This is a genomic window from Rhizobacter koreensis (assembly GCF_013366375.1).
GTDB classification, from domain to species: domain Bacteria; phylum Pseudomonadota; class Gammaproteobacteria; order Burkholderiales; family Burkholderiaceae_C; genus Schlegelella_A; species Schlegelella_A koreensis.
On sequence record NZ_JABWMJ010000003.1, the window covers coordinates 112297 to 226395 of the forward strand.

Below are 114099 nucleotides of genomic sequence, written 5' to 3' on the forward strand. Positions count from 1 at the left end.
TCGCACGCGCCGGTGCGTGGTTGAAGGCGTGAACTCGGTGCCTCAATGCGGGAACGGCCACAGCCGCAGCTTTTCCTTGGCGGTCGACCAGAGCCGTGCGAGGCCATGCGGTTCGACGATCAGGAAGAAGACGATCAGCGCTCCGAAGATCATGAATTCGAGGTGCGACGCGGTCGCCGTCGAGAGCGGGACGCCGAGCGCCTGCGGCACCTGGCTCAGCACGAGCGGCAGCACGACCATGAAGCCGGCCCCGAAGAAGCACCCCATGATCGAGCCGAGCCCGCCGATGATCACCATGAAGAGCAACTGGAACGAGCGGTCGATCGAGAACGCGGCCGGCTCCCACGAGCCCAGGTGCACGAAGCCCCACAGCGCGCCCGCGACGCCGACGATGAACGAGCTCACGGCGAACGCGGTGAGCTTGGCGTGGATCGGCCGGATGCCGATCACCGCGGCGGCGACGTCCATGTCGCGGATCGCCATCCACTCGCGGCCGATCGCGCTGCGCACCAGGTTCTTCGCGAGCAGCGCGAACAGCACGACAAACGTCAGGCAGAACAGGTACTTGCGCACCGGCGACTCGATCGAGAAGCCCGCGACGGAAAGCCCGGCGACGCTGACCGAGCCCGACGCCGAGTGGTTGGTGAACGCGGGGATGCGCAGGAACGCCCAGTCGGTGAAGAACTGCGCCGCGAGCGTGGCGACCGCGAGATAAAGGCCCTTGATGCGCAGCGACGGCACCCCGAACAGCACGCCGACGGCGGTCGACGCGAGTCCGCCGAGCAGCAGCGCCGCCACCAGCGGCATGCCGTCGATGCGGACCATCAGGTTGTAGGCCGCATAGGCGCCGATCGCCATGAACGCCCCGGTGCCGAGCGAGATCTGGCCGCAGTAGCCGACCAGCACGTTCAGGCCGAGCGCGGCGAGCGCGAGGATCAGGAACGGGATCAGGATCGCGCGGAACAGGTACTCGGGGGCGGCGAGCGGGACCACGACGAAGGCGAGCGCGAGCAGCAGCACGATCGCGAGCCGGTCCTGGCGGACCGGGAAGATCTGCTGGTCGGCCTCGTAGGAGGTCTTGAACTGGCCGTTTTCCCGGTAGATCACGCGGCACCTCGCGATGATCGGTCGGGCGCGGCACGCTCGGCTCGACTTCGCCGAGCGACGTCGATCGCCGTGAGATCGTCGATCGCTTTCATACGCGATCGATGATCTTCTCGCCGAACAGCCCCTGCGGCCGCACCAGCAGGAACACGAGCGCGAGCACGTAGGCGAACCAGATCTCGATGCCACCGCCGAGGCTCGGGCCGAGATAGATCTCGGAGAGCTTCTCGCCGACGCCGATGATCAGGCCGCCGACGATGGCGCCGGGGATCGACGTGAGCCCGCCGAGGATCACGACCGGCAGCGCCTTCAGCGCCACGAGCGACAGCGAGAACTGCACGCCGAGCTTGGAGCCCCAGATGATCCCGGCGACCAGCGCGACGATGCCGGCGACCGACCAGACGATGACCCAGATGCGGTCGAGCGGAATGCCGATCGACTGCGCGGCCTGGTGGTCGTCGGCGACCGCGCGCAGCGCGCGGCCGGTGCCCGTCTTCTGGAAGAAAAGCGCGAGCACGGCCACCAGCACGGCGGCGATCAGCGCCGCCGCGAGGTCTTCCTGGTTGACGAGCACGCCGCCCTGGAACGCCTTCTCGAACAGGAAGATCGGATCCTTCGGCAGCCCGACGTCGATCTTGTAGATGTCGTTGCCGAACAGGGTCTGGCCGGCACCCTCGAGGAAGTAGGTGATGCCGAGCGTGGCCATCAGCAGCGTGATGCCTTCCTGGTTGACGAGGCGCCCGAGCACCAGCTTCTGCACCAGCCACGCGAGCCCGACCATCAGCAGCGCGGCCGCCGCGAACGCGAGCAGGTTCGCGACGAGCTTGCTGTCGATGCCGGTGAGCCTGGGGCTCCATTCGGCAAAGCGCGCCATCGCGAGCGCGGCGAACAGCACCATCGCACCCTGCGCGAAGTTGAAGACGCCCGACGCCTTGTAGATCAGCACGAAACCGAGCGCGATCAGCGCGTAGAGCATGCCGACCATGAGGCCGCCGAACAGCGTTTCGAGGAACGGGCCCATGGTCAGCGTGGTGCAGTGCGGTGTGAGCGGCGCGGCATGGCAGCTCTCAGTGCGCGGTGCCGAGGTACGCGCGGATCACGTCGGGGTTGCCGCGCACCTCGGCCGGCGTGCCGTCGCCGATCTTGCGCCCGTAGTCGAGCACGACGACCCGGTCGCAGAGATCCATGACGACCCCCATGTCGTGCTCGATCAGCACCATGGTCGTCCCGAACTCGTCGTTCACGTCGACGATGAAGCGGCTCATGTCCTGCTTCTCCTCGACGTTCATGCCGGCCATCGGCTCGTCGAGCAGCAGCAGCGACGGCTCCATCGCAAGCGCACGGCCGAGGTCGACCCGCTTCTGCAGGCCGTAGGGAAGGCGGCCGACGGGCGTCTTTCGGTAGGGCTGGATCTCGAGGAAATCGATGATCTCCTCGACCGCGCGCCGATGCGCGATCTCCTCGCGGTTGGCTGGCCCCCAGCCGAACGGCAGCCGGAACGCCTGCGCGAAAAGGCTGCTCCTCATCTTCAGGTTGCGCCCGGCCATGATGTTGTCGAGCACGCTCATGCCCTTGAAGAGCGCGAGGTTCTGGAACGTGCGCGCGACGCCCATCTGGGCAACCGAGCGCGGGTCGAGGCGGTGGAACGCGCGCCCGCGCAGGCTGATCGAGCCGCTCTGCGGCTGGTACACGCCGTTGATGCAGTTGAGCAGCGAGCTCTTGCCGGCACCGTTGGGCCCGATGATCGCGCGGATCTCGTGCTCGCGGACGTCGAAACCGATGCCGGTGAGCGCCTTGACGCCGCCGAACGCGAGGCTCACGTCGCGCACGTCGAGGATCACGTCTCCGATGCGGCGCACGCCGGGTGCGGGCGGCGCGGCTCCGGGCGGCAGCGTCGCGGCACCGGCCGAATGGTCGGTCCATGCGCCCGCGTCGTCCCGGGCGCGTGTCGGCGCGTCCACCTGCGGCGCGCCCGCTCCGTCGCGCAACGCCGCCGACGCGCTCATGCGGCGCGCTCCAACGCAGGATGGACGCGCGCATCGACGATCTGCAGGTCGGCGGCGACGCGGCCGCGCCGGCCGTCCTCGAACGTCATCTCGGTCTCGACGTACTGGCTGCTGCGGCCGTCGTAGAGCGCGTCGACCAGCACCCGGTAGCGTTCGCCGATGAAGCCGCGCTTGACCTTGCGGGTGCGCGTCAGCTCGCCGTCGTCGGCGTCGAGCTCCTTGTGCAGCACCACGAAGCGGCTGATCTGGCTGCCGGCGAGCTTGGCGTCGGCGGCGAGGTCGGCGTTGACGGCGTCGACGCATTCGGCGACGAGCTGGCGCACCTCGGGCTTCTGCGACAGCTCCACGTAGCCGGCGTACGGCAGGTTGCGTCGCTCGGCCCAGTTGCCGACCGCCTCGAAGTCGATGTTGACGAACGCGCAGACGCGGTCGCGACCGTCGCCGAACGCGACCGCCTCCTTGATGACCGGGAAAAACTTCAGCTTGTTCTCGACGTATGTCGGCGCGAACAGCGCGCCGTCGTAAGGGCCGCCGCGCAGGTGGCCGACGTCCTTGGCGCGGTCGATGATCTTGAGGTGCCCCGATGCATCGAGGAAGCCGGCATCGCCGGTGCGGTACCAGCCATCGCCGCCCAGCACCTCGGCGGTCGCCTGCGCGTTCTTGTAGTAGCCCTTCAGCAAGCCCGGCGAGCGCACCAGGATCTCGCCGCTCTCGGCGACGCTGAGTTCGACGCCTTCGATCGGCACGCCGACGGTGTCGGCGCGCGCCTCGCCATCGGGCTGCAGGCAGACGAACACCGCGGTCTCGGTGGACCCGTAGAGCTGCTTGAGGTTGATGCCGATCGAGCGGTAGAACGTGAAGAGGTCGGGCCCGATCGCTTCCCCCGCGGTGTAGGCGACGCGCACGCGGCTGAAGCCGAGCGAATTGCGCAGCGGTGCGTAGATCAGGGCGTCGCAGAGTGCGTACGCGAACCGATCGGCGATGCCGACGGGCTTGCCGTCGAGCTTGGCCACGCCGACGCGGCGCGCCAGCGCCATCGCGTGGCCGTACAGCCAGCGCTTGAGCCGGCCGGCGTCCTCCATGCGGATCGTGACGCTGGTGAGCAGGCCTTCGAACACGCGCGGCGGCGCGAAGTAATAGGTCGGACCGATCTCCTTGAGGTCGATCGTGACCGTACTGGCCGACTCGGGGCAGTTGACGACGTAGCCGCAGGCGAGCCACTGCGCGTACGAGAAGATGTTCTGCCCGATCCACGCCGGCGGCAGGTAGGCGAGCACCTCCTCGTTCCCGGTGAGGCGGTCGAACGCGGCGCCGGCGCGCGCGCGGTCGATCAGCGTCCCGTGCGTGTGCACCACGCCTTTCGGGTTGCCGGTGGTGCCCGATGTGAAGAAGAGCGCCGCCACGTCGTCGGCGCCCGTCTTGGCGACCTCCGCGTCGATGAAGCCCGGCTGTGCCGCGACGAACGCGCGCCCGGCGGCGATCAGCTCGTCCAGCGACCGAAGCCCCGGCTCGCGGTAGTGGCGCAGGCCGCGCGGGTCGTCGTACCAGACGTGAGCGAGCAGCGGGCACTGCGGACGCACCTCGAGCAGCTTGTCGACCTGCTCCTGGTCCTCGACCACGGCGAACGCGACTTCGGCGTTGGCGATCGGGAACACGAACTCGGTGGCCGCGGCGTCCTGATAGAGCGGCACGGGGATCGCACCCAGGCACTGCGCGGCGAGCATCGACGCGTAGAGGCGCGGCCGGTTTTCGCCGATCACGACGACGTGCTGCCCGCGGCGAACCCCCGCGTGCGCGAAGCCGCCGGCGACGTGACGCACCAGCTCGGCGAGCTCGCGCCACGTGAGCGTCTGCCAGATACCGAACTCCTTCTCGCGCAGCGCCGCCGCCTTCGGCCGGCGTGCGGCGTGCTCGAACAGCAACTGCGGAAAGGTGGTGGGCACGGTCGTCGATCGGTTCCGGTGCGTGACACGCCGACCCGGGGTCGGCGAAATCAATGTAAGAACAACTTTGACGCCGGGTTGTCGTTCTGACGACAATTCGAGGGTCACTCCCCTCCGGTCTTTCCCGCGTGGAACGTTCGTCGCCGAAGCCGACCCTGGGCACTGCCGGCGTCTCTGCAGCGGGACGCGCCGCGGCAGGCGCAGGGGCGTCGGCGGGCGCCCCGATCGCCACCACCTCGGCGGCGGCGCGGCCATCCCCGGGCTCGCTGCTGCAGCGCGCCCGTGCACCGACCGCCGACGAGCTCGCCGACATCGCCTGGCTGCGCGCGCTCGACGCCGACGAGCGTGCCGTCGTCGTCGATGACCTCAAGGTGGTGTCCGTCGAGGCGCGGGAGCTGCTGTGCCGTGCCGGCAAGCCGGTGACCTACTGGTTCGGCGTCGTCGACGGCCTGCTGAAGATGAGCAACGACACCGCGCTCGGCGTGCCGATCACGCTGATCGGGCTGCCGCCCGGCGGCTGGTTCGGCGAGGGCACGCTGATCAAGCGCGAGGCGTACCGCTACGACATCCAGGCGCTGCGCCGCAGCGTCGTCGCCGGCCTCGGCGTCGAGACCTTCCACTGGCTGCTCGACCGCAGCCTGCCGTTCAACCGGTTCATCACCCAGCAGCTCAACGAGCGCCTCGGCCAGTTCATCGCCGCGCGCGAGATCGACCGGCTGTCGAACCCCGATTCACGCGTGGCGCGCGGCCTCGCGGCGCTGTTCCACCCGGTGCTCTACCCCGGCGTCGGCAGCCTGCTGCGGATCACGCAGCAGGAGCTCGGCTACCTGGTGGGCCTCTCGCGCCAGCGCGTCAACGAGGCGCTGCGTGCACTGCAGGCCAGCGGGTTGATACGCGTCGAGTACGGCGGCGTGAGCGTGCTCGATCTGGACGGGCTGCGCCAGCACCGCTAGCCGCGGCGCGCTCAGGCGCGGCGCAGCGGGTTGCTCACCCCCGACGCCACGTGCCCGGCCGGCACGTGCAGCAGGGCGCTTTCGATGTGTCCGGTCTGGTCGTCGAAGAAGAAGTCGGGCTCGAACTCGCGCAGGAACGCGCCCTTGTCGAGGCCGCCAAGGAACATCGCCTGATCGACGTCGATGTTCCAGTCCATCAGGGTGCGGATCGCGCGCTCGTGCGCCGGCGCGCTGCGCGCGGTGACGAGCGCCGTCCGGATCCGCATGCCCTGCGACGGCTCCTGCTGCAGGCGCTGCAGCGCGAGCAGGAGCGGCTTGAACGGCCCGGCCGCGAGCGGGGTGTCGAAGTGCGCGCTCTCGTGCGCCTGGAAGGCATCGAGGCCGCTCGCCTGGTAGACCCGCTCGGCCTCGTCCGAGAAGATCACCGCGTCGCCGTCGAAGGCGATCCGCACCTCGTTCGGATGCGCGTCCGACGCGCGCGCGGCCTGCGGGAACACGCGCGCCGCCGGCACGCCGGCTTCGAGGGCCGAGCGCACGTCGGCCTCGTTGGCCGACAGGAACAGGTTGGCGTTGAGCGGCTTGAGGTAGCGCCACGGCGACTCGCCGCGCGTGAACACGCCGCGCTGCACGCCCATGCCGTAGGCGTGCGCCGAGCGGAACACGCGCATGCCCGAGACCGGGTCATTGCGCGACAGGATCACGACCTCGACGCGCGGCCCGAGCGAGTTGAACGCCAGCAGCTTCTGCACCAGCGAGAACGCGACGCCCGGCTTGGCGGTGACGTCGAGCCGCTCGAGCTGCAGCTGCATGTAGGCACGGTCGTCGTGCGACTCGAAGTGCTCGTTCTCCTCCTCGAAGTCGAAGAGGGCCCGCGACGAGATCGCGACGACGAGCTGACCTTCGAGGCTGGCGGGCATCGAACGATGATAGGGCGGGGCGCGGCGCCGCCCGGCGCCGTCACATCGCCTTGAAGCGCTGCGCGTGGAGCCGGCTCACCTCGATGCGATCGGGCCGGCCGCGCAGCTGCAGGCGCACCCGCCCCGACTCGTCGCGCAGCACACGCTCGATGGCCGATGCGCGCACCACCGCGCCGCGGTGCACCTGCCAGAACCGGTTCGCGTCGAGCCGGCCGATCAGCTCCTTGAGCGGCGTGCGGATCCAGTGCTCGGCGTCGGTGGTGAGCACGCGCACGTACTTGTCGGCGGCCTCGAACGCGATCACGTCGTCGATCGACACCATGCGCAGCGACGCCGTCGCGGCGGCGCCGGGCTCGGCGACGGTGACCCATTGCAGCGACGGCTCGGTGGAGCCCGCAGCCCCCGGCAGCAGCGCGCGCAGCTGGTCGAGTGCGGCCTCGAGGCTGCCGCCGCCGTCGCGCTGGCGTGCCAGCGTCTCCTGCAGGCGAGCGACGGTGCGCGCGAGGCGCGCCGGCTGCACGGGCTTGAGCACGTAGTCGACCGCGTGGGCGTCGAACGCCTGCACCGCGTAGGCGTCGTAGGCGGTCACGAACACGAGCGCCGGGAACGGCCGCGCCGCATCCCAGGCGTCGGCGAGCGCGGCGGCGGCGTCGAGGCCGTCCATGCCAGGCATGCGGATGTCGAAGAACAGCACGTCGGGCTGACGCGCGAGCGCCTCGCGCACCGCCGAGGCGCCGTCGCCCACGATGGCGACGACGTCGAGCGCGGGCCACGCGCGCGCCAGCTCGGCGGCGAGCGCTTGCGCGAGCAGCGGCTCGTCCTCGGCGATCAGCGCGGTCGGCCGGGGTTCGTTCATGGCGTCGCGGACGGGCCTGCGGCGAGGCGCCAGGTCGCGGTGGCGCGCACGCCGCCGCCGGGGCGCTCGGCGAGGTCGAGCCGGGCGTCGTCGCCGCACAGGGTGGTCAGGCGCTCGCGCACGTGCGAGAGGCCGAAGCCCGAGCCGCCGCTCGCCGCCGCGTCCGAGAGACCCTCGCCGTCGTCGTCGACCGTGAGCACCAGCCACTCGACGCCGTCGCGCGTGTCGGTGCGTGCGCCGACCTCGATGCGGCCGCCGGCGACGCGCGGCTCGAGGCCATGGCGCACGGCGTTCTCGACCAGCGGCTGCAGGAGCAGCGTGGGCACCGGCACGTCGGCCAGCGCCGCGGGCAGGTTCAGCTCGTAGGCGAGACGCGGTCCCATGCGGATCGCGATCAGCTCGAGGTAGCTGCGCAGGCGCTCGTATTCGGCCGCGAGCGGGTGGGTCGCCGCGCGCGACGCCTTGAGCGTCGCACGCAGGAACGCGTTCAGCTCGTCGAGCATCGACTGCGCACGCACCGGGTCGCTGCCGATCAGGGCGCGCAGGTTGGCGAGCGTGTTGAACAGCATGTGCGGCTCGAGCTGCGCCTCGAGCAGCTTGAGGCGCGCCTCGGTCGCCTGGCGGCGCGCCTCGACCATCTTGGTCTCGAGGTAGGCCGCCTTGCCACGGCTGTAGAAGTAATAGATGCCCACGAGCCCGGCACACACCGTGACGAGCAGCGACACCTGCATGTGGTTGCGCGAGTGGGTGTTGTCCCACGACGACCAGCCAAACCAGGCATCGGCGATCACGGTCCCGACGAGATAGCCGCCGAGGATCGATCCGGCGACCAGCGCGCCGCTGCGCCAGCCCGTCGGCCATCCCGTCTCCGCGCTCGACCGGAACAGATGCCGGCCGAGATCGGACAAGGCCCAGGTGACGCCGCCGATCGAGAGCGAATAGACCAGCGGCACCTGGTAGCCGCGCGGGTTGGGCAGCAGCACGGCGAGCACCGCCGCGATCGCGAGGCAGAACGCGATCAGCTGCAGCAGATGCCGCAGCTTGCTGACCCAGTCGATCGGCGCCACGCCTCAGCGGCCGTCGCGGTCGCGCTCGAGGCGCTCGAGCTCGCGCTGCACCATGCGCTCGCGCAGCGCGCTGCCGCCGCCCAGCAGCCAGATCGACGCGCCGTGCAGGGCCAGGCCGAGGCCCCAGCCGAGCAGCGGGAACATCGTGAACCGGCGGTCGCCGAAGGCGTGCTCCGACGCCAGGAAGAGGCCCAGGTTGACCAGCACGTAGACGGTCGCGTGGATGTACCAGCCGAGCTTGCCGTTGGCGCGGCGCCGCGCCAGCTGTTCCATGTCGTGCGGGGTGAAGGTATTGGCCATGGCGAGATCCATTATCCGAGGAGGTGTTGGACGAAGAAGGCGGCGATGCGGGCGTGCACCGCCGGCACGTCGCGGCGATCGAAGCCGGGCGGGTCGGCGAGCAGCGCCCGCGCCGCGGGCGGCAGTTGCGGCGGCATCGGCGACAGCAGCGCGCCGTGCCCGCCTTCGGGAAGATCCGCGAGCAGTGTGCAGCGGCTCGCGCAGGCGCGGCGCAGCACGTCGCCGTGCAGCGCCGGCACCAGCCAGCGGTCGTGGCGTGCGGCGACGATGCCGACCGGCACCTGCAGCGCGGCGAGCGATCCGGGGTCGAAGCTGTTGACGTGCGGCATGGCGGCGACAACCACGGCGATGCGCGCGTCATGGTGCTGCTTCGGCACGGCGTCGTCGAAGCGCCACTGCAGCACCCAGCTCGCGAGCGTCGTCTTCACGGCGTCGAAGGCGTCGCCGCGCAGCGCGGTGGCGAGGCCGACGCAGGCCGGGAAGTCGTCGCGCATGTGAACGCGGCAATGCGCGGCGAAGCGGGCCGGCGACCAGCGCGCACCGGCGAGGACGAGCGCGGCGTGGCCGCCCGCCGAAAAGCCGAACACGCCGACGCGGTCGAGCTGCAGCAGACGGGCGAAGCGCGCGTCGGCCGCGACCGCGTCGACGGCGGCCGAGACTTCGGCGGGCCGGGCGGTCCAGCTCTGCGGGCCGACGGCCGAGGTGTCGCGGTGGTTGTCGCCGGCATGCTCGGGCAGCGCCACGGCGAAACCGGCGCTGACCAAGGTGCGCGCAAGGTCGCTGTGCGGCCACGGCGAGCCTCCGGAGCCGTGCGAGATCACCACCAGGCGACCGTTGCCGGCGGCCGGCAGCCCGTCGGCGGCGAGCTGCATGCGGAACGGGCCGCGCACCACCTCGGTGTCGGGCGTCGTCGACGGATAGAACAGCGTGACGGGCGCGGCGCCCCAGTGCGTTGCCGAGATCGTGGTGAGCCCGACGCCGGCCTCGGCGCTGGCGCTGCCGACCAGCGCGCCGGCGGCGGCGAGCCCGGCGGCGACGCGACGCGCCGACACGGGGCGCGGCGTGGCGCCGCGCGCCAGCCGCCAGAGGCGCAGGGCGAGGCCGGCGAAGCAGCCGCTGAAGATGCCGAAGGCGGCGCCGGCGCTCGTCTGCAGCAGCGGCGACGTCGCGAGGCCGGGCTGCCAGCCCAGCGCTGCCGCCGTCACGTAGCGGCTCGCGAACAAGGCCAGCATCAAGGCGAGCGGGGCGGCGGTCGCCGGAAGGTGCCAGAGCCCGGTCGCGGCGTCGTAGCGGGTGCCGGCCGCGACCTGACCGCGGCCGAGCGTCGTCGCCAGCGCCGCGAAGGCGATCGCCCACGCGGCCAGCGCCGGCAGGGCGATGCCGAAGCTGCCGACCAGCGCGGCCAGCGAGCCGGCGCTCATCAGCACCGGCCAGACCAGCACACGGGCACGCCCGGCGCTGCCGGCGCGCAGGCGGCGTCCGCCGAGCACGACCAGCGCCGCAAGGACGAGCCAGACGTACATCGGCGTTGCAGCCAGGATGTGCCCGACGGGGATGCCGCTCACGAGCGCGGCGAGCTTGCCGCCGAGATAGCGGTTCGGCAGCAGCGTGAAGCCGCCGGCGACGAGGCAGCCGCCGACGTAGACCGAAAGCATCAGCCGGCGATGCCGCACGATGTCGCGGCGCACGGCGGCGCGGATGCCGAACCAGAGCGTGATCAGCACGGTCGGCACCAGCAGGTGGATCGGCGTGTAGCCGGCGACGTTCGGCAGGCGGAAGTCGCGGATCGCGATCGCGCTGAGCGCGGTCGCCAGCATCAGTGCGACCCAGACGCGGCCGGCGTGGCGATGCAGCGCCGGGCGCATGCGGCGCCCGAGCCGGGCCCACAGCGCGAACGGTCCGAGCACCGTCGCACCGATGGCGGTGGTCATGTGGAAGGCGATGAGCGGGGTGAGTTGCACGGCGGTCTCCTTCAAGCGAGGCGCCATGCTGCGAGAGGGCCCCGCACCGCGCGAGCGCGCTGCGACGAACTGCAGGAAGCGGGAGCGAACCGCCGCTGGGAAGGCGTGAACGGCGGCGGAAGGCGCGCCGTCTGGCCCGGCGCAGCGTGCGTGAAGCCGTGCGGACCTGGCGCCGGTGCCCGGTGAGCTGCGGAGACCCAGATGTGCCGCGTCGCGCGACGCGGACTGACCGCCGGGTGAACCGCCGGCGCGCGCTCGAGACGCGCGCTACTTGACCCAGGTGTTGAGCTGGATGATCGGCAGCAGCACCGCCAGCACGATCATCAGCACGACCGCGCCCATGCCGACGATCAGCAGCGGCTCGAGGATGGTCGCGATCTGGAGGGCCCGGCGCTGCACCTCGGTGCCGAGCTGGCGCGCGCTGCGCTCGAGCATCAGCGGGAGCTGGCCGGTCTGCTCGCCCAGGCGGGCGAACATCGAGAGCAACCCCGGGAAGCGCTTCTTGCCGGCCAGCGCCGACGCGAGCGGCGCGCCTTCGCGCACCTGCACCAGCGCGTCGAGCGCGTCGGCGCGCATCGCCCGGTTCGACAGCGTCTCGGCGGCCGCCTGCAGGGCCTTCAGGATCGGCACGCCGGCGCTCGCCAGCATCGCCAGCGTGGACGCGAAGCGGGCGGCGTTGTAGCCGCGCGAGAGCCGCCCGATCAGCGGCAGGCGCAGCCAGCCGGCGTCGAAGCTCTTGCGGAAGTCGTCGTTGCGCAGCAGCAGCATCAGCGTGCCGACCACCACGGCGATGCCGAGCGCGAGCGCCCAGCCCCACTCGCGCAGGAAGGCGCTGATGGCGAGCATGGCGACGGTGAGCGCCGGCAGCGCGCGCTTGGAGGTGGTGAACACGGTCGCGACCTGCGGCACCACGTAGGTGACCAGGAAGACGACGATGACGACCGCGATCATCGAGACGATCGCCGGGTAGAGGGTCGCGCCGATCAGGCGGCCGCGCAGCTGCTGGCGGTCTTCGAGGTCGTCGGCGAGCCGTTCGAGCACGTTGCCGAGCGCGCCGCTCTGCTCGCCGGCGGCGACCACGCCGCGGTAGACCTCGTCGAACTCGCGGCCGGCGGTGGCGAGGGCGCGCGCGAACGGCGAGCCGGCGTTCACCTCGCTGCGCAGGTGCGCGAGCAGCTCGCGCTGCTTCGGGTCCTCGGCCTCGTCGCCGAGCGCGGTGAGCGCGCGCTCGAGCGGCAGCCCCGACCCGACGAGGCCGGCGAGCTGGCGCGTCCAGATCGCGAGGCCCGTCGAGTTGAAGACACGCCGCCGCAAGCCGCCGCCGCTGGTCGGCTCGGCGCTGCCGGCCGACACCGGCGCGACGTTGAGCGGCACCAGCGCGCGGGCGCGCAGCTGCGAGCGCGCGGCGCGCGCGTTCTCGGCATCGATGAGGCCGGTGGTCGACCGGCCGCCGGCGTCGAGCGCTTCGAAGCGATAGGCGGGCATGGCGTCAGGGCAGGTTCAGGGCGCGCTCGATGGATGGCGCGCGCGGCGGCACGCCGTCATTCGCGCGTCACGCGGATCACTTCCTCGGGCGAGGTGATGCCCTCGCGGACCAGCCGCTCGCCGTCCTCGCGCATCGAACGCAGGCCGGCGCGCCGGCCGGCCTCGGCGATCTCGGCCTCCGAGGCGCGGTTGTGGATCAGCTCGCGAACCTCGTCGTTGACGATCATCAGCTCGTAGACGCCGGTGCGGCCCTTGTAGCCGGTGCTGCCGCACTGCGGGCAGCCGACCGGGTGGTACTGCCCCTGCGCGTCGACGCGGCGGCACGCCGGGCAGAGCTTTCGCACCAGGCGCTGCGCCAGCACGCCGATCAGGCTCGACGACAGTAGGAACGGCTCGACGCCCATGTCGACCATGCGGGTGACGGTGCTGGGCGCGTCGTTGGTGTGGACGGTCGCGAGCACCAGGTGGCCGGTGAGCGACGCCTGGATCGCGATCTGCGCGGTCTCGTAGTCGCGGATCTCGCCGATCATGATGACGTCGGGATCCTGCCGCAGGATCGCGCGCAGCGCCTTCGCGAACGTGAGGTCGATCTTCGCGTTGACCTGGGTCTGGCCGATGCCGGCGAGCTCGTACTCGACCGGGTCCTCGACCGTCAGCACGTTGGTGCTCGCGGTGTCGACGCGGCCGAGCGAAGCGTAGAGCGTCGTCGTCTTGCCCGAGCCGGTCGGGCCGGTCACGAGCACGATGCCGTGCGGCTGCTGCACCAGGCGGTCGAAGCTCGCCAGCACGTCGCCGCTCATGCCGAGGCCTTCGAGCGTGAACTTCGATTCGCTCTTGTCCAGCAGACGCAGCACGGCGCGCTCGCCGTACGACGACGGCAGCGTCGAGACCCGCACGTCGACCGCGCGGCCGCCGATGCGCAGCGAGATGCGGCCGTCCTGCGGCAGGCGGCGCTCGGCGATGTCGAGCTCGGCCATGATCTTCAGGCGCGAGATCAGCGCGGCGTGCAGCGCCTTGTTCGGCTGCACCACCTCGCGCAGCGTGCCGTCCACACGAAAGCGCACCGAGCTCGAGCGCTCGTACGGCTCGATGTGGATGTCGCTGGCGCCGTCCTTGGCGGCCTGCGTCAGCAGCGCGTTGAGCATGCGGATGATCGGCGCGTCGTCCGAGGCCTCGAGCAGGTCCTCGATCGCGGGCAGCTCCTGCATCATCCGCGACAGGTCGACCGCGCTCTCGACCTCGCCGATCACCACCGCGGCCGACGACCCGCTGCCCGCATAGGCGGCGGCGATGCGGTCGGCGAGCGTCGCCGCGGGCTCGCGCTCGAACGCGTCGACGTCGTAGCGGCGCATCACTTCCGAGAGCGCCGGCAGCGAGGCCGACTCGCTCGCCCACAGGACGAGGCGCGAGCCGTCATCCTCGAGCAGCAGGGTGTTGGCCTTGGCGTAGGCGTAGGGCAGGGGATGACGGGCACCCATGGCGGTTCCTCAGTTGCGCTCGATGCGCGGCGGCAGCGTGGTGGCGTTTGGAACCGGGCGTGCCGGCAGCGGCGTCGCCTCGGGCAGCGGCCGTGCCGGTACCGGCGCGCTGGTCGCGTCGGCATTGCCGCGCGCGCGCGGCAGCGCGTTCTCGAGCGGCTTCTGCGGCGGGTTCAGCGAGTTGGTCGTGTCCTCGACGCTGCCGAGCGGCGGGATGACCGGCGATTCGCTGATCGGCAGCATGCGGTTCGGCTTCGGCTGCTGGTCCAGCTGCGATTGGCGGATCAGCTGGTAGCGGTCGAGCGAGAGCTGGTTGGTGCTCGGGGCGTCGCGCATGACCACGGGGCGCAGGAACACCATCAGGTTGGTCCGGCGCTTCGACCGGTCCTCGCTCCGGAACAACCCGCCGACGTACGGGAGGTCGCCGAGCAGCGGAATCTTCGACTGGTTGGAGGTGTAGCTGTCCTCGATGAGGCCGCCGAGCACGATGATCTGGCCGTCGTCGACGACGACGTTCGACTCGATCGAGCGCTTGTTCGTGGTCGGTCCGGCGTTCGACGTGCCCGGTGCCACCTGCGACGAGAGGCTCGACGACTCCTGGAAGATCGTCATCCGCACGGTGCCGTCCTCGCCCACCTGCGGCTTGATGCGCAGCGTGATGCCGACGTCCTTGCGCTCGATGGTCTGGAACGGGCTCGTGGTGCCGGTGCCGGTGTTGGTGAACTGCCCAGTCACGAACGGCACGTTGCTGCCGACGATGATCTTGGCTTCCTCGTTGTCGAGGGTGATCAGGTTCGGCGTCGAGACGATGTTGGTGTTGGTCTGGCTCTGCAACACGCGGGCGACGGCCGAGAGGCCGTAGAAGCCCCCGTAGTTGCGGATGAGACCGATGTTCAGGCCCTCGCCGATTCCCGCCGCTGCCTGCGCGGCCCCTTGCACGGTGCCGCTGATCACACCGCCCGTCAGGCCGATGATGTTGTTGCCGCTGGCGCCGCCGACGTTGAAGTTGGTGCCGCCGACGCCGATGTACTTGTCGCTCCCGTTGCCGAGCAGCCCTTGCCACTGGAAGCCGAAGTCGGCGGCGTTGTCGCCGCTCACCTCGACGATCATGCTTTCGATGTAGACCTGGGTGCGGCGCGAGTCGAGCTGGTCGATCATCATGCGCACCTGCCGGTAGAGCGGCTCGGGCGCGGTGATGATCAGCGAGTTGGTCGCCGGGTCGGCCTGCACGAAGCCGCCGGTCGACGGGGCTGCCGACGGCGTGACCGGCGAGGCCGCGCCGCTGGTGCCGCCGGGCGCGGTCGAGGTCGCGACCGCAGTGTTGGCGCCGCCGGCGAACCCGCTGACCGCGCCGCCGGCGCTGCCGAGGTTGCCCGGCAGGCCGCTGCCGCCGAGGCCGCCGCTCGCGCCGCCGCCGGCCGACTGGCTGCCGCCGGCCGCGAACGCCGCCCGCAGCACCGTCGCGAGCTTGGTCGCATCGGCGTTCTTGAGGTGCACGACCCAGATGTTGCCGGTCGCCGCCGCGCCCTCGAGCGGGCGGTCGAGGCGCTCGACCAGGTTGCGCACGATGGTCATTCGCGCGGTATTGGTGGTGCGCACGATCAGCGAGTTGCTGCGCGGGTCGACGAAGATCGACACCCCGCCGCCGACCGCACCACCGGTCGCACCGGGTGGCAGGCCCGGCACCGTGGCAGCGCCGCCGCCTTCGCCGCTCAGGCGCTGGACCAGCGGCGCGATGTCGGCCGCGATCGCGTAGCGCAGCGGCATCACCTCGATGTCGCCGGTGCTCGGCGAGTCCATCGCGGCGACGATCTTGGCGATGCGCTGCAGGTTGTCGGCGTAATCGGTGATGACCAGCGAGTTGTTGCCGATGTTCGCGTTGATCGTGTTGTTCGGGCTGATCAGCGGACGCAGCACCGGGACCAGGTTGTTCGCGTTCTCGTAGTTGAGCTTGAAGATCTGCGTGATCACCTGGTCGCCGCGCCGCGCGACACCGCCGACCGACACCGTGCCGGCCTGCAGCTTGGCGTCGGCTTCCGGCACCACCTTGAACAGCCCGCCCACCTCGACCACGGTGAAGCCGAGGCCGCGCAGCGCGGCCAGGAAGTTGTAGTACGCGTCGCGCGGGCTGAGCGGCTCCTCGCTGAACAGCGTGATGGTGCCGCGCACGCGCGGGTCGACGATGAACTGCTGGCGCAGGATCGCCGACATCGCGCGGGCGACGCCCTCGATCTCGGCGTTCACGAAGTTCAGCGTCACCGGCTCGCCGCGGAAGCGGTTGGCGGCCGCCGGTTGCGCGAACGCGGCCGGTGGCGGCAGCATCGCGAGACACAGCACCCAAGCCGGCAGGGTTGCCGCGTGGCGGCGCGCCGCACGCAGCGCGGCGGTCAGGGTGTTGGCGGGATGGTTCATTCTCATCCGATCGAAATGACAGCCCGGGCACCGTCGCGGCGCCCGATGATGTTCAGCAGGTTGGAAAGGGCGGCTTCGCTGCCGGCGGCCGCGCGCGCTTCGCCGCGAAAGCGTGCGCGGCGGGCCTGCCAGGTGCCGCTGCCGAGCAGCATCAACGAGCCGTCGAGGGTTGACAAGGTGAGCTCGGCGCCGGGGCCGGCTGGTGCACCGGCGACCGCGAGGCGATAGCTGCCGAGCGGGGCCAGCGTGACGAGGCGCGACGAGACGTCGAGCAGCTCGAGCTCGGCGCGCCCGCTGAGATGCCAGCTGCCGTTGCCGGTCTCGATGCCGATGCCCGTCGGTGCCACAAGGCGCAGCGTGCCGGCGAGGTCGAGCGTGTTCCAGGGCGTGCCGAGGCCGGCGAGCCAGTTCGCCGGCCATTGCGCCACCCAGCCCGGCGTCGGTGCGAGGGTGGCGACCATGCCGCCCATGCGCGGCTTGACGCGCAGCGCGACGTCGCCATTCAGGCAGCAGGCGTGGCGCACGATCAGCTCGAAGCCGTCGATGCGGGGCTTGAGCGACCACTCGAGTCGCCCCGGCAGCGAGCGTGCGTCGCGGCTGCCGGGGCCGCCGGTCAGCACCGCGATCGCGCTGCCGGACCAGACGCTGCCGCGGGCGTCGGCGAGCTGCACGTACCCGTTGGTGCGCGCGGCGACCGCGCTCGCCAGCCACGAGGCCGGCGCGAACGCGAGCACGCCGACCAGCACGCCGAGCGCGACGCCGACGAGCGCCCACCGCCGTGCGGCGCTCGGCGGCCGTGCGGCGCGCGGGGCGCGCGCCGTGCCCAGCGGCGCGAGACCCGGCGTGGCGGCCGGGCGGCGGCGAAGGGCTCGCATCACGGGGCGTTGCCCAGCGTCACGGTCAGGCTGCCGTTGTAGCCGCTACCGGCGCGCACGAGCTGCATCTCGACCGGGCGGGCGCGGGCGGCGCTGCGCACCTCGGCGAGCCAGCTGCGCAGGTCCTCGCTGGTCACGCCGGTGAGGGTGACGATCGCGCGCTCGCCTTGCAGCGAGAGCCGCGCCCGCTTGCCGAGCCGCTCGGTGGCGGCAGTCAGCGCCGCCGCGGCCTGGCTCGCGCCGACCGGCGGCGCCTGGCGCAGCTCGGTCACTTCCGCGGCCAGGCTGCTGAACGTCAGCAACTGCTGGTCGAGCTGGTCGAGCTGCGCGGGCGCGCTGCGGATCGTGCGCCAGGCGGGCTGCACGGCGATCAGCCACACGATCGCGATGCCGACGACGCTCGCGCCGATGCTCAGCATCTGCCGCTCGCTCGGCGTGCGGGCCAGCCACGCCGCACGCGCCTGCTGTGCGAGCGTCGGTGCGCCGTGGGACTCGGCGGCGGGGGCGGCGGTGCTCATCGGCAGGCTCCGGGAGGTGCGAGAGGCCCCGGCACCGCGCTGCGAGCGGTGCCAGAGGTCGGGGCTTTCATGCAGGGATGTCGGTGCGGGCGCGGGTCAGGGAAAGACGTCCCTCGGCGGCGTCGACGCGCCAGCCGCCCGCACGCAGCAGGCTCCGGAACTGCTCGATCTCGGCTTCGGTCCAGCCCTGCGCGGCGAGCGTGAGCTTGCCCGGCTCGAAGCGCACGCTCTCGACCGGCGGACGCGCCGCCGGCCAGGCCGCCGCCGCCGCCTGCAGCATCGGTTCGAGGTCGGCGTCGCCCGGCCGACCCGCCAGCGTGCGCAGGCTCTGCACCTCGCGCTGCATCACGGCGGCGGCGTCGCGCTGCACGTCCTGCTCGCTGACGCGCGGAAAGGTGGTCTTGACCAGCGTGCGCAGCGCGCTGCGCCGGCTCTCGACGGCGTTGCGCTGATGCCAGGCCCAGGCATTGAGGCCGACCAGCTGCAGCACGACGAGCGCCGCAAGGCCGACGCGCACCGGGCGCCAGCGCGCGCTCAGGAATTCGCCGAACGCGCTCCGCAGCGCGCGTACGCCGCGCGTCTTGCGCGCCAGGTCGAACTGCAGCAGGTTCCAGCGGCTGCGCGCCGCGCCGACGAGGCGCGACTCGATCGGCAGCACCGGTACCGGCGCGCCGAGCCATTGTTCGGCGGCTTCCACCGCCGCCGGCGCGGCGCCCCAGCGCGTGCCTTCCGGGACCGGCTGCGGGACGAGGGCGCGCGCGAGGCCGCCCTGGAGACGGACGGTGGCGACGCCGTCGGCGTTCGACCAGGTGAGGGTGGCGTCGCCCGCGGGCGTGTCGGCGCCTTCGGGGACGTCGAAGTAGCCGGTCGGCGGCTCGTCGGGCCACGCCATCGGGACGGCACGGTCGACCAGCACGCCGGCGTCCTGCAGGCGCGCGATCTCGCGTTGCAGCCAGTCGCGGTCGAGCGCGGCGACCCAGGTCGGCTGGCCGACCGCGGGCGCCGGCTGCAGCGCCAGGTGGACCGCGTCCGGATCGTCGAGCAGGTCTTCCTCGAGCAGCCCGACCAGCGCGGCGCGCAGGCGTGCCGCGGGCGCCTTGGGCAGCGTGATGCGGTGCCAGCTGACGTCGCCTTCGCTCAGCACGGCGACCACGGTCGTCGCCTTCGGCAGCTCGCCGGCACGCCCCGTGCCGTGCGCACCGACGCTGACGCCGTCCGGGCTCGTGACGTAGAGGTACTCGGCGGGCCGTTCGAGCTCGTCGACGGAGTTCGCCGGCAGGCGCGCGCGCACACGCTGGCGCGGAGGGATGCGGACGATCAGGGTCGACATGAAGCGTGCGATTGTAGGTATCGCGAAAGGGCCCACGGATGCGGTCCGACCCGGGTGGCGCCGAACGGTCGGAAGCTGCGGCGCCGTGGGGTTGCGGAAGGCGTGACCGGCGTTCCGACGGCACATGCGCCGGGCGCCGCGTCGGCTGCCGCGCCGGCGTACACGGCAGCCGCGCTCACTCGCCGACCGCGAGCTGCTCGCGGCGCAGCACGACCACCGTGCCGGCCGGGCCGAGACCCCGGCGTTCGACCAGCGTGCGTTGCTCGAACACGCGCTCGCCGAGGCGCAGCCGGCCGTGGACTTCGAAGAACGCCGACTCGAAGCCGAAGCGCGACATCGCCGCCGGCACGCCTTCGAGGAAGGGCTGCAGCTGCCCGGCGGCGCGGAACGGGGTGCTCTGGCGCACCTCGGCGATGCGTTCGGCACGCGCCGTGTCGATGGTCGGGAACATCGACGCGATCAGCTGCACTGGCGCGGTGTTGATGTTGACGAGGGTGCGGCGCGGCAGGATCACGACGTACGGCTCGAGCGCGCGCACCGCTTGCGGCGACACGCCCAGCCAGGTGAGCTGGGCCACCGCGCGCGGCAGGAGCGGCGGGTTGTCCGAGACGACGGGCCGCGTCGACGACGCGCCGAGGGCCGGCGCCCCGGCGCCGGTGACGCTGGTGACCGCGCTCGCCGCATCCGCCGAGCCGGGGGTGCCGGGCACCGCGCTGGCGGCGTCGCCGACGCCGATCGCGCCGGCGCCGAGGCTGGCGTCGACCCAGCGCGACGTGATGAAGCGGCCGAGGTCGGCGCCGAGGCCGATCCGCTCGCACAGCTGGTTCAGCGTGGTGGCCTCGATCGGGTCGGGCGTGCCGTTGGCGTCGATCAGGCTCGTGAGGTTGAAGCGCGACTGCGCGTCGGTGATCACGCCCGAGATGAAGCCCTCGGCGACCTCCTCGATGTTCTGCTGCTGGTCGGCGGCGAGGAAGGTCGAGAGGCGCGCTTCGGCGAGCGGCGTCGCCCAGACGTCCATCATCGAGTCGACGCCCGGGATCCGCATGTCCTCGCGCAGGATGAGGCGCGACCAGTCGACCGCGGCGCTCAGCACCCAGCCGGCCTGGGTGCGCGTGCGCTCGGCGGCTTCGACCTGCACCGCGCGCCACTGCTGCCAGACCATCGCCCCCGCGAGCGTCGAGACCAGCACCACGACGATCATCGCGGTGAGGAGCGCGGCGCCGCGCTGGCGCAGCGCCGCCGCGCCAGCGCTACGGCGGCCGAGCCGGCGCGGGCCGATCGAGGCGAGATGCCGCGTCATGGCGCCACCAGCGTGTCGCGCACCACTTCGCCCTCGTAGCCCATCCCGGGAACGAAGCTGAGCACCAGGCGAACGCTGGGCGGCAGACCAATGCGTGACGACTGGCAGTTGCTGAGGCCGTTGCTCTCCATGACGAACACCTGGCGGGCGGCGACGCCGCCGAGCGCGAGCAGCTCGGCCGGGTCGCCCGGCTGGACCAGCTGGCCCTGCGCCCAGCGGGCGCGCAGCTCGTTGACGGTGCGCGTCGGCGTGCTGGCCCAGCGCGTCCACGCGAAATCGGCCTGACCGACCGGACGCAGCATCCAGACCACGACCTGCACGCCGTCGGGCGTGCTGCGGGTCAGGCGTACCGCGGCGCCGTCGCAGCTGAAAGCCGGCACCACGACGCTCTCGTGGATGGCCGCGAGGTCGCGCTCCCACTGGCTGATCACAGTGTGCAGGCGCAGCGTGCGCTCGAGGCTGACCTGGCTCGAGTCGCGCGCACGCACCACGCCGTCGACGCCTTGCCAGGTCATCATCGCGATGATCGCCATGATCACCAGCGCGACCAGCACCTCGACCAGCGTGAACCCGCGCGCCGCCGCGCGACCCGCGGCGCTCACAGGACGGTGAGCAACGTGAGCACCGGGCGTCCGGCATCGTCGACGATGGTGACGTCGACGCGGCGGAAGTTCGGGTTGGGTGTCGAGCGCACGACGCGATAGCCGACATAGATGCGGCCGAGCTGGCTGCAGCTGAACTGGCCCTCGACCGGGCGCTGGCCGCGCACCTTGAGCTGCGCGAGCTCGTTGTCGGCGCACCATTGGGCGGCGACAACTTCACCGAGGCGCTGCGCGCTGTCGGTCAGCGAGCCGGCGGCGCGGATGCCTGCGCCGAGGGTCACCGCGACGATGGTGAGCGCGACCAGCACCTCGACGAGCGTGAAGCCGCGCGCCGGGCGCATCACCGCGGAATCTCCGAGGCGGCGCTGATCACGAACGGCCCGAGGCCGTCGGTCGTGAGCATGAGCTGGCGGTCGTGCAGGCGCAGGACGACGCGCTGCGGCGGGATCATCGGCTCCGGGCCGAGCACCACGACCGGCTGGTCGATCACCTCGGCAACGACCTCGCCGTCGAGCCAGCGGGTCGGGAACTCGATGCTGCGCGGCAGCCCCAGAAACTGAAAGCCCACCGGCAGCTGATCGCTCTGCTCGGGCGCCGCACCGGGGCGCCAGACCGCCACCCGACCGGAAGCGCGCGACTCGGCGCGGCCCCATTCGAGCAGCGCGGCGAGGCGCGCCGCCTCGCGTTCGAGCTGGGTCTCCGACGCGTCGCGCAGGTTGAGGCTGACCACCGCCGCGGTGACGCCGATGATCACCAGCACGATCATCACCTCGATGAGCGTGAAGCCGCGCGCGAGCGCGCGGCGACCGCGCACGGCGGGCGTCAGCCGCGTGCCGGCCGCTGACCCGCCTGCGGCGGCGATGAGAGGCGTTCGGCTACTGCCAGGAGCCGACATCGGCGTTGTTGCCTTCGCCACCCAGGACGCCGTCGGCGCCGAAGCTGTAGACGTCGATCTCGCCTTTCAGGCCCGGGTTCGAGTACTGGTACGGGCGGCCCCATGGGTCGTTCGGCAGCTTGTCGAGGTACGACTTCCAGTTGTTTGGGATCGGGCCGCTCGTCGGCTTGGCGACCAGCGCCTGCAGGCCCTGCTCGCCGGTCGGGTAGCGCATGTTGTCGAGCTTGTAGAGCTTGAGCGCCTGCATCAGGTTGTTCACGTCGGTGCGGGCGGCGGTCACGCGGGCGTCGTCGGCGCGCTCGATCAGGTTCGGCACGATCAGCGACGCCAGGATCCCGATGATCACCAGCACGACCATGATCTCGATCAGCGTGAAGCCGCGGCTCGCCGCACGCGCGACCCGGCGCGTCAGCGTGGCCGGACGCACGGATGCGTCGACGCGGACCTCGGGTCCGCCGCACTCGACAAGGTGCGACGGCGGACGAAGGACTGGATTCATGGCGGGATCAGGACCGATCGACGGAGGTCTCGGTCGGCAGTGGGGGCGAAGCGCTGAATGATAATCGGCGCATGTTGGCCCGGATTTCAGCCTTCCTCGTGTGGGCATTGGTGGCGGCGACCGCGGTGTTCTGGGGTCTTCGCCTGTTCGCCAAGCCTGCGGCGACGCCGCCGCATGTCGTGGCCGTCGCCCCGTCGGCGGGAGGCGCCGACCTCACGCGGCTGTTCGGCGCGCCGCCGCCCGCGCCGCTGCCGCAGGTCGCGAGCGTGCCGGCGAGCTCGCGCTTTCGCCTGCTCGGCGTGATGGCGCCGCGCGGCGCCAAGACCACCACCGATTCGCGCTACGGTCTCGCGCTGATCTCGATCGACGGCAAGCCGGCGCGCGCCTATCGCGTCGGTGCCCGGGTCGAGAACGATCTGGTGCTGCAGTCGGTGGGCTGGCGCAGCGCGGCGATCGGCGGCGCCGGGCAGCCGCCCGCGGTGCTCGAGCTGCCGCTCCCGACGCCGCCGAACACCGCCACCTCGCTGCCGCCGGTCGGCTCGAGCGTCGCCGCCCCGATCGCGGTGCACGGCAGTCCCGTGGTGCCCGGCACCCCGCCCCCGCAGCCATACATGGCGCCGCCGCCGCAACCCTACGTGCCGCCGGCGCAACCTTACGTGCCGCCGGCGCCGGCCGTCGTCGCGCCGCCGCCCGTGGTCACGCCGCAATCGATGCCGCAGGAGCCGCAGGACAGCATGAACGAGAACGGCAACAGCAACGGGAACTGATTTTCGTGGACCGGCGGTCCCGGACAATCCGTGCGGTTGCTGGTCTGGAGCGGCGCCCGGTGCGGGCCGGATCGGCGGCTACTTCAGGAACAGGCGATACGCCGGGTTGTCGGTCTCGTCGGCGCAGGGATAGGCCAGGCCGTCGAGGAACGCACCGAACGATGCGTGGTCGGCCTCCGGCACCTGGATGCCGACCAGGATGCGGCCGTAGTCGGCGCCCTGGTTGCGATAGTGGAACAGGCTGATGTTCCAGCCCGCCGGCATGCTCGAGAGGAACCGCATCAGCGCCCCCGGGCGTTCCGGAAACACGAAGCGGTAGAGCCGCTCGTCATGCGCGAGCTCGCTGCGCCCCCCGACCATGTGGCGCACGTGCTCCTTGGCCAGGTCGTCGTCGGTCAGGTCGAGCGTCTCGAAGCCGTGCTCGACAAAGTTGCGCGCGAGCCGCGTCGATTCGGTTCGGTCGGCAGTTGCGATGCCGACGAAAACGTGCGCCACCTTGGCGTCCGAGATGCGGTAGTTGAACTCGGTGACCGCCCGCGGGCCGACCACCTCGCAGAAACGCCGAAAACTGCCGCGCTCCTCGGGAATGGTCACCGCGAACAGCGCTTCGCGCTCCTCGCCGACCTCGGCGCGCTCGGCCACGAAGCGCAGGCGGTCGAAGTTCATGTTGGCGCCGCTCGTGATCGCGACGAAGGTCTTGTCGCGCACGCCGTGCTGGGCGACGTACTGCTTGATCGCCGCGACACCCATCGCGCCTGACGGCTCGAGAATGCTGCGGGTGTCCTGGAACACGTCCTTGATGGCGGCGCAGACCGCGTCGCCGTCGACCGCGACGTAGTCGTCGACCAGTTCGCTGGCGAGGCGGTAGGTCTCGGCGCCGACGACCTTGACCGCGGTGCCGTCGGCAAAGAGGCCGACTTCGTCGAGCTGCACGCGCGAGCCCTCGCGCACCGAGCGCAGCATCGCGTCGGAGTCGTTCATCTGCACGCCGATCACGCGGATGTCGGGTCGCACCGCCTTCACATAGGCGGCGACGCCGGCGATCAGGCCGCCGCCGCCGATCGGCACGAAGATGGCGTCGATCGAGTCGGGGTGCTGGCGCAGGATCTCCATCGCGATGGTGCCCTGGCCGGCGATCACGTCGGGATCGTCGAACGGATGGACGAACGTCAGGCCCTGCTCGGCGGCGAGGGTGAGCGCGTGACCGTAGGCGTCGGAGTAGCTGTCGCCGTGCAGCACGACCTCGCCGCCGCGGCCGCGCACCGCGTCGACCTTGACGCTCGGCGTGGTGTTGGGCATCACGATGAGAGCTCGGCAGCCCAGGCGGCCTGCAGCGAGCGCGACCCCCTGCGCATGGTTGCCGGCCGACGCGCAGATCACGCCGCGCTGCAGTTCCTCGGGGCGCAGCTGCGCCATCTTGTTGTAGGCGCCGCGCAACTTGAAGCTGAACACCGGCTGCGTGTCTTCCCGCTTGAAGTACACCCGGTTGGCGAGCCGCTTCGAGAGCTCGCTCGCGAGCTCGAGGCCGGTCTCGATTGCGACGTCGTAGACGCGCGAAGTGAGGATCTTTTGCAGGTAGTCCGAAAGGCCGAGCGCGCGCGGCGCGGCGGCGGCAGGAGCGGTGGGTTCGGTTGCGCTCGGCGTCATGTCGTTCTCCGTGCAGGCGCGGAGCGCGCCGCATCTTACGTGGCGCGCCGTCACAACTACGGTCCGCCCGGGGACCAAAAGAAAAAAGCCCAAGGCATTGCTGCCTTGGGCTGAATCCACCAATGGAGGAGGTGGAGGAGACAACCGGTCGGGGCCACGCATTTCGAAGGCTGCGTGTGCCGGGAATCTGCTGTCAACGCTGGAGGCGAGTGTAAGCGCGATATTGCTGCGCCGCAATATCGCTTCCCGACGAACGGCTTTATGGCGCCCCCGAACGACGGGGCGGCGATGCCCGGGAGCGCTCGCGCGGCTCCGCGCACAATCCGGTTCGTCTCACTGCGGGCGCCGCAACGCCCCTCGTCGTCATGGAATGCACGATCAACTGGCTCCCGGCAAGCGGGATGGCGTTCGCGGCCGAAACCGGCAGCGGTCACGTCCTCGTCATGGACGGTGCGCCCGATGGTGGCGGGCGCAACCTCGCGCCGAGGCCGATGGAGACGGTGCTCGCCGGCACCGGCGCGTGCACCGCGTACGACGTCGTGCTCATCCTCAAGCGGGGTCGCCACGCCGTGCGCGGCTGCCAGGTCAAGGTGACCGCCGAGCGCGCGACGGAGGACCCGAAGGTCTTCACGGCGATCCACATGCACTTCGTCGTGACGGGCAAGGCGTTGCCGCCCGAGGCGGTCGAGCGTGCGGTGCGCCTGTCTCACGAGAAGTACTGCTCGGCGAGCAGCATGCTTGCAAAGACGGCCGAGATCACGACGAGCGTGACGATCGAGGCGGGCGAGTAGGCGCCGCTGCGAGGCGCCGGTTGCGCAATCCTGCGGCTGCGGCCGCAGGCCGCGTCAGAGGTGGTGCGCGGTCGTCGTCATGACCTTGGCAGCGCCGCGCATCGCCCAGCGCACCGGCGCCGGCAGGCGCACACCGCCGGCGCGCTCGGCGGCTGCACCATGCCGCGCCTCGTCGTCCTTCATCTGCTGGACGATCGCACGCGAAGCAGTGTCTGCGGCGGGCAGCCGTCCGAGATGGCTTTCCAGGTGCTGCTCGACCTGGCGCTCGGTTTCGACGACGAACCCGAGGCTGACGCGGTCACCGGCACGCGCCGCCAGGAGCCCGAAGCCGAAGGCACCCGCGTACCAGAGCGGGTTCAGCAGGCTCGGCCGTGCGCCGAGTTCGCGCAGGCGTTGTCGGGTCCACGCGAGGTGATCGGTCTCGTCGCGCGCCGCGGTTTCGAACTGGCGCCGCGTCGTGTCGCCGCGCGCGGCAAGCGCTTGCGCGGTGTACAGCGCCTGCGCGCAGACCTCGCCGACGTGGTTGACCCGCATCAGCGCGCCGGCTTCGCGACGTTCCGCGCCGCTGAGCCCGACCGCGTCGCCTGCCGCACCGGCGCCGGCGGGGTACGGCCGGGCGGCGTGATCGGCTCCCGTCAAGGAGCGCAGGGCCCGCTCGACGACCGTCAGCAGGCGATCGGTCGGCGTGAGTTCGGGTCGGGTCGGCTGCATCGCCCCAGAATACCGGAACGGGTCCTGCCTAGGCGCTGCAAGCCGCCTCGACTCGCTCGAACAGCGCCGGCTTCACCCGCCAGTTCTCGTTGTGCCCAGACAACACAAGCGCCTTTTTTGGGAGGCAACGCTTTCCAGCCCCCCGGCCCTCTGGTGCAATACACACAACTTCCGCTGAGGGGGTTGCGCCTGATCTGCCCACCGCAGGTGATTTCGTGATCGGGACCTCTTGTTCAACCTAGGAGATAGTTGCAATGAAAAAATCTCTGCTCGCCCTTGCTGTTCTGGGCGCCTTTAGTGGCGTCGCCTCGGCGCAATCGTCGGTCACCCTGTACGGCACGATCGACCTGGCTGGTCGTTACGTCAAGAACGAAGGCAGCAACCGCCGTTTCAGCCTGGCTTCGGACGGCCTGAACAGCAGCCAGCTCGGCTTCCGTGGCGTCGAAGACCTCGGCGGCGGCCTCAAGGCCAGCTTCGTTCTTCTGGCCGGCGTGAACGCCGACAGCGGCACCGCCAACGGCAAGTTCTGGAACCGTCGTTCGACCGTCAGCCTGTCGAGCAACGCCGGCGAAATCCGCCTCGGCCGTGACTACACCCCGACGTTCTGGAACCTGACCCTGTTCGATGCCTTCGGCACCAACGGTCTGGGCAATTCGCTGAACACCGCCCAGCGTCACCCGGGCACCCGCCAAGACAACACGATCCAGTACTTCCTGCCGTCGAACCTCGGTGGCTGGTACGGTCAGTTCATGGCTGGTACGAGCGAAGGCGCCACCTCGGGTGACCGTCCGGCCCGCTACCTTGGCGGCCGCGTGGGCTTCGCCGCGGGTCCGTTCGACGTCGCTGTCGCCGGTGCCCAGATCCGCTATCGCGGTGCCTCCTTCAATGGCTGGACCGCTGGTGCCCCGGGCGGCGCGATCACGAACGACGACCAGAAGTCGATCAACGTCGGTGCCTCGTGGAACTTTGGCTTCGCCAAGCTGATGGGCTACGTCGACTACGAGCGTCTGGACAACGCCGCTGACGACCGCGAACTGCGCGGCTCGATCAGCGCGGTCATCCCGTTCGGCCAGAGCGAAGTGCACGTCGGCTACGACCGCAGCCGTCTGCGTCGTGACGGCGCCGGCACCAGCACGGCTCAGCAGCTGAAGGCCAGCTACGTGTACAACCTGTCGAAGCGCACCGCGGTGTACGGCACGGTTTCGTACCTCGACAACAACCGCAACGCGGCCATGTCGATCGCTCCGGCGAGCGGCACGAACGCCTCGACGGGCAGCCAGTCGGCGACGGCTCTGCCGAGCACCGGCGGCGACTCGCGTGGTGTCGAGTTCGGTGTTCGTCACTTCTTCTGATCGGACGCCTGCCTCGCGCAAGCAACCATCGGTTTGAAGAAAGGCCGCCTCCGGGCGGCCTTTTCTTTTTGGGAGAGTACAGACGCGGCGACGAGGCACCGACCCGGGCATCCCCTGCTGACGCGAGGCCCCGCTTTTGCTTTGATGCAGCCTGATGCTTGCTTTCGTTCTCCGTCGCCTCGCGCAGGCCGTCGTCGTGATGCTGACGGTTGCCTTCATCGCCTTCATGCTTTTCCAGTACGTGGGCGATCCGGTCACCAACATCCTCGGGCAGGATGCGACGCCCCAGCAGCGCCAGCAGCTGCGCAGCGACCTCGGCCTCGACCGCCCGTTCCCGGTGCAGTTCGCGCGCTTCGTCGGCAATGCGGTGCGCGGCGAGTTCGGCCTCAGCCTGCGTCAGGGGCGCAAGGTCTCGGGTCTGATCGTCGAGCGTCTGCCCGCGACGCTCGAGCTGTCGCTGCTGGCTGCGTTGCTCGCGCTGCTCGCCGGCATTCCCATGGGCGTCTATGCCGCACTGCGACGCGGCTCGTTCGTCTCGCACGCGCTGATGACGGTCTCGCTCGTGGGCGTGTCGCTGCCGACGTTCCTGATCGGCATCCTGCTGATTCTCGTGTTCGCGGTCACGCTCAACTGGCTGCCGAGCTTCGGACGCGGTGAGGTCGTCTCGATCGGCGGCTGGACCAGCGGCCTCTTCACCGTCGACGGCTGGAAGCACCTCATCCTCCCGGCCGTCACGCTCGCGATCTTCCAGCTCACCCTGAGCATGCGCCTCGTGCGCTCCGAGATGCTCGAGGTGCTGCGCACCGACTACATCAAGTTCGCGCGCGCGCGAGGGTTGTCGGATCGCGCGGTGCACTTCAAACACGCCCTCAAGAACACGCTGGTGCCGGTGATCACCATCACCGGGCTGCAGCTCGGTTCGATCATTGCTTTCGCGATCATCACCGAGACGGTGTTCCAGTGGCCTGGCATGGGGCTGCTCTTCATCCAGGCGGTGAGCTTCGCCGACATCCCGATCATGGCGGCCTACCTGTGCCTGATCGCGCTGATCTTCGTCCTGATCAACCTGATCGTCGATCTGCTCTATTTCGCGGTCGATCCGCGCCTGCGCATCGAGCGGGCGGCGGGCGCGCACTGATCCCCACCCATCCTCGACCTCGGTGCGACGCACCCAACCCTGAAGTGGAGACGACGACGATGCAGCTCAAGCGAACCCTCCTGGCCGCCGCCCTCATGACCGCGTGCGGCCTTTGCGCCGCCGTCACGCTGCGCGTCTCGAATCAGGGCGACGTGCAGTCGATGGACCCGCACTCGCTGAACGAGAGCCTGCAGCTCAGCTTCACCGGCAATGTCTACGAGTCGCTGATCGAACGCGACAAGAACATGGGCCTCGCGCCGGCGCTGGCGACCAAGTGGACGCAGACCAGCCCCACGGTGTGGCGCTTCGATTTGCGCCAGGGCGTCAAATTCCACGACGGCACCCCGTTCACGGCCGACGACGTGGTGTTCACGTTCAAGCGGGCGTCGGGGGAGGGCTCCGACATGAAGGGCTACACGAACCCGATCAAGGAGGTACGCAAGGCAGGCGAGTTCGCCGTCGACATCGAGACCAGCGCCCCGTACCCGATCCTCCCCGACACGCTCACGACGCTCGGGATGATGAGCAGGAAGTGGTGCGAGGAGAACAAGGCCGAGCGCCCGGTTGACCGGCGCAAGGGAATCGAGAACACCGCCAGCTTCAAGGCTAATGGCACTGGTCCCTATCGGCTGAAGGAACGCCAGCCGTCGGCGCGCACCGTGCTCGTGCGCAACTTCAATCACTGGGCCAAGCCCGAAAGCAACATCGACGAGGTGATCTTCACCCCGATCGGCAACGACGCGACGCGCGTCGCCGCGCTGCTGTCGGGCGAGACCGACGTCATGGAGCCGGTGCCGCTGCAGGACGTCGATCGCATTAAGGCGTCGGGCAACATCACCGTGCTGCAGGGGCCCGAGCTGCGCACCATCTTCCTCGGCATGGACCAGCGCCGCGACGAGCTGCAGTTCAGCAACGTCAAGGGCAAGAACCCGTTCAAAGACGTGCGCGTGCGGCGCGCCTTCTATCAGGCGATCGACATCGAAACGATCAAGACGCGCGTCATGCGTGGTGCGGCGACGCCGACCGCGCTGATGGTCGGCGCGGCGGTGCGCGGCTTTCAGCCCGACATGAACAAGCGGCTGCCGTACGACCCGGACGCCGCCAAGAAGCTGCTCACCGAGGCCGGCTATCCGAACGGCTTCGAGGTCGGCATGAACTGCCCGAACGACCGCTACGTCAACGACTCGGCGATCTGTCAGGCCGTCGCAGCCAACCTCGCGCGCATCGGCGTGAAGGTGAACCTGCAGGCCGAGACCAAGGTCAGCTACTTCCCGAAGATCCTGCGCCGCGACACCAGCTTCTACCTGCTCGGCTGGACCCCGAGCACGGTCGACTCGCATGACACGTTGTCGTCGATCATGGCGACGCCGAACGACGCCGGTCGCGGCCAGTTCAATCTCGGCTGGTACAGCAACCCGAAGTTCGACGATCTGGTCACGCGCATCCAGTCAGAGACCGACCAGAAGCGCCGCAACGAGTACATCCGGGAAGCGTTCAAGATCCACCAGGACGATGTCGGGCACATCCCGCTGCACCAGCAGGCGCTGGCGTGGGCGCACAGCAACCGGGTCAGCCTGGTCCAGCTGCCGAACAACTACATGTACTTCAAGTGGATGACGCTCAAGGCTCGCTGACGCTGTCGCGCGCGCCCGCCGTCGAAGGCGGCGCTGCGGGTGCGGCCGGCGGCGATCGTGACATCGACCTGCTCGCGCCGATCGACTCGCCGGCATCCGGCACCGTCGAGCCACTGACCGGCACCCGTGCGGCCGGCCGCCTGGCGCGCTTCCTGGACGGTGACGTCTGGTACTCGTTCCGGCGCTCTCCGGTCGCGCTCGGCTCCGCGCTGGTGGCGACGCTCTGCATCGTCTGCGCGGTGTTCGCCGGCGTCGTCGCGCCGCACAACCCGCAGGACCTCGCGACGCTCGAGCTCGCCGACTCGATGCTGCCGCCGGCGTGGCTCGAGGGCGGCTCGCCGAAGTACCTGCTCGGCACCGACGAGCAGGGCCGCGACGTGCTGTCGGCGCTGATCTACGGCGCGCGCATTTCGCTGTTCGTCGGCGGCGCCTCGGTGCTGCTGTCGATGCTGATCGGCGTCAGCCTCGGCCTTGTCTCGGGCTACCTCGGCGGCCGTATCGACGCGCTGATCATGCGCGTGTGCGACGTGATGCTGTCGTTTCCGTCGATCCTGATCGCACTGCTTATCGCGGGGGTCGGGCGCGCGCTGTTCCCGAACGCGACCGACCTGCTCGCGTTCGGGGTGCTGGTCGTCGCGATCGCGCTGCCCGGCTGGGTTCAGTACGCGCGTGCGGTGCGCGGCTCGACCATGATCGAGCGCAACAAGGAATACGTGCAGGCGGCGCGCGTCATCGGCGTATCGCCGCTTCGCATCATGAGGAAGCACGTGCTGCCGAACGTGATGGGACCGGTGTTCGTGCTGTCGACGATCCAGGTCGCGACCGCCATCCTCTCCGAGGCGACGCTGTCGTTCCTCGGCGTCGGCGTCTCGCCGACGTCGCCGTCGCTCGGCACCTTCATCAACGAAGGCAACAAGCAGCTGTTCAGCGGCGCCTGGTGGCTGGTGATCTTTCCCGGCGCGATGCTGGTCATGATCGCGCTCAGCATCAACCTGTTCGGCGACTGGTTGCGCGACGCGCTCAACCCGCGGCTGCGATGAGGTGCGCCATCGTCTGCCGCGGGTCTGCTGCCGCAAGCCGCGCCGGCGAACTGCACGTCGACTCGGTGATGGGTTCGGCCCCCCACGCCCCCGCGCACCCATGAGCGCCGCACCGCTCCTCGAAGTTCGCAACCTGCGGGTCGAGTTCCCGACGCGGCGCGGCACGCTGGTGGCGCTCGACGACATCTCGTTCGACATCGCGCCGGGCGAGATCCTCGGAGTCGTCGGCGAGTCGGGCGCCGGCAAGTCGCTCACGGGCGCCGCGATCATCGGCCTGCTCGACCCGCCGGGGCGCATCGCGGGAGGCGAGATCCGGCTCAGCGGGCAGCGCATCGACGACCTGCCGCCGCGCGCGATGCGCAAGGTGCGCGGACGTCAGATCGGCGCGATCTTCCAGGATCCGCTGACCTCGCTCGACCCGCTCTACACCGTCGGCGAGCAGCTCGTCGAGACGATCCGCACCCACCTCGACGTGAGTGCTGCCGAGGCGCGGGCGCGCGCGCTCAGGCTGCTGCAGGAGACCGGCATCCCGGCGGCCGAGGAACGCCTCGACCAGTACCCGCATCAGTTCTCGGGCGGCATGCGCCAGCGCGTCGTGATCGCGCTCGCGCTCGCCGGCGAGCCCAAGCTGATCGTTGCGGACGAGCCGACCACCGCGCTCGACGTGTCGATCCAGGCGCAGATCATCCAGCTGCTGCGGCGCCTCTGTCGCGACCACGGCGCTGCGGTCATGCTGATCACCCACGACATGGGCGTGATCGCCGAAACCTGCGACCGCGTGGCGGTGCTGTACGCCGGGCGGGTTGCCGAGATCGGCCCGGTGGCAGCGGTGATCCACGCGCCGGCCCATCCGTACACGGCGGGGCTCATGGGCGCCATCCCGGCCATCGATCAGGACCGCGAGCGCCTGCTGCAGATCGACGGCGCGATGCCGCGCCTCACGGCCATTCCGCCTGGCTGCGCGTTCAACCCGCGCTGCCCGCACGCCTTCGAGCGCTGCCGTCGGGAGCGCCCGGAGCTGTTCGCGGCCGGTGCGACGCGCGCGGCGTGCTGGCTGCACGCGCACGACGGGCGCATGGCCGCATGAGCGGCCGCGCATCCGTTCGCCACGGCTCAAACCGATGAGCGCGCCCGCGGGTTCGTCCGGCAGCGCCGCGTCGCCTGTTCGTGGCGCCCGCGCACCCGCCGACGCGGCCGGCGCCGCGCCATGGCGCATTCCCGCCGCTCCGGCGGCGCCGCTGGTCGAGGTCGACGATCTCGCCAAGACCTTCGAGGTGTCGGCGCCGTGGCTCAACCGCGTCATCGAGCGCAAGCCCCGCCAGTTCGTGCATGCCGTCGATGGCGTCAGCTTCACCATCGCGCGCGGCGACACGCTCGCGCTGGTCGGCGAGTCGGGCTGCGGCAAGAGCACGGTTGCACGCATGCTCGTCGGCCTCTACACGCCGACTCGCGGTACGGTTCGCTTCGCGGGGCTCGACATGGCCGACACCTGGCGTTCGCGCGACCTCACGCTCCGGCGCCGACTGCAGATGATCTTCCAGGACCCGTACGCCAGTCTCAACCCGCGCTGGAGCGTCGAGGACATCGTCGCGGAGCCGCTGCTCGAGCACGGCCTCGTGGGCAGCGCGGGCGCCAAGGCAGGGCGCGACGCCGTCAGGGCTCGGGTGGTGGAGCTGCTGGCGCAGGTCGGCCTCGCCGGTGCCGATCTCGAGAAGTTCCCGCACCAGTTCTCGGGCGGCCAGCGGCAGCGCATCTCGATCGCCCGCGCGCTGGCGACCGAGCCCGAGTTCCTGGTCTGCGACGAACCGACGTCGGCGCTCGACGTCTCCGTCCAGGCGCAGGTCCTCAACATCATGAAGGACCTGCAGCGGCGGCAGGGCCTGACCTACCTCTTCATCTCGCACAACCTGGCGGTGGTGCGCCACGTCAGCGACGCCGTGGGCGTGATGTACCTCGGCCGCATCGTCGAGCTCGCTCCCAAGGCCGAGCTGTTCGCGCGCCCGCGCCACCCCTACACGCGGATGCTGCTCGACGCGATCCCCGACGTGCGAATGAGCGGGCGTGCGCGCACGCCCGTGCGCGGCGAGGTGCCGAACCCGCTCAACCCGCCGGCCGGCTGCGCGTTCAACCCGCGCTGCCCGCACGCCAATGAGCGCTGCCGCGTCGAGCGCCCCCAGCTGATCGACGACGGCGGCGTGCGCGTCGCCTGTCACGCGGTGGAGGAGGGGCGGATCTGATTCGCCTGTGACACCGGCAGCGGTGACGCGAGGCTCCGGGTGATGGCGGCGGCACACGGCCGGCGCCGCAGCGCCTCAGCGCACCGGCAGCAGGTGCTCGCCGCGCATCTGGTCGGCAGTGGACTCGCGCTCGCGGATCAGCCAGACGTCGCTGCCGTCGACCATCACCTCGGCCGGCCGTCCGCGCGTGTTGTAGTTGCTCGCCGCCGCCATGCCGTAGGCGCCGGCGGACAGCACCGCGACGAAGTCGCCGGGCTGCACCGCGAGCTCGCGGTCGCGGCCGAGCCAGTCGCCCGACTCGCAGACGGGCCCGACGACATCGGCGCGGAACGCCGGCCTGGCGGCGTCCCGGGTGCATTCGACGATGCCCATCCAGGCGCCGTAAAGCGTCGGCCGGATCATGTCGTTCATCGCCGCGTCGACGATGCAGAAGTTCTTCTCGTCACCGGGCTTCAGGTAGAGCACCTCGCTCGCCAGCACGCCGGCGTTGCCGACCAGCGAGCGGCCGGGCTCGAGCACCAGCTTGCGCTGCCCGTGGCCCCGCGCGTCGAGGCGTCCGAGCACGCTCTTCATCAGCAGCTCGGCGCTCGGCGGCTCCTCGTTGGCGTAGGTGATCCCGAGGCCCCCGCCGATGTCGACGTGCTCGATCGCGATACCGTGCGACTCGATCGCCTCGACGAGGTCGAGCAGTCGGTCGACCGCATCGAGGTAGGGGTCCACCGCGGTGATCTGGGAACCGATGTGGCAGTCGATGCCGACCACGCGCAGCCCCGGCAGGGCGGCGGCGCGCCGGTACGTATCCACCGCATGGGCGTGCGCGATGCCGAACTTGTTGGCCTTGAGCCCGGTCGAGATGTAGGGGTGCGTCTGCGGGTCGACGTCGGGATTGATGCGCAGGCTGATGCGCGCGACCTTGCCGGCCGCCGCGGCGACCTCGGACAGCACGTCGAGCTCGGGGTCGCTCTCGACGTTGAACGACAGCACGCCGGCGTCGAGTGCGCGGCGCATCTCGCTGCGCGTCTTGCCGACCCCCGAGAACACGATGCGCGCCGGGTCGACGCCGACCGCGAGCACGCGCTCGAGCTCGCCGCCCGAGACGATGTCGAAACCGCAACCCGCTTCGGCGAACACCTGCAGGACGGCGAGGTTCGAGTTCGCCTTCATCGCGTAGCAGAGCAGGTGGTTGCGCCCGGCGAGGGCGCGCCGGTAGTCGGCGAGCGACGCGAGCATCGCGCGCCGCGAGTACACGTAGAGCGGGGTGCCGAAGCGGCGCGCCAGGTCGGCGACCACGCAGTCGTCGACGACGAGATCCGCGCCGCGGTAGCGGACGTGGGGATGACCGGGGAGCTTCATCGCGCCGCTGCCGGCGCCGACGCGGCACGGTCGGCCGGCGTCACGGGAATCAGCGGGCCCTTCTGGCCGCAGCCGGCAAGCATGGCCAGCGCGAGCGCCGCCGCCGGCACGGCGGCCCTGCGGCCACCCCCGCGAGGGCGCGGGGACGGGGTGCGCCCTACACTTGTCGGCTCTTGCAGCATCGTGCGGATTCTACTGACCATGCCTGGCGAACCAGCCGCAGCGACCCTTTCCGACAGCGAGTACCACGCCCGCAGCGACGCCGTGCTCGCTGCGGTGGAAGCGACGGTCGACCGCCTGCTCCAGGACGACGTGATCGACATCGACGCGCAGCGCACGGGCGGTCTCCTGGAGCTGCGTTTCCCGGATCGCAGCGCGATCGTGCTGAACACGCAGCCACCGCTGCACGAACTCTGGATGGCGGCGCGCTCCGGCGGCTACCACTACCGCTTCGACGGCACCCGCTGGGTCGATCGCGAAGGGCGCGAGTTCTTCGAGGCGCTCTCGGCGTGCGCCAGCGAGCAGGCGGGTACCGCCCTGCGTTTCGATCCGGTCGCTCAGGCGTAGAGCGCACGGGCCGGGATCGTTGCGCCTTCGGCGCCCGCGGACGCGTGAAGCGGGGGCAGACGCTGGCAAGCGGTCGCGACGGGTGGGAGCGGTCCGGGCCGCACTCGCGGCTGAGCCGCGACCCAGGCTGGGCTAGCGCCGGAACAGGTCGAGGATGCTCTTGCGCTCCTCGTCCTCGTTGGGCGGTGCCGCGGCCGGACGGTCTTCGAGGCCGATGCTGCTGATGCCGGTGCCGCGCGCGTACTCCTCGTAGTACCACTCGCCGCCCTGGTTCACCAGGCCTTCCGGAGGCACCGGTTCCTGAACCGGCACGCCACGCAGCGCGCTGGCCATGTAGTCGATCCAGATCGGCAGTGACAGACCGCCGCCGGTCTCGCGATCGCCGAGCTTGCGCGGGTTGTCATAGCCCATCCACACCACGGCGACGACGTCGTGCTGCCAGCCGGCGAACCAGGCGTCGAGCGAGTCGTTGGTGGTGCCGGTCTTGCCGTAGATGTCGGGCCGCTTGAGCGTGGCCTGCGCCTTGGCGGCGGTGCCGGCGCGCGTGACTTCCTGCAGCAGGCTCGTCATCACGAAGGCGTTGCGCGCCTCGATCACGCGCATCGACTCGTCGAGCTGCGGCGTGCGCGCTTCGCTCAGCACCTTGCCCTTCGAGTCGGTGATGCGGGTGATGAGTGCCGGGTTGACCCGGTAGCCACCGCTCGCGAACACCGAATACGCCGACGCCATCTGCAGCGGCGTCACGGAGCCTGCGCCGAGCGCCATCGTCAGGTAGGCCGGGTGCTTCTCGGGGTCGAAGCCGAAGCGCCCGACCCATTCCTGCGCGTACTGGGGTCCGATGGCCTTGAGGATGCGGATCGAGATCAGGTTCTTCGACTTGGCGAGACCCTTGCGCATCGTCATCGGGCCATCGAAGGTCCCGTCGTAGTTCTTCGGCGCCCAGGGCTGGCTGCCGGTGGTGCCCGAATCGAAGAAGAGCGGGGCGTCGTTGATCACCGTCGACGGCGTGAAGCCCTTCTCGAGCGCCGCCGAGTAGATGAACGGCTTGAAGCTCGAGCCCGGCTGACGCCACGCCTGCGTGACGTGGTTGAACTTGCTCTTCGAGAAGTCGAAGCCACCGACCATGGCGCGGATCGCGCCGGTGCGCGGGTCGAGCGCGACGAACGCGCCTTCGACCTCGGGCAGCTGGGTGATGCTCCAGTCGCCCTTGGCGCCGCGGATCACGCGGATCACTGCCCCGCGCCGGATCTGCGTCTGCGGATTGGCCTTGGGCGCGAGGCCCGAAGTCGCGGGCTTGAGTCCGTCGCCGACGATGTCGATGCTGTCGCCGCTCTGGAGCATCGCGACGACCTTCTTCGGCGAAGCCTCGAGAACCACCGCCGACTTCAGCTCGTCGTTGTCGGGGTAGTCCTGCAGCGCCTCGCCGACCCGGTTGTCGATCTCGGCGGGGTCGTTCGGCAGGTCGATGTAGTCCTCGGGACCGCGATACACCTGGCGCCGCTCGTAATCCATGATGCCCTTGCGGAGCGCCCGGTAGGCGAGCATCTGCTCGTTCGAGTTGAACGTCAGGTAGACGTTGAGGCCGCGCGTGTAGGCATCGGCGCCGTACTGCGAATAGACCATCTGGCGCGCGGTCTCGGCGACGTATTCGGCGTGCACCGCGATGCCGCGCGGGGCCCGGTACTTGATGGCCTGGCGCTTGGCCGCGTCGTGCTGCTCGGGCGTGATGAAGCCGTTCTCGAGCATGCGATCAATGATGTAGCGCTGGCGGATCGTCGCCCGCTCGGGGTTGACGATCGGGTTGTTGGCCGACGGCGCCTTGGGCAGCCCCGCGAGCATGGCCGCCTCGGCAATGGTGATGTCCTTGAGCGGCTTGCCGAAATAGATCTCGCTCGCCGATGCGAACCCGAACGCGCGCTGGCCGAGCGCGATGTGGTTCATGTAGACCTCGAGGATCTGGTCCTTGTTGAGCAGCGTCTCGATCTTCAGAGACAGCAGCATCTCGTAGATCTTGCGCGTGAAGGTCTTCTCAGTGGACAGGTAGAAGTTGCGCGCCACCTGCATGGTGATCGTCGACGCGCCCTGCGCCGTGCGCGACTCGGTGAAGTTCGCGAGGCCGGCACGGATGATCGACACGTAGTTGACGCCGCCGTGCTCGTAGAAGCGCGCATCCTCGGCCGCCAGCACCGCGTCCTTCATGACCTTTGGGATTTCGCCGATGGGAATGAAGTTGCGGCGCTCCTCGCCGTACTCCCCGAGCAGCACGCCATCGGCCGAGTAGATGCGCATCGGCAGCTTCGGCCGGTAGTCGGTAAGGCTGCTGATCTCCGGGAGGTTGGGGTAGGCGACCGCGAGCGCGATGCCCACCAGCAGGGCCACCGCCAAGGCGCCGGCGACCACCAGGCCGACGAACGACGACACGAAGCGCGCAGCGAAGCGGAGCACGCCGGCCCCGAACGAAGGCTGGGGCGCGCGCGGCGGGTTCGCCTCGCGGCGCGGGTTGTCAGGAGCGGTCATCGGGTCCGGGGGTGAGCCGAGGATTATAGAAAGCGGGGTCTTCCATACCAATTCAGGGGATGCTGGGAGGCCTCCGCGGGGCACGATTGCACGCTCGCCGGATGACGCGAACAAACAGTTTCCGACCGTTCGCGGCACGTGTGAGATTTGCAACGAGCGGGTGTGGCGCCCCGGGGAATTTGCTTTGGCTCACAAGGGCCTTGCTGCTACGATTCAAGTAAGTTATTAACAGTAGGCCGTGCTGGGTTCGCGGCTTATATAAGGGGTGTCGTGAGCTTTCTTGACACATTGCTGGGCCGCAAGCATCCGCCGATGATCGGGCTCGACATCAGCTCGTCGAGCGTCAAGCTGGTCGAACTCGGGCAGGCCGCCAACGGCGACTACGTTCTCGAGCGTTTCGGTTCCGAGAGCTTCGAGAAGGGCTGGATCGCCGACGGCCAGATCGAGAAGTTCGACGAGGTCGCCGAGGCGGTGCGCCGCGTCGTGAGCAAGAGCGGCACGCGCACCCGTCAGGTCGTGATGGCGATGCCGCAATCGGCCGTGATCACCAAGAAGATCATGCTGCCGGCCGGACTGCGCGAAGAGGAGCTCGAGCTCCAGGTCGAGTCCGAAGCCAACCAGTACATCCCGTTCTCGCTCGACGAGGTGAGCCTCGACTTCTGCGTGATCGGGCCGAGCCCCACGTCGGTGGGCGACGTCGAGGTACTGATCGCGGCGTCGCGCAAGGATCGCGTGCAGGACCGCCAGGGCCTGGCCGAGGCCGCGGGCCTCAGGCCCGCGGTGCTCGACATCGAGTCGCACGCGTCACGCCTCGCGATGAGCCGGGTCATCGCCGGGCTGCCGAACGAAGGCCGCGACGCGCTCGTCGCGCTGTTCGAGATCGGTGCCGACACGACCAGCCTCAAGGTGCTGCGCGACGACGAGATGCTGTACGACCGCGATCAGGCGTTCGGCGGCTCGCAGCTCACCCAGCTGATTTCGCGCCAGTACGGCTTCTCGTACGAGGAAGCCGAGCACAAGAAGCTCGCCTCCGACCTGCCCGACGACTACGAGACCTCGCTGCTGGTGCCGTTCGTCGACAGCCTGTCGCAGGAGATCGGCCGCGCGCTGCAGTACTTCTTCACGTCGACGCCGCACCACAAGGTGCACTACGTGATGCTCGCGGGCGGCACGGCCACGCTGCCGGGCCTGAAGGATCGGGTGACCGAGCTGACCGGTTTCGCGTCGATGGTGGTCAACCCTTTCGAGAACATGAAGCTCGGCTCAGCGGTCCGAGAGGCCAAGCTGCGGCGTGAAGCGTCGTCGTACCTCACCGCGTGCGGCCTGGCGATGCGGAGGTTCGTGCAGTGATCATGATCAACCTGCTCCCCCACCGGGAGGAGCGGCGCAGGCGCAGGCGCATCGCCTTCTTCGTGGGCCTCGGTGCGGCAGCGGTGTTCGGCCTCGGCATCGTCGGCGTCTGGTACCTCGTCGTCGAGCAGCTGATTTCGGGCCAGCAGGCGCGCAACCAGTTCATGCAGACCGAGATTGCCAAGCTCGACGTGCAGATCAAGGATATCGCGAGCCTGCGTGCCGAGATCGCCTCGCTGAAGGCACGCCAGAAGGCCGTCGAAGACCTGCAGACCGACCGCAACGTGCCGGTGCACATCCTCAATGAACTGGTGCGTCAGACGCCGGAAGGCGTCTATTTCACGTCGCTCAAGCAGGAAGGCCAGAACCTGCTCGTGGCGGGCATCGCGCAGACCCAGGAGCGCGTCTCCGAGTTCCTGCGCAACACCGCCTACAACTCCGAGTGGCTGGTGCGGCCCGAGCTGATCGAGAGCAAGGCGGCGACGCTGCAGACCGCGCAGCGCGAGCAGAAGCGCCTGTTCGACTTCTCGGTGCGCCTCACGGTCAAGCGCCCGCAGGACACCCCGGCGAGCGCACCGCAGCCGGTCGCCGCCGCGACCGCCCCGAAAGCCTGATCCATCATGGCGACCCAAGCTAAAGCGGTGCGCGTCGACGTCGGTTCGCTGGTCGAAGACGTCTCTTCGCAGTTCCGCAACCTCAACCCCAACGAGCCCGGGCAGTGGCCGATCCTGCCCAAGCTGCTCGCCTGGGCCGGCGTCACGCTGATCGTGGTCCTGCTCGGCTGGTTCCTGTTGCTGTCGGACGAGCACGACAGCCTCGAGGCCGAGCGCGCCAAGGAGCCGATCCTCAAGGCCGATTACCGCTCCAAGCTCGGCCAGGCCGTCAACCTCGGCGAACTGCGCAAGCAGAAGCTGCAGGTCGAGGAGTACGTGACCCAGCTCGAGAAGCAGCTCCCCGGCAAGGCCGAAATGGACGCACTGCTCTCCGACATCAACCAGGCCGGCCTCGGCCGTGGCCTGCAGTTCGAGCTGTTCCGGCCCGGTCAGGTCGCGGTGAAGGACTACTACGCCGAGCTGCCGATCGCGATCCGCGTGGTCGGCCGCTACCACGACATCGGCGCCTTCGCGGGCGACATCGCCAACCTCTCGCGCATCGTCACGTTGCACAACATGGTGATCGTGTCAAGCCGCGACACCGCGAACAGCCAGCTCTCGATGGAAGCGACCGCACGCACCTATCGCTACCTCGACGCCGCCGAGCTCGAGGAAGTGCGCCAGGCCGCCGCCAAGGCGAAGGCGAAGTCCGGAGCGAAGAAATGATGCGGATGAGCCCGCGCGCGCAGCGGCTGGTGCCGCTTGCGCTGATCGTCGCGTTGGTGGCCGGCTGCAGCGCCGACGTCGACGAGCTGCAGCAGTGGATGGAAGAGCAAAAGCGCGTCGTCAAGCCCAACGTCGAGCCGCTCTCCGCGCCCAAGAAGTTCAACCCGCAGGCGTACACCGCGCTCACCGCGGTCGAGCCTTTCAGCACGCAGAAGCTCACGGTCGCGCTCAAGCAGGAGGCGCGACAGCCGAACTCCCTGCTAGCCGCCGAGATCAACCGACGCAAGTCGCCGCTCGAGGCGTACCCGATCGACAGCATGTCGATGGTCGGCAGCGTCGTCCGGGGCGGTCGTCCGTACGCGCTGCTGCGCGTCGACAACCTGCTCTACCAGGTCCGGCCGGGCGACTACATCGGCCAGAACTACGGAAAGATCACCAAGATCTCCGAGACCGACATCGAGTATCGGGAGATCGTGCAGGACGCAGCCGGCGAATGGGTCGAACGCAACGCGGCGCTGCGCCTCGAAGAGAAAGCACGATGAAACAAAAGCTGGAGAAATCGATGGCCGTTTGGGGCTCGCGTGCGCTTGCGCTCGCACTGACGATCTGCGCCCCGGTGCTCGCCTTCGCGCAGAACGCGATCCAGTCGGTCACCGCCACGCAGCAGGGCGACAGCGAAGTGGTTCGCGTCGAACTCGCGCAACCGCTCGGCGCATTGCCGACCGGCTTCGCGGTGCAGACGCCGCCGCGCATCGCGCTCGACCTCCCGGGCGTGAGCAACGCGCTGGGCAAGTCGGCGGTGGACGTGAACCAGGGCAACCTGCGCTCGGTGAGCGTGGCGCAGTCGGGCGAGCGCACCCGTCTCGTGCTGAACCTCAAGGCGCCGGCGAACTATCGCGCGCAGATCGACGGCAAGGCGCTGATCATCGTGCTCGACGGCGGCGCCGTCGCGCCGGCCATGGCGGCGGCGCCCGCGGCCAGCGCGCCGACGCGTTTCGCCGAGAGCATGAACGCGAACCAGCTGCCGATTCGCGACCTCGACTTCCGTCGCGGCTCCGACGGCGCCGGCCGCGTGATCGTCGAGCTGCCCAACAACCAGGTCGGCGTCGACATCCGCCAGCAGGGCCGCGGCCTGGTCGTCGAGTTCCTGCGCTCGAGCGTGCCCGACAGCCTGCGTCGCCGCCTCGACGTGACCGACTTCGGAACGCCCGTGCAGACGATCACCACCACGCAGAGCGGCGATCGGGTCCGCATGGTGGTCGAGCCGCGCGGCGCCTGGGAGCACAGCGCCTACCAGACCGACAATCAGTTCGTGCTCGAGGTGCGGGCGCAGAAGATCGACCCCAACAAGCTCGTGCAGGGCGCCGGCTATGCGGGCGAGAAGCTCTCGCTCAACTTCCAGAACATCGAGGTGCGCGCGCTCCTCCAGGTGATCGCCGATTTCACGAACTTCAACGTCGTCACCAGCGACACCGTGACCGGCAACGTCACGCTGCGCCTGAAGGACGTGCCCTGGGACCAGGCGCTCGACATCATCCTGCAGGCCAAGAACCTGGGCCTGCGCAAGTCGGGCAACGTGATTCTGATCGCCCCCAAGGACGAGCTCAACGCCAAGGAGAAGATCGAGCTCGAGGCCAAGCAGCAGATCGCGTCGCTCGAGCCGCTGCGCACCCAGGCGTTCCAGCTCAACTACGCCAAGGCCGAGGACATCGCCAAGGGTCTGACGGGGCAGCAGACCGGTACCGGCCAGAGCAGCGGCGGCACCGCCTCGCGCATCCTCTCGCCGCGCGGCAGCGTGGTTTCGGAAGCGCGCACCAACCAGCTCTTCGTGAGCGACATTCCCTCGAAGCTCGAGGAGATCCAGGCCCTCATCGCCAAGATCGACATCGCGGTGCGCCAGGTGCTGATCGAGTCGCGCATCGTGATCGCCGACGACACCTTCGGCCGCTCGCTCGGCGTGCGCCTCGGCGCGCAGGACCTGCGTGGCGTGCGCGGCGGCGTGCCGGGCTACGGCGTCGGCGGCGACACCCGGGTCGCGATCGGCGGCAACCTCAACGCGGTCGGCTCGCAGACGCTGCAGAGCTCGGGCAGCACAAGCACCGACTTCAACGACACCAACTTCTTCAACCTGCCTGCGTCGACCCAGTTCGGCGACCCGGCGACGTTCGCGCTCTCGCTGTTCGGCGCTTCGGCCAACCGCTTCCTCAACCTCGAGATCTCGGCGCTCGAAGCCGACGGCAAGGGCAAGGTCGTGTCGAGCCCGCGCGTCGTCACCGCCGACCAGCAGAAGGCACTCATCGAGCAGGGCGAGGAACTGCCGTACCAGGTCGCGACCTCGAGCGGCGCCACCTCGCTGCAGTTCCGCAAGGCCAACCTCAAGCTCGAGGTGACGCCGCAAATCACCCCCGAGGGCAACGTGATCCTCGACGTCGACGTCACCAAGGACAGCGTCGGCCGCTCGACGTCGGCCGGCTTCGCGATCAACACCAAGCACGTGAAGACGCAGGTGCTGGTCGAGAACGGCGGCACCGTCGTCATCGGCGGCATCTTCGAGCAGAACGAGCGCGAGGACGTCAGCAAGGTGCCGCTCCTGGGCGATATCCCCGTCGTCGGCAACCTGTTCAAGTCGCGCACGAGCCAATCGAGCAAGTCCGAACTGCTGATCTTCCTGACGCCCAAGGTCGTGAGCGACCGCACGGCGGCGCGTTGATCCGAACCCATCGATAGCGAGAACACCATTCCATGAAGAGTTCGAAGTGGATGCTGCTGGCGGCAGCGACCTCGTTCCTGGCAGCCTGCGGCGGCGGGGGAGGCAATGCAGGCAGTTCGCCGTTCAACCCTGATAGCGGCGGCGGCAGTGCCGCGTGTCCGCCGGCATCGGCCAGCGGCGCGGGCGGCTCCACGTGCGGCACCGCGACCGCCGCGGCGCTCAACCTGCAGCTCAGCTCGTCGAGCATCAACAACGGCGGAGCGGCCACCGTCACCGCGACCGCGACCGCGACCACCGCATCGGGTCAGACGCTGAGCGGCATCCCGATCACGTTCTCGGTCGACAAGGGCGCCTCGTTCACGCAGAGCAGCCCGACCACCGGCGCCAACGGCCAGGTCACCGCGGTCATCGGCATCGGCTCCGACGCGTCGAACCGCATCGTCACGGTCACCGCCCAGAGCGGCAGCCTGAGCGCACAGAAGGCGTTCGCGGTCACCGGCGCGACGCTTACCGGAACGCGGGTGCCCGCCATCGTGGCGCCCTCGAGCACGGGCAACAGGGTCGAGTTCCGGCTGGTCGACGCCAACGGCCGCGCCATCTCGAACGTGCCCATCACCGTTACCGGCGGCACGGCCGGCAACGCGACCGGCACCACCGGCAACAACGGCGACTACGTCTACACCTACACCGCTCCCGCGGCCACCGGTTCGCTCGAGATCACGGGCACGGCGGGTGGCGTGACCAACACGCAGGTCGTCAGCGTGCAGTCGAGCGCGAGCACGGTGCCCGACGCCGCCGGCCCGATCCTCTCGGCCTCGGTTTCGGCGAACCCGAGCGTCGTCACGACCAACACCGCGACCACCAACAACCGCACCGAGATCCGCGCGCTGTTCATCGGCACGAACAACGCGCCGATCCGCAACGTGCGGGTGCGTTTCGACCTCAACGGAGATCCGGCGTCAATCGGCGGCACCTTCTCGACCGGCACCAGCCTGGTCTACTCGGATGCGGGCGGCATCGCGACCACCGCGTACGCGCCGGGTTCGCGCTCGAGCCCGACCAATGGTGTGACCATTCGAGCGTGCTACGACGTGGTGGACTTCCCGGCCGGCCAGTGCCCCAACTGGACGACCGCGACGATCACGGTCGCGTCGGATCCGCTGTCGGTGACGATCGGCACCAACGCAACGATCCTCACGGGCGCGACCAACCTCACCTACAAGCGGCAGTTCGCGGTGCTGGTGGTCGACGCCTCGGGCCGCGCCAAGGGCAACGTCGACATCGTCCCGTCGATCGACATCGACCGTTTCTACAAGGGCTTCTACACGCGCAGCACGCGCTGGGATCAGACCGCGCTCGAGTGCATGAGCGAGGACGTGAACCGCAACGGCGTGCTCGAGACCGGCGAAGACCGCAACGGCAACGGCTCGCTCGAGCCGCGCAAGTCCGACGTTGCCGTCACCATCCTCGGCAACGGCAAGACCGACGACGCGGGCCTCGCGACCGTGCAGATCGAATACCCGCAGAACGTCGCGTCGTGGGCGCGCGTGAGGATCCTGGTCGCCGCGACGGGCATCAGCGGCACCGAAGGACGCGCCACCTGGACCGAGATCCTGCCGGTGCCGGCCGACGCCGTCACCGGAACGCCGCCCCCGGCGTTCGTGCAGAGCCCGTACGGCGTGGTCGTGACCCCGCCCGAGACGGCCTGCGCCAACCCGAACTGAGGCCAGCCGCCAGCGTGCTGATCAGCCTCGTCGGCTTGCCGGGTGTCGGCAAGTCGACCATCGGCCGCCGCCTTGCCGCGCGCCTCGATCTCGCGTTCGCCGACAGCGACGCGCTGATCGAGGCGCGTATCCACGAGCCGATCCGGAATTTTTTCGAGCGCGAGGGCGAGGCGCGCTTCCGCGACCTCGAGGAAAGCGTGATTGCGGAGCTCTGCGCGGGCAGCGACGCGGTCATCGCCACGGGCGGCGGTGCCGTGGTGCGGCCCGCCAACCGCGCCGTCCTGCGCGAGCGCACGGTCGCGGTGTACCTCCACGCGCCACCCGACCCGCTGTTCGAGCGCCTGCGCCGCGACACCAAGCGGCCGCTGCTGCAGGTGGCCGACCCGCTCGGCCGGCTGCGCGAGCTGAGCCGAACGCGCGACCCCCTCTACCGCGAGGTCGCCGAGCTCACCCTCGACGTGGCGCAGCGGCCGGTCCGCACGGCGGTCGATGCGATCATTGCGCACCTCGGGCCGCGTCCGCCACGCGCGAGCTGACCGCTGCCGGCAGCGCGTCCGCCGAGCTCTCCAGCACTGCGAAACACCCCCATGACGACCCTCCTGGCCACGATCGACGTCGAGCTCGGCGCGCGCACCTATCCGATCCTCGTCGGCTCCGGCCTCATCGGCGATGTGTCGAGCGTGGCGGACCTGCCGAAGGCCGATGCCTGCGCGATCGTGACCAACGACACCGTCGCCCCCCTCTACGCCGAGCGTCTGTCGCGAACGCTCGCCGGGCGCTACGCGCACGTGCACCAGGTCGTGCTGCCCGACGGCGAGGCCCACAAGGACTGGCAGACGCTGCAGCGCGTGTTCGATGCGCTGGTGGCCGAGCATTGCGACCGTCGCACGACCATCTTCGCGCTCGGCGGCGGCGTCGTCGGCGACATGGCGGGTTTCGCGGCGGCGTGCTACATGCGCGGCGTGCCGTACGTGCAGGTCCCGACCACGCTGCTCGCGCAGGTCGATTCGTCAGTGGGCGGCAAGACGGCGATCAACCACCCGCACGGCAAGAACATGATCGGCACGTTCAACCAGCCCCATCGGGTGATCGCCGACCTCGACACGCTCGACTCGCTGCCCCGGCGCGAGCTGATCGCCGGGCTCGCCGAGGTCATCAAGTACGGCGTCATGGCCGACGACGCCTTCCTCGACTGGATCGAGGCCAATCTGCCGGCGCTGCTCGCGCGCGACAAGCCGGCGCTCGCGCATGCCATCGATCGTTCGTGCCGGATCAAGGCGGCGCTGGTCGCGGCCGACGAGCGCGAGGACGGCGTGCGCGCGATGCTGAACCTCGGCCACACCTTCGGGCATGCGATCGAGGCCGGGCTCGGCTACGGCACCTGGCTGCACGGCGAGGCGGTCGGCTGCGGCATGGTGATGGCCGCCGACCTGGCGCGCCGGCTCGAGCTGATCGACGAGCGCCAGGCCGCGCGCATCGAACGAGTGGTCGCGGCCGCGGGGCTGCCGACGGTGGCGCCCGATCTCGGCTTCGAACGCTGGATCGACCTGATGCGCGGCGACAAGAAGGCGCTCGCCGGCGAGATGCGTTTCGTGCTGCCGTGCGGCCCGGGCGAGGCGATGCTGCGCAGCGTCGCACCGGCCGTCGTCGCGCCCACGCTCGAGCGTTGCAGCAGCGCGGCAGTCGCCGTCTGACAAGCGTGACATCGGTCCGCCTCTACCACGGGGGCCGACCGTCTGGCTCACCAGCCGTCCCGTTCGTCGGCGTGCGTTGCGACGCCTCCGACCCGGTTTCTACACTCGCCAGCCTTCAAGAGGTCGATATGCGCCGTGCCCGAGGTTTTACGCTGATCGAAGTGATGATCGTCGTGGCGATCGTCGCCATCCTGGCGGCCATCGCGCTGCCCTCGTATACCGATTACGTGCGGCGCAGCAAGATCAGCGACGCGGTCGGCGCGCTCGCCGGCATGCGCGTGAAGATGGAGCAGTTCTTCCAGGACAACCGCACCTACGCGGGCGCCTGCACGGCCGGCACGGTCGCTCCGCCGCTGACCAACACCGCCAATTTCCAGTTCGACTGCGGCACTCCCGACGCCTCGACCTACACGATCACCGCCACCGGCATCGGCTCGATGGCGGGCTTCCAGTACACGCTCAACCAGGCGAACCAGCGCGTCACCGTCGCCGTGCCGGGCGGCTGGAGCGGCGCCGGCGCGACCTGCTGGGTGCTGCGCAAGGAAGGCTCGTGCTGAAGACGGCGCCGCTGCGCGGCTTCACCTTGGTCGAGCTGCTGGTCGGCATCTCGCTGATCGGGATCCTGCTCGCGCTCGGTGCGCCGTCGCTGGCGACCTACCTGCAGAACTCGAAGGTCGCCAATGCCGCGTCGACGTTCTACAGCGGCGTGCAGCTCGCGCGCACCGAGGCGATCCGCCGCAACGCGCCGGCGCATTTCGTGATGAGCGACACCGTTCCCACCAGCGACGCCGCGGCGAGTTCCGCAGCGCCCAGCATCACCGGCCGGCACTGGTTCGTGCGCGCGGCGTCGGGCGCCGACTTCGAGCTGATCGAGGCGAAGTCGGGCAACGAGGGCGGTGGCAGCGGCACGAACCCGGCGGTCCAGGTGTCGGGCGGCGTGATCGGCGCGGGCAGCTTCGATGGCGTGATCGCGTTCAACGGCTTCGGTGCGACGGTCGACGGCACCGGCTACGTCATCAGCATCGCCAATCCGAACGGCGGCGCGTGCGCCCCGTCGGGCCCGATCCGCTGCCGCGAGATCCGCGTGCTGCCCGGCGGGCAGATCATGGCCTGCGACCCGGCGGCGAGCGCGGTACCCGGAGACACCCGTGGCTGCTGAGCGTCGCCTGAATCGCCGCGCCGAGGGCGGCTTCTTCCTCATCGAGGCGCTGGTCGCGATCCTCATCTTCGCGCTCGGCATCCTCGGCCTCGTCGCGATGGGCGGCACCGCCGTCAGCGCACAGTCGGACGCGCAATACCGCACCGAGGCAAGCGCCTATGCCGATGCGATCGCGAGCCGGATCGCGCTGAGTGTCGATCGCAGTTCGGATGCCGCGCTCGCGGCGTCGCTGCCGCGGTTCGCGCATCGTGCGACCGGGGCGCCGGCCGATTGCGCCTTCACCGGCGACGACACCGAAGAGGCCGCCTTGCTCGACGTCATCAACCGTGCGGCGAGTGCGGGCGGCGGGTTGCCCGGCGCCGACGCCACCTTCCAGCAGGTCGCCGTCGACACCGCGCAGCGCAACCGGGTCTCGATCACCGTGTGCTGGCGCACGGCGAACGACAGCGCGCCACGCCGCCACACGCTGGTGACCTACGTCAACTGAGCCGACGATGCGCACCTCCTCACACCTCGGCTGCGCGGGCCAGCGCGGCCTCTCGCTGATCGAGATCATGGTCGGCGTCGCGATCGGCCTCGTCGGCGTCGTCGCGATCTTCCAGACCGTCGCGCTCTGGACCCAGCACTCGCAGACCACCACGTCGGGCGGCGATGCGCAGATCGCCGGGACGCTGGCGATCTACAACCTGGAGACCGACCTGCGTCACGGCGGGCTGGGCTTCGCCACGGCACCTCCCACGGTGATGGGGTGCAACGTCACCGCCACCGATGCGCGCGGCGCGTTCGCGTTCCGGCTGCGTCCGATCCAGATCAACGTGGGCGCCGGCGGCGGTCCCGACACCATCGACGTGCTGCACGGCAACTCGTCGTTCTTCGTGACCGAGCAGACCTTCTCGGCGTCGACGGCCAACAGCAAGGCGCTCAGGCGCCGCAACGGCTTTCGCGCGGGCGACCTTGCCGTGGTCGCCGGCAATGCCACCGCAGTGCCGGGTTCGGCCGACTGCCGGCTCATCGAGATCACGAACGTGAGCGCGCCGGACGGAGTGACCGTCGCCCATGCCACCGGTGCCTACACGAGCGCGTACGCCGCGAGCGGCGCGGCCAGTGCCACGGCACGTTTCAACACGCCGGGGTCCGTGACGTTCACCGGCGGCACGATCTACAACCTCGGCCCGCAACCGGTGCGCAACACCTGGTCGATCCGAGACAGCCGGGCGCTGATCCGCACCGAGTTGATCGCCGACGCGGGCGGGGCCGAGGTCGCCGACGGCGTGGTCAACCTCAAGGCCGAGTACGGCATCGACAACACGGCCACGCCCGACGGTGTGGTCGACGTCTGGCAGGCGGCGGCGCCCGCCGACTGGACGCGCGTGATGGCGGTGCGCATCGCGGTGCTGGTGCGCAGCCGGCAGTTCGAATATCGCGCCGGCACGAACGCACCGACGCCGACCGCACCCACGTGGGCCGGCGGCACCTTCCTGATGAAGGACGTCGACGGCGGCAGCGGCGCCGCGGCCGACAGCCCCAACAACTGGCGCAACTACCGCTACCGCGTCTACGAGCGGATCGTGCCGCTTCGCAACATGCTCTGGGGAGGCCTCTCGTGAGCGGCATCCGTCACGTGCGTCGCACGAGGGCGACGCGTGCGGCGCAGCAGGGCGTCGTGCTCTGGGTGGCGCTGATCGTTCTGGTGGTGATGACGCTTGCCGGCGTGGCGTTGCTGCGCAAGATGGGCGCAGGGGTGTCGATCGCCGGCAACGTGGCGTTCAAGGAAAGCGCGACCGCCGCCGCGGACCGCGGCGTCGAGGAGGCGCGGGCCTGGTTCATCGACCACTCCGACATCCTCGCCAGCGATCACCCGGCCGACGGCTACTACTCGAGCTGGGGCGCCAGCACCGACCCGACGGACCCGGCGACGTTCAGGTGGGAGGCGGGGCGCTCGGCCGAGGTCAGCGCGGACGCCGGGGCGACCGGGAACACGGTCCGCTACATCATCCACCGGCTCTGCGAGACGCCGAACATGCCGGTCAACCATCCCTCGCAGCGCTGCTCCGACACGACGGAGAACAACACCGGTGCGTCCAAGGGTGGTGGTTCGTACGGCTCGACGCCGTTCACGCCCCCAGCCAGACCCTTCTTCCGCGTCACCACACGCGTGGCCGGACCGCGCAACACGGTCAGCTTCACCCAGGTGGTGATGAACTGAACCGGCGATCGCCTCGAGACCACAAGACATGAAGCAGATCCGTCTTTCCTCGCAGGTCGCGGCACGCGCGCTGCTCGCCGCGTTCGCCGGCGTGCTGTCGGTGCTCGCGCCGGCCGCCTGGAGTGCGCAGACCGACATCTCCGCCAGCCCGATCATCAGCACCGGCGCCACGCAGGTGAAGCCCAACATCATGGTGCTGATGGACACCTCCGACTCGATGCGGCGCAGCCACATGCCCGACGAGGTCGAGACCGTCACCGGCATCCTGAGCGTCGGCTACAAGAACTCGAGCTGCAACGCGCTCTACTACAACCCGGCGACGACCTACCTGCGACCCCGCGATGCGGCGGGCAACTACTTTCCGGTGCCGTCGTTCACCGCTGCACCGTACGCCGGCTTCGCCGCCTACTACCCGTCGCCCGACGCGACCGAGCTGTCGTCGGTCAACCTCAGCACGTCGTACGTCCCCTACGACGGGAAGACGCTGCGCATGCCGCCGATCCCCGGCGTCACCGCCGCGGTTCCGGGCCCGGCCTACTACTACAGGTACAACGGCACCGCGACGCTCGACTACCGCAGCGCGCCCTGCACCGACATCGACACCGGCGCGTCGACGGGCGACTGGCAGAAGGTCGTGATCACCGCGGGGAGCCCCGAAGCCACCAACTTCGCGATCTGGTACTCGTACTACCGGACTCGGATCAGCCTGATCAAGAGCACGACCAGCCTCGCGTTCGCGCCGGTCAGCGACTCGACGCGCGTCGGCTTCATCACCGTCTCGCCGATCACGCTGCCGGCGTGGCCGGCGGTGCCGAGCACGCAACCGACCGTCGATCCGGCGCGCTTCCTCGCTCTCAAGGACTTCGACAGCACGCAGCGCAGCGCGTGGTTCAGCAAGCTGTTCTCGCAGATCCCGGCCGGCACCTCGCCGGCGCGCGAAGGTCTCGCGCGTGTCGGTCGCTACTACGGCGGCCAGGAGGACAGCATCAACCGGGGCATGCCGGCGACCGGGGTCAACGACCCGATCCAGTACGCGTGTCAGCAGAACTTCACCATCATGACCACCGACGGCTACTGGAACGGGCAGGGCGAGACGCCCACCACGTCCGGGATCTTCGGCGGCCCGCTCGCGCTCAACGGCACCGACAGGGTCGGCCAGCGCGACGGCGATCCGGGCTGCGCGGCCACCGACCCGTTCTGCGCCCGCCCGATCTGGGACGGCTCGTCGACCGAGACCCGCGTCGTCACCCGGCTCACCGACAACTATCAGAGCTCGCCGTGCGGCATCGGCAGCTTCCTGAAGTCGACCGCCCAGACGACGAAGGGCACCACGGTCGCGACCAAGTCGACCAGCACGACGACGCGCCGCGAGCGCAAGTACGGCGAGACCAGCGCCCAGCAAACGCTGCAGACCACGCAGACGGTGCGGACGGTGCGCAACAAGCAGCGCACGACGCGCCAGTACTGGGTGAGCACCGGTGCCTTCGACATCGAGCGCTACCAGCACAAGATGTCGAAGACCAAGACGACGCGCACCGCCGAGCAGTACCAGCTGCAGACGCGGCAGGTGCTCGCGCGCACGTCGGTCACCACCAAGCAGGTGTTCAGCACCCTGCGCCGCCAGGAGCAGTGGACCACCGCGATCCAGAACTACGTGCTGACCTCGACGCAATGGACGCGCAAGACGGAGCAGCTGCGGGAGTCGCGTGAGCAGTGGGTCAAGTACGCGTATCGCGTGGACGCCACCGTCGCCGGCTCCGAGGACTGGCACCCGCTCGACGGGCCTTGCGTGGTCGGCGCGATGTCGCGCTACGGCCTGATCACCGGCTGCCAGACCACGGTGGTGACGCCCAACACATACGTGCTGCGCGCCAACTGCACGCCCGGCGTCGATCCGGCGACGAGTGTCCAGACCACCTGCACCAACGTCGGCTACATCGCGGAGCGGCCGGTCGCGGCGTGCTCGGCGGGGCTCGGAACGACCACCGGCCCGAATGCGGTCGTCACGACCTGCACGCGCGTGGTGACCGAGCCCGAGGCCGGCGTCAACGGCACCTGCACGGCGCCGGCGCCGACCTCGCCGGACTACTACATCGTCACCTGCTCCCAGCCGTCGGCGACCAACTTCTCGAACTCGGTCAACCCGCCCTGCACCCCGGGCACGACGTCGTCGGGCGCGCCCAACTACATCACGCGGACCTGCACGAACCTCAGCCAGGCTGCCACGGCCTCGCCGCCCTGCACCGTCGGCAGCACCACGGTGAACAACGTCGTGACCACGTGTGCCAAGCCGATCGACAACAGCGTGATCGCGACGAGCGTCTGCACGCCCAGCGACGGGACGACCTCTCCCTACATGAAGGTCACGTGCACGCCGCAGCCGGCCGTCACCACGACCGTGGTGAACCCTGCGAACTGCTCGGCAGGGGTGGTGAACGGCGTCACCACGACCTGCACCGAGACGGCCGTCAACCCCTACCCGACGGCGACGCCGGTGAAGTGGGGCACCTGCACCTCGGGTCCCGGCGCGAACTACTACACCACCTGCACGACGCCAGCGGGCGCCAACAACCAGACCGTCTTCGTCAGCGCCGCAACCTGCGGCTCCACCACCGGCACGACGAACGGAACGAACGGCAACGGCTGGGTCGATCGAATCTGCAGCAAACCGGCCGGCGCCAACAACGGCCAGACCTTCGTCGACCCGACCACCTGCGTCGCCGACCCGGGGACCAGCTCGCCGTTCCTCAAGGTGACCTGCAGCACGGTGGTGACGATGCAGCCGACCATCGTCGCCCCGGGCCTCTGCCCGTCCTTCGGCTCGACCTTCGACCCGGTGAGCGGCGAAGTCACGATCTGCACGAAGGGGCCGGTCCTGCCGAGAACCCGTTCATCGACGCCGTGCACGCCCGGGACGACGACCAGCGGCAACACGGTGACGGTTTGCTACGACGTGTCGAGTCAGGGACCGGTCAACCCGAATGCCCTGCCGTCGGCGTGCTCGCCGGCCAACATCGGGCGTGTCATCAACAGCGGGGCACCTAACTACGAGTCCGTGCTCTGCACGCAGCCGGCCGGAGCGAACAACGCGACGACGTGGGATGCGGCGTGCGTGCCGAACGACGGCAGCGCCTTCCCGCACATCGCGGTCACGTGCACGCCGGTCGTGGTCAGCGGGCCGACCGTCGTCGACGGAAGAACGTGCGTCAACGGTTCCACCACCGGACCCAACAACGACCAGGTCGAGTGCGTCACCAGCGCTGCCGGTCCGACCCCGGTCGCGCAGCCTGCGCAGACCTGCACGGCCGGGTTCAACGGCACGTACAACACCGTGTGCGACCGTCCGGCGGCCACCAACTACGTGGACAAGCTCGTCGGGCCCTGCTCGGCAGTTGCTGCGCTGCCCAGCGCGCCCAACTGGATCACCAAGAGCTGCCGCCAGCTTTCCGACTCGGGCGAGCTGCCCTGGGACACCGCGAGCTGCCAGGCCGACGCGGCGAATTCGTCGCCGAATGGCTGGTACACCTGCACCACGACGCCGTACCAGACCGACGTTCCGACGGCGACCTGCGTCGTGGGCACGAGCTCGCCCAACCCGCCGTACGAGATCATCACCTCGTGCAAGCCGGGGCAAGCACCGACGATGGCGCCCGCCACCTCGTGCACGCCCGGCAACAGCGGGGCACCGAACTACGTCGAGACCGTCTGCGGGTCGACGCCGCTGACCTCGGGCGTGATCGACCCTGCGTGCACGCCGGGCACCGATGCGTCGGGCGTGATCACCACCTGCACGCCCACCAGTACGGCAGGCTTCACCTACACCGTGAGCCGCACCACGAGGACCGTAACCACGGCGTACACCGGCACCACCGCCGGTGGGTCGGTGACGAACACCGTGACCGGTCCGACCACTCCGGTCAATGCCGGCGCCTGCTACGCGACGGCACAGACGTTCTCGCAGCCGACCAACCCGCCCGACGTGGTGCTGCCGGGCGCCCCGGGCAGCTACGACTCGCTCGCCGACGTCGCGCAGTACTACTACCGGCAGGACCTGCGCCCGACCATGGAAGACCGGGTGCTGAACAACGGCGGCGGCAACGTCGAGGACGACAACGCCAAGCACCAGCACATGACGACCTTCGTCGTCGGCCTCGGCGTCTCGGGCACCCTCGAGTACCAGCAGAACTATCGGAGCACCTCGCTGCTGTCCGGCGACTTCGCCGACATCCGCACCGGCGTGAAGACCTGGCCGGTGTGGCCGCAGCCGAGCACCGCGATGAACTACACGCAGGGCCAGAACTGCCCGCTGTCGGGGTTCCCGAGCCGCGACTGCACCGAGAACTACAACGACCCGCGCTCGATCGACGACTTCTGGCACGCCGCGGTGAACGGTCGCGGCACCTACTTCAGCGCCAAGGACCCGACCACCGTCATCCAGGGCCTCAACAGCGCGCTGGCCAACATCACGGCCGAAGTGGCTGCCGGTGCAGGCGATGCGGCCTCGACGCTGGAGCCGATCGACGGCAACAACCAGATCTTCAGCCCGAGCTACAAGACCGGGCAGTGGGTCGGCGACATCCAGTCGTTCGCGCTCGACGTGAGCAGCACCGATCCGAACGTCGCGCTCACCCCGGGTGGCTCGCAGCTGTGGTCGGCGCAGGCGCGCCTGCAGGCCAAGCGGTCGGCGTCGTGCGACGACCGCAACATTTACCTGATGCGGGCGAGCGAAAGCAATCCCGCCTCGCGCCTCGTCCCGTTCGTCTGGGACACGGTGCGCTGCAGCAACGTCGCGGCAGGCCCACAGGCCGGCACGCTGACCGCCGCCGAGAAGGGCTTCTTCGGAGCGACCCAGGCCAACGCCCTCAGCCAATACGTCGACATGGCCGACGGCACCGGCGGCACGCAGCCGCAGCGCCAGGCGATCACGGGCCCGAGCTTCGTGAACTTCCTGCGCGGGCAGAGCGCCAACGAGGGCTACGTCTACAACAACCCCAGCAAGCTGTTCCGCAGCCGCGAGGCGGTGCTCGGCGACATCGTCGGCTCGCAGCCGGTCTTCGTGAAGGCGCCGTTCGCGGCGTACCTCGATGCCGGCTATGCGGCGTTCGCAAGCGCCAAGGCGGGGCGCGCGCCGATGATCTACGTCGGCGCCAACGACGGCATGCTGCACGCGTTCCACGCGGAGGACGGGAGCTCCACCGTCGCTGGCGACGAGGCCTGGGCGATGATCCCGAGCGCGGTTCTGCCTAACCTCTACAAGCTTGCCGACAACGGCTACAGCAAGACGCACCAGTTCTTCGTCGACGGCTCGCCGGTCGTCGCCGACATCGCCGACAGCGGAGTCGCCGGCGGCTGGCGCACGATCCTCGTCGGCGGGCTGAACGCCGGCGGCAAGGGCTACTACGCGCTCGACGTCACGAACCCGACGGCGCCGGTGGGCCTGTGGGAGTTCAAGCTCGGCGCGTGCAGCGGTCCGGGCAGCAAGGAAGACTGCAACCTGGGTCTGTCGTTCGGCAAGCCGGTGATCACCAAGGTGCCGGTGAGCGGCGTCGAACGCTGGGTGGTGATGGTGACCTCGGGCTACAACAACGTCAGCCCGAGCCCGGCTTCGGGCGACGGCGGCGGTTACCTGTACGTGCTGAACGCGGTCACCGGCGAACTCATCTACAAGCTCGCCACCGGCGTCGGCGACTCGGCCACGCCGAGCGGCCTTGCGCAGATCAACAACTACGTCGACAACGTGCTGGTCAACAACACCACGGTGCGCGCCTACGGTGGCGACCTGCTCGGCAACGTCTGGCGCTTCGAGTTCCCGGCGAGCGGCTCGCCCGCGGTGCAGCTGGTGGGTACCGCGAAGACCGCCACCGGCGTGCCGCAGCCGATCACCACGCGTCCCGAGCTGGCCGAACTCGACGGCAAGCCGATGGTCTTCGTCGGCACCGGCAGGTTCCTCGGTGCGAGCGACGTCAGCAACAGCCAGGTGCAGTCCATCTACGGCATTTCCGACACGCTGGCGACGCCGGCGCCGTCGCCGGTTTACGCCGACCTGCGCACCGAGCTGAAGCCGCTGGGCGTGACGCAGGTGGGGACGGGCGCAACCGCGGTCCGCACCATCGCCTGCACCTCGAACGTCGCCGCCGACTGCACGCGTGCCGCCGGCTGGGTCGTCGATCTTCCGGAGTCGGGCGAGCGCATCAACGTCGACATGAAGCTGGTGCTGGGCACGCTCACGGCGGCGAGCAACGTGCCGCAGGACCAGCCGTGCGACGTCGGCGGCCACAGCTGGTTCAACTACATCGACTTCCGCACCGGCCTTGCCGTCAACAGCGCGGCACCGAGCGACTCGAACAACCCAGCATCGAGCCGGATCATTTCGCAGTACGCGGGCGACTGGCTGGTGGCGGGCTTCAACATCCTGAAGGGACCGACGTCGCCGAGCGGCGGCAACAGTCGCTATACCGGCCAGCTGCACGGCAGCAACACCGAGCACAGGAACATCGACGTGCCGGTCGGCGACCCGCATCCGGCTGGCAGGCGTATCAGCTGGCGCGAGATCCGGCGGTGAGGCGGGCGTGACCGGCGCCGCGGCAGCGCTGCTGCCGGGTTCTCATCGCGCGCCGTCGCTCCGGCGTCCGCCGCTCTGGGCTGCGGTCGCCGCGGCACTGCTGCTGCACGCCACGCTGGTGGCGTATCGCCCGGCGGGAACGTCGAGCGACGCGAATTTGCCGGTGACGGTGATGACGGTGCGCACGCTCTCGGCCACGCCCGACGAGCCGAGCCTGGCGGCGCTCCAGGAGCGCAGCGTCCCGGCGGAGCCTGCCGAGACGGCGCCGCCGCCGGCGCCGACGACAACGCCGCCTGCTGCCGACGCGGCCAAGCAACCCGGCACCGACGCGGCGAGCGCGCGCAGCGGCGCGGCACTCGCGAGCTCGCCCGCGAAGGTCGACGCTGCCGATGCGACGGCGGGAACGTCGCGCTCGTCCGCTCCGGCAGGCGCGGGAACGAGCACGACCTCGACCGCTGCTGCAACGCCAGCCGCCCCACCGGTGGTCGCGAGCCGCACCGCCGCGCCCGCCCCCGCGGCGGAAGTCCAGCTGCCCGATGCACCCGACTACCTGTTCGCTGCGCGGCTCGACCCGGGGCCCCGCCCGCTCGGCGACATCGAGCCGGTGTACCCCGATGCGGCCAACCTGCAGGAAGGCACGGTCGTGATCCGGCTCCTGATCGGGGCCGACGGCAACGTCGACAACGTCGCGGTGGTGCGCGCACAGCCGAAGGGCCTGTTCGAGCAGGCGGCGCTCGACGCGTTCGGGCGCGCTCGTTTCGCGCCCGGCTATCTGCTCGGCACGCCGGTGAAGAGCCAGATCACCGTCGAGGTGCACTTCCAGCCGATCAACCGCGGCGCGAGGGTCTCCGGCCGTACCTACTGAGCGCGCCTGCGCAGAAGAGCGCCGCGCGCGCAGCCGCACTTTCCCTGCCGAATGCAGGCACGGTATTTGTGCAGTGCGGTATTCTTCCAGCCCCGCGCGCGTCCTGCGCGCCTCGATCGAGCCTGCCCGCGATGAATGCTCCACTTCCCACGCCGCCCTCCGAGATCGCCGCGGCGCACGCGAAAGGGCTCTATGCGCCGGCGAACGAACACGACGCCTGCGGCGTCGGCTTCGTCGCGCACATCAAGGGCCAGAAGTCGCACGCCATCGTCCAGCAGGGCCTGAAGATCCTCGAGAACCTCGACCATCGCGGCGCAGTCGGTGCCGACCCGCTGATGGGCGACGGCGCCGGCATCCTGACGCAGATCCCGGACGACTTCTACCGAGCCGAGATGGCCGCCGCCGGCATCGTCCTGCCGCCGCCCGGCGAGTACGGCGTCGGCATGGTGTTCCTGCCGAAGGAGCACGCGTCGCGCCTGGCCTGCGTGCAGGAGCTCGAGCGCGCGGTGAAGGCCGAGGGCCAGGTGCTGCTCGGCTGGCGCGACGTGCCGGTCGACGCCGAGATGCCGATGTCGCCGGCGGTCCGCGCCAAGGAGCCGGTGCTGCGCCAGATCTTCATCGGCCGCGGCCCCGACGTGATCGTGCCGGACGCGCTCGAGCGCAAGCTGTACGTCATCCGCAAGAGCGCGTCGAGCGCGATCCAGGCGCTCCACCTCAAGCACAGCCGCGAGTACTACGTGCCCAGCATGAGCTGCCGCACGGTGATCTACAAGGGCCTGCTGCTCGCCGATCAGGTGGGCAAGTACTACCGCGACCTGGCCGACCCGCGCTTCACGTCGGCGCTCGCGCTGGTGCACCAGCGCTTCTCGACCAACACGTTCCCCGAGTGGCCGCTCGCCCACCCCTACCGGATGGTCGCCCACAACGGCGAGATCAACACCGTCAAGGGCAACTTCAACTGGATGCGCGCCCGTGAAGGCGTGATGAAGTCGCCGGTGCTCGGCGACGACCTGAAGAAGCTCTACCCGATCAGCTTCGAGGGCCAGAGCGACACCGCCACCTTCGACAACGCGCTCGAGCTGCTCACGATGAGCGGCTACTCGCTGGCCCACGCGGTGATGATGATGATCCCCGAGGCGTGGGAGCAGCACACCGCGATGGACGCGCGCCGGCGCGCGTTCTACGAGTACCACGCCGCGATGCTCGAGCCGTGGGACGGCCCGGCCGCGATGGTGTTCACCGACGGCCGCCAGATCGGCGCGACGCTCGACCGCAACGGCCTGCGCCCCGCACGTTACATCGTCACCGACGACGACCTGGTGGTGATGGCCTCCGAGTCGGGCGTGCTGCCGATCGCCGAGAACCGCATCGTCAAGAAGTGGCGCCTGCAGCCGGGGAAGATGTTCCTGATCGACTTCGACCAGGGCCGCATCGTCGACGACGAAGAGATCAAGCAGCAGTTCGCCTCGGCCAAGCCGTATCGCCAGTGGGTCGACAGCGTGCGCGTGCGCCTCGAGGACGTCGAGGTCGCGCCAGCGGCTACGGCGCCCGCCGAGTCGCTGCTCGACCGCCAGCAGGCCTTCGGCTACACGCAGGAGGACATCAAGTTCCTGCTGAGTCCGATGGCGCAGGCCGGCGAGGAAGGCATCGGGTCGATGGGCAACGACTCGCCGCTCGCGGTGCTGTCGAACAAGAACAAGCCGCTCTACAACTACTTCAAGCAGCTGTTCGCGCAGGTCACGAACCCGCCGATCGACCCGATCCGCGAAGCCATCGTGATGTCGCTGGTGTCGTTCATCGGCCCCAAGCCCAACCTGCTCGACATCCACGCGGTCAATCCGCCGATGCGGCTCGAGGTGTCGCAGCCGGTGCTCGACGTGCACGACATGGCGCGCCTGCGCAACCTCGAAGCGACGACGAGCGGCAAGTTCAAGTGCTACGAGCTCGACATCACGTATCCGCTCGCCTGGGGTGCCGAAGGCATCGAGGCCAAGATCGCGTCGATGTGCGCGGAGAGCGTCGACGCGATCCGCAGCGGCCACAACATCCTGATCGTCAGCGACCGCGCGATGGATCGCGACCACGTCGCGCTGCCGGCGGTGCTCGCGCTCTCGGCGCTGCACCAGCACCTCGTGCTGCTCGGCCTGCGCACGACGGTGGGCCTGGTGGTCGAGACCGGCTCGGCGCGCGAGGTGCACCACTTCGCGGTGCTCGCCGGCTACGGCGCCGAGGCGGTGCACCCGTACCTCGCGCTCGAGACCATCGAGGACCTGCACAAGGACCTCCCGTCGGCGCTGTCGGCCGACAAGGCGATCGCCAACTACATCAAGGCGGTGGGCAAGGGCCTCTCGAAGATCATGTCCAAGATGGGCGTGTCGACGTACATGTCGTACTGCGGCGCCCAGCTGTTCGAGGCCATCGGTCTCGAGAAGGAGCTGGTCGACAAGTACTTCCGCGGCACCGCGAGCCAGATCGGCGGCATCGGCGTGTTCGAGGTCGCGGAAGAAGCGATCCGCATGCACAGCCAGGCGTTCGGCGACGACCCGATCCTCGAGTCGATGCTCGACGCCGGCGGCGAGTACGCCTGGCGCGCGCGCGGCGAGGAGCACATGTGGACGCCCGACGCGATCGCCAAGCTGCAGCACAGCGCGCGCGCGAACCGCTTCGAGACCTACAAGGAATACGCGCAGATCATCAACGACCAGTCGCACCGGCTGATGACGCTGCGCGGCCTGTTCGAGTTCGTCGTCGACCCCGCGAAGTCGATTCCGCTCGACGAGGTCGAGCCGGCCTCGGAGATCGTCAAGCGCTTCGCGACCGGCGCGATGTCGCTCGGCTCGATCTCGACCGAGGCGCACGCGACGCTCGCCGTCGCGATGAACCGCATCGGCGGCAAGTCGAACACCGGCGAGGGCGGCGAGGATCCGGCGCGCTATCGCAACGAGCTGAAGGGCATCCCGATCGCCGAGGGCACGCGCTTCTCGGACATCATCGGCCCCGGCGACATCACGGTCGACTACCCGCTGCAGCAGGGCGACTCGCTGCGCTCGAAGATCAAGCAGGTGGCGTCGGGCCGCTTCGGCGTCACGACCGAGTACCTGGTCTCGGCCGACCAGCTGCAGATCAAGATGGCGCAGGGCGCCAAGCCGGGCGAGGGCGGCCAGCTGCCGGGCGGCAAGGTCAGCGAGTACATCGGCCGCCTGCGCCACTCGGTGCCGGGCGTCGGCCTCATCTCGCCGCCGCCGCACCACGACATCTACTCGATCGAGGATCTGGCCCAGCTGATCCACGACCTCAAGAACGCGAACGACCGCGCCAGCGTCAGCGTCAAGCTCGTCTCGGAAGTCGGCGTCGGCACCATCGCCGCGGGCGTCGCCAAGGCCAAGGCCGACCACGTCGTCATCGCCGGCCACGACGGCGGCACGGGTGCGTCGCCGTGGAGCTCGATCAAGCACGCCGGCACGCCGTGGGAGCTCGGCCTCGCCGAGACGCAGCAGACCCTGGTGTTGAACCGGCTGCGCGGGCGCATCCGCGTGCAGGCCGACGGGCAGATGAAGACCGGCCGCGACGTCGTCATCGGCGCGCTGCTCGGCGCCGACGAGTTCGGCTTCGCGACCGCGCCGCTGGTCGCCGAGGGCTGCATCATGATGCGGAAGTGCCACCTCAACACCTGTCCGGTGGGGGTGGCCACGCAGGACCCGGTGCTGCGCGCCAAGTTCCAGGGCCGCCCCGAGCACGTCGTCAACTACCTGTTCTTCGTCGCCGAGGAAGCGCGCCAGATCATGGCGCAGCTCGGCATCGCGAAGTTCGACGACCTGATCGGCCGCGCGGACCTGATCGATACCCGCAAGGGCATCGCGCACTGGAAGGCGCGCGGCCTCGACTTCAGCCGCCTGTTACAACTGCCGGCGGTGCCGGCCGACGTGGCGCGCCGCCATGTCGACGGCCAGGACCATGGCCTCGACAAGGCCCTCGACCGCCGCCTCATCGAGCGCTGCGAGCCCGCGCTCGCGCGTGGCGAGAAGGTGCAGCTGATCGAGCACATCCGCAACGTCAACCGCACGGTCGGCGCGATGCTGTCGGGCGAGGTCGTGCGGCGCCACCCCGAGGGCCTGCCCGACAACACGATCTTCCTGCAGATGGAAGGCACCGGCGGGCAGAGCTTCGGCGCGTTCCTGGCCAAGGGCATCACGATCTACCTGATCGGCGACGCCAACGACTACACCGGCAAGGGGCTGTCGGGCGGGCGCCTGGCGATCCGGCCTTCGATCGACTTCCGCGGCGAATCGACCGACAACATCATCGTCGGCAACACCGTGCTCTACGGTGCGACCAGCGGCGAGGCGTTCTTCCGCGGGGTCGCCGGCGAGCGCTTCGCGGTGCGCCTGTCGGGCGCGACCGCGGTGGTCGAAGGCACCGGCGACCACGGTTGCGAATACATGACCGGCGGCACCGTCGTCGTGCTCGGCAAGACCGGCCGCAACTTCGCGGCGGGCATGAGCGGCGGCATTGCCTACGTGTACGACGAGGACGGCCAGTTCGCGAGCCGCTGCAACCAGGCCATGGTCTCGCTCGGCCCGGTGCTCAGCAGCACCGAGCAGGAGAAGGCGGTCGAACGCGGCGTCTGGCACCAGGGCGAGGCCGACGAGACGGTGCTCAAGCGCCTGATCGCCGACCACCACCGCTGGACCGGGAGCCTTCGCGCGCGCCACATCCTCGACAACTGGGCCGACTCGCGCGCCCGGTTCGTCAAGGTGTTCCCGAACGAGTACAAGCGCGCGTTGCAGGAGATCAGCCTCAAGGCGATGACCGCGCTCGGCGAGGAGAAGGCGGCGCTCGAAGCTGATCACACCATCGCCAAGGCGAAGACCGGCGTCGCGCCGGCACGTACCGCGCCGGCCAAGTGAGCCGCGCGAGCCAACAGAACGAGAGCAGGGCAGGTCAGTCGAATGGGTAACGTCACCGGGTTCATGGAGTACGAGCGCGTCGAGGAGGGCTATCAGCCGGTCCCGCAGCGCGTCAAGAACTACCACGAGTTCGTCATCGGGCTGCGCGAGGAAGAGGCCAAGGTCCAGACCGCGCGCTGCATGGACTGCGGCACGCCGTTCTGCAACAGCGGCTGCCCGGTCAACAACATCATCCCGGACTTCAACGACCTGGTTTACCGGGCCGACTGGGCGAGGGCGTTCGCGGTCTTGGACTCGACCAACAACTTTCCCGAGTTCACCGGGCGCATCTGCCCGGCGCCGTGCGAAGCGGCGTGCACGCTGAACTTCAACGACGACCCGGTCGGCATCAAGAGCATCGAGCGCGCGATCGCCGATCGCGCGTGGGCGCTGCACCTGGTAGGGCCGCGGCCCGCGGCGAAGAAGACCGGCAAGCGCGTCGCCGTCATCGGCTCCGGCCCCGCAGGCCTCGCCGCGGCGCAGCAGCTTGCGCGGGTCGGCCACGACGTCACCGTGTTCGAGAAGAACGACGCGATCGGCGGTCTGCTCCGCTACGGCATCCCCGACTTCAAGCTCGAGAAGATGCACATCGATCGCCGAGTCGAGCAGATGAAGGCCGAAGGCGTGGTGTTCCGCACCGGTGTGCTGGTCGGCGAGCTCGAGGACGGCGTGAGCGTCACCGACTGGTCCACCGAGCGCATCAGTGCCGAGCAGGTCAAAGCCGAGTTCGACGCGGTGCTGCTCGCAGGCGGCGCCGAGCGCTCGCGGGACCTGCCGGTGCCGGGCCGCAACCTCGCGGGCGTGCACTTTGCGATGGAGTTCCTGCCGCAGCAGAACAAGATCAACGGCGGCGGCAAGGTCGACAACCAGATCCGCGCCGACGGCAAGCACGTCGTCGTGATCGGTGGTGGCGACACCGGCAGCGACTGCGTCGGCACCAGCAACCGGCATGGCGCTAAGAGCGTCACCCAGTTCGAGCTGATGCCGATGCCGCCCGAGTACGAGAACAAGCCGCTGGTCTGGCCGTACTGGCCGACCAAGTTGCGGACCTCGTCGAGCCACGAGGAAGGCTGCGAGCGCGAGTTCGCGATCGCCACCAAGGAGTTCATCGGTGACGGCCCCGACGGCAAGTCGGGCCGCGTCAAGGCGCTCAAGGCGGTGCACGTGGAGTGGCAGGGCGGCCAGATGGTCGAGGTGCCCGGCACCGAACAGGTCATCGATGCCGACCTGGTGCTGCTCGCGATGGGCTTCGTCAGCCCGATCGCCGGCGTGCTGAACGCGTTCGGCGTCGAGCGCGACGCCCGCGGCAACGCGCGCGCCACGACCGACCTCATCGGCGGCTACGCGACCGGCGTCGACAAGGTGTTCGCGGCCGGCGACATGCGGCGAGGCCAGTCGCTCGTCGTCTGGGCGATCCGCGAGGGCCGGCAGGCCGCGCGTGCCGTCGACGAGTACCTGATGGGCTCGAGCAAGCTGCCGCGCTGAGCGGCGCCTCGCACGCGCGGGCTGCGTGCGAGAATCCGGCGCTCGTCCCGGCACGCCGCTCGCTTCTCCTTGCGTGTCGCCGCTGCCACTCCGGCGCGCGGTCTCCGCCGCGCCGGGCCGCGCCACTCCTGCCTCATGCCCAGCCCTGACCGTGGAACCGCGTCCGCCGCGCTGATCGAAGTCGACCACGTGACGTTCGGCTACGACGGCAGCCGGCGCATCCTCGACGACGTCTCGCTCGCATTCGGCCGCGGTCAGGTCACCGGCATTCTCGGCGGCTCGGGATGCGGCAAGACCACCCTGCTACGCCTCATTGGCGGCGTGCATCCGGTCACCAGCGGCGAGGTGCGCTTCGATGGGGAGGCGATCGACGCGCGCGACCGCGAGCAGCTGTTCAAGCTGCGCCGGCGCTTGGGCATGCTGTTCCAGTTCGGGGCCCTGTTCACCGACCTCACGGTGTTCGAGAACGTCGCGTTCCCGCTGCGCGAGCACACCGACCTGGCGGAGACGCTGATCCGCGACATCGTGCTGATGAAGCTGAATGCGGTCGGCCTGCGCGGTGCGGCGCCGCTCGGCATCGCCGAGATCTCGGGCGGCATGGCACGCCGGGTCGCACTCGCCCGCGCCATCGCGCTAGACCCCGAGCTCATCATGTACGACGAGCCGTTCGCCGGTCTCGATCCCATTTCCAAGGGCGTCGCCGCCAACCTGATCCGCACCCTCAACGACACCACCGGCTCGACCTCCATCCTGGTCTCGCACGACGTCGAGGAGTGCTTCCAGATCTGCGACTACGTCTACCTGATGTCGTCGCAGGGCCGTGTCGTCGCGCACGGCACGCCCGAGCGCATCCGCGACTCCGAGCACCCCGAAGTGCGCCAGTTCATCCGCGGCGAGCCCGACGGCCCGGTGCGCTTTCACTACCCGGCGCGATCGCTCGCCGACGACTTCCGCGTCGGCGCCTGATGATCGACTTCGTCGCGCGTGTCGGCGCCCACGTTCTCGACGCATTGCGGGCGCTCGGGCGGCACGCCTTCTTCGCGGTCGAACTGCTCGCGGCGCTTCCCGCGGCGCTGCGGCGGCCGTTCCTCGCCGTCGCGCAGATCCACGCAATCGGCAACCGGTCGCTCGTCATCATCCTGTCGTCCGGAATGGCGGTCGGGTTCGTGCTCGCGCTGCAGATGTACTACGCGCTCGCGACCTATGGCGCGGCCGAGTCGCTCGGCCTCATCGTCAACCTGTCGCTGGTGCGCGAGCTCGGGCCGGTGGTCACCGCGCTGCTGTTCGCCGGCCGCGCCGGCACCTCGCTCACCGCCGAGATCGGGCTCATGAAGGCAGGCGAGCAGCTCGCCGCGATGGACATGATGGCGATCGACCCGAGGAGCCGCGTGCTCGCGCCGCGCTTCATCGCCGGCATCGTCTCGATGCCGATCCTCGCCATCCTTTTCTCGACCATCGGTATCCTCGGTGCCTACGTCGTCGCGGTGCTGCTGATCGGCATCGACGCCGGCAACTTCTGGTCGATCATGCAGAGCGGCGTCGACGTCTGGCGCGACGTCGGCAACGGCATCGTCAAGAGCGCGGTGTTCGGCGTGCTCTGCACGCTGGTTGCCCTTTACCAGGGCTACGAAACCAAGCCGACTCCGGAAGGCGTCGCGCACGCGACCACGCGCACCGTCGTCGTGGCCTCGCTGGCGGTGCTGTCGATGGACTTCGTCCTCACCGCGCTGATGTTCTCGACGCCGTAACCGTACATGCGCCTCGCGTGCCGACGCACGCACCGCCAGGAAGGAAAGCTCACGTGGGAAGAAGAGGGATCGAAACGCTGGTCGGGCTGTTCGTGCTGCTGGGCATCCTCGGGCTCGTCTTCGTCGCGCTCAAGGCCGCGAACCTGGGCGGGTTGAGTGCCGCCGACACCTACCCGCTGTTCGCGAACTTCGACAACATCGGCGGCCTCAAGGTGCGCGCCCCGGTGCGCAGTGCCGGCGTCACGGTGGGCCGCGTGGCGTCGATCTCGCTCGACCCCAAGCGCTACCAGGGCGTCGTGCGGCTCGAGATCGAGAGCGGCGTGCGCTTTCCGAGCGACTCGTCGGCGCGCATCCTCACCTCCGGGCTGCTCGGCGACCAGTACGTCGGCCTCGAGGCGGGCGTGCTCGACGAGAAACCGTTCGCCGCCGGCGACACGATCCGGCAGACGCAGTCGGCGGTCGTGCTCGAGAGCCTGATCGGCCAGTTCCTGTTCAACAAGGCCGCGGACGCAGGCGCTGCGCCGGCCGCCAGTGGGGTGAGCAAATGACGTCGACGACGACCCGGAACCTGCAACGTCTGGCGCTCGCCGTCGGCGTCGTGCTGCTGGCGGGGTGCGCCACCCCGCAGCCCACGCGCGGCAGTCCCGGGCAGCGTCTCGATCCCTTCGAGAAGTGGAACCGCAAGGTGTTCGCCTTCAACGAGGAGATCGACGCCGCGGTGCTCAAGCCCGTCGCGACCGCGTACACCAACGTGGTGCCGCAGCCGGCGCGGCGCGGCGTCACCAACTTCTTCGGCAACTTCGGCGACGCCTGGTCGGCGGTCAACAACCTGCTCCAGGGCAAGTTCCAGGCAAGCGTCGAGGACATGACCCGCGTCGGCACCAACACGGTATTCGGCCTGTTCGGCTTGCTCGACGTGGCCAGCGAGATGGGCATCGACCACAAGTACGAGGACTTCGGGCAGACCCTCGGCCACTATGGCGTCGGCGCCGGCGCCTACCTCGTGCTGCCGCTGTTCGGCCCGTCCACGGTGCGCGACGCTGCCGCGCTGCCGCTCGACCGCTCGGTGTCGCCCAACCTCTTCATCGGCGACGGTCTCACCCAGGCCGGGGTGACGACACTGCAGGTGACCAACGCGCGCGCCAACCTCCTCGGCGCGAGCCGCATCGTCGACGACATCTCGCTCGACAAGTACACCTTCGTGCGCGACGCGTACCTGCAGCGCCGACGGAGCCTGGTCTACGACGGCTACGTGCCGGAGGCGGTGATCGCCGCCGACAAGGCCGCTGCCGATCCCGACGGCGCCGCGGCGGCAGCCGAGGCCGCACCGCCGCTCGCCGCCACGCCGGCACCCGCCGCGGCACCGGCGCCGGCCCCCGCAGCCGAGTCGACACCGCCGCCGCGACCGGCCGCCAAGCGCAGCCGGTCGTCGCGCGCCGCCGAGCGCGCGCGGGCACGCTCGACGCAGGGTGCACGCGGTCGCGCGCAGGCTGCGCCGCACGCCGGTGCCGCTGCGCCGACGCCGGCACGGCCGGCATCGGGGCCTCGGCCGGCCGCGGCCGCCTCGGCGGCACGCTGACGCGGCTCGGCCGGGAACGATCCCTGCTCAAGGGGTTCCAACCTCGTCCGCCGGCGCTGCCGCGTGCCGGCGAAAGAGCCTCAATCAAGCGGCCCGTCCAGGGCAAACGAAAGGTCTACCGATGACAACAATCCGATGGAACGGCTGGCTCGCGGCGCTGGCGTTCGTGTTCGCGCTCCCCGTGTTCGCGCAGTCCGCGCAGACGCCTGACGCACTGATCCGGCAGGTGTCCACCGAGGTGCTCGACGCCGTCCGCGACGATCCGAGCATCAAGGCCGGCGACGTGCAGAAGGTCGCCGCGCTGGTCGACTCGAAGGTCATGCCGCACCTCAACTTCCAGCGCATGACGGCCACCGCGGTCGGCCGCCACTGGCGTCAGGCGACGCCCGAACAGCAAAAGCGCCTGCAGAGCGAGTTCAAGCTGCTGCTGATCCGCACCTATTCGGGCGCGCTGGCGCAGGTCAAGGACCAGACCGTCGAACTGAAGCCGGTGCGCTCGTCGCCGAGCGACACCGAGGTCGTCGTGCGCACCGAGGTACGCGGCAAGGGCGACCCGGTCCAGCTCGACTACCGCCTCGAGAAGTCGGGCAACGGCTGGAAGATCTACGACGTCAACGTGCTCGGCGTCTGGCTGGTCGAGAACTATCGCAACAGCTTCGCCCAGGAGATCGGCGCCAACGGCATCGACGGGCTGATCGCCAAGCTCGCCGAGCGCAACCGGTCGGCCGGTTCAAAGAGCTGATGCTGCTGCTGCCAGCGGCGCTGACCGCGAGCGAGGCGACGCCGGCGCTGCGCCTGCTCGGCGAGGCCCTGCAGCGCGAGCAGGCGGCCGAGGTGACGGTAGACGCGAGCGCGCTGCGCCACTTCGATTCGTCGGCGCTGGCGGTGCTGCTCGAATGCAGCCGCCTTGCCGCGGCGGCGGGCAAGCCGTTCAACGTGCGAGGCGCCCCGGCCAAGCTCGCCGCCCTGGCGCGCCTCTATGGCGTCGACGGGCTGCTGTGGGCCGATGCCGAACGTGCCGCGCCGGGCACGGCGGAAAGCTAGCCAAGGACGGGAACAGCGGCTCGCGACATCGCGCGGTCAGCCGCAACGGCGCAGGCGATCGCCTGCGCGCGGCGCTTCAGCGCAGGCCGGTCATGTAGTCGGCGACGGCCTTGATCTCGCGGTCGTTCATCTTGGCCGCGATCCCGAGCATCTGAGGGCTGTTCTTGCGCGCGCCCGAGCGGAACGCGACCAGTTGAGCCTCGGCATAGGCGCCGTGCTGACCCGCCAGGCGCGGGTACTGCGCAGGGATGCCGCCGCCCGTCGGGCTGTGACAGCCGGCGCACGCCGGAATCGAGCGCTCGGGAATGCCGCCGCGGTAGATCTTCTCGCCGAGCTGGACCATCTCCTTGTTGGAGCCGAAGCCCGGCTTGGGCTGCTTGGTCGCATAGAACGCGGCGACGTTCTTCATGTCCTGCGCGCTCAGGCTCGATGCGATCGGACGCATGATCGGGCTCGGGCGCTTGCCGCTCTTGAAGTCGTCGAGCTGCTTGAAGAGGTAGTCGGCGTGCTGGCCCTGGATGATCGGGTTCGCCGGTACGCCGCGCGAGCCGTCGAACGTGTGGCACGCACCGCAGACCTGCGTCGCGATCTGCTCACCGCGCGCCGGGTCCGGCTTGGTCGCGGCGGCAGGCTCGGCAGCGAAGACGGCGCCGGGCACCGCGAACAGCAGACACGACAACAGACGGGAGACAGGCTTCATGAGAGTAGGCTTTGCGCAGCAACCGGCGATTTTACAATGAGGCTTTGAGACTCTGATGCCGCCATCGAACCCGGCGCTGGCCGACCCACCAGCCGCGGCCACTGCAGCGCGGAGCGCGGCCGTCAAGGCGCTCGCCTGGACGCACACCGCGCGCTTTCTCACCACCGCGAGCGAGCTCGCTCAGCTGCCGGTCACCGAGCTCCCCGAGATCGCCTTCGTCGGCCGCTCCAATGCGGGCAAGTCAACCGCGATCAACGTGCTGACCCAGCAAAAGCGTCTCGCGTTCGCGTCGCGCACGCCCGGCCGCACGCAGCACATCAACCTGTTCGAGCTCGGGCCCCGGCTCGCCGCCGACACGCTGTTCGCCGACCTTCCCGGCTACGGCTACGCGGCGGTCGCGCGTGGTGCCAAGCTGCGCTGGCAGAAGGTGATGGCCGACTACCTCGAGGTACGGCGCAGCCTCAGCGGCGTCGTGCTGATGGTCGACTCGCGCCTTGGTCTGACCGATCTCGACCGCCAGCTGCTCGAGTTCGTCTCGCCCCGCGTCGGCACCGGCGCGGTCAAGCTGCTGGTGCTGCTGACCAAGGCCGACAAGCTGAGCCGCAAGGAGGCCAGCGCCGCGCTCGCGTCGACCGAGGCGCTGCTCGGGGAACTCGCGACCGACGAGGCCGACGTCGGTGTCGCGCTGTTCTCGGCGCTCAAGAAGACCGGTCTCGAGGATGCCGCGATCGCGCTGCACGGCTGGTCGCAGGCTGCCCGCTCGATCCCAGCGCGATGATCGAGACCTTCGACGTCACGTTACCGAACGGCACCACGCTCGCGTGCCGGGCGAGCGGCGAGCTCGACGCGCCGACGCTGCTTTTCCTGCATGGCTTTCCGGAAGGCGCGTTCATCTGGGACGACATGCTCGAGCACTTCGGCGCGCGCTTCCGCTGCGTCGCGCCGTATCTGCGCGGCTACGGCGGGTCGTCGGCACCGGCCGAGGTATCCGCCTACCGCGGGCGCGAGCTGATCGGCGACATCACCCAGCTGATCGACCAGCTCGGCGGGCGAGTGGCCGCGCTGGTCGCGCACGACTGGGGCGGTGCGCTCGCCTGGGCGGTCGCGGCCCAGCACCCGGCCCGACTCGAGCGGCTGGTCATCGTCAACGCGCCGCATCCGGCGACGTTCCTGCGCGGGCTGCAGAGCGACCCGGCCCAGCAGGCGGCCAGCGCGTACATGAACTACCTGCGGCGCGACGATGCGCACGAGCGGCTCGCGGCGGACGACTTCGCGCGCATGTGGCCGTTCTTCGAGCAGCTCGGCGCCACCGACGCGGGCGGCGCGAAGTGGCTGACCGACGAGCTGCGCGAGCGCTATCGCGCTCTCTGGCGCATCAGCCTGTGCGGCGGCTGCAACTACTACCGGGCGTCACCGCTGCATCCGCCCGTGGGCCCCGACGATCCGGTGCTCACGCTGGCGCTGCCGCCCGAAGCGACCACGGTGCGCGTGCCGACGCGCGTGGTCTGGGGCGAGGACGACCGCGCGCTGCCGATCGGCCTGCTCGACGGCCTCGAGGAGCACGTGCCCGAGCTCACCGTCGTGCGCGTTCCGGGCGCGACGCACTGGATCGTTCACGAGCAGCCGGCTCGGATCGCCGCAGAGATCGAGGCAGCGCTGGCGGCTTGAGCCGGCGCGGTCGGCGCCGGTCTCGAGCGCGGGTCAGCGGCCGGTGTGCGGCGCAGGTGCCTCGGTACCGTCCAGCTGCTGCGTTGCGTGCTCGACCGCGCGCTGCACGATCGACTTCGTCTGGTGCGGCTGCAGCAGCCCGGCAGCGGCGAGGCGCTCGAGCGCGCGCCGCGTGATCGAGTGATGCCGGCCCGGCGTTTCGCCGGCGAACAGGAAGAAGCGGCCGCGATCGCTCTGCCAGAGCAGCTGGACCCGGTTCCAGCGGCCGTGCAGGAAGAGCCGGGCGCGGGAAGCGGCGCGCAGCGCGTCCACCCGCTTGTCGGCGTCGGCTTCGTCCGCAACCCCGCTGGGCAGCGCGTCGGCGGGCACCGTCTCCATTGAAGACAGGTCGATCAGCGAGTCGGCGCCGCTGCGGCTCGGCACGACCTCTTCGCGCAGGCGCCGCACGATTTCCTCGGAGGACGCGAGCGGCGCCGGCGCGCTCGACGTGGCGCGGCGCAGCGCGTCGGCATGGATCGCCATCAGCTCGTCGAGCACCTGCTGGCGCGCCGCGCCGCCGAACCCGACGAGATCCATGCCGGCGCGCAGGCGCTGCAGCAGCCCGGGGAGCAGTGCCACGAGGCGTTGCCGGCTCTGCGGATGGTCGGGGATCTGCAGGCTCCAGAGCAGGTCGTCGGCGGTCTTGAGGTCGCCGACCACGGCGTCGGAGCGTTCGCCGTGCTGCACCACGTCGTGCGCGATCACCTTGGCCCAGGTGTCGGTGACGAAGCGCCGGACCGCCGGCGTCGCCCGCACCGCCGCCATCTGATCGGCGAGGCGCCGCGCCAGATGCTCCTCGACGAGGGCGCGCCGTTCGCCGAGCTGCAGGGTGTCGACGGTCGGCTGCGCCGCGCGCAACTGGGTCCGGAACTGCTCGGCGAGGAAGGCGTCGAGCTGGTTCAGCGCGCGCTGGAAGGTGCCGGCATCGATGCGCGGCAGCGTGGCCACGTCGTGCGCGAGCGCCGCGCCGAACGTCACGAATGCCGCGAGGCGGCTATCGCCGGCGCGCGGATACGCCAGCGCGACCTCGCCGATACGGTCGACGACGCGCCAGACGACGTGGTCGAGCGACTGGCGTGCCGACGCGTCGGCGAGCACCACGCGCAGCGTCGGCGCCTGCAGGGCCGCGAGCAGCGGCCGCACGGCGTCGGGTAGGTGGCTGTCGCTGAGGATGTCGTCGAAGACGCGCGCGACCAGCTCGGCGCCCTGCCGCTCGACGAGGGACGGCGCCGCGCCGAGCAGCGTCGGCAGGTGCCGGCGCAGGGGTGGCGCCGGGTCGTGCTCGGCCCGCATGGCCTGCTCGACGGCTGCGAGCGCGGCGGCGAACGCGGGGCGCACCGATGCCGAGGCGGCGGAGGCGGGCACCGCAGGGTCCGGCCGGGCGAGACCGCCCGACGGTGTCAACCTCGCGCCCGCCAGCCCGGCGACCAGCGCCGCCAGCGGGCTCCCGGCCGCCGACGGCGCGGGGGTCGCCATCGGCCGTGCGGCTCCCAGCGTGGCGCGCCCGGACCCCGCCGACGGCAGCACGACGGTTCGATAGGTGCCCGGCTCGACGCCTTGGGACTCGAGGCGGGTCGACGCGGCCGCCCACGCGTTCTTCAGCAGCCCGGCCGCGACCCCGGCGGACGTGCGCAGCAAGAGCGCCTGCTGCGCGGCGACCGACGTGACCGCGCCGGCGGCATCCCACAGCGCCGTCGCGTAGGTGACCGGCCGGAACGGGTTCGATTCGGCCGTGACGTGGCTCTGGCCGATGAGCGTCGACGTGAACGTCTGCAGCTCTCGCAGCTCCCACTCGGCGGTCGAGTCGATCAGCTGCATCGCGCGCGAGATCTCGATGTCCGACTCGACCAGCGACTCGTCCATCAGCTGCAGGCCGCCGAAGCCGCTGCCCGCACTCGACCCGACGCGCGAGTCGCCGACGTTGTCGAGCACGAGCTTGCGCAGCGACGCAAGGAAAGCGGCCTCGTAGCGGTCGGCGAGGCGCTTGAGGCGCGCGCCCAACTCGGCGTCGCGGCCGGTTGTGAGCAGCTGCACCGTCCCGGCGACCACGCGCGACACCAGCGCGCCGGACCGCGCGAGCTCGTCGTCGATGAAGCGCTGCAGCAGCGGGGCGATCGGCATTCGTGGGCGTCCGGCAGGCGGATCGCGGCATTATCGAACGCGCCTGCGATACCCGCCGCGACTCTCGGCTACGTCTCGAGCGCTCCATGAAAGCCGAGTCGATTGCGCTGTCGGAATGACGTCCGCGGTGAGCGTCGTCGCGGCATCGCCGCGACTCGGGCCGCAAAGAAAAAAAAGGGCCGCTTGCGCGGCCCTTCGTGTCAGCGTGGAAGCGCTGGACTTACATGTCCATGCCGCCCATGCCGCCCATGCCACCCATGCCGCCGCCCATGCCGGCGCCGGCGGCCGACTCGTCCTTCGGCACTTCCGAGATCATGGCTTCGGTGGTCAGCATCAGCGAGGCGACCGACGCGGCGTTCTGCAGCGCGGTGCGCGTGACCTTCGTCGGGTCCAGGATGCCCATCTCGATCATGTCGCCGTACTGGCCGTTCTGGGCGTTGTAGCCGTGGTTGCCGTTGCCGTTCAGGACGGCGTTGACGACCACGCTCGGCTCGTCACCGGCGTTCTGCGTGATGATGCGGATCGGCTCCTCGATGGCGCGCATGATCAGCTTGATGCCGGCGTCCTGATCCGGGTTGTCGCCCGAGAGATTGCCGACCTGCTGCTTGGCGCGCAGGAGGGCGACGCCGCCGCCGGCGACGATACCTTCCTCGACCGCCGCACGGGTCGCGTGCAGCGCGTCCTCGACGCGTGCCTTCTTCTCCTTCATCTCGACTTCGGTCGCGGCGCCGACCTTGATCACCGCGACACCGCCGGCCAGCTTGGCCACGCGTTCCTGCAGCTTCTCGCGGTCGTAGTCGCTGGTCGCTTCCTCGATCTGGATGCGGACCTGCTTGACGCGGGCCTCGATGTCCGCCGCGGCGCCGGCGCCGTCGATGATGGTGGTGTTTTCCTTGCCCACCTCGACGCGCTTGGCCTGGCCGAGGTCACCCAGGGTGACCTTCTCGAGCGTAAGGCCGACTTCCTCGGCGATCACCTTGCCGCCCGTCAGGATGGCGATGTCCTCGAGCATGGCCTTGCGACGGTCACCAAAGCCCGGCGCCTTGACGGCAACCACCTTCAGGATGCCGCGGATCGTGTTGACCACCAGCGTGGCGAGCGCTTCGCCTTCGACTTCCTCGGCGATCACCAGCAGCGGACGGCCCGACTTGGCGACCTGCTCGAGCGTCGGCAGGAGCTCGCGGATGTTGCTGATCTTCTTGTCGAACAGCAGCACGAACGGGTTGTCGAGAACCGCGGTCTGCTTGTCGGGGTTGTTGATGAAGTAGGGCGAGAGGTAGCCGCGGTCGAACTGCATGCCCTCGACGACTTCGAGCTCGCTGTTGAGCGACTTGCCGTCCTCGACGGTGATGACGCCTTCCTTGCCGACCTTGTCCATCGCGTCTGCGATGATCTTGCCGACTTCCTCGTCGCTGTTGGCCGAGATGGTGCCGACCTGCGCGATTTCCTTGCTGGTCGTCGTCGGCTTGGACTGCTGCTTCAGCTGCTCGACGAGCGCCGTCACGGCCTTGTCGATGCCGCGCTTGAGGTCCATCGGGTTCATGCCCGCGGCCACGTACTTCATGCCTTCGCGGACGATGGCCTGCGCGAGCACGGTCGCGGTGGTGGTGCCGTCACCGGCGATGTCGCTGGTCTTGGAAGCGACTTCCTTGACCATCTGGGCGCCCATGTTCTGGAGCTTGTCCTTGAGCTCGATCTCCTTGGCGACCGAGACACCGTCCTTGGTGACGGTGGGGCCGCCGAACGAGCGCTCGAGCACCACGTTGCGGCCCTTCGGGCCGAGCGTGACCTTGACCGCGTTGGCCAGGATGTTCACGCCCTCGACCATTCGCGCGCGGGCGTCGCCGCCGAATGAAACGTCTTTTGCTGCCATGTTCGTGTTCCTCTCGTGGATTCGGACGGGTTACTGCTCGACGACGGCGAAGAGGTCTTCCTCGCGCATCACCAGCAACTCGTCGCCGTCGACCTTGACGGTCTGGCCGCTGTACTTGCCGAACAGCACGCGGTCGCCCACGCGGATGTTCAGCTGGACCAGGTCGCCCTTGTCGGTGCGCTTGCCGGGACCGACCGCGAGCACTTCGCCCTGGTCGGGCTTCTCGGCGGCGTTGTCGGGGATGACGATGCCGGAGGCCGTCTTGGTTTCCTGTTCAACTCGCTTGACGATCACGCGATCGTGCAACGGACGTAGCTTCATGGGGTCTCCCTGCAAGGTGTTGGGGGTGCCCCGGCACCAGACGGTGTGCCGGGGTGATCATTAGCACTCGCCCGCGGTGAGTGCTAGCAGGCCGATTATAGGCGCCGGTTTTCGCATTTCAAGCCTCGGCGTGGGTTCGTCGCGCGCGCGGTGCGGGCTGCGGGGCGGGCCAGCGCGCTAGAGTGACCGCATGACCCGACCCATTCTCGCCCTCGACGCCGACGGCGTGCTGCTCGACTTCCACCAGGGCTACGCACGCGCCTGGGAGCGCGCGTTCGGCGTGGTGCCCGTCGAGCGGGACCCGCTCGCCTACTGGCCGATGGACCGCTGGCAGGTCGAACGGCTCGACGAAGAGCGGCGCGCGCATTTTCGCAATCACTTCGACGAACTGTTCTGGTCGACGGTGCCGGCGATTCCCGGTGCGATCGACGCCTGCCATCGCCTCGTCGCAGCGGGCTACCACCTGATCTGCGTGTCGGCGCTCGAGCCGCAGCACGCGCCGGCTCGCCTTCGCAACCTGCAGGAGCACGGCTTCCCAATCGAACGCGTCTGCGCCACGGGCAACGCGCTCGGCCCGCGCAGCCCGAAGGCGGACATCATCGCCGAGCTCGACCCGGCGGCCTTTGTCGACGACTACCTGCCGTACCTGCGCGGCGTTCCGCCGCACGTGCACACCGCGCTCATCCTGCGCGCGCCGAACGGCAGTCCGAACGTCGGCAACGACCTGGCGCTCGCCAAGTCGGTGCACCAGGATCTGGCCGAGTTCGCCGACTTCTGGCTGAACCGCTAGCCTGCAAACCCGGGGTCGTCGTCCTCGCGCGGCGGCGCCGCCGGCACCCGGTACTCCTCGGCAGCCCAGGCGCCGAGATCGTTGTTGCGGCAGCGCTCGCTGCAGAACGGCCGGAACGGGTTCGACGGCGCGTAGGCGCTGCGACCGCCGCAGGTCGGGCAGCGCACGATGCGCGCAGTCGGCGCCGGAGCAATACGCTCTTCGCTCATGCGCAGAGCGTCAGCTCGAACTGCGCGTCGTCGGTGCTTGGCCTGAGCCGCCCCTCGGCATCCTGCTTCATCAGGCGGATCTGCACCATGAGCCGGTGGCCGCTGATCTCGGGCACCAGGTCGTCGCCGGCGTCCATGCGCACTCGCAGCAGCTGGTAGGTACGGCCCTGCGGCAGGCTCTGCTGGAACTGGCCGGCGCTCGCGGCCACCTTGTGCGGCACGCCGGTATCGCGCAGCAAGCCGAGCAGAACCCGCAGCGCGTCGCCCAACGGCGCCAGCGTCTGCGTCCAGCCCAGCAGATCGGCACGCCGGCGCTCCGCGGGCAGTTGCTGCCACGCGTGGTAGGCGGGCAGGTCGAACTCGCAGGTGCCCCCCGGAATGCTGATGCGGCTGCGGATGCTCATCAGCCACTCGTTCGCAGTCAGCGCGATGCCGGGCTTGCCGGAGAGCTGGTTCAAGTCTTCGAACGCACGATCGATGCGCGCGATCACCTGATCGAGCGCCGCCTCGGAAACCGACGGGTTGCCGCGCAGCCCGTTGAACTGCTGGCGATGCCGCTCGAGCTCCTTGAGGAGGTCCGACTTCAAATCGGCGCGCGAGCCGACGTCCATCACCTCGAAGATTGTCGCGAGCGCGTAGTGGTGATCGACCGGTGCGTCGCGGACGATCAACTCGCCGAGCCGGTCGAACAGGTGTTCGAGCCGGAGCATCGTGCGGATGCTCTCGGTGAACGGGTACTCGTACAGGATCAAGGCGGAGGCGGGCGGAAACGATGTCGGCCCGGAGCCAGGCGGCTCCCGACGGTGCGGCGATTCTTCCATAGGGGCGCCGCCGGCGCCCGTGCTCAGGCGTGAAGACCCGCTCGCGCAGTCCACAACGTGCCGACGATCTCGGCGAGCGCGTCGAGCGTGATCGCATCGTTGTCGATCACCACGTCGGCGATCGCGCGCCGGCGTGTGCGCGATGTCTGGCTGGCGATCACCGCGCGCGCGGCGTCGCTCGACCAGCCCGAACGCGCGACGATGCGGCGCACCTGCGTCTCTTCGGCACAGTCGATCACCCAGACCTCGTCGACGCGCGCGCGCCAGGTGGCCGATTCGGCGAGCAGCGGCACGTCGAAGACGACGATCGGGCCCTCGGCTGCCGCGGCCTGGCGATCGGTCTCCGCGCCGATTAGCGGGTGCAGGATTGCCTCGAGCCGGCGCCGCACGGCCGCGTCGGCGAACACCGCGCTGCGCATGCGCGCGCGGTCCATGCCGCCGGCGGCGTCGATGAACTCGGCGCCGAAATCGTTGCGGATCGCGTCGATGGCCGCGCCGCCCGGCTCGGCGAGACTGCGTGCAATGCGGTCGGTGTCGACCACGATCGCGCCGAGCCCGGCCAGCAGCGCCGCGACCGTGCTCTTGCCGCTGCCGATGCCGCCGGTGAGGCCGACGCGCCAGCAGCCGGGCAGCGGCGCAGCGCCGAGCGTCACGCCCAGCCGAGCCAGCCGAGCACGCGCTGCTGCCCAGCCAGCATGACGACGATGCCGGCGCCGGCGAGGAACGGTCCGAACGGCACGTAGCGGCCTTCGCGCAGCGAGGCGGCGAACTTCATCGCGATCCCGACGACGGCGCCGATCAGGGATGCCGCCAGCACGATCGGCAGGATCATCTTGAGGCCGAGCCAGGCGCCGAGCGCCGCGAGCAGCTTGAAGTCGCCGAAGCCCATGCCCTCCTTGCCGGTGGCGAGCTTGAAGACCCAGTAGATGGTCCAGAGCGAGAGATACCCGACCACCGCACCCCAGACCGCCTGTGGCAGCGCGATGGTCCAGCCGAGCGCGCTCGCGACGAGCCCGGCCCAGAGCAGCGGCAGCGTCAGCGAGTCGGGCAGCAGCGTGGTGTCCCAGTCGATGCCCGCGAGGGCGATCAGCACCGCGGCGAACGCGCACCAGAGCAGCGCCACCGGCTGCGCGCCGACACGCCAACCGACGAGGCCGAACAGCAGCGCGGTGAACAGCTCGACGAGGGGATAACGCGCAGAAATGGGGGCGCGGCACGCCGAGCAGCGTCCGCGCAGCCAGAGCCAGCTCGCGACCGGGATGTTCTCGTACCAGCAGATCTGATGGCCGCACGACGGGCAGCGCGAGCGCGGCAGCGCCAGCGTGATCGGCTGGCCGAGGTCGACCTCGACGCCCAGCATCTCGGCGCTGTCGCGCTTCCAGCCGCGCTCCAGCATCAGCGGGAGCCGGTGGATGACGACGTTCAGGAAGCTCCCGACGCACAAGCCCACGAGGGCCAGCACGAAGGGCGAGAGGACGATCTCGTAGTCGGTCGCCGTCATCGGACGGCGATCAGACGACCTGGCCCAGCTTGAAGATCGGCAGGTACATCGAGACCACGATGCCGCCGATCAGGGTGCCGAGGATCACGATGATGATCGGCTCCATCAGGCTCGACAGACCCTTCACGGCCTCGTCGACCTCGTCCTCGTAGAACTCGGCCGCCTTGCCGAGCATGGCGTCGAGCGAGCCCGACTCCTCGCCGATCGCGCACATCTGGATCACCATGATCGGGAACACGCCGGTGGTCTGCATCGACGTGGTGAGCGCCGAGCCGGTGGAGACGTCCTTCTGGATCTGGTCGGTGGCGTCCTTGAACACCGCGTTGCCCGACGCGCCGCCGACGGAGTCGAGCGCCTCGACGAGCGGCACGCCGGCCGCGAACATGGTCGAGAGGGTGCGGGTCCAGCGCGCGATCGCCGTCTTGTTGAGGAGCGGCCCGAACACCGGGATGCGCAGCAGCAGGCGGTCCATGTAGCGCTGCATCTTGGGTGAGCGCTTCCACGACTGCAGGAAGAAGTAGACCCCGCCGCCGATGATGCCGAAGATGAGGTACCAGTACGCGACGAATATCTTGGAGATCGAGATGACGATCAGTGTCGGCGCCGGCAGGTCGGCGCCGAAGTTCTTGAAGACGTCCTCGAAGGCCGGGATCACGAAGATCATGATCACCGACAGCACCACGAAGGCGACGACCAGCACCGCGATCGGATAGATCATCGCGGACTTGATCTTGGCCTTGATGGCCATCGTCTTTTCCTGATAGATCGCGAGGCGATCGAGCAGGGTCTCCAGGATGCCGCCCGCCTCGCCGGCCTCGACCAGGTTGCAGTACAGCGCGTCGAAGTAGAGCGGGTGCTTGCGGAACGCTGCCGAGAGGCTGGTACCCGTCTCGACGTCGGAACGGATGTCGGTCAGCAGGCGCGTCAGCTTGGGGTTGGTGCTGCCGCGCGCGACGATGTCGAACGACTGGATCAGCGGCACGCCGGCGCGCATCATCGTCGAGAGCTGGCGCGTGAAGATTGCGATGTCCTTCTGCTTGATGGACTTGCCGCCCGAGGTGCGGCGCTTCTTCACCTTGTTGACCATCACGCCCTGGCGGCGCAGGCTCGCGCTCACCATGGCCTCGCCACCGGCGCGCATCTCGCCGCGAACGACCTTGCCGTTCTTGTCCTTGCCTTCCCACTCGAAGACGGTGTCCTTGATGCGTGCTACTGCTGCCGTTGCCATGCTGCTATCGAGGCGCGCCTCGTCGTTGGGGTCGGTGCGAGCGTGCGGCGCCGTGCGCCCGCCGGCTTGCCCGAGCGATTACTCGTTGGTGACGGAGATGACTTCTTCCAGCGTCGTGACGCCGGCGCGGACCTTGAGCAGGCCCGACTGACGCAGGTCGCGCACGCCTTCGCGCTGCGCCTGCGCCGCAATGTCCATCGAGGTGCCTTCGTTCAGGATCAGGCGCTGGATCTCTTCGGTGATCGGCATCACCTGGTAGACGCCGGCGCGGCCCTTGTAGCCGTTGGTGCACGCCGAGCAGCCGACCGCGCGGTACGGCTTCCAGGTGCCGTCGAGATCGTCGGCCTTGAAGCCGGCCTTGAGCAGCGCCTCGCGCGGATACTCGGCCGGCACCTTGCAGTTCTCGCAGAGCTTGCGGGCCAGGCGCTGCGCGGTGATGAGGAGCACGCTCGCGGCGATGTTGAACGGCGCGACGCCCATGTTCATGAGCCGCGTCAGCGTGGTCGGCGCGTCGTTGGTGTGCAGCGTCGACATCACCATGTGGCCGGTCTGCGCCGCCTTCATCGCGATGTCGGCGGTGTCGAGGTCGCGGATCTCGCCGACCATGATGATGTCCGGGTCCTGGCGCAGGAACGACTTCAGCGCGGCCGCGAAGGTGAGGCCGGCCTTGTCGTTGACGTTGACCTGGTTGACGCCCGGCAGGTTGATTTCCGCCGGGTCCTCGACGGTCGAGATGTTGACGCCCGGCTGGTTCAGGATGTTGAGGCAGGTGTAGAGCGACACCGTCTTGCCGGAGCCGGTCGGGCCGGTGACCAGCACCATGCCGTACGGACGCTGGATCGCCTTCAGCAGGCGGTCCTTCTCGACCTTCTCGTAGCCGAGCGCCTCGATTCCGACCTTCGCGCTCGACGGGTCTAGGATACGGATCACGATCTTCTCGCCGAAGAGGGTCGGCAGCGTCGAGACCCGGAAGTCGATCGCCTTGGAGCCGAACTTCAGCTTCATGCGGCCGTCCTGCGGCACGCGCTTCTCGGCAATGTCGAGCCGCGAGATGACCTTGATGCGCGACGACAGCTTGTCCTTGATCGCGATCGGCGGCTGCGTGATCTCGCGCAGCTCGCCGTCGATGCGAAACCGCACCCGGTAGTTGAACTCGTAGGGCTCGAAATGAAGGTCGGAGGCGCGCAGGTTGATCGCGTCGATCAGCATCTTCTGCAGGAAACGCACCACCGGCGCGTCCTCGACGTCGCTGGTCGCCTCGGCGGCTTCCTGCTGCGTGGTGACGTCGTCGGTGACGTCGAACTCGAAGTCGCCCGACGAGAGCGCCTCGATCGACTCGCTCGCGCTGCTGGCGCTGCCCTCGAGCATCTTGGCGAGCTTGTCGTGCTCGACGATGACCCACTCGGGCGAAAGCTGCGTCGCGAACTTGATGCGCTCGGCGGCTTCCTGGTCGGTCGGGTCGGCCCCGCCGATGAAGACGCGATTGCCGCGCTTGCCGAGCACCACCACCTGGTACTGGACCGCGAGCTTGGCATCGATGACGTTCTTCGGGAGTTTCTGCGCGTCGACCGAAGACAGGTCGAGCAACGGCAGCGCCAGCGCGCTCGACAGCGTGTGGGCCAGATCCGCCGGTGCCACGTGGCCCGACTCGATGACCGATTGCACGAAGCTGCTGCGCTTGTCCTTGGACGAGCGCACCAGATCCTCGGCGGTCTTCGCGTTGAGCTTGCCCGCATGGACCAGCACTCTCGCGACACCGGAGAGGAGGGAATGCGGGGCTTCGGCCAATGTGTCCAACTGCGAAGGCTCAGGGCAAGGGCGGGGAGATCAAGGCATCATCGCCGATCAGCCCGGCCGTGTATATAACAGGCCCGAGACACCCACGCCAACAATTCACGTGCCAGGCGCCTCGCGGCGCGGCAGTGCTGGTTGGAGCCGACACGGCGGCAACCACGTGAAACCTGGTCGGGGTGAGAGGATTCGAACCTCCGGCCTCTACGTCCCGAACGTAGCGCTCTACCAGGCTAAGCTACACCCCGATTTCGAGGCAAGGCACTGGCTGCCCCGCCTCGATGAAACGGCCGGCTAGCAGGTCACGAAGACCGCTCGACCGACCGAACGCATAAGTCTAGCAGAGCTTCGCGGAACTGGGACACCGGGAGCGCCTCGAGTGCGCATCTTGCCTCGTTCGCTTCGGCCCGCGCGGCCTCACGCGTGGCCTCGAGCGCACCCGTGGAGCGCACGATCCGCACGATGTCGGGCAGGCGAGCGACCTCGCCATGCTCGATGGCATGGCGGATCAGCGCACGCTCGTCTTCGCTGCCGCGCTCCATCGCGATGAGGAGCGGCAGCGTGGGCTTGCCTTCGCGCAGGTCGTCGCCGACGTTCTTGCCGAGTTGCTCGGTGGCGCCTTCGTAATCGAGCAGGTCATCGACGAGCTGGAACGAGGTGCCGAGCGCACGCCCGTACGACGCGCAGGCTTCCTCGACCGGGAGGTCGGCATCGGCGAGCACCGCGCCGAGCCGCGCGCTCGCCTCGAACAGCTTGGCCGTCTTGAAGCGGATCACGCGAAGGTAGTCGTCGACGGCGACGTCGGGGTCATGCATGTTCATCAGCTGCATGACCTCGCCCTCGGCGATCACGTTGGTGGCGTCGGCAAGCACCTCGAGCACGCGCATGCGGTTGACGCTCACCATCATCTGGAACGCGCGCGAATAGACGAAGTCGCCGACCAGCACGCTCGCCGCGTTGCCGAACAGCTCGTTGGCGGTGCGCCGGCCGCGCCGCAGCGACGATTCGTCGACGACGTCGTCGTGCAGCAGCGTGGCCGTATGAATGAACTCCACCGTTGCCGCGAGTTCGAAGCGCTCGGGGCCGTCGAAGCCGAGCGCGCGCGCGAACAGCAGGACCAGCCGAGGCCGGATGCGCTTGCCGCCGGCGCTGATGATGTACTGGCCAATCTGGTCGATCAGAGCGACTCGCGAGGCGAGCCGGCGATTAATGACGGCGTCGACCTGCAGCATGTCCTCGGCGATCAACGCGAAGGCGCCGGGGGACGTGGTCAGGTGCGAAAGTGGCGTGTGCAAGCTGGACTCGAGGGCTGCGCGATTATAGAAAGGCGAGGCTCCGCCAAGCCTGGCGAACGGCTGCGCCGAACCGGCGCGTCGTCGCCAGCGCAACGTGGCTTGTGCGGTGAGGCCGGCTTCGTGTTATAGTCGCGGGCTGTGCTCGCCAAGCACCCCAGGCGCCTCAGGCATTTAGCCGGCGCCCGCGCAGCGGCCCGTCGGCCCCTGCAGCTTCGAAGGAAGGTCTCCAGATGTACGCGGTTATCAAGACCGGTGGCAAACAATACAGGGTTGCTGCCGGTGAAAAGCTCAAGATCGAAAAGATCAGCGCCGATGTCGGCCAGCAGGTCACGCTCGACCAGGTGATGGCCATCGGCAATGGCGCCGAGCTCTCGATCGGCGCTCCGCTGGTCGCTGGCGCGAACGTCGTCGCCACCGTGCTGTCGCAGGGCCGTCACGACAAGGTCCGCATCTTCAAGATGCGCCGTCGCAAGCACTACCAGAAGCGCCAGGGGCACCGGCAATCGTTCACCGAGATCCAGATCGACGCGGTCAACGCGTGATCCTGGGTCCAGCCTAGTCAAGGAGTTCCGAGATGGCACAGAAAAAGGGCGGCGGCTCCACCCGCAACGGCCGCGACTCGCAGCCGAAGATGCTCGGCGTCAAGGTGTTTGGTGGCCAGACCGTGACGGCCGGCTCGATCATCGTGCGCCAGCGCGGCACCAAGTTCCACGCCGGCACCAACGTCGGCGTCGGCAAGGATCACACGCTGTTCGCGCTGACCGACGGGTCGGTGAGCTTCGCCGTGAAGGGCCCGCGCAACCGCCAGACGGTGTTCGTCACTCAGGCCTGAAGGGCCGCGACGCATCGACGAGACCCCGGCTTGCCGGGGTTTTGTTTTTGGCACGCGACAAAACTACCATCGCCGATTCGCCGGAGCACGCCATGAACAAGAGCGGACTGATCCTGATCACCCTGGGGCTGCTGTTCCTCGCCATGAACTTCGGCCTCGTCGAGTGGGGCTGGCTGCGCCAGTGGTGGCCGCTGATCCTCATCGCGGTTGGTTTGGTCTCGGTGCTCAAGCGCGATCGCGGCGCGCGCCGTTCGGCGCCTCCGCCCGAGGAGTCGCGCCGATGAAGTTCGTCGACGAAGCCACCATCGAGGTGATCGCCGGCGACGGCGGCAATGGGTGCATGAGCTTCCGGCGCGAGAAGTTCATCCCGTTCGGCGGGCCCAACGGCGGTGACGGCGGACGCGGAGGCAGCGTCTATGCCGTCGGCGATCGCAACCTCAACACGCTGATCGACTTCCGCTACGCGCGCCGCCACGAAGCCCGCCGTGGCGAGAACGGGCGCGGCTCCGACCAGTTCGGCGCCGCGGCCGAGGACATCGTGCTGCGCATGCCGGTCGGCACGATCATCAGCGACGCGGACACCGGCGAGCAGATCGCCGAGCTGCTGGTGCCCGACGAGAAGGTGCTGATCGTCAAGGGCGGCGACGGCGGCTTCGGCAATCTGCACTTCAAGTCGAGCACCAACCGCGCGCCGCGCCAGAAGACGCCGGGCTGGCCGGGCGAGCAGCGCCGGCTCAAGCTCGAGCTCCGCGTGCTGGCCGACGTCGGTCTGCTCGGCCTGCCCAACGCCGGCAAGTCGACGCTGATCACGGCCATCTCGAACGCGCGTCCGAAGATCGCGGACTATCCGTTCACCACGCTGCACCCGAACCTGGGGGTGGTGCGGGTGGGTCCGGAGCAGAGCTTCGTCGTCGCCGACCTGCCGGGGCTGATCGAAGGCGCGGCTGAAGGCGCCGGTCTCGGACACCTGTTCCTGCGCCACCTGCAGCGCACCCACCTGCTGCTGCACGTCGTCGATATCGCGCCGTTCGACGCCGATGCCGACCCCGTCGCGCACGCGCGTGGCATCGCCGACGAGCTGGCCAAGTACGACGCCGAGCTCGCGGCCAAGCCGCGCTGGATCGTCCTCAACAAGCTCGACATGGTTCCCGAAGCCGACCGCGGCAAGCGCGTGAAGGAATTCGTCAAGCGCCTGCGCTGGAAGGGCCCGATCTTCCAGATCTCGGCGCTGACGCGCGAAGGCTGCGAGCCGCTGATTCGCGCTATCTACGAACACGTGGCGCAGATGAAGAACGCGCCGCCGCCCGAACCCGATCCGCGCTTCGACCTCGCTGCGGCGGGCGACGCGTCGCCCGCGGCATGACGAGCCCACTGCAGCACGCCCGTCGCATCGTCGTCAAGGTCGGCTCCAGCCTGGTCACCGACGAGGGAAGGGGCGTCGACGCCGCGGCGATCGGCGCCTGGTGCCGGCAGATGGCCGCACTGGTCGCGGAGGGCCGCGAGCTCGTGATGGTGTCGAGCGGTGCGATCGCCGAGGGTATGAAGCGGCTCGGCTGGGCGCAGCGCCCGCACGCGGTGCACGAATTGCAGGCGGCGGCCGCGGTCGGCCAGATGGGGCTCGCGCAGATCTACGAATCGGCGCTTCGCGAGCACGGCATCCGCAGCGCGCTGGTGCTGCTCACGCACGCCGACCTCGCCGACCGCGAGCGCTACCTCAACGCGCGCTCGACGCTGCTCACCCTGCTCGAGCTCGGCGTGATTCCGGTGATCAACGAGAACGACACCGTCGTCACCGACGAGATCAAGTTCGGTGACAACGACACGCTGGGCGCGCTCGTGACGAATCTGCTCGACGCCGATGCGCTGGTGATCCTCACCGACCAGCAGGGCCTGTATTCGGCCGATCCGCGCAAGCACCCGGATGCGGAGCTGATCCGCGCCGCGGCTGCGGGAACGCCCGAGCTCGAGGCATTCGCCGGCGGTGCCGGCTCGTCGATCGGTCGCGGCGGCATGCTGACGAAGATCCTCGCAGCCAAGCGTGCGGCGCGCAGTGGCGCCAGCACAGTGATCGCGTGGGGCCGCGAGCCCGACGTGCTGGTGCGGCTCGCCGCCGGCGAATCGATCGGCACGCTGCTGCTCGCGAGCACGGCCAAGGTCGCCGCGCGCAAGCAGTGGATGAGCGATCACCTGCAGCTGCGCGGGTCCGTCACCGTCGACAACGGCGCCGCCGCGAAGATCCTTGAAGGCGGCAAGAGCCTGCTACCGGTCGGCGTGACCAAGGTCCAGGGCGACTTCCAGCGCGGCGACGTGATCGCCGTGCTGCGCGAGAGCGGCGCCGAGATCGGGCGCGGCCTCAGCAACTACAGCAGCAGCGAGGCGCGCCTCATCGCGCGCAAGCCGTCCGCCGAGTTCGAGCGTCTGCTCGGGTTCATCGGTGAGCCGGAACTAATCCACCGCGACAACCTGGTGATGGTCTGACGGCGGCAGCCCGCCCCGCCGGCGTCAGAGGTCAGCGGCGAACGCACCGGAACTGCTCGCACGGTCGTTGCCGTCCGACCGCCAGCTCCGAGCGAACGGCGGACCGTGCAACGCTCGCTTAAAGACGGGCGGACGCGACGGCCGCCTGCCGCCAAACCCGCTACCGCGTCAGCGACGCGGGCCTGCGACGGCGGCGTCCTGCGCGACCACGCTCGGCGGCACGACCACCGTCGGCGGCGGCCCGGCCGGCGCGTCGAGGCGCGGCTTGCCGTTCAGCGCCGGCGCTTCGGCGCGCCCGTTCTGGCGCGGCGCGTCGTCGCGGTGGTGCGTGCGCATCCCGGAGCGCAGGTAGCGATTGTGCTGGGCGTTGCGCGGCAGGAAGCGCGCGAGCTCGGTGAGCGCCATCTGGTAGACGTCACGCTTGAATTCGATCACCACGTCGAGCGGGATCCAGTACTCGTTCCAGCGCCACGCGTCGAACTCGGGATGGTCGGTCGCGCGCAGGTTCATGTCGCAGTCGCGGCCGATCAGCTGGAGCAGGAACCAGATCTGCTTCTGCCCGCGGTAGTGGCCGCGCGCGTCACGGCGGATGAAGTTCTGCGGCACCTCGTAGCGCAACCAGTCACGCGTTCGCGCGACGATCCGCACGTGTTCCGGGTTGAGCCCCACTTCCTCGTGGAGCTCGCGGTACATCGCCTGCTCGGGCGTCTCGCCGTAATTGATGCCCCCTTGCGGGAACTGCCAGGAGTGGGTCCGAATCCGTTTGCCCCAGAACACCTGGTTGCGATGGTTCAGCAGGACGATGCCGACGTTGGGTCTGAACCCTTCACGGTCGAGCATAATCACCTCGATTCTTGCGTTGAGCCATTATTGCACCGGCGCCCGCCGGCGGCCAACAACCCCACTCGCGAGCGCTTCGGGCGCCGATCCAGCCGCCTTTCCGCGCGCCGATGAAAGCCAGTCAGTTCCTGATCTCGACCCTCAAGGAAGCGCCTTCGGACGCCGAAGTCGTCAGCCACCAGCTGATGATGCGCGGCGGTTTCATCAAGCGCCTGTCCGCAGGTATCTATAACTACATGCCGATGGGCTTGCGGGTCATCCGCAAGATCGAGGCGATCATCCGCGAGGAAATGGTCGCCGCCGGCGCCGTCGAGCTCCTGATGCCCGTGGTACAGCCGGCCGAGCTCTGGCAGGAGAGCGGACGCTTCCAGAAGTACGGGCCCGAGCTGCTGCGCCTGAAGGACCGGCACCAGCGCGATTTCGTGATTCAGCCGACCAGCGAGGAGGTGATCACCGACATCGCCCGCCAGGAGCTGCGCAGCTACCGCGCGCTGCCGAAGAACTTCTTCCACATCCAGACCAAGTTCCGTGACGAGCGCCGGCCGCGCTTCGGCGTGATGCGGGGCCGCGAGTTCACGATGAAGGACGCCTACTCGTTCGATCGTGACGTCGAGGCGGCGGGGCGCAGCTACCAGCAGATGTTCGACGCCTACACGCGCATCTTCGGGCGCATGGGGCTCACGTTTCGAGCCGTCGCCGCCGACAACGGCTCGATCGGGGGGGTGCGCTCGCACGAGTTCCAGGTGATCGCCGACACCGGCGAGGACGCGATCGTCTACTGCCCGACCTCGGGCTACGCAGCCAACATCGAGATGGCGGAGGCGCTCGCACCGACGGCGCCGCGCGCCGCGCCGGCCGCCGATCTGGTCAAGACGCCGACGCCGGGTCGCAGCACCTGCGAGGACGTGGCCGCGTTTCTGGGCGTGCCGCTGCATAGCACGGTGAAGTCGATCGTGCTCGCCACCGACGCGCTCGACGCCGCCGGTGCGCCGGTCGGCACCACGATCTGGCTGCTCCTGCTGCGCGGCGACCATTCGCTCAACGAGATCAAGGTCGGCAAGCTCGAGGGCTTGCAGGGGGGCTTCCGCTTCGCGACGAGCGCCGAGATCGAGGCCACGTTCGGCTGCAAGCCGGGTTACCTCGGGCCGATCGGCATTCCGCCTTCGGTGCGCATCGTCGCCGATCGCAGCGTCGCGCCGATGAGCGACTTCGTCTGCGGCGCCAACGACGCGGACTTCCACTACACCGGCGCCAATTGGGGTCGCGACGTGGCGGAGCCGACGCTCGTCGCCGATATCCGAAACGTCGTCGCCGGCGACCCGTCGCCCGACGTTGCGGGCCCGCTGGCGATGCAGCGCGGCATCGAGGTCGGCCACGTCTTCCTGCTCGGCACGTTCTACAGCCAGAAGATGAACGCCACGTTCCTCGACGAGGCCGGCAAGCCCCAGCTCATGCAGATGGGCTGCTACGGCATCGGGGTGACGCGCCTCCTGGGCGCCGCGATCGAGCAGAACCACGACGAGCGCGGGATGATCTGGCCGCGCGCCCTGGCGCCGTTCGAGGTCGTGATCTGCCCGATCGGCTTCGACCGATCCGACGCGGTGAAGAGCGCGGCGACGACGCTGCACGACGAGCTGGCGGCCGCCGGCATCGATGTCATCCTCGACGACCGCGGCGAGCGGCCCGGCGCGATGTTCGCCGACTGGGAGCTGATCGGCGTGCCGCTGCGCATCGTCATCTCCGACCGGGGCCTGCGCGACGGGCTCGTGGAGGTGCAGGGCCGGCGCGACGCGGCAGCCACGTCCCAGCCGGCGCCGAACGTCGCGGCCTTCGTGAAGGCCGCGCTGGCTGCATGACGCCACCGCTCTCCCGCGCAGGGAGAGCGCGCCGCCGATGTCTCGGCGCAGCGTTGCTGGGCCCGGCGACGGCCGGGCTGCCGCACGTCGCACACGCCGGCCGGCAGGCCGAGGAGCCGCTCGCCGATTCCGTACGGTCGGTGCTCTCGGCAGCGATCGCCAACCACGCGCCGCCCAAGCCGACCTTCCTGACGATCGAGGAGCGCCTCGTCTACCTGCGCTGGCTCGGCGAGATGAGCGACCGCCTCAAGCGCTATATCGGCGACCACGTCACCCGTGTCGAGTTCCTGCAGACGCTCTGGTACGAGGCGCGCCGTGCCGGGCTCGACCCGTCGCTGATGCTCGGGCTGGTGCAGGTCGAGAGCGCGTTCCGCAAGTACGCGATCAGCATCGTCGGCGCACGCGGCTATACGCAGGTGATGCCGTTCTGGACCCGCGTGATCGGCGACGGCGACCCGGGTCGCCTCTTTCACATGCAGACCAACCTGCGCTTCGGCTGCGTGATCATGCGGCACTACCTCGATCGCGAGCGCGGCGATCTCTACCTGGCGCTCGGACGCTACAACGGCAGCCGCGGCCGGCCGGAGTATCCGAATGCGGTGTTCCGCGCGCAGCGGAACTGGGAGGCGGGGGGTGCCTGAAGCCGGGCGGGCGCTAAAAAGGCAGCAGCCGAGGCGGCTGCCGGCCGCAGCTTAGGCCTCGACGCCCAGCGTCTGCTGCAGCTCGCCGGCCTGGTACATCTCGGTCATGATGTCCGAGCCGCCGACGAACTCGCCATTCACGTAGAGCTGCGGAATGGTCGGCCAGTTCGAGTAGGCCTTGATACCCTGGCGGATCGACTCGTCCTCGAGCACGTTCACCGTGGTGAGGTCGCGCACGCCGCAGGCCTTGAGGATCTGCAGTGCACGGCCCGAGAAGCCGCACATCGGGAACTGCGCGGTGCCCTTCATGAAGAGCACGACGCGGTTGTTGCGGACGATGTCATCGATGCGCTGTTGAACGTCGCTCATGGCTGCAGGAGGCAAGTCGAATTTGAGGGCAGCCGACGTTATACGGCAAAGCCGGGGCAGCGCCCGTGCTTCGGCCGAATGCCCTTGCCGGCGGGCGTCGCTTCAGAACGCGTACGACGCGCCGATCTGCAGGACCGGCGAGAGGCGCAGGTCGCGCGAGAGGTCGTCGGCGCTCTGCGATCCCGAGAAGACGCGGCCCAGCTTGACGCCGCTGCTCGGTCGCAGCGACACCACGCCGATGTCGGCGCTGAAGCTCCAGCCGCCCGGCGAGGTGAGGCCGGTATAGCCGATGCCGACGTACGAAATCGTGGTGTTGTCGGTGGCGGCGCCGAGCGGACTGCGGATCAGCGAGCCCGGGCCGTAGAGCCGCCGGTCGACGCTGAACGCGCCTCCCGATGCCGACGGCATCAGCCCGGTCAAGATCTCGCTGCGCGGACCGAAGGCGACGCCGCTCGTCGCGCGGAAGCCGCCGACCTGGCGCGCACCGACCACGGCACCGGCGAAGTAGTAGTCGCCCATGGCGGTGACGCTGGTGCGGCTCGCATTCGAACGCTCGAACGCGGTCGGGTCGATGCGCAACCCGCCGCTGCTGTAGCCGAGCGCCACCCGGCCCTGCCAGCGTGCCCACGACGCCGGCGTCGTCGGTTCGTCGGCGGCGCGAGCCGTCGCGGTGGCGAAGGCCACTCCCAGCAAACCGAAACCGATCACCGAGCTACGCATGACGACCTCCGTCACTGGTGGCGGCGAGCGCCGCGGACCTGTTGTCAATGGGAGAGGATGCTACCCCGGCGGCCGCCGCTTGTCCGGTGCTCTTCGTAACCGGCGTGACCGCGCGGCACGGCGCGTGAATCCGTCACGACGAGCGCCAGCGGCCACCTGTGCAGCGCGGGTTGGCGCCAAGGTCGATGCGCGTCTCGACCGCGTCGAAGCCGCGCGCGGAAAGCATGGCCTGCACGACCGTCGCCTGCTCGTGGCCGTGTTCGAGCAGCAGCCAGCCGCCCGGCTCGAGGTGCGCCGGCGCGCCGTCGACGATCGCGCGCAGCGCCGCCGTGCCGTGGTCGTCGGCGACCAGCGCGTCGATCGGCTCGTGCGCGAGCGCCGCCAAGTGCGGGTCGTCGGGCGCGATGTACGGCGGGTTGCTCACCGCAAGATGGAAGCGCCGGGTGCCCGTCGCGCCCCACCACGAGCCGGACGCGAAAGCGACCGTGCTCTGCAAGGCGGCTGCGTTGCGGCGCGCGACGTCGAGCGCCGCGCCGCTGGCGTCGGTCGCGAGCATCGCGACCCGCGGAGCGCGGCGCTCGATGGCGATGGCGACGGCGCCGCTGCCGGTGCCGAGGTCGACCACCTCGGGGCGTTCCAGACCCGCCAGCCCGCCGGCGAGCAGCTCGAGCGCCCAGTCGACCAGCACCTCGGTGTCGGGACGCGGCACCAGCACGTCGGGCGACACGGCGAACGTGAAACCGTGGAAGTCCTTGCGTCCGGTCAGGTAGGCGAGCGGCTCGCCCGCCGAGCGGCGCCGCACCCATGCCTCGACAGCCGCGGCATCGGCCGGCGCAAGCACGGCGTCGTCGTTGGCTAGCAGCCAGCTGCGCGGCTTGCCGAGCCGCTCTGCGAGCAGCAGCTGTGCGTCGAGGCGCGCGAGGCCCGCTGCCAGCGCCTGCCGCAGCGCCTCGGCGACGGTGACGCTCACGCCGCGCCGCCGCTCTCGAGCGCCGCGAGCTGGTCGGCGGCCTGCGCCGCCTTCAGCGCGGCGATCACCTCCGACAGGTCGCCGTCGAGGATCGCCTGCAGCTTGTAGAGCGTGAGGCCGATCCGGTGATCGGTGACGCGGCCCTGCGCGAAGTTGTACGTGCGGATGCGGTCGCTGCGGTCGCCGCTGCCGATCAGGCTCTTGCGGGTCGCCGCTTCCTTGGCGTGGCGCTCGGCGCGGTCCTTCTCCCGCAGACGCGCCACCAGCACCGCCAGCGCCTTGGCCTTGTTGCGGTGCTGCGAGCGGTCGTCCTGGCACTCGGCGACGATGCCGGTCGGCAGGTGCGTGATGCGGATCGCACTGTCGGTCTTGTTGACGTGCTGGCCGCCGGCGCCGCTGGCGCGGAAGGTGTCGATGCGCAGCTCGGAGGGGTCGAGCTCGATCTGCTCGGCTTCGTCGGGCTCGGGCATCACCGCCACGGTGCAGGTGCTGGTGTGAATGCGCCCCTGGGTTTCGGTGACCGGCACGCGCTGGACGCGATGCCCGCCCGACTCGAACTTGAGCGCGCCGAACGCGTCGGCACCGTCGACCCGGAACACGATCTCGCGGTAGCCGCCGAGGTCGCTCGCGCTCTCGGACATGATCTCGGTGCGCCAGCCGGAGCGCTCGGCAAACCGCAGGTACATGCGCGCCACGTCGGCGGCGAACAGCGCCGACTCGTCGCCGCCGGTGCCGGCGCGGATCTCGACGAACGCATTGCGGGCGTCATCAGGATCTCGCGGCAGGAGGGCGGTCTGCAGTTCGAGGTCGAGGCGGTCGACATCGGCAGCGGCGGCGCCGATCTCCTCTTCGGCGAGTTCGGCCATCTCCGCATCGCCCGCGCTTTCCTCCAGCATGGTGCGGGCCGCGGCGAGGTCGCGCTCGCGCTGGCTGAAGCGGTCGAAGCGTTCGACGAGGCTCGACACCTCGGCGTGCTCGCGGGTCAGTTCGCGGTAGCGCTTCATGTCGCTCGCGACGTGGCCGTCGGCGAGCGTGGCGTCGAGTTCCGCGAGCCGCAGCGCGAGGCGCTCGAACTGCTCGCGAAGGCTGTCTTTCATGGGGGCGTGCGGATGCGCGCGCTGCGGCGCCGCTCGGCGAGCGGCGAGCCGCGAGCGACGCTAGCGGGGGGTGGCGCCCGGCCCGCCGCGCGAGCCGCCGCGCAGGAAGAGGCGGGCAATCGTCTCGCCGAGGCGCTCGCGCGCGGCCGGCTCGGCTCGCCGCAGCTCGACCAGGGTGCCGTGCAGCATCTTCTGCGCGAGGCCCTTCGAGAGCGCGTCGAGCACCGTGTCGGTATCGGCGCCCGAGGCGAGGAGCTTGCGCGCACGCGCGATCTCGGCGCTGCGCCAATCATCGACCTGCGCGTTGAGAGCCTGGATCAGCGGCACGCTGTCACGCTGCTCGAGCCAGTCCTCGAAGTTGCGCACGCCGACTTCGATGATCGCCTCGGCCTGCGCGACCGCGGCTTCGCGCTTCTCGCCGGCGGTCTGCACCAGCGCCGAAAGGTCGTCGACGGTGTAGAGGTAGACGTCGTCGAGGCGACCGACCTCGGACTCGATGTCGCGTGGCACCGCCAGGTCGACCATGAACATCGGGCGGTGCCGGCGCGTTTTCAGCGCGCTTTCCACGGCGCCGAGGCCGATGATCGGCAGCGAGCTCGCGGTGCTCGAGACCACGATGTCGAATTCGGCGAGCCGCGCCGGCAGGTCGACGAGGCGCATCGACTCGCCGCCGAAGCGCGCGGCGAGCTCGGCGCCGCGCTCGGCGGTGCGGTTGGCAATTGCGATCGCCTTCGGTGCGCGCGCGGCGAAGTGGGTCGCGGCGAGCTCGATCATCTCGCCGGCGCCGACGAACAGCACCCGCGTGTCTCGGAGGTCCTCGAACAGCTGCGCGGCCAAGCGCACGGCGGCGGCCGCCATGCTGATCGAGTGGGCGCCGATCTCGGTCGAGGAGCGAACTTCCTTGGCGACCGCGAACGAGCGCTGGAACATCTGCTGCAGCGTGCCGCCGAGCGTGCCGGCCTGGTCGGCCTCGCGCACCGACTGCTTCATCTGGCCGAGGATCTGCGGCTCGCCGAGCACCATCGAGTCGAGCCCGCTGGCGACGCGGAACGCGTGGCGCGCCGCCGAGCTGCCTTCGAGCACGTAGGCGTGCGGCCGCAGGGCGTCGCCCGCGACCCCGCCGATGCCGGCGAGCCACTCGAACGCCGGCGTCACGATGTCGCGGTCCGCGCCAAGGTAGAGCTCGGTGCGGTTGCAGGTCGAGACGATCGCGACCTCGTCGGCGCGCGGCAAACGGCTACGGAAGCTCCGCAGTGTCGCGCCGAGCTGTTCGGGGGCGAACGAGATCCGGCCGCGCAGATCGAGCGGCGCCGTCGTGTGGTTGAGCCCCAGCGCGAAAACGCTCATCGGCCAATTATAAAATTTGCGGCCATGCCCCTGCCCCGGGGCGGTGCGGCCGGCGGACGCCGCCCTTCGACACAAAGGACGGGATGGGTCCGCTCGATCTGCTCTGGCACCTCGCCAACTTCTTCGCGCCGGCGGTGGGCGTCGGCGTGATCACGCCGAGCTTTGCCAAGCTGCTGTGGCGCCGCGACCTCAAGAGCGCGCCCTGGCTGCGACTCGTCGGCTGGACCACCGCAGCGTCGGCCGTGGTGCTGATCGCCGGGCTCGTGGTGTTCAGCCAGGACGGCAAGATCGCGACGTACGCCGCGGTGGTGGTTGCGGCGGGCACGGCGCTCTGGTGGGCCGGGTTCCGGCGCTGAGACCTCACTCGGGCCGCAGCGCCCGCACCGGCGGCGCCCGTCGTGAGAGGGCGTTCGAGGGCGCCCGGCAACGCCGTCACGCCGGCTGCGTCACGGCGCCAAGCGGCGTTCGGAACGCCGCGTCCGGCCGCCAGACCGCGCGCAGGGTGTGGCCGCGCACCTCGCTGATCGTCACGTCGACCAGCTGACCCACGAGCGGCGCCGGCCCCGCGAAGTTGACGACGCGGTTGCACTCGGTGCGGCCCGACAGCTCGCCGGCGTCCTTGCGCGAGCGGCCTTCGACGAGGATGCGTTGCACGGTGCCGACGCGGGCCCGGCTGATTGCGTGCCCCTGCGCCTCGATCGCCGCCTGCAGCTCCGCAAGGCGGGCGAGCTTCTCGGCCGCCGGCGTGTCGTCGGCCAGCGACGCCGCCGGCGTGCCGGGCCGAGGGCTGAACACGAAGCTGAAGCTGTGGTCGAAGCCGACGCGTTCGATCAGCGCCATCGTCTGGGCGTGGTCGGCCGCGGTCTCGCCCGGAAAGCCGACGATGAAGTCGCTCGAGATCGACAGGTTCGGGCGCACCGCGCGCAGGCGCCGCACCGTGTTCTTGAACTCGAGGGCGGTGTAGCCGCGCTTCATGGCGGCAAGGATGCGGTCGCTGCCGTGCTGGACCGGCAGGTGCACGTGGTCGACGAGCTGCGGCACGCGCGCGTAGACGTCGATCAGGCGCTGCGTGAACTCCTTCGGATGGCTCGTGGTGTAACGGATGCGGGCGATGCCGGGGATCTCGGCAATCAGCTCGATCAGGGTCGCGAAATCGGCGATCTCGCTCGTGCCACCCATCGGAGCGCGGTACGCGTTGACGTTCTGGCCGAGCAGCGTCACTTCGCGCACGCCCTGATCCGCGAGGCCCGCGACCTCGATCAGCACGTCGTCGAGCGGCCGCGAGACCTCCTCGCCCCGCGTGTAAGGCACCACGCAGTAGCTGCAGTACTTGGAGCAGCCTTCCATGATCGAGACGAACGCGGTCGAGCCCTCGACGCGCGCCGGCGGCAGGTGGTCGAACTTCTCGATCTCCGGGAAGCTGATGTCGACCTGCGGGCGCGCCGCGCGCCGCCGCGCGTCGAGCATCGCCGGCAGCCGGTGCAGCGTCTGCGGCCCGAACACCACGTCGACGTAGGGCGCGCGCTCGACGATGGCGGCGCCTTCCTGGCTCGCGACGCAGCCGCCGACGCCGATCAGCACGCCCTTGGCCTTGAGGTGCTTGATGCGGCCGAGGTCGCTGAACACCTTCTCCTGTGCCTTCTCGCGCACCGAGCAGGTGTTGAAGAGGATGAGGTCGGCGCTCTCGACGTCGTCGGTCCGCTCGTACCCGTCGGCCTCGTGCAGCACGTCGACCATCTTGTCGGAGTCGTAGACGTTCATCTGGCAGCCGAACGTCTTGATGAACACGTGCTTGGGCGTGCGCTCGCTCCTCACGGCCGGCTCCAGACTTGCGCGGCCGGGTCGAACACCCATTGCTGCGCCTGTTGCGGGGTGGTCGGCCACGGCCGCTTCGCGGCTTCCTCGGGCGTGAGGATCCAGACGTCCTTGACCAGGCCGAGCGTGTCGAGCGTGTAGTGCACCAGGAGGCGCGCGCCGACCAGGCTCGCCGACATCGCCATCATGTTCTCGGCAGTGCGGATGCGGGCGCCGGGCGCAAGCCGGGCCGGGCGGCCGTTGAGCGTCGCCTCGGGCGGGTCGTTGATGACGAGGGTGCCCCGCAGCGCATCGGCCGGGAAGCTGCGCTGCACCTGCGCCGCCGCGGGCAGCGCGGCGAGGCTCGCGAGAAAGAAGGCGGCGAGGGCGCGTCGGTACATCGGGCGGTCTTGGCGAATGCCGGTACGGCGAGGGCTGCGCCGACAAAGAAAAACGGCCCCGGTCTTGCGAAGACGGAGCCGGGGATCTGGTGGCGCTTCAGGGATTCGAACCCCGGACCTGCGGATTATGATTCCGTCGCTCTAACCGACTGAGCTAAAGCGCCTGAGCCCGCAAGTATAAGCGACCCGTCACGACGGCTGCCCGCCGGTCGATCGACAATGCCACCACGCCGGTCATCGCGCCGGCCTTCCCAGGTCGCTCTTCATGTTCTCTTTCTTCAAGAAGAAGCCCGCGCCGGAGCCTGCAGCGCCCGCGCCGGGCGCACCCGCCTCCGAGCTCGAAACTCCTGCAGCCGCGCCGGCACCGGCACCCACGCTTGCGGAGCGTCTGCGCAACTGGGTGGTACCGGGCAGCGCCGAGCGCGCTGCCGCCCCGCCGCCGGGGCCGGTCGAGCCGGCGCCCGCCGGACGCGCGGAGCCGAGCCCGCCCGCAACGCTGGCATTCGAGGAACCGCGCTCCGGAGATGCGGATCGTCGGGTGCAACTTGCGCCGGCCGTGGGCGCGCCGACGGCTCTCGCGCCGGTGACGCCAGAGCCCGTGCCGCATGCCGGACCAGCGGCACCCATGGCGCCCTCGGTGGCACCTGCAGCGCCGGCAGCACCGGTGGCGCAACCCGAGCCGTTGTCCGCGCCCGCCGCAGCGCCGTCCGCGCCGCCGGCCCCGACGTTCGCGCCGACGTTCGCGACAGCCGGACGGGCGCCGGCGACAGCCCCTGCATCCACGCCGTCGGCGGACGAAACTCCTGCGGAACCGGCTGCATCGACCGCCGCGTCTGTTGCGCCGCCCCTTGCCGGTTCGCCGCCCCTAGCGCCCGAAGCACTGCGCAGCGATCGACCCGCCGCACCGTCGGTGGCCCCGCGGCCGGCACCTGCGCCACGGCCGAGTGCGCCCACCACGATCACCGCGAAGGCGTTCGGCGCGCGCGACGATGACCCGGAGCCGGAGGTCGACGCCGCCGCCGAGCCCGGCCGTGCCGCCTGGCTCTCGCGCCTGAAGAGCGGCCTTCGCAAGACCGGTGCATCGATCACGCAGGTGTTCGTTGCGACCCGGATCGACGACGCGCTCTACGAAGACCTCGAGGCCGCGCTGCTGCAGGCCGACGCCGGCGGTCGTGCGACCGAGTACCTGCTCGAGGACCTGAAGCAGCGGGTGCGCCGCACCGCGGCCAAGGACGTCCCGGCGATCAAGGGCCTTCTGATCGACGCGCTTGCCGACCTGTTGAAGCCGCTCGAGAAGTCGCTCGTGGTGGGCGAGCACACGCCGACCGTGATGATGGTGGTCGGGGTCAACGGCGCCGGCAAGACCACCAGCGTCGGCAAGCTCGCGCGCCACCTGGTCGAGCACGAACAGAAGGTGCTGCTCGCCGCCGCTGACACCTTCCGCGCGGCCGCCCGTGAGCAGCTCGCGGCGTGGGCGCAGCGCGCCGACGTGCCGGGCATGTCGGCACGTCCGCGCGGTCAGGTCGAGATCGTCGGTCAGGAAGGCGGCGATCCGGCGGGTGTCACTTTCGACGCGGTCACCGCGGGGCGCGCACGCGACTGCGACGTGGTCCTCGTCGACACCGCCGGGCGCCTGACGACCCAGCTCCACCTGATGGAGGAGCTGAAGAAGATCCGCCGCGTGATCGGCAAGGCGCAGGCCGGCGCGCCGCACGAGGTGCTGCTGGTGATCGACGGCAACACCGGACAGAACGCGCTCTCGCAGGTCAAGCTGTTCGATGAAGCGCTCGACCTCAGCGGGCTCGTCATCACCAAGCTCGACGGCACCGCCAAGGGCGGCGTGCTGGCCGCAGTAGCGCTCTGGTCGTCCGAGCGGCCGCGTCCGCTGCCGGTCTACTTCATCGGCGTCGGCGAGAAGCTCGAGGACCTGCAAACGTTCCGCGCGCGCGAGTTCGCGCGCGCGCTGGTCGGCTGATTCGTCGGGCCGAGGCGGCGCGGGCTCGCGGCCGCACGAGCGGCGCCGTTCAGGAAATGGTCAGGCCGTTTCCTGCTCACGCAGCGTGCGGTGAGCGGACGACAGAAGCGGACGGTGCGGGGCGCGGGCTGAACCAACTCAGGCCGACGACGCCCCGACCGTCACGCCGTCGGAGCAGTGCGGCAGCGAGCCGCGCGGCACCACGTGCCGCTCAGCGCGCGGGAACGAGCCCCGGCGACACGGTGTCCATGTCGTCGAACCACGAAATCGCGTTCGGCTCGAGCACCTCGATGACCTCCTGGTCGGGCGCCTCGCGCAGGTCGCCGTCGAACGGGCCGTGCGCGCTGTCGGCGAGCGCCGCCGCGCCTGCGCCGGCCGATGCCGCAGCGGCCAGGCGTGCCGCCTTCGCCGCCTGTCGCGCCTTCACGCGCTCGGGGATCGCGGGCGCGTCGGGCACCAGGCGGGCGCGCGCGACCTCGACCATCGGCAACTGGTCCTCGCGCCAGATGTGCAGCGGGATCTGCGCGGCGGTGAGCGTGCGCTCCATGCGATCGAGGCGGGCCCGCGTCGCGGCGTCCATCTGCTCGACCTGCGGCCGCACCTCGACCACCGCGAGCACCTTCGAGGTGACGTCGCAGATCACGAAGTCCGCACAGTGCGCGCCGATGCGCCGCATCCACTCGCCGTAGGAGTTGCGCTTGGGCACGTCGATGAAGCGCGCGATCGGCACCTGCGACACGATCATGTAGCCGGGCAGGGCGAGCTTGAGCGTGCTGTAGGCCAGACGCTCGGGCTTCTTCAGGATGCGCGTCGGCTCGGGGGCCCAGCCGATGAGCGTGTCGACGCGGTCTTCGATCGCTTCGGCACGCGTGGCGAGCGCGCTGCGCTTGCCGAACCACCAGACCAGCGGCAGCGCCGAGGCCATCAGGATCACGAAGGCGGTGGTCAGGTCGAACGGCATCGGCAGGCCCGGTGGAGCGGTGGAACGTAGGCGGAGCCGGTCAGCGCAAGCCGCCGAGCCCCTTGGCGCCGGCCATGCGCTTCATCATCTTCATCATGCCGCCGCCCTTCATCTTCTTCATCATGTCTCGCATCTGCTCGAACTGGTTCAGCAGACGGTTGACATCCTGAACCTGGACGCCCGCGCCGGCCGCGATGCGGCGCTTGCGCGTGGCCTTCAGGATCTCGGGTTTGCGGCGTTCGAGCGGGGTCATCGAGCAGATGATCCCCTCCATGCGGCGGACGTCGCGCTCGGCGCGCTCCATCTCCGCCGGGCCGATCTGGCCCGCTTTTCCCGTCAGCTGCGACGGTAACTTGTCCATGAGGCCGCCGAGACCTCCCATCTTCTTCATCTGTGAAATCTGCGACAGGAAGTCGTTCAGATCGAACCCGGTCCCGGACTTGACCTTGTCGGCGAGCTTCTGCGCCGCCGCCATGTCGACGCCCTTCTGGACCTCCTCGACCAGGCCGACGATGTCGCCCATGCCGAGCACGCGGCCGGCATGGCGCTCGGCGTCGAACACCTCGAGCCCGTCGATCTTCTCGCTGACGCCGGCGAACTTGATCGGTGCGCCGGCGATGGTCTTGACCGAGAGCGCGGCGCCGCCACGCGCATCGCCGTCGAGCTTGGTCAGCACGATGCCGGTGAGCGGCAGCGCTTCGCGGAACGCCTTGGCGGTGTTGACCGCGTCCTGACCCTGCATCGCGTCGACGACGAACAGCGTCTCGACCGGCTTGAGCGCCGCGTGCAGGTCGCGGATCTCGGCCATCAGCTTCTCGTCGATCGCCAGGCGCCCGGCGGTGTCGACGATCAGGACGTCGTGATAGTGGCGCCGCGCGTGGTCGAGCGCGGCCTGCGCGATCGCGAGCGGCTGGTCGCTCGCGCTCGACGGGAACCATTCGGCGCCGGCCTGGCGGGTCACCACCTTGAGCTGGTCGATCGCCGCCGGGCGGTAGACGTCGGCCGAGACGGTGAGCACCTTCTTCTTGCGGCGCTCGATCAGGTGCTTGGCGAGCTTGGCGGTCGTGGTCGTCTTGCCGGCGCCCTGCAGGCCAGCCATCAGGATGACCGCGGGCGGCTGCGTCGCGAGGTTGATGTCGGCGACGCCGGCGCCCATCGTCGCGGCGAGCTCGCGGTGCACGATGCCGACGAAGGCCTGGCCCGGCGAGAGCGAGCCGACGACTTCCTGGCCGAGCGCGCGTTCCTTGACGCGGGCGATGAAGTCGCGCACCACCGGCAGCGCGACGTCGGCCTCGAGCAGCGCCATCCGGACTTCGCGCAGCATGTCCTGCACGTTGTCCTCGGTGATGCGGGCCTGACCGCGCATCGTCTTGACGAGACGACTCAGGCGGTCGGTGAGATTCGATGCCATGGGTTGTGCCGCTCCGCGACGAAGCGGATCAGTACACTCCGGTCGATGATTCTATCGTTCGGCCCCCCCGGCGACGGCGCCGTGGCGGCGGGCCTCGCGTTCGGTCTGCCCACGGTCTGCGCGCTCCTCGCGTACGCCGTCGCGGCACTGCCGGGCGAGCGATCGGCGTCCCTCCTGCGCAGCGCGCTCCTGGTCGGCTGGATCGCCCACGGCATCGCGATCGCCGTCGACGTCGCCGGCATCGGCTCGGTGACCTCCGGCGCGCGCTTCGGCTTCGCCCCGGCGCTGTCGGCCACCTTGTGGCTGGTGCTCGGCGTCTACCAGCTCGAGGCGCGCGTGGTTCCGCTGCCGGGCGCGCGACGCAAGCTCGCGCTGCTTGGCGTCGCGGTGGTCGCGCTCGCCTGGTGCTTTCCCGGCCGGCTGCATCCGAACGTCGGCTCGCCGTGGGCGCCGCTGCACTGGATGCTGGGCCTCGCGTCGTACGGGCTGTTCGGCGTCGCGGTGCTGCACGCGGCGCTGCTCGACCGTGCCGAGCGCCAGCTGCGAGGCAACCCCGCCGCACCGGTCCTGGCGGCGCCGGCACCGCCCGTGGAAGGCATTCCGCTGCTGCGGCTCGAGCGCCTGACGTTCCGCTTCGTCACGGCCGGCTTCGCGATGTTGTCGGCGGCGCTGGTGTTCGGTGCGGTGTTCGCTCATCCCTGGCGCTGGGATCACAAGACCGTGTTCTCGCTGCTCGGCTGGCTCGTCTTCGCCGCGCTGGTGATCGGGCGTTACCGCTTCGGCTGGCGCGGCATCAAGGCCACGCGCTGGCTCTATGCGGGGGCACTGTTGCTGCTGCTCGCCTACGTGGGCTCGCGCTTCGTGCTCGAGGTGCTGCTGCATCGCGGACCGACGGGCGGGTGACGCGATGAAGATCGTCCTCGTCCTGATTGCCGTCGCGATCCTGTTCTGGCTGATGTTCGGCGGGCGCCGGCGCACCGGCGGCCGCAGGGCGCCGCGCGGCTCGCGTTCCGCGGCGCCGCAGCCGATGGTCGCGTGCGCCTATTGCGGCGTGCACCTGCCGCGCGACGAGGCGCTGGTCGACGGCAGCTCGGTGTTCTGCGGTCGCGAGCACCGCATCGCCTTCGAGCGGGACGGCCGCAAGGCATGAGCAGGGCGGCTTTCTGCCGCTGGCGAGTGTGAGCGGCGCCCTGCGGCGTTCGAGCCCACGGCGGCGGCCGCCCGACGCCGACGAGTCGTGGTTCGGCTCGTTCGGCGGCGGGCTCGACAGCGGCTTTCGCGCGGACGACGCCGAGGCCAACGCATGGTGGGACGACGATCCGGCGCACGATCGCGCGCCGTTCGAGTCGCCGATGGTCGACCTCGATGCGGTGGACGCGACGTCGACTTTCGAGCGCATCTATCGGGCCTTCATCGCGGCGCGTGCGGCACTCGGCGTCGCGCTCGTCGGCACCCTCGGCGTCGCGGGCGTGTTCGGCCTCAGGCCCGCGCAGCCGGTCGCGCTGCTGAGCGTCGGCTACGCCGCGCTCGCGATCAGCATGTGGCTGCTGCCGCGCTTCCGGCGCACCGGCACCGCGCAATCGCTGGCGCGCCTGCGCAGCCCGCAGTGGATCGCGACCATCGGTGCGGACCTCGTCAGCTTCACCAGCCTGCACGTGCTGGCGCCGGCGTCGAGCTTCAACTACGTGGCGCTGCTCGCGTTGCCCGTGCTGATGGCGGGCGTGCTGACACCGCGCCTGCCGGCGCTCGCGACCGCCGCGGCGGCGACGCTCGCGCTGCTGGCGGCGGCCTGGCTCGACTGGCTGACCGGCGACGACCTCACGCTCCTCATGACGCAGGCGGGCCTTGCCGGCAGCGGCTTCTTCGTGATCGCACTGATCGCCGGCGAGCTGGCGCGCCGCCTCGCCCGCGAGGAGCTGAGCGCGCGCGGCAGCCTCGCGCTCGCACGCCAGCAGGCCCAGCTCAATCGCCTGGTCATCGAGGAGATGCAGGACGGCGTGCTGGTCGTCGACCGCGACGGGCAGGTGCGTGCCGCCAACCCGGCGGCGCGGCGGCTGCTGGCGCCCGAGGGCCTGGCGCGCGCCGCGCCGTTCGACCTGCGCGACATGCCGGCCTGGCACGAGCTCGTCAAGGCGGTCGAGCGGGCGTTCCACGACGCGAGCTGGCCCGAAGCCGGTCGCGACGTCGTGTTGGCGTTCGAGGGTGCTCCGCCGCGCACGCTGCGCGCGCGCATGCGTTTCACGTGGCGGCGCGACTCGCCGGCGCGCGAGGAGTTCTGCGTGCTGTTCATCGAGGACCTGCGCAGCGTGCAGGCGCGCAGCCGTCAGGAGCAGCTCGCCGCGATGGGCCGGGTCTCGGCCGGCGTCGCCCACGAGATCCGCAATCCGCTCGCGGCGATCTCGCAGGCCAATGCGCTGCTTTCGGAAGATGCCACCGACCCCGGGCAGCGCCAGCTGATGAAGATGGTCGCGGACAACGTCGAGCGCCTCAAGCGCATCGTCGACGACGTGATGGAGGTCGCGCCGGGCCAGGTGCAGGACCTGGTGCCGATCGACGCGACGGCGCACGTCGGCGCGCTGTGCAGCGAGTGGGCGCGCGCCAACCGCGTCGCGCTCGGCGAGCGCAGCGTGCTGAAGGCCGACCTGCCGGCCGAGGCGCTCGGCGTCGTCTTCGACCCGGAGCACCTGCGCCGCGTGCTCGTCAACCTGCTCGACAACGCGCATCGCCATGCGAGCGGCGCACCGGGCTCGGTGTGGCTGCGCGTCGCGGCGCAGGGCGACGAGGCGGTGCTCCTGAGCGTGTGCAGCGACGGCGCGCCGATCCCCGACGACGTCGAGCCGCATCTCTTCGAGCCGTTCTTCTCGACGCGCAGCCGCGGCACCGGACTCGGCCTCTACATCTGCCGCGAGCTCTGCGCGCGCTATGGCGCGAGCATCGACTACCGGCTTCGGCCTGCCGACGAGCGCCTGCGCAACGAGTTCTTCGTCGAGATGCGGCGCGCTCAGCTCGGCACGATCGAGAGCCGGCTGCACCTGGGGCCGTGGGCTTGAAGACCGCGGGTCACGAGTGCCCCGAGGCGCTGCGCTGTCGTGCCGCGAGGCTCCTGCGCGGGCACGCGCGCTCCGCGCCCGGTGCAGCGGCACCGCGCGCCCGAGCCTGCTAGCGTTCGCGCATGGCCACCGCCTCGAGCTTCACTCTGCTGATCGTCGACGACGAGCCGGATCTGCGCACGCTCTACGAGCTGACGCTGCTGCGCGAGGGCTACGAGCTCGACACCGCCGGCAGCGTGCAGGACGCACTCGAGCACCTTGCCGAGCGCAGCTACAGCGCCGTCATCACCGACATGCGGCTGCCCGATGGCAGCGGCCTCGACCTGCTGCGCTGGCTCGAGGACCGCTCGCGGCGCGAGAAGACGATCGTCATCACCGCCTACGGCTCGGCCGAGAACGCGGTCGAGGCGCTGAAGGCCGGCGCCTACGACTACCTGACCAAACCGGTCGACCTGAAGCAGTTCCGCGCGGTGATCGCCTCGGCGCTCGGGCGCGGTGGCGGTGCACCGACGCCGCCAGCGGCGGGCAGCCTGCCATCGAACGGCGGCGGCGGCAGCGCCGGCGGCAATGGCGGTGGCGCCAGCGCCGGCGGCGCCGGTGCCGGCAGCAACGGCGGCCATCCGGGCACCGGCGGCAGCGCCGCGGCCGCGCGCACTGCCGAAGCCGCTGCGCCGTCGCGCGCCAGGCCTGTCTCCGCGTCGCCGGCGAGCCAGGCACTCGAACGCATGGCGGGGCAGTCGGCGGCGATGAAGCAGGTGCGCTCGCTGGTCGAGAAGGTGGCGCGCAGCATGGCGCCGGTGCTGATCAGCGGCGAGTCGGGTACCGGCAAGGAGCTGGTCGCCCGTGCCATCCACGCGGTGAGCGTGCGCCATGCGCAGCCGTTCGTCGCGGTCAACTGCGGTGCGATTCCGGAGCAGCTGCTCGAGGCCGAGTTCTTCGGCTATCGCAAGGGCGCCTTCACCGGCGCCGCCGACGATCGCGAGGGGTTCTTCCAGGCGGCCAGCGGCGGCACGCTGTTCCTCGACGAGATCGGCGACCTGCCGCTCTCGATGCAGTCCAAGCTGCTGCGCGCGATCCAGGAACGCTCGGTCCGCCCGGTCGGCGCCGTCGCCGAGACGCCGGTCGACGTGCGGCTGCTGAGCGCGACCCACAAGGACTTGGGCGCCGAGGTGCAGGCCGGCCAGTTTCGCCAGGATCTCTATTACCGGCTCAACGTGATCCAGATCCGCGTGCCGCCCTTGCGCGAGCGCCTCGAGGACCTGGTCGCGGTGAGCGAGCGCGTGCTCGAGAGGCTGTCGCGCGACGCCGGCGTGTGGCCGCCGCCGCGGCTCACGCCCGCCGCGTTGGCGCAGCTCGCGCGCCATTCGTTCCCCGGCAACGTCCGCGAGCTCGAGAACCTGCTGCACCGCGCGGTGGCGCTCTCGGGCGGCGACGAGATCGATGCCGACGACCTCGGCCTCGGCGAACTCGACGGGGCGGGCGACAGCGCGCCGGGGAGCCTGCCGGTGTCGCCCGCGATCGAAGCCGAAGACGTGCCTGCATCGTTCGCGATGGCGCGCGAGCCGCTGCCGAACGACCTCGCGAAATACCTCGACGACGTCGAGCGCGACATCCTCGTGCGCGCCCTCGAGCAGCATCGCTTCAACCGCACCGCGGCGGGCGCGAGCCTCGGACTCTCGCTGCGGCAGATGCGCTACCGCATGGCGCGCCTCGGCGTCACCGCCGGCAGCGACACGTGATCACGCTGCCGCGCGCGGCGGCCGTGCGTCGGGATCGATGAGCATGACGACGACGTGGAACGGCGGCTGGTACGTGCCGGCTCGTCATGTCCCTTCGCCGAACTTCGGTTCGCGGCCGCCCGCGACCCTCGTGACCCTCGCATTGGTCCATTCGATCAGCCTGCCGCCGGGCGTGTATGGCGGCGACGCGATCGAGCGGCTGTTCACCAACCGGCTCGACTGGAGCCTGCATCCGTATTTCGAGTCGATTCGTGGCCTCGAGGTCTCGGCACACTTCGTGATCCGGCGCGCCGGCGGGCTCGTGCAGTTCGTCTCGACCGACGACCGCGCATGGCATGCCGGTGCCTCGGTCTGGCAAGGCCGCCCGAACTGCAACGACTATTCGGTCGGCATCGAGCTCGAAGGGCTTGAAGGCGAGACCTTCGAAGGGCCCCAGTACGAGGCCCTCGCGCGCCTGCTCGGCGACCTGCGAAAGCGTCATCCGATCGACGCCGTCGCAGGTCACGAACATGTCGCACCAGGGCGCAAGCTCGATCCGGGTCCGGGCTTCGACTGGGCCCGGCTCGAAGCCTCGCTGGGCTGGCGCGACGTCGCCTTCGCAGGTCTCGCGGCGCCCGCAACCGAACGTAAGGACGCTTGAAATCAGGTCCGTTTCGTGCGGGGTTCCCGTGCACGAAAAACGCTATACGTAGTGGTTGAACGGCCGGAAGACCCCAGATATAGTGTCCTGGCGGTGTTATCCTGACGCCGCTCGCGAAACGCCCGAAGGGGCCCCGCGATCGGCATCACCGCCCGAGAACAACGTCTTTCGCGAACCGCATTGTCGACGCTGCGTGCGTCGGCCTCAGCGCGGTTCCCGACCTCCGGCCGCCCACGTGCGGCCACCCACTCACAGGGAGTCCCATGCAAACCATCACCGTTCCGAGCGCACCCCCGGCGACCGTGCTGCGACCCGCCACCCGACCTGCCGGCAGCCCCTCCGCGTACGAGGGCTATCAGATCCTGCGGCGCAACGGCGCGGTGGTCGCGTTCGAGCCGAACAAGATCGCGGTCGCGCTGATGAAGGCCTTCCTCGCGGTGCACGGCACGCAGGGCGCCGCGTCGGCGAGCGTTCGCGAGACCGTCGACGGCCTGACCGAGTCAGTGGTGCGCGCGCTGCTGCGCTCGCGCCCGGGCGGCGGCACCTTCCACATCGAGGACGTGCAGGACCAGGTCGAGCTCGGCCTCATGCGCGGTGGCCACCACGAGGTCGCACGTGCCTACGTGCTGTACCGCGAGCGCCGCGCGCAGGAGCGTGCCAAGGGCGGCCGCGCTCCAGAGGCCGTCGAGCCGGCGATCACGGTCACCGACCGCGGTCAGCGCGTGCCGCTCGACCTCGGCCGTCTGCAGACGCTCATCGAATCGGCGTGTGCCGACCTCGGCGTCGACGTCCGCCCCGAGCCGATCCTCGCCGAGACCAAGCGCAACCTGTACGACGGTGTGCCGATCGACGAGGTGCACAAGGCGGCGATCCTCGCCGCGCGCACGCTGATCGAGCGCGACCCGGGCTACAGCCGCGCCACCGCACGCCTGCTGCTGCACACGATCCGCCGCGAGATCGTCGGCGAAGAGCTGCTGCAATCCGACATGGCGCTGCGCTACCCCGACTACTTTGCGCAGTTCATCAAGCGCGGCGTCAACGCCGAGCTGCTCGACGAGCGCCTGATGCAGTTCGACCTCGCCCGGCTCGGCGCCGCGCTGAAGGCCGATCGCGACCTGCAGTTCGACTACCTCGGCCTGCAGACGCTCTACGACCGCTACTTCCTGCACGTCGACGACGTCCGCATCGAAATGCCGCAGGCGTTCTACATGCGGGTGGCGATGGGCCTGGCCCTGGGCGAGGTCGACCGCGAGGCGCGCGCGATCGAGTTCTACGAGGTGCTCTCGACGTTCGACTTCATGAGCTCGACGCCGACCCTGTTCAATTCGGGAACGCGCCGCTCGCAGCTTTCGAGCTGCTATCTCACGACGGTGGCCGACGACCTCGACGGCATCTACGAGGCGCTCAAGGAGAACGCGCTGCTGTCCAAGTTCGCCGGCGGTCTGGGCAACGACTGGACCAACGTGCGCGCGCTCGGCAGCCACATCAAGGGCACCAACGGCAAGAGCCAGGGCGTGGTGCCGTTCCTGAAGGTCGTCAACGACACCGCGGTCGCGGTCAACCAGGGCGGCAAGCGCAAGGGCGCGGTCTGCGCGTACCTCGAGACCTGGCACCTCGACATCGAGGAGTTCCTCGAGCTGCGCAAGAACACCGGCGACGATCGCCGCCGCACGCACGACATGAACACCGCCAACTGGGTCCCCGACCTGTTCATGAAGCGCGTGATGGAAGGCGGCGAGTGGACCCTGTTCTCGCCGAGCACCTGCCCCGACCTGCACGACAAGTTCGGCACCGACTTCGAGGCGGCCTATACCGCCTACGAAGACAAGGTCGCGCGCGGCGAGATCAAGCTCTTCAAGAAGATGAAGGCGGCCGACCTCTGGCGCCGCATGCTGACGATGCTGTTCGAGACCGGGCACCCCTGGATCACGTTCAAGGACGCCTGCAACGTGCGCTCGCCGCAGCAGCACGTCGGCGTCGTGCACTCGAGCAACCTCTGCACCGAGATCACGCTCAACACCAGCGAGACCGAGATCGCGGTCTGCAACCTGGGCTCCGTGAACCTCGCGCATCACGTCAAGGACGGTCGGATCGACCATCCCAAGCTGCAGCGCACCATCGCCACCGCGATGCGGATGCTCGACAACGTGATTGACATCAACTACTACGCGGTGCGCAAGGCGCGCGACTCGAACCTGCGCCATCGCCCAGTCGGCCTCGGCATCATGGGCTTCCAGGACGCCCTCTACGAGACCGGGACGCCGTACGCGTCGGAAGCCGCCGTCGAGTTCGCCGACCGCTCGATGGAGGCGGTGTGCTACTACGCCTACTGGGCCTCGACCGAGCTCGCCGCCGAGCGCGGCCGCTATTCGAGCTATCGCGGCTCGCTGTGGGACCGCGGCGTGCTGCCGATGGACACGCTCGATCTGCTCGCCGAGCAGCGTGGCGGCTACGTCGACATCGACCGCAGCAGCGCGCTCGACTGGGACGCGCTGCGCCAGCGCATTGCGGTGCACGGCATGCGCAACTCGAACTGCGTCGCGATCGCGCCGACCGCGACCATCTCGAACATCGTCGGCGTCAGTGCGTCGATCGAGCCGTCGTTCGGCAACCTGTCGGTCAAGTCGAACCTCTCGGGCGAGTTCACGGTGGTCAACGAGTACCTCGTTCGCGACCTCAAGAAGCTCGGCCTCTGGGACGACGTGATGGTCATGGACCTCAAGCACTTCGACGGTTCGCTGCGCCGCATCGACCGCGTGCCCGAGAACCTGAAGGCGCTGTACGCGACCGCGTTCGAGATTGAGACGCACTGGCTCGTCGAGGCCGCCGCGCGGCGCCAGAAGTGGATCGACCAGGCCCAGTCGCTCAACATCTACATGGCGGGCGTCTCGGGCAAGAAGCTCGACGAGACGTACAAGCTCGCGTGGCAGCGCGGTCTCAAGACCACGTACTACCTGCGCACGATGAGCGCGACCAACGCCGAGAAGTCGACGGTGAAGTCGGGTCAGCTCAACGCGGTGTCGAGCGGTGCCGGCAGCGACGGCCTCGCGGCCGCGCCAGTTAAGGCCGCGCGCCCCGCGCCGGCCGAGACGCTCGCGCCGACGGCGGTCGATGCGGCCAGCGACGTCAAGTTCTGCGCGCTCGACGACCCGGGTTGCGAGGCCTGCCAGTAAGGGCTCGATCGCTCCGACGGCAACGTTGGTCAAAAGGGTCGATGCGATGCTGCAACAAGGCTTCGCGTTGCCCTGCCGATCGTCGTGCAAACCGTCAACAAGTACTTGGGCTTATCGCCTGAGACTCTCATAATTCGACGCACAGGAAATCATCACGATGTTGGTCTGGGAAGAAGACATCAAGCCCGCGAAGCCCAACCTCGCGGGAGCACCTCAAGGCCCGCTGGCGGTGCCGCCGGTCGCACCATCGTCGCCGTCGCTCAGCCTTCCCGAAGCCGATCCGATCAGGCTCGGTCAGGCATCGGTGCCGCCCGCCGCGCGCGCCGCGGCAAGCGTTGCATCGAACGCCGCCAAGCCGGTCAGCACGCGCCGCGTGCGGGCGGCCGACAAGCGCATCATCAACGGCGAGACCGACGTCAACCAGCTGGTCCCGTTCAAGTACAAGTGGGCGTGGGAGAAGTACCTCGCCACCTGCGCGAACCACTGGATGCCGCAGGAGGTGAACATGTCGCGCGACATCGCGACGTGGAAGAGCCCGACCGGCCTCACCGAAGACGAGCGCCGCATCGTCAAGCGCAACCTCGGCTTCTTCGTGACCGCCGACTCGCTGGCGGCCAACAACATCGTGCTCGGTACCTACCGGCACATCACCGCCCCCGAATGCCGGCAGTTCCTGTTGCGCCAGGCGTTCGAGGAGGCGATCCATACGCACGCCTACCAGTACATCGTCGAATCGCTCGGGCTCGACGAGAGCGAGCTCTTCAACGCGTACCACGAGGTCGCATCGATCCGCGACAAGGACGAGTTCCTGTTGCCGTTCATCGAGGCGATCATGGATCCGAACTTCCACACCGGCACGATCGAGAACGACCGCACGCTGCTGAAGTCGCTGATCGTCTTCGCTTGCCTGATGGAAGGCCTCTTCTTCTACGTCGGCTTCACGCAGATCCTCGCCCTCGGCCGGCAGAACAAGATGACCGGCGCGGCCGAGCAGTACCAGTACATCCTGCGCGACGAGTCGATGCACTGCAACTTCGGCATCGACCTCATCAACCAGATCAAGGCCGAGAACCCGCAGCTCTGGACCGCCGAGTTCAAGGCCGAGATCCGGAGCCTGTTCGAGCAGGCGGTGGCGCTCGAGTACCGCTATGCCGAAGACACCATGCCGCGCGGCGTGCTCGGCATGAACGCGTCGATGTTCAAGGGGTACCTCCGCTACATCGCGAACCGCCGCGCCACCCAGATCGGCCTGGAGGAACTGTTCCCCAACGAGGAGAACCCGTTCCCGTGGATGAGCGAGATGATCGACCTCAAGAAGGAGCGCAACTTCTTCGAGACCCGCGTCATCGACTACCAAAGCGGAGGCGCGCTGTCGTGGGACTGACGCCGGACACGCGACAGGACCTGCGTCCTGTCGCGTGCCTGCGTCAGCCCCGGGCGCTTGCAAGCGCCCGGGGTGAGCCGGACCGCAACGGGTCATCTCACCACCAAATCGGCGCAGGCCCGCAACCTGCCTAACACACCGACAACAAGGACAGAACGAGACCAAGTGACTCGTCGAGCGATCAAGACCCGCCAGACGCGATGCACCGACACAGAAGCGGTGCGGGCGGCTGGCTTTCCCATTCATCGCACCGGCGACGCCCCTCCTGGGCAGTCGCGGGCGATGAATAGCTGCGGGGCCGGCCCGAGCCGCCCGCGGTTCCTTTCCACTTGATCAAGGAGAACGTCATGGCAACTGCGAAAAAGGCGACGGCCAAGAAGGCGGCCGGCAAGACCGCGCCCGTGAAGAAGGCGGCAACCGCGAAGAAGGCGACCGCGAAGACGGCGCCGATGAAGAAGATGGCTGCCAAGAAGGCGAGCGCCAAGAGCACGGCCGGCAAGACGGCAGGCGCGAAGACGGCTGGTGCCAAGAGCGCCGCCGGCACCCGCACGAGCGCCAAGAGCGCGGGTGCGAAGACGGCGGTCAAGAAGGCCGCGACCAAGAAGGCCGCCGCCAAGAAGGCGCCCGCGACCAAAAAGGCCCCGGCCAAGAAGGCGGCCGGCAAGAAGGCCGCCAAGAAGGCGTCGGGCGGCACGGCGGCGGCTCCTGCGTCGGCACCTTCGGCACCGGCGAAGACCTCGCTCAGCCCGCAAGCCGCGTGGCCGTTCCCGACGGGCAGCAAGCCCTGACGAGCGGCATACGCCTCTGTCAAGCCCGGCTTCGGCCGGGCTTTTGTTTTCCCGAGCGCGAACGACGTCGCGGTGAGGTCGAGCCGCCGCGCATCGCAGGCGGCAACGACGGCTCCTGATCAGCCGAGCCGTGCGGAATCGAGCGTGTGGTTCTGGCCGCCGCGGCTCGCGATCTTGATCGCACCGAGGCGATTGCCGAGCTCGGCGCAACGCGCGAGCGCCCAGTCGCGCTCGAGGCCGTAGAGCAGGGCGGCGCGGAACGCGTCACCGCACCCGGTGGGGTCGACCACCGCATCGGCCTTGACGCCGGGCACCAGGGTGCGCACACCTTGCTGCCACACCTCGCAGCCCTCGGCCCCGAGCGTGACGACGACGCCGCGCAGATGCGAGCGCGAGAGCGCCTCGATCGTGGTGCCGACGCGGTCGCACAGCATGCGTGCCTCGTAGTCGTTGAGCGCGACCCAGCTCGCCTGCTCGACGAAGCGCGCGAGTTCGGGTCCGTCGAACATCGGCAGGCCCTGACCCGGATCGAAGATGAACGGCACGCCCGCGTCCGCCAGCTGGGCGGCATGCTGCAGCATCGCGTCGCGGCCGTCGGGCGCGACGATGCCGATGCGGATCGACGCATCGGCGGGAACCGCGGTCTCGTGCGCCGATTGCATCGCGCCCGGGTGGAACGCGGTGATCTGGTTGTTGTCGACGTCGGTGATGATGATCGCCTGCGCGGTGAACGCGTCGTCGACCTGCCGGATCAGGTCGGTGCGGGCGCCCCAGCCCGCGATGCGCTCGACGTAGCCGGCGCCGTCGCCGCCCACCGCTGCCATCACCACCGGCTCGCCGCCGAGCTGGGCCAACGAATAGGCGATGTTGCCGGCGCAGCCGCCGAACTCGCGCCGCATCGTCGGTACGAGGAACGACACGTTCAGGATGTGCAGCTGCTCGGGCAGGATCTGCTGTGCGAAGCGGCCCGGGAAGGTGGCGATGGTGTCGAAGGCGAGCGAGCCACAGATCAGTGCAGGCATGGTTTGGGGTGGGGCGGTTCAGGGGTAGAAGATTTCGACGGTGTAGCCGGTGACGCGCGCCTCGCGCACCGCCAGCAGCGCGTGCAGCGCGAGTTCGCTGCCCGGTTGCAGCAGGGCCGGCGCGCCGAGCTCGCGGGGCGTCAGCATGCGGCGCGCGACCAGGGTGCCGGCCGAGTCGGTGAGGCGCAGGTCGAACGATGGCATCGCCAGCGCGACCGTCCCGCGGCTGCGCAGCGTCACGCTCAGGCGGAAGGCGTCGAGCGTGGGATCGCGCAGCAGCGCGCTGCTGTCGAGCGTGATCTGGTCGATCGCGCGGGGGGCCTCGACGCGGCAGCCGACGAGGCCGCACCAGGCTTCGAGTGCGCCACGGGTCGCCGGCACCCGCGCCGCGAGCGCGTCGCGAAAGTGGTGAGCGATCTGGCCGAGCAGGACGAGCGCGGCGGCGGCGACGATTGCGATGAGCAGCGCACGCGCGCGACGGCCCTGCCAGCGGGACGGACGTTCGGGGACTTGCAGGAAGGTGGGGAGGTCGCCGGGAGAGGCCGCCGCACTCTCGGTGGTCGTGACCGGCTCGGGCGATTCGAGAGCGGCCGGGATCGAGCTCGCAGCGTCGCGGCGCTCGACCCGGTCGCCGGGACCGGTGCTGTCGTCGCCGTGACTGCGCTCGCGTTGGTCGGCGCGCTCTCCGAGCTCGCCGGAGCCCGCGTGGCTGGCCGGAACGAGCCAGTGCTCGGCGGCATCGGCGTCGCCGTCGGCGTGTACCCGCCCCTCGCCTACCTGGCTGCTTGCCAGAGTGGTCGCGGGAGTCGCATGGCCCGGGTCGGCGAACACGACGTGGATCTCCGGCGAGGTGTCGTGCGCGCTGTCGGGCAGCGGCTCGGCGGTTCTCGAGGCGTCCCCAGGCGGCAGCGCGGGCGGCTCATGGGGGCCCGGGCCGGATGGCTCGGCGCGGTCCGGCTCGATCGCCGACGACGCCGGAAAGCTTGCGGCCGGCACCACAGAGGCTGGGTCGGCCTCGTCGGACGGCCGCTGATCCGGTGCCGCCGTTTCGCGCGCCGGCAGCGCAGCGCCCGCAGAGCCTGGAGCCGCCGGCGTCGATACGGAGGCTTCATCGAGGCTGCTGGCCGCCGACGCAGCGTGCGCCGGAATTTCGGCGCCTCCCGACCCGGTGACAGGATGCTGCGGACTCGGGTCCGGCCCGGCGAGCGCCTCGCCGGCCTGCGCTGTCTCGCCAGGCGCCGGGAGGCGCGCGGCAGGTGCCTGCGCGACGTCGGTCGACTCGCGGGCGAGCAGGGCGCCCATCGAGGGCGCGGTGGTGTCCGCCTGGTCGACCGGTGCGGTGCCGCTGGGCAGCGCCTCGGATTCGCCGGCCATACCCAGGTCGGCCGACGGACCCGGCGCGTCGACCAGGCCGATCCGGAACGGCCCAGGCTCGGCCAGCGGCTCGGGCGACGTCGCACCGCTGCCTGCGGTCAGGCCGAGCACCGCAGTCGAGGCGGCTGCGACGGCATCGTCGCGCGAGCCGGGGGTCGCCTCTGGCGCAACGGCTTTCGCGTCCGGCGACGTGTGCGGGCGTGTCGGCGCTGGCGATGCCGCACCGGTCGGCCC

101 protein-coding genes and 2 tRNA genes (1 of these 103 only partly in view) are annotated in these 114099 nt (G+C 69.9%); 53 read left to right on the forward strand and 50 right to left on the reverse strand.

The window, feature by feature from the left end:
• Positions 1–42: 42 nt before the first annotated feature.
• The 4 genes from HQN59_RS07470 to HQN59_RS07485 all read right to left on the reverse strand — a co-directional run bounded on the left by HQN59_RS07470 (position 43) and on the right by HQN59_RS07485 (position 5053).
• On the reverse strand, positions 43–1107 hold the full coding sequence (locus HQN59_RS07470) for an ABC transporter permease subunit (protein ID WP_176067715.1): 1065 nt from the start codon (positions 1105–1107) through the stop codon (positions 43–45).
• 88 nt (positions 1108–1195) lie between these two features.
• Positions 1196–2125: a branched-chain amino acid ABC transporter permease gene (locus tag HQN59_RS07475; protein ID WP_176067717.1), complete on the reverse strand. Its 930-nt coding sequence runs from the start codon at positions 2123–2125 to the stop codon at positions 1196–1198.
• 46 nt (positions 2126–2171) lie between these two features.
• Positions 2172–3110 carry an ABC transporter ATP-binding protein gene (locus tag HQN59_RS07480; RefSeq protein WP_176067718.1) on the reverse strand — a complete coding sequence of 313 codons (939 nt, stop codon included), beginning with the start codon at positions 3108–3110 and terminating at the stop codon, positions 2172–2174.
• Positions 3107–5053: an AMP-binding protein gene (locus tag HQN59_RS07485; RefSeq protein WP_176067720.1), complete on the reverse strand. Its 1947-nt coding sequence runs from the start codon at positions 5051–5053 to the stop codon at positions 3107–3109. The genes HQN59_RS07480 and HQN59_RS07485 overlap by 4 nt, the downstream gene beginning before the upstream one ends.
• 224 nt (positions 5054–5277) lie before the next feature.
• Here HQN59_RS07485 and HQN59_RS07490 point away from each other — a divergent pair, with 224 nt between their 5' ends.
• Entirely contained in the window at positions 5278–6006 is a 729-nt protein-coding gene (locus HQN59_RS07490) for a helix-turn-helix domain-containing protein (protein WP_176068427.1), read from the forward strand.
• Positions 6007–6017: 11 nt separating this feature from the next.
• Here HQN59_RS07490 and HQN59_RS07495 read toward each other — a convergent pair whose 3' ends face one another.
• From HQN59_RS07495 to gspG, 16 genes are all read right to left on the reverse strand, one after another.
• On the reverse strand, positions 6018–6923 hold the full coding sequence (locus HQN59_RS07495; RefSeq protein ID WP_176067722.1) for a 5'-nucleotidase: 906 nt from the start codon (positions 6921–6923) through the stop codon (positions 6018–6020).
• Positions 6924–6963: 40 nt separating this feature from the next.
• Positions 6964–7779 carry a LytR/AlgR family response regulator transcription factor gene (locus tag HQN59_RS07500; protein WP_176067724.1) on the reverse strand — a complete coding sequence of 272 codons (816 nt, stop codon included), beginning with the start codon at positions 7777–7779 and terminating at the stop codon, positions 6964–6966.
• On the reverse strand, positions 7776–8846 hold the full coding sequence (locus HQN59_RS07505) for a histidine kinase (RefSeq protein WP_176067726.1): 1071 nt from the start codon (positions 8844–8846) through the stop codon (positions 7776–7778). The genes HQN59_RS07500 and HQN59_RS07505 overlap by 4 nt, the downstream gene beginning before the upstream one ends.
• Before the next feature lie 3 nt (positions 8847–8849).
• On the reverse strand, positions 8850–9146 hold the full coding sequence (locus tag HQN59_RS07510) for a 2TM domain-containing protein (protein ID WP_176067728.1): 297 nt from the start codon (positions 9144–9146) through the stop codon (positions 8850–8852).
• Positions 9147–9157: 11 nt separating this feature from the next.
• Complete coding sequence (locus tag HQN59_RS26765; protein ID WP_342451149.1) at positions 9158–11107, reverse strand: DUF6622 family protein; 1950 nt, start codon at positions 11105–11107, stop codon at positions 9158–9160.
• 267 nt (positions 11108–11374) lie between these two features.
• Entirely contained in the window at positions 11375–12592 is a 1218-nt protein-coding gene (gene gspF, locus HQN59_RS07525; protein ID WP_176067730.1) for a type II secretion system inner membrane protein GspF, read from the reverse strand.
• 56 nt (positions 12593–12648) lie between these two features.
• On the reverse strand, positions 12649–14070 hold the full coding sequence (gene gspE / locus HQN59_RS07530; protein ID WP_176067732.1) for a type II secretion system ATPase GspE: 1422 nt from the start codon (positions 14068–14070) through the stop codon (positions 12649–12651).
• Positions 14071–14079: 9 nt separating this feature from the next.
• Positions 14080–16482, reverse strand: coding sequence for a type II secretion system secretin GspD (gene gspD / locus HQN59_RS07535; protein WP_342451150.1), 2403 nt, complete (start codon positions 16480–16482; stop codon positions 14080–14082).
• A gap of 2 nt (positions 16483–16484) precedes the next feature.
• Positions 16485–17357: a type II secretion system protein N gene (gspN, locus tag HQN59_RS07540; RefSeq protein ID WP_176067734.1), complete on the reverse strand. Its 873-nt coding sequence runs from the start codon at positions 17355–17357 to the stop codon at positions 16485–16487.
• The gene (gene gspM, locus HQN59_RS07545; protein ID WP_176067735.1) at positions 17357–17875 is read right to left on the reverse strand and encodes a type II secretion system protein GspM; all 519 of its coding nucleotides are present in this window, start codon (positions 17873–17875) and stop codon (positions 17357–17359) included. Before gspM ends, gspN begins: the two co-directional genes overlap by 1 nt.
• Before the next feature lie 67 nt (positions 17876–17942).
• Positions 17943–19205 carry a type II secretion system protein GspL gene (gene gspL, locus HQN59_RS07550; protein WP_176067737.1) on the reverse strand — a complete coding sequence of 421 codons (1263 nt, stop codon included), beginning with the start codon at positions 19203–19205 and terminating at the stop codon, positions 17943–17945.
• Between the two features lie 175 nt (positions 19206–19380).
• Positions 19381–20505: a type II secretion system minor pseudopilin GspK gene (gene gspK / locus HQN59_RS07555; RefSeq protein WP_176067739.1), complete on the reverse strand. Its 1125-nt coding sequence runs from the start codon at positions 20503–20505 to the stop codon at positions 19381–19383.
• Positions 20502–21107, reverse strand: coding sequence for a prepilin-type N-terminal cleavage/methylation domain-containing protein (locus tag HQN59_RS07560; protein ID WP_176067741.1), 606 nt, complete (start codon positions 21105–21107; stop codon positions 20502–20504). The genes gspK and HQN59_RS07560 overlap by 4 nt, the downstream gene beginning before the upstream one ends.
• Positions 21104–21448 carry a type II secretion system minor pseudopilin GspI gene (gene gspI, locus HQN59_RS07565; RefSeq protein WP_176067743.1) on the reverse strand — a complete coding sequence of 115 codons (345 nt, stop codon included), beginning with the start codon at positions 21446–21448 and terminating at the stop codon, positions 21104–21106. The genes HQN59_RS07560 and gspI overlap by 4 nt, the downstream gene beginning before the upstream one ends.
• The gene (locus HQN59_RS07570) at positions 21448–21921 is read right to left on the reverse strand and encodes a pilus assembly FimT family protein (protein WP_342451151.1); all 474 of its coding nucleotides are present in this window, start codon (positions 21919–21921) and stop codon (positions 21448–21450) included. The genes gspI and HQN59_RS07570 overlap by 1 nt, the downstream gene beginning before the upstream one ends.
• 61 nt (positions 21922–21982) lie before the next feature.
• Positions 21983–22501 (reverse strand): type II secretion system major pseudopilin GspG, encoded by a 519-nt coding sequence (gspG, locus tag HQN59_RS07575; RefSeq protein WP_176067747.1) that lies wholly within the window; start codon positions 22499–22501, stop codon positions 21983–21985.
• A gap of 71 nt (positions 22502–22572) precedes the next feature.
• Between gspG and HQN59_RS07580 the strand changes: the two genes are divergently transcribed.
• The gene (locus HQN59_RS07580) at positions 22573–23268 is read left to right on the forward strand and encodes a type II secretion system protein N (protein WP_176067749.1); all 696 of its coding nucleotides are present in this window, start codon (positions 22573–22575) and stop codon (positions 23266–23268) included.
• A gap of 78 nt (positions 23269–23346) precedes the next feature.
• On the opposite strand, the gene ilvA is transcribed toward HQN59_RS07580, so the two are convergent.
• Entirely contained in the window at positions 23347–24915 is a 1569-nt protein-coding gene (ilvA, locus tag HQN59_RS07585; protein ID WP_176067751.1) for a threonine ammonia-lyase, biosynthetic, read from the reverse strand.
• A gap of 365 nt (positions 24916–25280) precedes the next feature.
• On the opposite strand from ilvA, the gene HQN59_RS07590 reads away from it, so the two are divergent.
• On the forward strand, positions 25281–25706 hold the full coding sequence (locus tag HQN59_RS07590; RefSeq protein WP_176067753.1) for an OsmC family protein: 426 nt from the start codon (positions 25281–25283) through the stop codon (positions 25704–25706).
• 54 nt (positions 25707–25760) lie between these two features.
• Here HQN59_RS07590 and coq7 read toward each other — a convergent pair whose 3' ends face one another.
• Positions 25761–26417: a 2-polyprenyl-3-methyl-6-methoxy-1,4-benzoquinone monooxygenase gene (gene coq7, locus HQN59_RS07595; RefSeq protein WP_176067755.1), complete on the reverse strand. Its 657-nt coding sequence runs from the start codon at positions 26415–26417 to the stop codon at positions 25761–25763.
• A 254-nt stretch (positions 26418–26671) separates the two neighbouring features.
• Between coq7 and HQN59_RS07600 the strand changes: the two genes are divergently transcribed.
• From HQN59_RS07600 to HQN59_RS07625, 6 genes are all read left to right on the forward strand, one after another.
• Positions 26672–27769 (forward strand): porin, encoded by a 1098-nt coding sequence (locus HQN59_RS07600; protein WP_176067757.1) that lies wholly within the window; start codon positions 26672–26674, stop codon positions 27767–27769.
• Between the two features lie 154 nt (positions 27770–27923).
• Positions 27924–28907, forward strand: a complete 984-nt coding sequence (locus tag HQN59_RS07605) for an ABC transporter permease (RefSeq protein WP_176067759.1) — start codon at positions 27924–27926, stop codon at positions 28905–28907.
• A 59-nt stretch (positions 28908–28966) separates the two neighbouring features.
• A complete protein-coding gene (locus tag HQN59_RS07610; RefSeq protein WP_176067768.1) occupies positions 28967–30541 on the forward strand; it encodes an ABC transporter substrate-binding protein in 1575 nt (524 codons plus the stop codon).
• Positions 30542–30654: 113 nt separating this feature from the next.
• Entirely contained in the window at positions 30655–31581 is a 927-nt protein-coding gene (locus tag HQN59_RS07615) for an ABC transporter permease (RefSeq protein ID WP_176068433.1), read from the forward strand.
• 100 nt (positions 31582–31681) lie between these two features.
• On the forward strand, positions 31682–32668 hold the full coding sequence (locus HQN59_RS07620; protein ID WP_176067770.1) for an ABC transporter ATP-binding protein: 987 nt from the start codon (positions 31682–31684) through the stop codon (positions 32666–32668).
• Between the two features lie 34 nt (positions 32669–32702).
• Positions 32703–33818 carry an ABC transporter ATP-binding protein gene (locus tag HQN59_RS07625; RefSeq protein WP_176067779.1) on the forward strand — a complete coding sequence of 372 codons (1116 nt, stop codon included), beginning with the start codon at positions 32703–32705 and terminating at the stop codon, positions 33816–33818.
• 75 nt (positions 33819–33893) lie between these two features.
• Here the strand turns inward: HQN59_RS07625 and lysA are convergent, their stop codons facing one another.
• Positions 33894–35171 carry a diaminopimelate decarboxylase gene (gene lysA / locus HQN59_RS07630; protein ID WP_176067781.1) on the reverse strand — a complete coding sequence of 426 codons (1278 nt, stop codon included), beginning with the start codon at positions 35169–35171 and terminating at the stop codon, positions 33894–33896.
• Positions 35168–35374, reverse strand: a complete 207-nt coding sequence (gene lptM / locus HQN59_RS27005; RefSeq protein ID WP_425342694.1) for an LPS translocon maturation chaperone LptM — start codon at positions 35372–35374, stop codon at positions 35168–35170. The genes lysA and lptM overlap by 4 nt, the downstream gene beginning before the upstream one ends.
• Between lptM and cyaY the strand changes: the two genes are divergently transcribed.
• Positions 35373–35738 carry an iron donor protein CyaY gene (gene cyaY, locus HQN59_RS07640; RefSeq protein ID WP_176067784.1) on the forward strand — a complete coding sequence of 122 codons (366 nt, stop codon included), beginning with the start codon at positions 35373–35375 and terminating at the stop codon, positions 35736–35738. The genes lptM and cyaY overlap by 2 nt on opposite strands.
• A gap of 132 nt (positions 35739–35870) precedes the next feature.
• On the opposite strand, the gene HQN59_RS07645 is transcribed toward cyaY, so the two are convergent.
• Positions 35871–38255: a penicillin-binding protein 1A gene (locus HQN59_RS07645; RefSeq protein ID WP_176067786.1), complete on the reverse strand. Its 2385-nt coding sequence runs from the start codon at positions 38253–38255 to the stop codon at positions 35871–35873.
• Between the two features lie 312 nt (positions 38256–38567).
• Here HQN59_RS07645 and HQN59_RS07650 point away from each other — a divergent pair, with 312 nt between their 5' ends.
• From HQN59_RS07650 to HQN59_RS07760, 23 genes are all read left to right on the forward strand, one after another.
• Positions 38568–39605 (forward strand): pilus assembly protein PilM, encoded by a 1038-nt coding sequence (locus HQN59_RS07650; protein ID WP_176068435.1) that lies wholly within the window; start codon positions 38568–38570, stop codon positions 39603–39605.
• Entirely contained in the window at positions 39602–40219 is a 618-nt protein-coding gene (locus tag HQN59_RS07655) for a PilN domain-containing protein (protein WP_176067788.1), read from the forward strand. The genes HQN59_RS07650 and HQN59_RS07655 overlap by 4 nt, the downstream gene beginning before the upstream one ends.
• 6 nt (positions 40220–40225) lie before the next feature.
• Positions 40226–40924, forward strand: coding sequence for a type IV pilus inner membrane component PilO (locus tag HQN59_RS07660; protein ID WP_176067790.1), 699 nt, complete (start codon positions 40226–40228; stop codon positions 40922–40924).
• Positions 40925–40929: 5 nt separating this feature from the next.
• On the forward strand, positions 40930–41466 hold the full coding sequence (locus HQN59_RS07665) for a pilus assembly protein PilP (protein ID WP_425342695.1): 537 nt from the start codon (positions 40930–40932) through the stop codon (positions 41464–41466).
• The gene (locus HQN59_RS07670; protein WP_176067792.1) at positions 41463–43634 is read left to right on the forward strand and encodes a type IV pilus secretin PilQ; all 2172 of its coding nucleotides are present in this window, start codon (positions 41463–41465) and stop codon (positions 43632–43634) included. The genes HQN59_RS07665 and HQN59_RS07670 overlap by 4 nt, the downstream gene beginning before the upstream one ends.
• Positions 43635–43666: 32 nt before the next feature.
• Positions 43667–45358, forward strand: coding sequence for a hypothetical protein (locus HQN59_RS07675; protein WP_176067794.1), 1692 nt, complete (start codon positions 43667–43669; stop codon positions 45356–45358).
• Between the two features lie 14 nt (positions 45359–45372).
• Complete coding sequence (locus HQN59_RS07680) at positions 45373–45894, forward strand: shikimate kinase (RefSeq protein WP_176067796.1); 522 nt, start codon at positions 45373–45375, stop codon at positions 45892–45894.
• 51 nt (positions 45895–45945) lie between these two features.
• Positions 45946–47052 carry a 3-dehydroquinate synthase gene (gene aroB / locus HQN59_RS07685; protein ID WP_176067797.1) on the forward strand — a complete coding sequence of 369 codons (1107 nt, stop codon included), beginning with the start codon at positions 45946–45948 and terminating at the stop codon, positions 47050–47052.
• Positions 47053–47180: 128 nt separating this feature from the next.
• Positions 47181–47609, forward strand: a complete 429-nt coding sequence (locus HQN59_RS07690) for a type IV pilin protein (protein WP_176067799.1) — start codon at positions 47181–47183, stop codon at positions 47607–47609.
• Entirely contained in the window at positions 47603–48211 is a 609-nt protein-coding gene (locus HQN59_RS07695; protein WP_176067801.1) for a prepilin-type N-terminal cleavage/methylation domain-containing protein, read from the forward strand. The genes HQN59_RS07690 and HQN59_RS07695 overlap by 7 nt, the downstream gene beginning before the upstream one ends.
• Positions 48201–48698, forward strand: a complete 498-nt coding sequence (gene pilV / locus HQN59_RS07700) for a type IV pilus modification protein PilV (protein WP_176067803.1) — start codon at positions 48201–48203, stop codon at positions 48696–48698. Before HQN59_RS07695 ends, pilV begins: the two co-directional genes overlap by 11 nt.
• A 7-nt stretch (positions 48699–48705) precedes the next feature.
• A complete protein-coding gene (locus tag HQN59_RS07705) occupies positions 48706–49818 on the forward strand; it encodes a PilW family protein (protein WP_176067805.1) in 1113 nt (370 codons plus the stop codon).
• Positions 49815–50417, forward strand: a complete 603-nt coding sequence (locus HQN59_RS07710; protein ID WP_176067807.1) for a pilus assembly PilX family protein — start codon at positions 49815–49817, stop codon at positions 50415–50417. The genes HQN59_RS07705 and HQN59_RS07710 overlap by 4 nt, the downstream gene beginning before the upstream one ends.
• Positions 50418–50445: 28 nt before the next feature.
• Positions 50446–56979 carry a PilC/PilY family type IV pilus protein gene (locus tag HQN59_RS07715; RefSeq protein ID WP_176067809.1) on the forward strand — a complete coding sequence of 2178 codons (6534 nt, stop codon included), beginning with the start codon at positions 50446–50448 and terminating at the stop codon, positions 56977–56979.
• Between the two features lie 7 nt (positions 56980–56986).
• The gene (locus tag HQN59_RS07720; protein WP_176067811.1) at positions 56987–57844 is read left to right on the forward strand and encodes a TonB family protein; all 858 of its coding nucleotides are present in this window, start codon (positions 56987–56989) and stop codon (positions 57842–57844) included.
• 131 nt (positions 57845–57975) lie between these two features.
• Positions 57976–62751, forward strand: a complete 4776-nt coding sequence (locus HQN59_RS07725) for a glutamate synthase-related protein (RefSeq protein ID WP_176067813.1) — start codon at positions 57976–57978, stop codon at positions 62749–62751.
• Between the two features lie 42 nt (positions 62752–62793).
• The gene (locus HQN59_RS07730) at positions 62794–64275 is read left to right on the forward strand and encodes a glutamate synthase subunit beta (RefSeq protein ID WP_176067815.1); all 1482 of its coding nucleotides are present in this window, start codon (positions 62794–62796) and stop codon (positions 64273–64275) included.
• Positions 64276–64410: 135 nt separating this feature from the next.
• Positions 64411–65241 (forward strand): ABC transporter ATP-binding protein, encoded by an 831-nt coding sequence (locus HQN59_RS07735; RefSeq protein WP_176067817.1) that lies wholly within the window; start codon positions 64411–64413, stop codon positions 65239–65241.
• Entirely contained in the window at positions 65241–66023 is a 783-nt protein-coding gene (mlaE, locus tag HQN59_RS07740) for a lipid asymmetry maintenance ABC transporter permease subunit MlaE (protein ID WP_176067819.1), read from the forward strand. The genes HQN59_RS07735 and mlaE overlap by 1 nt, the downstream gene beginning before the upstream one ends.
• A gap of 53 nt (positions 66024–66076) precedes the next feature.
• Entirely contained in the window at positions 66077–66571 is a 495-nt protein-coding gene (mlaD, locus tag HQN59_RS07745) for an outer membrane lipid asymmetry maintenance protein MlaD (protein WP_176067821.1), read from the forward strand.
• The gene (locus HQN59_RS07750; RefSeq protein ID WP_176067823.1) at positions 66568–67602 is read left to right on the forward strand and encodes an MlaA family lipoprotein; all 1035 of its coding nucleotides are present in this window, start codon (positions 66568–66570) and stop codon (positions 67600–67602) included. Before mlaD ends, HQN59_RS07750 begins: the two co-directional genes overlap by 4 nt.
• A 121-nt stretch (positions 67603–67723) precedes the next feature.
• Positions 67724–68344: an MlaC/ttg2D family ABC transporter substrate-binding protein gene (locus tag HQN59_RS07755; RefSeq protein ID WP_176067825.1), complete on the forward strand. Its 621-nt coding sequence runs from the start codon at positions 67724–67726 to the stop codon at positions 68342–68344.
• Positions 68344–68646, forward strand: a complete 303-nt coding sequence (locus tag HQN59_RS07760) for an STAS domain-containing protein (protein ID WP_176067827.1) — start codon at positions 68344–68346, stop codon at positions 68644–68646. The genes HQN59_RS07755 and HQN59_RS07760 overlap by 1 nt, the downstream gene beginning before the upstream one ends.
• 76 nt (positions 68647–68722) lie before the next feature.
• Here the strand turns inward: HQN59_RS07760 and HQN59_RS07765 are convergent, their stop codons facing one another.
• Positions 68723–69346: a c-type cytochrome gene (locus HQN59_RS07765; protein ID WP_176067829.1), complete on the reverse strand. Its 624-nt coding sequence runs from the start codon at positions 69344–69346 to the stop codon at positions 68723–68725.
• A gap of 55 nt (positions 69347–69401) precedes the next feature.
• Here HQN59_RS07765 and yihA point away from each other — a divergent pair, with 55 nt between their 5' ends.
• Both yihA and HQN59_RS07775 read left to right on the forward strand, forming a co-directional pair.
• Entirely contained in the window at positions 69402–70124 is a 723-nt protein-coding gene (gene yihA / locus HQN59_RS07770) for a ribosome biogenesis GTP-binding protein YihA/YsxC (RefSeq protein WP_176067831.1), read from the forward strand.
• Positions 70121–71014, forward strand: coding sequence for an alpha/beta fold hydrolase (locus tag HQN59_RS07775; protein ID WP_176067833.1), 894 nt, complete (start codon positions 70121–70123; stop codon positions 71012–71014). Before yihA ends, HQN59_RS07775 begins: the two co-directional genes overlap by 4 nt.
• Before the next feature lie 33 nt (positions 71015–71047).
• Here HQN59_RS07775 and HQN59_RS07780 read toward each other — a convergent pair whose 3' ends face one another.
• The 3 genes from HQN59_RS07780 to groES all read right to left on the reverse strand — a co-directional run bounded on the left by HQN59_RS07780 (position 71048) and on the right by groES (position 75368).
• Entirely contained in the window at positions 71048–73174 is a 2127-nt protein-coding gene (locus HQN59_RS07780) for a DUF1631 family protein (RefSeq protein WP_176067835.1), read from the reverse strand.
• Positions 73175–73394: 220 nt separating this feature from the next.
• Positions 73395–75047, reverse strand: coding sequence for a chaperonin GroEL (groL, locus tag HQN59_RS07785; protein WP_176067837.1), 1653 nt, complete (start codon positions 75045–75047; stop codon positions 73395–73397).
• Positions 75048–75077: 30 nt separating this feature from the next.
• A complete protein-coding gene (gene groES / locus HQN59_RS07790; protein ID WP_176067839.1) occupies positions 75078–75368 on the reverse strand; it encodes a co-chaperone GroES in 291 nt (96 codons plus the stop codon).
• A 190-nt stretch (positions 75369–75558) separates the two neighbouring features.
• Here groES and HQN59_RS07795 point away from each other — a divergent pair, with 190 nt between their 5' ends.
• Positions 75559–76158 (forward strand): HAD family hydrolase, encoded by a 600-nt coding sequence (locus HQN59_RS07795; RefSeq protein ID WP_176067841.1) that lies wholly within the window; start codon positions 75559–75561, stop codon positions 76156–76158.
• On the opposite strand, the gene HQN59_RS07800 is transcribed toward HQN59_RS07795, so the two are convergent.
• From HQN59_RS07800 to HQN59_RS07835, 8 genes are all read right to left on the reverse strand, one after another.
• A complete protein-coding gene (locus HQN59_RS07800; RefSeq protein WP_176067843.1) occupies positions 76155–76367 on the reverse strand; it encodes a DNA gyrase inhibitor YacG in 213 nt (70 codons plus the stop codon). The genes HQN59_RS07795 and HQN59_RS07800 overlap by 4 nt on opposite strands.
• The gene (gene zapD / locus HQN59_RS07805) at positions 76364–77119 is read right to left on the reverse strand and encodes a cell division protein ZapD (protein ID WP_176067845.1); all 756 of its coding nucleotides are present in this window, start codon (positions 77117–77119) and stop codon (positions 76364–76366) included. Before zapD ends, HQN59_RS07800 begins: the two co-directional genes overlap by 4 nt.
• 92 nt (positions 77120–77211) lie before the next feature.
• The gene (gene coaE, locus HQN59_RS07810) at positions 77212–77841 is read right to left on the reverse strand and encodes a dephospho-CoA kinase (protein ID WP_342451153.1); all 630 of its coding nucleotides are present in this window, start codon (positions 77839–77841) and stop codon (positions 77212–77214) included.
• Complete coding sequence (locus HQN59_RS07815; RefSeq protein WP_176067848.1) at positions 77838–78689, reverse strand: prepilin peptidase; 852 nt, start codon at positions 78687–78689, stop codon at positions 77838–77840. The genes coaE and HQN59_RS07815 overlap by 4 nt, the downstream gene beginning before the upstream one ends.
• A gap of 10 nt (positions 78690–78699) precedes the next feature.
• The gene (locus HQN59_RS07820) at positions 78700–79917 is read right to left on the reverse strand and encodes a type II secretion system F family protein (RefSeq protein WP_176067850.1); all 1218 of its coding nucleotides are present in this window, start codon (positions 79915–79917) and stop codon (positions 78700–78702) included.
• A gap of 78 nt (positions 79918–79995) precedes the next feature.
• A complete protein-coding gene (pilB, locus tag HQN59_RS07825; RefSeq protein ID WP_176067852.1) occupies positions 79996–81714 on the reverse strand; it encodes a type IV-A pilus assembly ATPase PilB in 1719 nt (572 codons plus the stop codon).
• A 165-nt stretch (positions 81715–81879) separates the two neighbouring features.
• Positions 81880–81956, reverse strand: a tRNA-Pro gene (locus HQN59_RS07830).
• Between the two features lie 54 nt (positions 81957–82010).
• A complete protein-coding gene (locus HQN59_RS07835; protein WP_176068449.1) occupies positions 82011–82940 on the reverse strand; it encodes a polyprenyl synthetase family protein in 930 nt (309 codons plus the stop codon).
• Positions 82941–83233: 293 nt separating this feature from the next.
• Between HQN59_RS07835 and rplU the strand changes: the two genes are divergently transcribed.
• The 5 genes from rplU to proB all read left to right on the forward strand — a co-directional run bounded on the left by rplU (position 83234) and on the right by proB (position 86313).
• Positions 83234–83545: a 50S ribosomal protein L21 gene (gene rplU, locus HQN59_RS07840; RefSeq protein WP_176067854.1), complete on the forward strand. Its 312-nt coding sequence runs from the start codon at positions 83234–83236 to the stop codon at positions 83543–83545.
• Between the two features lie 32 nt (positions 83546–83577).
• A complete protein-coding gene (gene rpmA, locus HQN59_RS07845) occupies positions 83578–83835 on the forward strand; it encodes a 50S ribosomal protein L27 (protein WP_176067856.1) in 258 nt (85 codons plus the stop codon).
• 92 nt (positions 83836–83927) lie between these two features.
• Complete coding sequence (locus tag HQN59_RS07850) at positions 83928–84119, forward strand: LiaI-LiaF-like domain-containing protein (protein WP_176067858.1); 192 nt, start codon at positions 83928–83930, stop codon at positions 84117–84119.
• Positions 84116–85198: an Obg family GTPase CgtA gene (gene cgtA / locus HQN59_RS07855; RefSeq protein ID WP_176067860.1), complete on the forward strand. Its 1083-nt coding sequence runs from the start codon at positions 84116–84118 to the stop codon at positions 85196–85198. The genes HQN59_RS07850 and cgtA overlap by 4 nt, the downstream gene beginning before the upstream one ends.
• Positions 85195–86313: a glutamate 5-kinase gene (gene proB / locus HQN59_RS07860; RefSeq protein ID WP_176067862.1), complete on the forward strand. Its 1119-nt coding sequence runs from the start codon at positions 85195–85197 to the stop codon at positions 86311–86313. Before cgtA ends, proB begins: the two co-directional genes overlap by 4 nt.
• Positions 86314–86481: 168 nt before the next feature.
• On the opposite strand, the gene HQN59_RS07865 is transcribed toward proB, so the two are convergent.
• Complete coding sequence (locus tag HQN59_RS07865; RefSeq protein WP_176067864.1) at positions 86482–87153, reverse strand: RNA pyrophosphohydrolase; 672 nt, start codon at positions 87151–87153, stop codon at positions 86482–86484.
• A gap of 110 nt (positions 87154–87263) precedes the next feature.
• On the opposite strand from HQN59_RS07865, the gene HQN59_RS07870 reads away from it, so the two are divergent.
• Complete coding sequence (locus tag HQN59_RS07870) at positions 87264–89009, forward strand: proline--tRNA ligase (protein WP_176067866.1); 1746 nt, start codon at positions 87264–87266, stop codon at positions 89007–89009.
• Positions 89006–89650: a lytic transglycosylase domain-containing protein gene (locus HQN59_RS07875; RefSeq protein WP_176067868.1), complete on the forward strand. Its 645-nt coding sequence runs from the start codon at positions 89006–89008 to the stop codon at positions 89648–89650. The genes HQN59_RS07870 and HQN59_RS07875 overlap by 4 nt, the downstream gene beginning before the upstream one ends.
• Before the next feature lie 51 nt (positions 89651–89701).
• On the opposite strand, the gene grxD is transcribed toward HQN59_RS07875, so the two are convergent.
• The 5 genes from grxD to hemA form a co-directional block, all read right to left on the reverse strand.
• Positions 89702–90019 carry a Grx4 family monothiol glutaredoxin gene (grxD, locus tag HQN59_RS07880; protein ID WP_176067870.1) on the reverse strand — a complete coding sequence of 106 codons (318 nt, stop codon included), beginning with the start codon at positions 90017–90019 and terminating at the stop codon, positions 89702–89704.
• 102 nt (positions 90020–90121) lie between these two features.
• Positions 90122–90739 carry a hypothetical protein gene (locus tag HQN59_RS07885; RefSeq protein ID WP_176067871.1) on the reverse strand — a complete coding sequence of 206 codons (618 nt, stop codon included), beginning with the start codon at positions 90737–90739 and terminating at the stop codon, positions 90122–90124.
• Between the two features lie 133 nt (positions 90740–90872).
• Positions 90873–91709 carry a peptide chain release factor N(5)-glutamine methyltransferase gene (gene prmC, locus HQN59_RS07890; protein WP_176067873.1) on the reverse strand — a complete coding sequence of 279 codons (837 nt, stop codon included), beginning with the start codon at positions 91707–91709 and terminating at the stop codon, positions 90873–90875.
• The gene (gene prfA / locus HQN59_RS07895) at positions 91706–92806 is read right to left on the reverse strand and encodes a peptide chain release factor 1 (protein ID WP_176067875.1); all 1101 of its coding nucleotides are present in this window, start codon (positions 92804–92806) and stop codon (positions 91706–91708) included. The genes prmC and prfA overlap by 4 nt, the downstream gene beginning before the upstream one ends.
• Before the next feature lie 60 nt (positions 92807–92866).
• The gene (gene hemA / locus HQN59_RS07900; protein WP_176067877.1) at positions 92867–94153 is read right to left on the reverse strand and encodes a glutamyl-tRNA reductase; all 1287 of its coding nucleotides are present in this window, start codon (positions 94151–94153) and stop codon (positions 92867–92869) included.
• 83 nt (positions 94154–94236) lie between these two features.
• Here hemA and HQN59_RS07905 point away from each other — a divergent pair, with 83 nt between their 5' ends.
• Complete coding sequence (locus tag HQN59_RS07905) at positions 94237–94509, forward strand: hypothetical protein (RefSeq protein ID WP_176067879.1); 273 nt, start codon at positions 94237–94239, stop codon at positions 94507–94509.
• A 76-nt stretch (positions 94510–94585) separates the two neighbouring features.
• On the opposite strand, the gene miaB is transcribed toward HQN59_RS07905, so the two are convergent.
• From miaB to HQN59_RS07920, 3 genes are all read right to left on the reverse strand, one after another.
• Positions 94586–96007 (reverse strand): tRNA (N6-isopentenyl adenosine(37)-C2)-methylthiotransferase MiaB, encoded by a 1422-nt coding sequence (gene miaB / locus HQN59_RS07910; RefSeq protein ID WP_176067881.1) that lies wholly within the window; start codon positions 96005–96007, stop codon positions 94586–94588.
• Positions 95965–96348 (reverse strand): hypothetical protein, encoded by a 384-nt coding sequence (locus HQN59_RS07915; RefSeq protein ID WP_176067884.1) that lies wholly within the window; start codon positions 96346–96348, stop codon positions 95965–95967. Before HQN59_RS07915 ends, miaB begins: the two co-directional genes overlap by 43 nt.
• An 87-nt stretch (positions 96349–96435) precedes the next feature.
• Positions 96436–96512: transfer RNA gene (locus HQN59_RS07920), tRNA-Met, on the reverse strand.
• 461 nt (positions 96513–96973) lie between these two features.
• Between HQN59_RS07920 and ftsY the strand changes: the two genes are divergently transcribed.
• Entirely contained in the window at positions 96974–98323 is a 1350-nt protein-coding gene (gene ftsY / locus HQN59_RS07925; protein ID WP_176068451.1) for a signal recognition particle-docking protein FtsY, read from the forward strand.
• A 211-nt stretch (positions 98324–98534) separates the two neighbouring features.
• Here ftsY and HQN59_RS07930 read toward each other — a convergent pair whose 3' ends face one another.
• Both HQN59_RS07930 and ffh read right to left on the reverse strand, forming a co-directional pair.
• Positions 98535–99284, reverse strand: a complete 750-nt coding sequence (locus tag HQN59_RS07930) for a DUF2726 domain-containing protein (RefSeq protein WP_176067886.1) — start codon at positions 99282–99284, stop codon at positions 98535–98537.
• 40 nt (positions 99285–99324) lie between these two features.
• Positions 99325–100695, reverse strand: a complete 1371-nt coding sequence (gene ffh / locus HQN59_RS07935) for a signal recognition particle protein (protein WP_176067888.1) — start codon at positions 100693–100695, stop codon at positions 99325–99327.
• A gap of 45 nt (positions 100696–100740) precedes the next feature.
• Between ffh and HQN59_RS07940 the strand changes: the two genes are divergently transcribed.
• The 8 genes from HQN59_RS07940 to HQN59_RS07975 all read left to right on the forward strand — a co-directional run bounded on the left by HQN59_RS07940 (position 100741) and on the right by HQN59_RS07975 (position 111469).
• Positions 100741–101598: a cytochrome C assembly family protein gene (locus tag HQN59_RS07940; RefSeq protein ID WP_176067897.1), complete on the forward strand. Its 858-nt coding sequence runs from the start codon at positions 100741–100743 to the stop codon at positions 101596–101598.
• Positions 101599–101602: 4 nt separating this feature from the next.
• Entirely contained in the window at positions 101603–101845 is a 243-nt protein-coding gene (locus tag HQN59_RS07945; protein ID WP_176067899.1) for a PP0621 family protein, read from the forward strand.
• A 28-nt stretch (positions 101846–101873) separates the two neighbouring features.
• Positions 101874–103745 carry a sensor histidine kinase gene (locus HQN59_RS07950; RefSeq protein ID WP_342451155.1) on the forward strand — a complete coding sequence of 624 codons (1872 nt, stop codon included), beginning with the start codon at positions 101874–101876 and terminating at the stop codon, positions 103743–103745.
• A gap of 122 nt (positions 103746–103867) precedes the next feature.
• The gene (locus HQN59_RS07955; RefSeq protein WP_176067901.1) at positions 103868–105484 is read left to right on the forward strand and encodes a sigma-54-dependent transcriptional regulator; all 1617 of its coding nucleotides are present in this window, start codon (positions 103868–103870) and stop codon (positions 105482–105484) included.
• Positions 105485–105527: 43 nt separating this feature from the next.
• Positions 105528–106124 carry a 1,6-anhydro-N-acetylmuramyl-L-alanine amidase AmpD gene (ampD, locus tag HQN59_RS07960; protein WP_425342696.1) on the forward strand — a complete coding sequence of 199 codons (597 nt, stop codon included), beginning with the start codon at positions 105528–105530 and terminating at the stop codon, positions 106122–106124.
• Between the two features lie 263 nt (positions 106125–106387).
• Entirely contained in the window at positions 106388–109297 is a 2910-nt protein-coding gene (locus tag HQN59_RS07965) for a ribonucleoside-diphosphate reductase subunit alpha (protein WP_176067905.1), read from the forward strand.
• A gap of 157 nt (positions 109298–109454) precedes the next feature.
• Positions 109455–110681 (forward strand): ribonucleotide-diphosphate reductase subunit beta, encoded by a 1227-nt coding sequence (locus HQN59_RS07970; RefSeq protein ID WP_176067907.1) that lies wholly within the window; start codon positions 109455–109457, stop codon positions 110679–110681.
• 347 nt (positions 110682–111028) lie between these two features.
• Positions 111029–111469: a histone gene (locus tag HQN59_RS07975; RefSeq protein ID WP_176067909.1), complete on the forward strand. Its 441-nt coding sequence runs from the start codon at positions 111029–111031 to the stop codon at positions 111467–111469.
• Between the two features lie 119 nt (positions 111470–111588).
• Here the strand turns inward: HQN59_RS07975 and HQN59_RS07980 are convergent, their stop codons facing one another.
• Both HQN59_RS07980 and HQN59_RS07985 read right to left on the reverse strand, forming a co-directional pair.
• Complete coding sequence (locus tag HQN59_RS07980) at positions 111589–112491, reverse strand: carbohydrate kinase family protein (RefSeq protein ID WP_176067911.1); 903 nt, start codon at positions 112489–112491, stop codon at positions 111589–111591.
• Positions 112492–112509: 18 nt separating this feature from the next.
• A protein-coding gene (locus tag HQN59_RS07985; RefSeq protein ID WP_176068455.1) for a zinc-ribbon and DUF3426 domain-containing protein crosses the window boundary here: on the reverse strand, positions 112510–114099 show its 3' portion. It continues 231 nt past the right edge of the window; the window shows 1590 of its 1821 coding nt (coding positions 232–1821); its start codon lies beyond the right edge, outside the window — the gene reads right to left on this strand; its stop codon occupies positions 112510–112512.

What these genes read in the sequence shown, in the direction of transcription:
- HQN59_RS07475 (WP_176067717.1), bottom strand. Translation starts at nt 2,125, where the DNA reads ATGGGCCCGTTCCTCGAAACGCTGTTCGGCGGCCTCATGGTCGGCATG.
- HQN59_RS07480 (WP_176067718.1), bottom strand. Translation starts at nt 3,110, where the DNA reads ATGAGCGCGTCGGCGGCGTTGCGCGACGGAGCGGGCGCGCCGCAGGTG.
- HQN59_RS07495 (WP_176067722.1), bottom strand. Translation starts at nt 6,923, where the DNA reads ATGCCCGCCAGCCTCGAAGGTCAGCTCGTCGTCGCGATCTCGTCGCGG.
- HQN59_RS07500 (WP_176067724.1), bottom strand. Translation starts at nt 7,779, where the DNA reads ATGAACGAACCCCGGCCGACCGCGCTGATCGCCGAGGACGAGCCGCTG.
- HQN59_RS07510 (WP_176067728.1), bottom strand. Translation starts at nt 9,146, where the DNA reads ATGGCCAATACCTTCACCCCGCACGACATGGAACAGCTGGCGCGGCGC.
- gspF (WP_176067730.1), bottom strand. Translation starts at nt 12,592, where the DNA reads ATGCCCGCCTATCGCTTCGAAGCGCTCGACGCCGGCGGCCGGTCGACC.
- gspE (WP_176067732.1), bottom strand. Translation starts at nt 14,070, where the DNA reads ATGGGTGCCCGTCATCCCCTGCCCTACGCCTACGCCAAGGCCAACACC.
- gspD (WP_342451150.1), bottom strand. Translation starts at nt 16,482, where the DNA reads ATGAACCATCCCGCCAACACCCTGACCGCCGCGCTGCGTGCGGCGCGC.
- gspN (WP_176067734.1), bottom strand. Translation starts at nt 17,357, where the DNA reads ATGCGAGCCCTTCGCCGCCGCCCGGCCGCCACGCCGGGTCTCGCGCCG.
- gspM (WP_176067735.1), bottom strand. Translation starts at nt 17,875, where the DNA reads ATGAGCACCGCCGCCCCCGCCGCCGAGTCCCACGGCGCACCGACGCTC.
- gspL (WP_176067737.1), bottom strand. Translation starts at nt 19,205, where the DNA reads ATGTCGACCCTGATCGTCCGCATCCCTCCGCGCCAGCGTGTGCGCGCG.
- gspK (WP_176067739.1), bottom strand. Translation starts at nt 20,505, where the DNA reads ATGACGCGGCATCTCGCCTCGATCGGCCCGCGCCGGCTCGGCCGCCGT.
- gspI (WP_176067743.1), bottom strand. Translation starts at nt 21,448, where the DNA reads ATGCGCCCGGCGCGCGGCTTCACGCTCGTCGAGGTGCTGGTCGCGCTC.
- gspG (WP_176067747.1), bottom strand. Translation starts at nt 22,501, where the DNA reads ATGAATCCAGTCCTTCGTCCGCCGTCGCACCTTGTCGAGTGCGGCGGA.
- HQN59_RS07580 (WP_176067749.1), top strand. Translation starts at nt 22,573, where the DNA reads ATGTTGGCCCGGATTTCAGCCTTCCTCGTGTGGGCATTGGTGGCGGCG.
- ilvA (WP_176067751.1), bottom strand. Translation starts at nt 24,915, where the DNA reads ATGACGCCGAGCGCAACCGAACCCACCGCTCCTGCCGCCGCCGCGCCG.
- HQN59_RS07590 (WP_176067753.1), top strand. Translation starts at nt 25,281, where the DNA reads ATGGAATGCACGATCAACTGGCTCCCGGCAAGCGGGATGGCGTTCGCG.
- coq7 (WP_176067755.1), bottom strand. Translation starts at nt 26,417, where the DNA reads ATGCAGCCGACCCGACCCGAACTCACGCCGACCGATCGCCTGCTGACG.
- HQN59_RS07600 (WP_176067757.1), top strand. Translation starts at nt 26,672, where the DNA reads ATGAAAAAATCTCTGCTCGCCCTTGCTGTTCTGGGCGCCTTTAGTGGC.
- HQN59_RS07605 (WP_176067759.1), top strand. Translation starts at nt 27,924, where the DNA reads ATGCTTGCTTTCGTTCTCCGTCGCCTCGCGCAGGCCGTCGTCGTGATG.
- HQN59_RS07610 (WP_176067768.1), top strand. Translation starts at nt 28,967, where the DNA reads ATGCAGCTCAAGCGAACCCTCCTGGCCGCCGCCCTCATGACCGCGTGC.
- HQN59_RS07620 (WP_176067770.1), top strand. Translation starts at nt 31,682, where the DNA reads ATGAGCGCCGCACCGCTCCTCGAAGTTCGCAACCTGCGGGTCGAGTTC.
- HQN59_RS07625 (WP_176067779.1), top strand. Translation starts at nt 32,703, where the DNA reads ATGAGCGCGCCCGCGGGTTCGTCCGGCAGCGCCGCGTCGCCTGTTCGT.
- lysA (WP_176067781.1), bottom strand. Translation starts at nt 35,171, where the DNA reads ATGAAGCTCCCCGGTCATCCCCACGTCCGCTACCGCGGCGCGGATCTC.
- cyaY (WP_176067784.1), top strand. Translation starts at nt 35,373, where the DNA reads ATGCCTGGCGAACCAGCCGCAGCGACCCTTTCCGACAGCGAGTACCAC.
- lptM (WP_425342694.1), bottom strand. Translation starts at nt 35,374, where the DNA reads ATGGTCAGTAGAATCCGCACGATGCTGCAAGAGCCGACAAGTGTAGGG.
- HQN59_RS07645 (WP_176067786.1), bottom strand. Translation starts at nt 38,255, where the DNA reads ATGACCGCTCCTGACAACCCGCGCCGCGAGGCGAACCCGCCGCGCGCG.
- HQN59_RS07650 (WP_176068435.1), top strand. Translation starts at nt 38,568, where the DNA reads ATGATCGGGCTCGACATCAGCTCGTCGAGCGTCAAGCTGGTCGAACTC.
- HQN59_RS07660 (WP_176067790.1), top strand. Translation starts at nt 40,226, where the DNA reads ATGGCGACCCAAGCTAAAGCGGTGCGCGTCGACGTCGGTTCGCTGGTC.
- HQN59_RS07665 (WP_425342695.1), top strand. Translation starts at nt 40,930, where the DNA reads ATGAGCCCGCGCGCGCAGCGGCTGGTGCCGCTTGCGCTGATCGTCGCG.
- HQN59_RS07670 (WP_176067792.1), top strand. Translation starts at nt 41,463, where the DNA reads ATGAAACAAAAGCTGGAGAAATCGATGGCCGTTTGGGGCTCGCGTGCG.
- HQN59_RS07675 (WP_176067794.1), top strand. Translation starts at nt 43,667, where the DNA reads ATGAAGAGTTCGAAGTGGATGCTGCTGGCGGCAGCGACCTCGTTCCTG.
- aroB (WP_176067797.1), top strand. Translation starts at nt 45,946, where the DNA reads ATGACGACCCTCCTGGCCACGATCGACGTCGAGCTCGGCGCGCGCACC.
- HQN59_RS07690 (WP_176067799.1), top strand. Translation starts at nt 47,181, where the DNA reads ATGCGCCGTGCCCGAGGTTTTACGCTGATCGAAGTGATGATCGTCGTG.
- HQN59_RS07705 (WP_176067805.1), top strand. Translation starts at nt 48,706, where the DNA reads ATGCGCACCTCCTCACACCTCGGCTGCGCGGGCCAGCGCGGCCTCTCG.
- HQN59_RS07715 (WP_176067809.1), top strand. Translation starts at nt 50,446, where the DNA reads ATGAAGCAGATCCGTCTTTCCTCGCAGGTCGCGGCACGCGCGCTGCTC.
- HQN59_RS07725 (WP_176067813.1), top strand. Translation starts at nt 57,976, where the DNA reads ATGAATGCTCCACTTCCCACGCCGCCCTCCGAGATCGCCGCGGCGCAC.
- HQN59_RS07730 (WP_176067815.1), top strand. Translation starts at nt 62,794, where the DNA reads ATGGGTAACGTCACCGGGTTCATGGAGTACGAGCGCGTCGAGGAGGGC.
- HQN59_RS07735 (WP_176067817.1), top strand. Translation starts at nt 64,411, where the DNA reads ATGCCCAGCCCTGACCGTGGAACCGCGTCCGCCGCGCTGATCGAAGTC.
- mlaE (WP_176067819.1), top strand. Translation starts at nt 65,241, where the DNA reads ATGATCGACTTCGTCGCGCGTGTCGGCGCCCACGTTCTCGACGCATTG.
- HQN59_RS07750 (WP_176067823.1), top strand. Translation starts at nt 66,568, where the DNA reads ATGACGTCGACGACGACCCGGAACCTGCAACGTCTGGCGCTCGCCGTC.
- HQN59_RS07755 (WP_176067825.1), top strand. Translation starts at nt 67,724, where the DNA reads ATGACAACAATCCGATGGAACGGCTGGCTCGCGGCGCTGGCGTTCGTG.
- HQN59_RS07760 (WP_176067827.1), top strand. Translation starts at nt 68,344, where the DNA reads ATGCTGCTGCTGCCAGCGGCGCTGACCGCGAGCGAGGCGACGCCGGCG.
- HQN59_RS07765 (WP_176067829.1), bottom strand. Translation starts at nt 69,346, where the DNA reads ATGAAGCCTGTCTCCCGTCTGTTGTCGTGTCTGCTGTTCGCGGTGCCC.
- yihA (WP_176067831.1), top strand. Translation starts at nt 69,402, where the DNA reads ATGCCGCCATCGAACCCGGCGCTGGCCGACCCACCAGCCGCGGCCACT.
- HQN59_RS07775 (WP_176067833.1), top strand. Translation starts at nt 70,121, where the DNA reads ATGATCGAGACCTTCGACGTCACGTTACCGAACGGCACCACGCTCGCG.
- HQN59_RS07780 (WP_176067835.1), bottom strand. Translation starts at nt 73,174, where the DNA reads ATGCCGATCGCCCCGCTGCTGCAGCGCTTCATCGACGACGAGCTCGCG.
- groL (WP_176067837.1), bottom strand. Translation starts at nt 75,047, where the DNA reads ATGGCAGCAAAAGACGTTTCATTCGGCGGCGACGCCCGCGCGCGAATG.
- groES (WP_176067839.1), bottom strand. Translation starts at nt 75,368, where the DNA reads ATGAAGCTACGTCCGTTGCACGATCGCGTGATCGTCAAGCGAGTTGAA.
- HQN59_RS07795 (WP_176067841.1), top strand. Translation starts at nt 75,559, where the DNA reads ATGACCCGACCCATTCTCGCCCTCGACGCCGACGGCGTGCTGCTCGAC.
- HQN59_RS07800 (WP_176067843.1), bottom strand. Translation starts at nt 76,367, where the DNA reads ATGAGCGAAGAGCGTATTGCTCCGGCGCCGACTGCGCGCATCGTGCGC.
- HQN59_RS07815 (WP_176067848.1), bottom strand. Translation starts at nt 78,689, where the DNA reads ATGACGGCGACCGACTACGAGATCGTCCTCTCGCCCTTCGTGCTGGCC.
- HQN59_RS07820 (WP_176067850.1), bottom strand. Translation starts at nt 79,917, where the DNA reads ATGGCAACGGCAGCAGTAGCACGCATCAAGGACACCGTCTTCGAGTGG.
- HQN59_RS07835 (WP_176068449.1), bottom strand. Translation starts at nt 82,940, where the DNA reads ATGCTGCAGGTCGACGCCGTCATTAATCGCCGGCTCGCCTCGCGAGTC.
- rplU (WP_176067854.1), top strand. Translation starts at nt 83,234, where the DNA reads ATGTACGCGGTTATCAAGACCGGTGGCAAACAATACAGGGTTGCTGCC.
- rpmA (WP_176067856.1), top strand. Translation starts at nt 83,578, where the DNA reads ATGGCACAGAAAAAGGGCGGCGGCTCCACCCGCAACGGCCGCGACTCG.
- HQN59_RS07850 (WP_176067858.1), top strand. Translation starts at nt 83,928, where the DNA reads ATGAACAAGAGCGGACTGATCCTGATCACCCTGGGGCTGCTGTTCCTC.
- cgtA (WP_176067860.1), top strand. Translation starts at nt 84,116, where the DNA reads ATGAAGTTCGTCGACGAAGCCACCATCGAGGTGATCGCCGGCGACGGC.
- proB (WP_176067862.1), top strand. Translation starts at nt 85,195, where the DNA reads ATGACGAGCCCACTGCAGCACGCCCGTCGCATCGTCGTCAAGGTCGGC.
- HQN59_RS07865 (WP_176067864.1), bottom strand. Translation starts at nt 87,153, where the DNA reads ATGCTCGACCGTGAAGGGTTCAGACCCAACGTCGGCATCGTCCTGCTG.
- HQN59_RS07870 (WP_176067866.1), top strand. Translation starts at nt 87,264, where the DNA reads ATGAAAGCCAGTCAGTTCCTGATCTCGACCCTCAAGGAAGCGCCTTCG.
- HQN59_RS07875 (WP_176067868.1), top strand. Translation starts at nt 89,006, where the DNA reads ATGACGCCACCGCTCTCCCGCGCAGGGAGAGCGCGCCGCCGATGTCTC.
- grxD (WP_176067870.1), bottom strand. Translation starts at nt 90,019, where the DNA reads ATGAGCGACGTTCAACAGCGCATCGATGACATCGTCCGCAACAACCGC.
- HQN59_RS07885 (WP_176067871.1), bottom strand. Translation starts at nt 90,739, where the DNA reads ATGCGTAGCTCGGTGATCGGTTTCGGTTTGCTGGGAGTGGCCTTCGCC.
- prfA (WP_176067875.1), bottom strand. Translation starts at nt 92,806, where the DNA reads ATGAAAGACAGCCTTCGCGAGCAGTTCGAGCGCCTCGCGCTGCGGCTC.
- hemA (WP_176067877.1), bottom strand. Translation starts at nt 94,153, where the DNA reads ATGAGCGTTTTCGCGCTGGGGCTCAACCACACGACGGCGCCGCTCGAT.
- HQN59_RS07905 (WP_176067879.1), top strand. Translation starts at nt 94,237, where the DNA reads ATGGGTCCGCTCGATCTGCTCTGGCACCTCGCCAACTTCTTCGCGCCG.
- miaB (WP_176067881.1), bottom strand. Translation starts at nt 96,007, where the DNA reads ATGGGTGTTCGACCCGGCCGCGCAAGTCTGGAGCCGGCCGTGAGGAGC.
- HQN59_RS07915 (WP_176067884.1), bottom strand. Translation starts at nt 96,348, where the DNA reads ATGTACCGACGCGCCCTCGCCGCCTTCTTTCTCGCGAGCCTCGCCGCG.
- ftsY (WP_176068451.1), top strand. Translation starts at nt 96,974, where the DNA reads ATGGCGCCCTCGGTGGCACCTGCAGCGCCGGCAGCACCGGTGGCGCAA.
- HQN59_RS07930 (WP_176067886.1), bottom strand. Translation starts at nt 99,284, where the DNA reads ATGCCGTTCGACCTGACCACCGCCTTCGTGATCCTGATGGCCTCGGCG.
- ffh (WP_176067888.1), bottom strand. Translation starts at nt 100,695, where the DNA reads ATGGCATCGAATCTCACCGACCGCCTGAGTCGTCTCGTCAAGACGATG.
- HQN59_RS07940 (WP_176067897.1), top strand. Translation starts at nt 100,741, where the DNA reads ATGATTCTATCGTTCGGCCCCCCCGGCGACGGCGCCGTGGCGGCGGGC.
- HQN59_RS07945 (WP_176067899.1), top strand. Translation starts at nt 101,603, where the DNA reads ATGAAGATCGTCCTCGTCCTGATTGCCGTCGCGATCCTGTTCTGGCTG.
- HQN59_RS07955 (WP_176067901.1), top strand. Translation starts at nt 103,868, where the DNA reads ATGGCCACCGCCTCGAGCTTCACTCTGCTGATCGTCGACGACGAGCCG.
- ampD (WP_425342696.1), top strand. Translation starts at nt 105,528, where the DNA reads ATGACGACGACGTGGAACGGCGGCTGGTACGTGCCGGCTCGTCATGTC.
- HQN59_RS07965 (WP_176067905.1), top strand. Translation starts at nt 106,388, where the DNA reads ATGCAAACCATCACCGTTCCGAGCGCACCCCCGGCGACCGTGCTGCGA.
- HQN59_RS07970 (WP_176067907.1), top strand. Translation starts at nt 109,455, where the DNA reads ATGTTGGTCTGGGAAGAAGACATCAAGCCCGCGAAGCCCAACCTCGCG.
- HQN59_RS07975 (WP_176067909.1), top strand. Translation starts at nt 111,029, where the DNA reads ATGGCAACTGCGAAAAAGGCGACGGCCAAGAAGGCGGCCGGCAAGACC.
- HQN59_RS07980 (WP_176067911.1), bottom strand. Translation starts at nt 112,491, where the DNA reads ATGCCTGCACTGATCTGTGGCTCGCTCGCCTTCGACACCATCGCCACC.